Source organism: Aeromonas sp. R6-1 (assembly GCF_040908165.1).
Lineage (GTDB): Bacteria > Pseudomonadota > Gammaproteobacteria > Enterobacterales > Aeromonadaceae > Aeromonas > Aeromonas caviae.
On the sequence record NZ_JBFODF010000034.1, the window covers coordinates 1 to 112431 of the forward strand.

Genomic DNA, 112431 nt, shown 5'->3' on the forward strand with positions numbered 1-112431 from the left:
GCCTTCCTAAGAAACATCCTCGATTGCCTGTAGGGTGAAACCAAACTCGGCGGCCCGCCGGTGCAATCCCTTGACCACCCGCTCGCGGTACTGCTGCTCATAGTGGTCGGCGCCGGGATCCTGATATTCCATACCAAAACGCATTGCGTTGTAGAACAAGACCGCAATCTTGCGCGCGGTGGCGGTGACAGCCTTCGCTTTGCCGATACGCGCCGACAACCGTCGATAGAATGCCCCCAGCGCCGTATTTGTTCTGCCAATGGTCACCGCTGCCAGTCGTAAGTGGGCGGTCACTCGATTCTTGGTCTTGCGAGTATGAGCTGACAACACCTTGCCGCCACTGATCCGGCAGCCCGGAGCCAGTGTCAGCCAGGAGGTGAAGTGTTGGGCCGTTCGCCAGCGACTCAGGTCCGTTCCACACTCGGCCACCAGACGCAGTGCCAGGTAAGGGCCAATGCCATGGATTTGAGTCAGATCGATACCGACCAGCTGATAGAGCAAGGTGCGCACATCGAAGTTGAGTGCGTTCGGTTGCCGGGTACGGTGGCGAGGCTTGGGTAGCGCTTCGCTGGGGCGGGGCTTTCCACGAGAGAGTTGTTGCAAGCTTTGGGCAATCTGTTCATCACAGAGAGAAATCTGGGCCTGGTAGGCGTCGTACATGGCCAGTGCCTGACTCAAGGCAAACACATGCTCGGGCTGGTAATTGCCAACCAGCGCACGTTGGATAGTTTCGACGCTCGACTGACAGCGCAGGTCGCGCATGGCGGCGAGCATCGTGGCATTGCGCTCTCCTGCGACAATGGCACGGATGATCCGCATACCGGTGGCGCCGGTGATGTCACTCACCACATGCTGCAATTGCAGATTCATGTGGGTGAGCACCTTTTGCATGTGCTGGATATGAGCCGCAGCGTAATCGAGGTGACGTTCACGTAGCCGCAGATAACTGCGCAGCGCGGCGATCTCCCGCTCAGGATGGAAGCTGGCGCGCAGTAGACCGCAAGCATGCAGGCGCTGGATCCATTGCGCATCGTTGACGTCGGTTTTTCGCCCTGGTACGGCCCGGGCATCCCTGGCGTTAGCTAAGATGACCTGTAAGCCATGGGTCTCCAGGATCTCATACACGGGTATCCAATACACGCCCGTTGACTCCATTGCCACGGTGGTGATCCCAAGCTCGACCAACCAAGCAGCCATACGCTCCAGGTCTGCCGTGAAAGCCTGAAAGGTTTGCACTGGTTCTTCGGCGAGCGCGGTGGGCACCGCAACCACATGGAACCGCGAACCGATATCGATGCCCGCGGCGAAGGCATGGATGATCGGTAAACCGTGTTCAGTGTTGTGCTTTTTCATGAATACCCCTCCATCACAAAATAGTGCCGGACGGGGACTCGGATTCGATCACATTCCTAAACGGGGTCACCAAGGTGCCACCACTCACGGGTCCGCAGCTTCCCCTGGGTCAGGTTTTTTGACGGGGACTCAGCCTCCAAAAAGCAGACGACCACTGTCCGGTGAGGTCAGTGTAGTGGACGTGTTTCTAATTCCATGGGCCACGGAGTGCCGGGGAGGCGGTTTTTTAGTATGTCCTTTTCGCGCTCGAGCTGGTTGATACGGGCTTCCAGCTCCTGGATTTTCTGTTGCTCCGGAGTCAGCGCTTTGCTGATAGGAGTGGTGCCAGTTCGTTCGGATTGCAGTTGCTGAACCCAGCGGCGAAGTACGGTTTCACCAACATCCAGTGAACGGCTGGCTTCTGGGACAGAATATCCCTGGTTGAGCACCAAGGATGCGGCTTCGAGTTTGAATTCAGCAGTAAATGAGCGACGTACTCTTGTCATTGAACACCTCAGGTCAAGGTGGCGACTGTACCACCTAAAATGGTGTCCGGGATGATTAGACCACTACAATGATAGTTTAGGGAGATGGGTGAAGGCAGTTGAATTACGGCGTGGATTCTTGAAGGCCACCGTCGCCCTGGCAAATAAGTTAACTCGGATTATCTGGCGTGTACTGACTGACTCGGTGGATTTCAGCATGAACAGAGCCTTTGCAGGAAGTTAATTTGATATTTGCTTAGAAAATACACGTTACTGAGTTTGCAGGCACTGATGAGAAAATGGGTACCGTCCTTGTAACAGCCTGAATTAGACCTGGGTATGCATATACCGGTGTAGTGATAAGGAAGCAAGGCTCGGATGACATCATGGCGAGGGAGTTGATCCCATCATTAACGCCGGATATATGGTCGCAAACCGTATCAGCTCAGTTCTTGCACAACCCAGGGGCGTCCATATATAGTCTAATCACTCTACGAAAATACAACGGTCAGGTATGAGAAGTGATGGCGTATGTGAGCGCGATAAACAAACTGAACAACCTTAGTTTGCCAGTAAGAAAGCCCCGAGTGTCACGGCCATCAGGGTTTGGGGAAGTCAGGCTGATTTAGGCAACAGCGCCACATCCACACACGTACAAAGCTACGTCCATTTAAATGCCATCCTCAATGCAAGTTTATGACCAGGTTTGTTTGATGGCATATAAAGGGTCTATTGCCATAACATGGCAATTTTTATCGAACATTTTTCCATGCTTACAGCTATGATTTCATCATGTACACAAACCCTACTCATTAAAAAATATAGTTTTAAAAAACAATCTGTTAGGTGAATTAAACTACTATCTAAATGTCAAAAACTTGTGCCACAATATGGCAATGAGCATTTGGCGCTGCCATATTTTGGCAGACACTCCCACATCTCCCCTTACTGAACCGGCTTATCACACAGATAACTCAGAAAATTCATTAAAATATGAACAAATAGTGACTAAAAATGCAATTACAATCACTTAAACACTCATCTCATTGTCTTGTCCCACGATAGTACAATGGGATACCATTAATTATAACCAGGCCCCCTTAACGAGCCTCAAACGCTCCCCTGCACTGAGGGGGCTTTATTATGTATATTGTGTAGCCTTCGGCGCTATATTATAGATGTTCAATAATTATACCTTTTCATTCTGGCTTTCATTTACATCTCACTCTAAATATGTATTTCAGGATGAAATGTTCTCTATATAGAGAACCTCTTAAATAATATTAATGCTGAGTGATAGCATTACGATTCCATTCACTGGCGGAGAAAAAATAAAGAAAACACCTCTCCCCCCAGAATAAAAATTGAAGAAACCTGATTCTGAAATTTAATAATATATGCAGCTCTCATCAATGTTGTATTCTGGTGATTCCATTATCCAGACTTGTTCAACTTGGCAGCTCTGGAGTAAAGCAACCGAAAGTTGGTAAACACAGACGGAAAACGGGGTCAGTTTTTTCGGACACTACATCTCGGCATTCCAACTCCCCTCTGCACCATACCTTACAGAAATTTCCATTTTTTGCCCCCTGTTAGATGGCTTCATTTTTCATACATTGTCGCTATCCAGTACATCCACTGGAGATGACAAGGAGATCTATGATGAGCAACAGCAAAAAACCAATGACCACAGAAGCCGTATCTCGTATCCATAGTGCTGAAGCGCGGAGTAACGGAGGTGGTGTGAGTAAAGACAGTTTCACCGCGCGTGCACAAAAAACCGCTGCAGTCACCCCGCCAAAACCGGAAACTAAAAAGTAAGGAAACAACATGTCTAAAAAAGATGACGACGATAACCGCTCGCGTCAATTAAACCCCGAGCACGATGCCTACTGGCAGAGTCGGGGCTACGATGAGCGCCCTGATGATGAAGATGATGAATGACTTTTTCAGGGAGCCTATGGCTCCCTGCTGCCTATAGCTTCATTATAAAATCGATTGTAATGGCTAAAACATGTAACAACCTCATGATCCAGTTCTGGATCACCCGTTACATGAATCCATCCAGATAATATATCCGCTACGCCCCACATCGGCTCACAATAGTGAAGAACCTCCTCGACATCAAAATATTCTGTCTTGGCTAACTCTTCAAGTGCTCCACGTAACCATTCTCTAACCGTTTTAAATTTTAGATTTCGTTTTCTTGCATAAAACTGACGTAAACTGGTTGCGATAGAATCTTCATTGCAACCCGCGTACTTGGCAAAAGCCTGATAGCCTATTGACTTGGATACAAAACGTTTCAGAAGAGGTTCAAACAATCCAGACCTATGAGGCACCCACTTATCTAGTGGGGATGTAGGCATCATTTTGAGAAATATCGATTGTTTGTGTTCCATCGACACATGGCGGTTAAAATCAGCATCAAACGCCGCTAGCATCTTAATAAAAAGATATATATTGAAATAATGTAGAGTTCTAAACAGGACCCTGTTTTGTTCAGGCCCCATGTTAAAATCGCTATCATTGACTCGCAACTCTACATTCAACTCCATTAGACTAGCTCTCAGCCAGTCGTTCTCTAAAACTTTCTTGGCTCGACTTCTCCCACGAAGACCATCTAGGCTATCCAATAAAATCTGCAATTCATATAGGAAACTTTCTGCTTGCGCACACGTTTGTGGGTAATAACCTGTGATTTGAAGGCCTTTGAAGATGCTTGGCCATTTCACACGAATCGCAAATTGCGATATTAGTATGGGTTCAGATGGCGTATCAAAAAAATCAGCACTAACACCCCTAGTTACTGAGATATCCTTCAATCTTTTGATGAATTTTTCTGACTGAGTACTGTGGCACTCATCCCCTGATGATAAAAAATACTTGTTTAGTGTTTTGGCACATGGAGGATACAGCTTGTCTTTATTTATGCTAGGGGAAGTAAACACGCCTCGAAAAAATTCCCCTTGTGAAGGAAAACCAAGCCATTCGATAAACTGCGATGGATCATAAAGAAACATTTAATACCCCCACCGATTAAACGCCAGCGGCATCTTGTTGAGCTTCTCGCGGTGCTCTCGCCAATTTGGCAGGTGCAGATCCATCAGGGAGATAAATCGCTGGTTATGCTTGCGCTCTAATAGATGCACCATCTCGTGAACCACAATAAATTCCAGGCATTCAGGGGGCTTCTTGACCAACTCGAGGTTGATCCAGATGCGAGCAGTATCTGTTTTGCAGCTACCCCACATGGTTTTCATGCGTTTGATACCCACAAAGGAAGGTGACACCTTTAACGTCTCCTGCCACTTGGCGATAAGATCTGGCAAGCGCTGGCGTAGCAACTGGCGGTACCACTCAAGGAGCAACACCTCGCGGCGGTCTGCGTCATAGTGTGCAGGCACCCGCATACGGATCCAGCCGCCCTGTAACTTGACGCTATGGTCACCATCGGTCTGAATCACATCCAGCCGGTAACCTCGTCCCCAAAGATAATGGGTCTCTCCGCTACACATCTTGCGCTCGCTCTGGCGCGGCTGGGCAACAAACGCCGCCTGCTGCTGTCGAATCCAGGCCAGTCTTCGCACCACTGCAACTCGAATGGCGGTATCTGACAAAGAAGCAGGCGCGGATACACGCACCCGTCCATCAGGGGGTAATACATTGATGTGCAAGTTTTTGATGCCCTTGCGCTGCAACTCGAACGTCAGCTCACCGAAGGTAACCAACGCCATCAATGGTACTCCGGCTGGGCTTTTACCAGGGTCATCACATCCGCGACGGTCACATCGTACTCTTTGATCTCTTCGGCAATAGCAAAGGCAACCTCCCGCTCTTTGAAGCGATCACCGAGCCAGTCCGCTTTTTTGGTATATCTGACGGCAGTATCGATCTTGGTCACCAGCACTTCATCGCAGCCCAAATTGTCATATAGCGCGCGCTTGGCTGAGGTATCTACACTCGCAGGGTAGGTCTGTGCCCCCCCGCTGGCTGGACGTTTCACCTTCATGGCCAGCTCGCGCACCTTTTCCAGATACTCTTGGTAAGAGATAGCCTGAGAGCGACGCAGCTCAATCAGCTCATCGAGCAGCACCGACATCTTTTCGTAGTACTTGGGGTTAACCGGATTCTCGTCGACGATGGTCCGTCGCACGTTGTTTTCAATCGCCTCAGCCATAGCCTCGGGGTCTTTACGCAGTCCCTCAGGCGCCCCCTCAAGCCCTTCAGCTCCCCGCTCGATGATCAGCTCCAGCAATCCCAGCTCTTCAAAGTCCATAAGGGTTTCACTGGGGTCAGCATCAATATAGAGATCCAGCATCTGGCGCATCGCCGGCTCGAATTGCTTCATATCGACGTGATCACTACTGGCTACTTTGATCATGTCGCGCACCTTGCTGTAGTGCTCCACCTCACGACGGATTACAGCAGCCTGGCTCGCGCTATAACCGGCCTCTTCCATCTCCCCCGCCAACGCGGTGAACGCACGGATAAGCTTGGCGACATATTGATAAAGGGTTAGACGCAGCGCCTCCTTGTCGAGCAGCTCATCTTCGTTTGCCCCCGGAGCACAGCAGAAGTAGTGCTGATAATCCAACTCCTCACGGGGAGCCTTGACCGGTTCGCAGAGCGTTCGCACTACCTCCAGAGCGTCGTCAAGATCCTGCCGTCCTTGCGCCAAGCGATCTTTGAGTAACCCAGCGACATCCTCCTTGTCATAGCCTTCAAACGCCTCGGCCGTATAATCCTTGACGGTCTTCTCAAGAGAGCGAAACAGATCCTTGTAATCGACGATGTAGCCATACTCCTTATCGGCACCATCGAGCCGGTTGACCCGACAGATAGCTTGAAAAAGGTTGTGATCGGCCATCTTTTTATCGATGTAAAGGTAGGTCGCCGACGGCGCATCGAAACCGGTCAACAGCTTGTCCACGACAATCAGCAGCCGCATCCGACCAGGCTCCTTGATAAAGCGCTGTTTGACCGTTTTCTCAAACTCCTCCACCCGCTTGCCAGCCTCATCCTCGCTCTGGCCGAAAAAGTTCGCCAGCATCTTGCGATAGATATGGTATTTCGCCAGCTTTTCGGTCAACCCAGCACCGGTCGTCTGTCCTTTGATGTTACTGGCATTAGGCTGATAGCTGGTGATGATGGCACACTTGTCAGCAAATCCTGCCTGACTGAACAGCTCATAGCTTTTGCAAGCCTGATAGACACTGGAGCACACCAACATGGCATTGCCACGGCCATCCGCCAGGCGCTGTTTACGGTCAAAATCGAGCAGGATATCGGCCACGATCTGCTCGAGTCGTGAGCGGCTCGAGAGCAGCTTCTGCATCGAGGCCCACTTCTCTTTTAACTGCTGGCGACCAAGTCGGGAGAGCGCCTTGGTCTTCACCTCGAACCATTCATCCACCTTGGCCTGGGACTTGACCCGTTGGTCAATGTCGCGGGCCTCATAACGCAAGTCCAGCACCACCCCATCGCTCACCGCCTCGTCAAACTTGTAGGTGTGAATGAAGGGTCCAAACACCTCTACCGACTTCTTCTTATCCTTCTTCATCAGGGGTGTGCCGGTGAAGCCAATAAAAAGTGCCTCGGGCAATATGCTCTTCATGGCCCCATGCAACTTGCCCGACTGGGTACGGTGGCACTCATCCACAAACACAAAGAGTTTGCCCTTGGCCGCAAAATCAGCCGGCAGGCTGGCTTTGAGCTCGGCGATAAATTCATCGTCATCTCGCTCAGCCGTCTCATCTTCTTCTTCCGTGTGTCGGCCAAATTTGTGTACCAAAGAGCAAAGCAGCCAAGGGTGTGCCTCGTTAAGACGGCGTACCAGATCGGCCCCACTCTTGGTGCGCAGGATCTCCTCTTCAACCCCGGCAAATACTTTCTCTATCTGCTCATCGAGCTCGGTACGGTCAGTGATGATCAAGACCCGACTATCAGCGACATTCTCTCGGATCCACTTGGCCAGCCACACCATGGTCAGGCTTTTACCGCTGCCCTGGGTATGCCAGATGATCCCGCCCTCATGACGTTCAATAAACCGCTTGGCTGCCGAGATCCCGAAATACTGGTTATGGCGACAGGTTTTCTTAACCCCACTATCGAAGACAATAAAGTTGTGAATTAACTCAAGAAAGCGCCCCTTCTCGCAGAGCTGGGCCAGGTGGCGATCCAACGGATTTTCATCCTGCGAAGAACCGGCCTCTTTCCACTCCAGATAATATTTCTCAGGGGTTTCGATGGTACCGTACCGCAAGCCCTGACTGTCGTTGCCTGCCATGAGCAACTGTTGAGTGGTGAAAAAATTGCGAATGAAATCCTGTTGCTGGTTGTCGAGGTTTTGCCGGATCCCTTCACCGATAGAGACGGTGGATCGCTTGAGCTCGATCACCCCTAGCGCAATACCGTTAACGTAGAGCACCAGATCCGGCCGCTTGGTATTCTCCCCCGCGACCGTCACCTCCTCGGCGATGGCAAAGTCGTTAGCCTCAGGATTGGCCCAATCTACCAGCCAGACGGTCTGATGCTGCTCACCCGCCCCGCTCTTCTCCTTCACGCCATAGCGCAACAAGCGGTAGACCTCTTTATTGGCATCATAGAGCTGACGCCCCTCCCCCAGGCTGGCCGCCCGTTCGAGCTGACGCAGGACTCGGGGAATAAGCGCAGCATCCACCCCACTGCCCATCAACCAGTCAGTCAGCAGAGCAGGTTCGACATTACGATTGTTGGGGCGGGTGTGCCAGTTACCCAAATAGCGATAGCCCAGATCCTCAATAAAAAACCTGACTACTCGTTGTTGGGTGGCGCGTTCACGTTGACCGACAGCTGTCACTGTTTAATTACCTCTGCTTATGCCAATCCAGGCTCGAACGTAGCATCATCCGCTTCAACATCAGCACCATCGATTAATGCCAGCACCTGATCAAGAAAACGTTGTGCTTCATGTACATCTGTTGCTTGCCGTAAGTAGTGTGGTATCCGCTCAACAAATTCGGAGCGTGATAGAGGCTGATGCTCAAGCAATGCCTCGAGCATGGCTGGCCGCAACAAACGGCGATCATCATCAACATCCGGTAGCGCAACAGCGATGACATGCTTGGCAAAATACCGAAGCTGTTCCTTGAGTCCCAGCTCTGGTATAGGAGATGTCTCTTGGTGATCCTCTGCCTCTGCAGAAGGCTCGCTCTCCTCCATATACTCATATGAAGGCATTGTAACCTCAGGCTCCAACGTCTTGAGCTGATGGAGTTTCCGGATAATCGGGGAGAGCACCTCGTCAGGATTACTGAACCAGTCTGTGGACCAGATGCGGCTAATTTTCCAACCTAAACGCTCCAGAACCTCCTGACGCAGCCGATCTCTGTCTCGGGCAGACTTGGCCGAGTGATAGGTAGCACCATCACACTCGATACCCATCAAGTACCGACCCGGACAGCCAGGGTCTTTCACCGCCAAATCAATAAAGAATCCGGCCACCCCGACCTGAGGCTCACACTCGAACCCGGCTTTCCTAAGCGCCTCCATTACGGCAACTTCGAAGTCGCTATCTGGTGCCTTCCCTGTATGGGTGATTTGTGAGTCCAGTGTTCCTTTTTCAGCAAACTGGAGGAAACCTCGCAAAGAAACGACTCCAAGTTTACTGGTCTCACTCGTCAGCACATCCTCTGAGCGCATCGAGCTGAAGACATGCATCCGCTTCTTCGAACGCGTGAAGAGTACGTTCAGACGGCGCCAGCCTACATCGGAATTTATTGGCCCAAAACGTTGATAAACCTTCCCACCATGTTCGGCAGGTCCATAGGTAAAGGAAATAAAGATCACATCGCGCTCGTCACCCTGCACGTTCTCAAGGTTTTTAATGAAAAGCGGCTCTTCCATGGCATACAAACCATCGATAACACGATCGACTTCCGGCCTACTGCGGCGCAGTTCATCAATAGCACGTTCGATCTGGTCGCGCTGTTTTGAACTCATCGCAACTACACCAAGTGATTCACCCGGTCTGTGCTGCGCATGATGAAGCACAGCCTCTGCCACGGCCTGTGCCTCTTCGATGTTATGCTGGTTGGAGAAACGTCCTTTCGAAACATAGGTAAATTTGATCCCATACTCCGGAGACTCCGCATAAGGAGAGGGGAATATTACCAGATCGCTGTTATAAAAATGGCGGTTGGAGTAGGCGATCAGCTTCTCGTGCCGGGAACGATAGTGCCAACGCAAACGCCGCATGGGGAACAGCGGCAATGCGGCATCCAGGATACTGTCCGTATCGCTGAGCGCGGCGGCATCATCGTCATCCTCACTCTCCACACTTCGATCAAAGAAACTGGTTGGCGGCAACTGCTTGGGATCCCCCACCACCACCAATTGTTTGCCCCTGGCGATAACTCCCAACGCATCCTCTGGCTTTACCTGGGATGCTTCATCCATTACCACCAAGTCGAATTCCATCCGTCCAGGTTCAAGGTAATGAGCTGCGGACATTGGCCCCATCATGAAACAGGGCTTTATAGCAACCAGAGCACTACAGGCTCGGTTGACCAACTGCCGAATTGGAATATGTCTTGCTTTTTTGCCCAGCTCATTCTTGATCAGTGCCAGTTCGGTGTATTCGCTCTTCTTACCTCCCGCGTTTCCCTCCGGGACATGGCGACGAGCAATCTGCGCAGCAATGCGCTGACGCTGCAACGTAATCAGCTTTTTGTCGTACTCCTTGAACGATGCTTGCAAGGCATTGCGTTGGGTACCAGAGATCCTCATCAATTCAGGATGGGCCTGAATAACCTCGCGGGCCAACTGGTCATGGAGTGCCAAGGCCAAACCCAGTTCAATTTTTTCCACAGGGAGCGTTCCGGCAAGGACTGCAGACCAGATCCGTTGCAATCCGCGTTCCTGCATCTGTTCGTAGCAACGAATAAAGTTGACCCACCCATTCAACCAGCGAGGCTGTTGAATCGCCTTTTCGTTCCGCTCCAGCAATGCGTTCAGTGAACAGTCTGTCGACGTGAGCCACTGACCGTTATCCAACATTGTTTCTTGAGCAAATCGCACAGCATGCTGCGCCTGGTCATGCCATTGCAGGCCAACTTCAGCACCATCACGGCAAAGTAACGCATACTCGCTCGCATTATCCAAATGCCTGATCCTGGTGGCCAAAGAGGCACACTTTATGTTTCCAACCAGTTGATCAGCCAGATTCAGCGTGTCACCGATAATGGTTAGTGCCTGTCGATTATCTTTATTCAACCCAAAAGCCAACGGGACTGATTGCGCAAAGACACCCAACTCCGGTTTCTTATTTTCAAGGTCAATCTGCAAGGCAGACATTTTTTGCAAGAGATCGGAGAAATGTGTCATCTGACCCAGTGATACCTCCGTATTGACAAACCACCCCTGTAAAGCAGTCAGCGTCGCTTGCACTTGTTGGCAAGCCTGTCTCAATGCTCCTTGTTCACCTAGCCAGACAGGATGATCTTTCAGTTGGTGGGCAATGCGCGGCAGCAACTTGGTCTCATTTTCTGCCTGCTTCACCAAGGCCATTATTTTCGCGCTGAACTGTGACTTCTCAATCTGATGGACGCCTTTAATGATCTCGCCATCCAGAGCCATCACATCAGAGCCTATCGCAACCCGCTTTCCAAAGCCGATGCCGTAACAAGCGCGGACCTGCTTGTACCAATCGCGCAATTGCATCAACTGCACGCAATCCGTATCCAGTCCACGGTATGCGCTGCCGAGTTGATTACCGAAGGCTCTTTGCTCAAACTGCTGCAGTAACTCCGTGTACTTCACCAGGTTAGTTGACCAACGTTTCAACTCGGCAAACTTGGTTCCTGGCTGTCGAGACAACCCTGTGAGCAAGGCCTTGGCATTACGCCAATCACTCTTGAACCATGAGAAGAAACCACCCTGCTGAATAATCGCAACAGCACGAGCAAGTTGCTCTTGGGACGGTAGTCTGTCCAACTGATACAGCTCGGACAAGTTATCCCTGAGGGGACGCAACTCTTCAATCTGCTGAACCAGCTCGAGCAGTACAGCATCGAGGCCATCATCATCAAACAGTGGGTCACGTACCCTGATGAGCTCTGCCGGCAAGGCCCTCACAATAGACAGCAATTCTGCACAGAATACCAAGCCAGGTTGGGTATCATTGATGTGTGCAGAGAGGCTGCCAGGTAACGCACTCTTGAAGTCGCTCAGCTGACCAGAGAGGGATGACAACTCATCTTCGATGCATCGAACAGACTCGAGCCACTTGATCAAGTCACGAAGAGAGAAATGTTCAGCAACACCGTACTTTGCCAACTCCTCACTGGGAAAGTCGCATTGCTCCCCTCGCTCTAATAGACGGAGTTTCTCGGGTTCAATGGCTTGACTCAAGGTGTCATAGTAGCCTTGAAGGGTGTCAAATCTCGCCAGATAGTGACGAACGCGTGCTATCGCATCCGAGGTATCCATCCCGGGAAGTGCGGCGAATAATTCCGATCCGCTCAAGGTAGGTAGATGCTTCTGATCCTGTACCAGTTGCTCAATATGGGAGAGCGTATCGAGCCCCTCACCTTCCAGAGCCCATTTGTCTAAAAAACCTTGATAATGATGATGAAAATGGAGGATAGACGCCTGCCAAGCTTGTAACAAATCAACTATACGAGCGCTGTCAAACAGCTGGATTTGGGTGTTATTCACACCACTCCAAGGGTGCTCATATATTTCTGCATCGGCCCCCACCTGCTCCCGCACCTCCTTGTAGATACGGCTAAACTCCACCACTTGGTCGCTCAGTCGTAGCTGAGCCACCTTGTCCAGTTTTTTACCAGATAAGTTCTCAATATGGAGTGCTGTTGCATCTATATCCAATTTGTGGCGATAGCGCGTCGCACCACTCAGGATCTGATGGATAGTCCTTCCCGTGAGCTCCCAAGGGGTGTTTATCAATGCTGCATATTCATTGAGCTGCCTCTTGAGCTCTTCATAACGTGTAATCTGGGCGTCAATTTCTTCCGTCGTCGGCATTGTTGCCTGACGCATCATGCGGGCTTCAATATCCTCCAGCACCTTACGCTTATGCGTCTTGTGGCTGTGCAACTCCAAGCAGAACTCACCCAGACCGGCGCGATCCAGACGACGCTTGACGACCTCCAAGGCCGCCATTTTCTCTGCCACGAACAGCACCTTCTTGCCATTGAGCAGGGCCGCAGCAATCAAGTTGGTAATCGTCTGTGATTTGCCGCTGCCGGGAGGGCCTTCAATGACCAGATTTTTCCCATGGATGGCATCGATCAACGCACTGTGTTGCGAACTATCCGCATCATCGATCAGCGGGATCTTGTCATGGATCTCAGGGTAACTATCGATGCAATACTCATGTTGGCTTAATCCACCTGTTGAGTCGGCATTGTTTTCGCCGCCCCCCTGACTGGTGAAAAAGCGACGGATCACCTCATGAGACAAAATGTTGCGTTTGTCCTGAGGCCAACGAGCAGGATCGAGATCCAGATACATCATCATCTTGCCAAAGTTGAGCAAGCTCAGCGCCCCGTAGCGTTTCACCGACCACCTGGGTTTATGCTTCCCAACGACGTTGGTCACCGCAGCGAGATAGGACTCAGGTGTCTGCTCTTCATCAAACATAGGAAGAGCCAGCCCAAAGTCAGCCTGTAATTTCTCCTTCAAGGAGAGATTGGGCAGGATATCTTCACCCGTGTAATGGATCTGGTATTTGTAGAGGCCATCCTTGGGATCCAGCTTGCCACGCTCACATCGCACAGGAATGGTGAACAAGGGGGCAAAGCGTGCTTTATCCGAAGTATCGCTCTCGTACCATTCGAGGAATCCCAGCGCCAGATACAGGATATTGGCGCCACTCTCTTCTATGGCCGTTTGAGCCTTGTTGTGGATGGCCCGCAGACGCGCCTCGAGCTCTCCGGGGAAGAGCAGAACCTGTATCCGCTTATCGTCATGACCGGGGTAGGATGGCGATATAGTGAGCGCCTTCCCTATCTTGGCCTGACGTTCAAAGTCCTCAAGCCCTTCATAACCCGCCAGGTTGCAGGCTGTGGTCAGTTCTGACAAATTGAGGCCTTGTTTAGCGTACTGGGTCCGGATACCGGTCAGTTTTCCATCTCTGGCCTGGCCATATTGATAGATAAACTCATGGGCCTGCTCCAGCAGTGGCCGGTTTACTTCTGAGGCATGCACCCGCTGGCCAGTGGGTAAATCGAATTCGGTGCTGACCCCCAAAACCTGTGCCCAATCCTTGGCCGTCGGAAGGGCCCTTAGCTGGACATCCTTACCATCCTCACCAACCTTCAGATAGCCATGCTCCAACAGTTGTTGGCGGGTTGGTTCAGGGACTGGCGCAAACTCCATTGCGACTTCCGCGCAGAGTGTTTCATAGAGCTGCTCTGGCAGCTCATCAACAATACGCAGTGCGGAACCTTTATTGGTGAGGGGAAAGTTGAGCAGACGATTGCGAGAGGTGAGATCCAATAACTTCTTTCGCATCGCCTCAAGGGAGGTTAATACAAAAGGATCCACCCCCTCTATCACTCCACCTGTGGATGATGCTTCTACAACCGACATACAGCTCTCCAATTATTTTTTGAACTCTCAACCCAGGCCAACAAAAAGGCCACATTGAGTCCTCACAAAATCTATTTTTCAGTAATACTTAGCGGCGCATGATCGCCACTGATAACACAACCATCAACAACAAGGTCTCGATATTGCGGTTTTTCTGAATGGCGTTCCAGTGCTACAGACCGTGACCCCCATACCGCTCACATAAACCGGACCATCCAATCTTGGGCAGCATGTTCTCGCTGTCCAACCGTACTCATGGTTGTTCCCTCATCTTGGCAGCCTCTGCAGCCAGCACGGCTAGCATCTGCTCCTGGTGTTCTTCGATCTCGGTTTCCTGCCAGCGACCTTTCTCTTTCATCAGCCGGACCATGGCGAGCAACTTGAGGCTATCAATCTGGTTGTTGGCAAGGCTCGCTTCAAAGTGCTCCTGCTTCTGTTGCGGCTGGAAGTTACTCAGGCGCGAGTTCTTGCTGTGGCTGATAAGGCAAAGGTTGCCAAACGAATGAAGTGCACTCTGCTCGACCGGTTTATAACCATCCATCGGATGCTGGGGTGAGAAGTGTTCCACCGAACTGCGGAATGTAAACTCGAAACGGCGATACAACTCCATATCACGATCTTTATCTTGATTTCGATTCGTAACCCACAGCAGGTAGTCGAGGAAATTGAAGACAAAGTTGTTCTCGATATGACCGAAGCGAAGTTTGGATGTAATCACCTTGTGCAAGCTCTCATCCACATTGATGGCAGGCAAAAGGGCGTTATCAAGGTAGAGCATCTGGTAATAGGAAGCCCCTTCACCCGGCGCCAAAAAGCGCTGGAAGACAAAGCGGCGAGCCTGACTCTCCAGATAGGACAGATAAGCCCCTGCCTCTACCGGTTGAGCAGGGTGACAATTGTCGAACAGATATCTCAGTGCACCATTCAGCCAATGTTTGTAAACCAGGGTCGGGGTCGACACATGAAACGCCGACAGCAACATCAGGATCCGCCGGTTAACACCAGAGAAACCATTCTCATTTTCATCCTTGTCAAAGGTATTGATGTAACTGACGCTCTTTTCCGAATACCAGTGCAGCCGCTTCAGACTCCAACCATCCTTGCCATCGGCAAACTCGCGCTTGATGATGAACTGATCAAACAGATACTTGCTCTTTAACAGGCCATAGATAAAACGCTGAACTGCCGCTACTGGATCCGGTTGCCTTATCACTCGCAGCTCAAACTGATCAACCAGTTGTTTATCATCAAGCGGCACCCCCTCCGTATCACCCGGGTCGCGGCTAACGAGTCGCAGCACATGGAGCAAGAAGTTGGAGAAGTTGATGACGCTGTTAAAGCGCTCGGAGCCTGCGCTCTCCTCCTCCACCGTCTGCTCACCATCGAGCTTGTCATCCTGCAAAATGGCCAACAAGGTGCGCCCCTGGCTACCGGCAGCGGCCCCGTTTTTATCGGCAGCGTCGGCCGTGTTAGGGGACCCTAGCAGATCAAGCAGATGGGCAAAATCACGGGGCACAAACTGGCCCCAGTCGCTCTCACCAAACAGACGATGACGCTCATCCGGGGTAAAGCCGTACTGGATATAGCGCTCCATATTGGCGCAGGCATCCCATACCCGGGTTAGCACATGGATGCTCTGACGACGAGTCTCCTCCTCGGGTATCTGGTTCAGCGTCTCCATCAGCCGCGCCTTGATCACTTCATGCTTTTCCAACTGCTCGCCGCGATTGTTCATCGCCTCGAAGAAGTGATTGAGATCGGTATCCTTGGGTACCTCAATACGAGAGATCTGCACATGCTTGAAGAGGTAGTCGCAAAAGGCCGTCAGTTTAGCCCCCACCAAACCAAGATCCGCCATTGCCTTGCCAATCAGCTCAAAACCGTTCACCAGACCTTCATTGAAGGTACTCCCCCGCAAATCGTGGGGGGCAACACCCTGCCATAAGCGCTCGAAGGTATGGCTCGATATCGGGCGACTCTCAAAAGCGAGGTTGATGGTCTGATACCAGCTCATATCCACCGAATCTATCGCGTGATGTTTGAGCCAATTGGCCAGCAGAGAGAGGGTAGTAAAGCGCTGCTGGCCATCGATTACCTCGAAACTGCCATCGTCCCGGGCAAATACCACCAAGGTGCCGATATAGTAGGTTTGCTGTTCCTTGGCTCCGACCGATTTTTGCTGATAATCCAGCACATCCTGCAGCAGCTGGGTGATCTCTCCCTCTCCCCAGGCGTAGTTGCGCTGGTACATGGGCACCAGATAGCGGGCGCGATCTTCAAGCAGTGCACGAATGGAAAAGGGGTGGACGCCTGCATCACTCATAATATTTCATCTCCCGAAACAGCCCGACCAGTTCATCTTCGGCGCCGTTGCGATTGTTCTTGTTCTCTCGACTGCTCATGCTAGGCAAAGGGAAGCCGTGCAGGTCTCCCGGCAGACGGGCATCACGAATGGCACGGATCAGATTGTGCTCCAGCACGTAGTTATCCATGGTCGCCAGTTGCACCACCTGCTGGCGAATACGGCAGCGATAGGCCCAGATAAAGCACTTCTCGATGGCCAGTGACAGCCCCTGGCTGCCGAACTTGTCGATATAGAAGATCAGGGCGCAGTCGAACATGGCCCTCACATAACGATCCCCGGTGCGGTGGCGACGCTCGTAGCTGCCCAGGGTCGAGAGCACCTTGCTGGCCATCGGCGTCAGCGTTTCGCCGAGCAGGGTGGCTGATTGCGTTTTGCCGGAATCAGACTCCTCGGCCACGATGGCTGCCACCCGCGTCTGGTAGTACTCGGCCATCTCGAAAAAGCGCCGGCCATTGATGATCATCTGATCGAGATGAAAGGGAAACGACATGCGCTGACCATCTATCTTGCGCTGGTACTGGCTGTTGTACTCATCGACAAAGTGGTGCGCGATGCGCAGCGACTCCACATAGGGGTAGTGACCCACACGATCTAGGTTGACCCCCTTGAAGAGATCCACCTCCCCCTTGCCAAAGTAGCGGGCCGACTTGCCCTCGGCCCACTGGCGTACCCGATAGAGATAGAGAGCGAATAGATTGGCCAGCTCGTCGCTTGGCAGGCGCTCCCAATGGGCGACCGCTTCGGCCTTGAGGTTGGCCTCATGACCGGCAAACTCGCGCAGGTGAAATGCCTTGAGCAGATCGTGAGGAGCCAGATCGCGCCCCCGGGCATTTTGCGAATCGAAGAACTGGAACGCCTCCGAGATATCCTGCAGCACAAAGCAGACTACCTGACAGCGGTTGAGCAGAAAGTCGATTTGTTGCTCGTCAAACTCAGGGCGTGCCACCAGCCGACGCAACTCCAGATAGTTGCGTCTGAGGTTGTACTCCGAATCCCGGCTGGGGAAGCGCTGGCGCTGCATAAACGCATCGATAGGTCCACGCAAGGCCTGCAATTGCTCACGCAGATCCTGACGTTGAAACCGGATACTCTTCTCTTTGCCACTGCGAGTTTCATTATCCAGCACCTCGATCAGCGCCTTGACGGTCAACATCAGGGTCAGGGTGCGTTGCTGGCCATCGACGATATCAAGCATCTCGCCCTGCACACTATCGGTGTGCTGATGAAACACCACCGAGCCCAGCCGGTAGGCGCTCTTGTCCTGATGGGTTGCCAAATCGGTAAAGAGATCCGAGATATTCTTGGAGCCCCAGCGGTACGGTCGCTGATAGCTTGGGATGGCCAGTTTGGGAATGGCCAGCAACTGGCGTACCGACCGCACCTGATTATTGATGCTCTCCATCACGCCTCCTTGGATAGCGGCAGGCGGATACGGCCGGTCAACAACTGCTGCATCATCCCCTGCTTCACATCACGGGCCTTGGCCAGCTTCTGCTCCAGCGCAGTAAGCTCGCTATCCATATCGGAGAGAATGGTGGCGATAGCGGATTGCTCTTCAATACAAGGAAAGGAAATCTGAATTTTTTCAATATCCCCCATTCCAATATTACCTTGAGAAGAAGAGTTTGTTAGTAAGGTGATCTGTGCTATTGCATCAGCGCTAAGTAATTGATAGTAAAGAAACTGAGGCTTTATTAATTCATTAGGGCGAATAAGTGCAATTGGCGACCAAATATTAAAATCAAAATCAGTATCAACAATCGCTACCTTCCCTACCGATGCTGCTTTACCCAATAATACATCCCCTATTTGAGGTTTGCATTTTTTGGCAAAAACATCATCATCCTCTTTCGAAATAAATCTTAGTTCCGATAGGTTAATTCGATTGTTTACGAGATTATTTACCGACAAAAATGGCACACCATCCATGCGGAAAGCTGGAGTTGTATGCGGTCCGTCTGTAATTGGTGATGAAACAAGATTTTTTAGTTCTTGCCTACACCACCCATCACTAAATCCTAGCAAGCGAGACTTCCCAGTCAGCAGTTGCTGCATGGTGGCGGTCTTGATGGCCTGCTTCTTGGTTATTAGTTGCTCCAAACCTGCTATCAGCTCATCAATATCCGAAAGAGCATCTGCAATTACTTTTTGCTCTTCTTTATGGCGAGGCACTGGGATTTTAATTTCTTTCAAACTTGCTAGGGTTATCTCGACAAACGTACTACCTTTTGCCCCCTGAGTTGCCTGTTCTAAAGATCTAGGACTCTGCAACGCCCAAAAAACATATCTACCGAATACATTAGACACAGGAGATATTCTAGCCGTCCCCTGCGTTAAATTAGCCCCGGCAACAGAGGACGGCACACTTCTTACAAAGCCTAATTTTCCACGCAGTGCATAAACAATATCGCCTTCATCAACAGTTGAACGTGCAAATGCAGCTGCAATTTGTGGACTGGTTCTTTGCATCCCATCGATATCGAGCTCTCTTGCTGTCATATCTGATACACGAATATATGGGATACCGTTCACAATATGTGGACCACATTGAACAATTCCATAAGTGATCGGTACCCGACATATCTGCTGGAGTTCTTTAATATCCCAGTCTTCAGGAATAACCCCCACCTCGGTCTGCTGATAACCTGTCGGAACGGTCTGAGTGGCCGCCATTTCGCTCGCTTTATCCTGCATCATCTGCTTTGCCATTATGCCCACTCCAGCCCCATGGCCTTAAGATGGGCTGCCACTTTGGCCTCCAGCTCACTCACGTTTTTGGTGACTTGTGGCAGGGAGTTGCTATAGCGCTCTTCCAGCTCCTTGACCCGATTCGCCAACTGCTGGGTAACCCGCTCAACCTCGGCTTCCAGTGCGCCGCGCAGGCTCGCCTGCCATTTATCTTCCACCAGCAGGGTTTTAATCTCGTTATCCTGCAGCTTGGGGTAGTGAGCAAATACTGCTTTATCGAGGGCGTCGCTGGCCTCTTTGTGGGCCTTCTTGGCGCGGGTCTCGGCGTCGAACAGCTGCTGCGCCTGCTTGAGCACAGCCAGTTCTTCTTTGTCGGTGGCGGCCTTGATACGCGCCTTGACGCTGGCGGCGGTCACCTTCTCCTTGTCATTCATGGCATCGACCAAACCGCCCTCTTCCCCGCTCTGCTCCTCGATAAAGCTCTCCAGTGCCTGGCTCGCTTCATCCAGCGCGGCTTGCAGGGTATCGAGCTCTTTTTGCTCATTGGCAAAGAAGCGGGCCACCAGCAAGGCGGGCGGAATAAGCTCGGCCTTGTACTTGGCTTTGCCAATCACCAGATCCGGACTCTCTTTGATCTTCTCGCCCTTGTCGGCGATCAGCTCGCGCAGGACCCGACCCGCTGGCCAACCATCCTGAGAGAGCACATAGAGATCGTCTTGCAGCTGGTTCTGCCAGTAGTCCATCAGCAGCTGATAGATGGCATAGGGGTCGAGTAGCTCACCGGTCGCCTCGGCGCTCGCGCGGTAGCGCTCAAGCAGAGCTTCACTCACCTCGTCGATCAGCGCCTTGGGCGAGTCACCCTTGGCAAACTCGCCGAACTGGCACTCGCTAAACCACTTATCAAACGGCGCCAGCGCCGCCTGTTTGAAGCGGGCAAACTCCTCACAGGCCAGTATGGTGCCCTTGACCTTGGCGGCGGCGACCCGCGCCTCACTGTAACCGGGACGCAGCGGGGCAAACAGGGTGGCCTTGAGAGTCGGGAATACCCGCCAGTAGGAGCCAAGCGCCGCGATATCCCGCTCTGGGATCCCCCCTTGCAGGTGACCGGCCAGATCGTGCAGATCTTCCCCTTCGCTGCCATCGATATAGCGCGGGATATTGAGGTTGTAGTCGTTGCGGGCGATCTCGCCAAGCGGTACCCAACGGCTGTAACCCTCCAGGGTCAGGCCACGGGTGAAGGTATCGACAATCTTGTGGATGTCCTGCTCGCGCAGCCGGTTCTTGTTGCCATCTTTGATAAAGCCTTTGCTGGCATCGATCATAAACAGCCCTTGCTCATTGCTGGCCAGTGCATTGAAGGCGCGGGAGTGGGCGCTCTCTTTGTCGATGACGATGATGCAGGCGGGAATACCGGTGCCGTAGAAGAGGTTGGCGGGCAGACCGATGATCCCCTTGATATAGCCCTGCTTGAGCAGGTTCTCGCGGATACGCGCCTCGGCATTGCCGCGAAACAGCACGCCGTGGGGCAGGATCACCGCACCCTTGCCGGTGCTCTTCAGGCTCTTGATGATGTGCAGCAAGAAGGCGTAATCGCCGTTTTTCTCTGGCGGCACGCCCCAGACAAAGCGGCCGAACTCGTCGTGTTCGGCATCGAGGCCGCTGGTCCAGTTCTTGTTGGAGAAGGGCGGGTTGGCCACGGCAAAGTCGAAGGTCTTGAGGCGATCATTGCCCTCTTTCCACTGAGGATCGGTGAGGGTATTGCCTTTCCAGATCTTGGCGGTGGGGTTGTCGTGCAGGATCATGTTCATCCGCGCCAGCGCACTGGTGGCGTTGTCCATCTCCTGCCCGTAGATGGTCAGCCCCTTGGGACCGGCCTCATCGCTCGCCTTGAGCAGCAAGGAGCCAGAGCCACAGGTGGGGTCGTAGACGGTGGCATCTTGCGGGGTCTGACGGCTGATGCCAATCACCTTGGCCAGAATACGCGACACCTCGGCCGGGGTGTAGAACTGCCCCTTGGACTTGCCAGACTCGGTGGCGAAGTGGCGCATCAGGTATTCGTAGGCATCACCCAGCAGGTCATCCCCTTCGGTGCGGTTGGCCGACAAATCCAGCCCCTCGAAGATAGCCACCAGCTTGGAGAGGCGGTCGATCATCTCCTTGCCCTTGCCGAGTTTATCCTCGTCGTTGAAGTCGGCAATGGTGATCACCCCTTGCAGGTCGTTGGCGGTCGCCAGCGCGCTGATGATGGTGTTGATCCCCTCGCCTATCTCCTTGCTGCCCTTGAGCGCCACCATGTCGTCAAAACTCGCCCCGGCTGGTACCTCGATCATGGCGTACGGGTTGCCCTTGGCCTTGTCGGAGACGTATTTCACAAACAGCAGGGTCAGCACATAGTCCTTGTACTGGGAGGCATCCATCCCTCCGCGCAGCTCATCGCAGCCAGCCCAGAGGGAGGAGTAGAGTTCGTTCTTCTTGATAGCCATGGTGAATCCGGTCTTTGAAACGGTAAAGGTGGCGCTAAAACAGCGTGTTAATGCGGGTTAGTGTATCCAGTTGAGATTGGGCAGACTATGGCTTGCGCCTCAGAACCTTCGTCTGATGGTGCAGTTGCCTATAAAACCCTCACTCGGATTTAAAAACGGCGGGCGGCGTGCTGCCACCATCGCAACGCAGCGTGCCTAATGAGTCGCTGCGGCACAGGGTGCCATCGGAGGCACGCAGGTTGCCGAGGCTGTCTTTGCGCCAAGTGACGTTCAGGCCACACTTGCCATTGCTGGCGCGCACATTGCCCAGGCTATCTTGCCGATAGGTGGTGCCATCGCTGCCTCTGACATTGCCCAACGAGTCTTTGCGCCAGGTGACGCCGGTACCTGAATCCCTGACGGTGCCAAGGCTGTCGGTGCGCAGCGAACCATGGCGGCCATCCTGGCATTGATAGCGGGTGTGGCCGAGGCTGTCCTTGCGGTAGGTGCAATCGCCCGCGATTCCAAGTTGGGGGAACGCACCGAGCAAGAAAACGGCTAGCCAGGGCAACCGGGCAATTGACCAGGAGATGAAACGGACGCTCATCGCATGTCTCCTCTGGATGTGAGCTCGACTGACTATACCGAGCGGACTGTGCCGATTCGATACTGGGGTTTTGCACATGTCGCGTTTTCAGGCGGATACAGTAGCAAACTGCCCACATCCCATCACACCTCCCCTTTGTTGCCCAAACAGGCATTGTCGCAAGGCTTCTAAATTGCCCTTACCCGAGTGGGATGACGCCAACTAATTTGTCAATTTCAGCCGATGCTGACCAAAGGTAATCTTATGCAACCAATTTCTTCCCGAGCACGAAGACATCAGCGCCGTCATCGAAAGAGACGAGCACAAGCCCTTACTACAGGCCAAGGTTATCACCCCAATATCATCTTCTTCACCGGGGCTGGCTTGTCAGCGGAAAGCGGAGTACCCACGTTCAGAGGCAAGGAGGGTATTTGGCATCACGATGAAAACTGGCGCTATTCACACGCGAGCAGCCTGGACACGGATCTGGCTGGTTTCCTGGCCTTTCACAACCAGCGGCGTCAAACCATGTTGGAAGCCTCCCCCTCGCAAGCCCACTATCTGATCGCCCAGCTACAGCCGAAATATCGTGTTGGGATCATCACCCAGAATATTGATGACTTACATGAGAGGGCCGGTAGCCATGGTGTTATTCATCTGCATGGTTCAATCCGGTTTTTGGTACCCAAGGGCTTTCGTAGTCCAAAATACCGGCAGCTGTGGTCCAAGGATGTAAAGATGGGCGAGTGCTGCCCATGTACCCGCTCACAGTTGCGCCCTGATATCGTGCTGTTTGGTGAGACGGTTTATGAGTATCAACACGCTCGTCGCTGGCTCTGCGAGGCCGATATTGTGATAATTATCGGCACCAGTTTACTGGTTGAACCTGCATTCTCTTTGCTGCAAAACATCAACCCAGGCGCATCTGTCTATTACATCGATCCCGACCCCGGGTTGTCATCCCGGCTGCCGTTTCCCGGTGAGCAGATTGTTGATGGGGCTAATCGCGGTGTTGTTCGCCTATTGCAGAAAATATGTCATGACTGATGAGCCTGTAGTGACCAAGAGGAAGCAACATGAAATTGTATCTGGACGATGAGAGAGAAACACCGGCAGGGTGCGTTCGCGTATTCTGGCCAGACGAAGCGATTGCATGGCTAAAAACAGGAGCAGTGACAGAAATTAGCCTCGACCATGACCTAGGTGATGATAATAGAGGAACAGGCTACGACGTTATTCTTTGGATAGAAAAAGAGGTAATGACCAATCACTTCATACCACCCCTTATTCGTGTTCACTCCGCGAATGTCTCCGCACGAAGTAAAATGGAATTGGGTATTATGGCTATTAATGATTTTCTGGCTAAGCCATCACGGATCGCCCCAGATGATACAAATTGTGTTCGCTGACTCAGTGACATGAGGGAGGGCCAATTGAATAAAGCAGTAGGGGTGCATGTTAGGCTGCGGTGGATTCAACTCTGAAGCAAAACCCTACCCTAAAGGCAACCAAGGAGACAGAACGAGCACCTCCGCCATTGAAATTTACATATCATGACCATGAGCCATATTGATACACGACCATTTTCATTGCTTTTATAATATACAAAAACAGTTTTAAAGTTCATTTTTATAGTATGAGTATGGCGACTTGTTTTTCTATATCATAAAAGCAAGCCATCTAAAAACGGAGCAAATTGACATATACGCTAATGGTGTTTTAACCTCCTAAAAAACAGGAGGCCATATGAACAACAACGAACCTAAACTAATAAAAACCAAAGCGCTTTTAAAACAGCTTGGCATTTCCAGATCAACACTGTACAGGTGGATTAAAGAACACAAGTTTCCACCGCCACACAATAAAGGTTTTTATTCTGCGGCAGAGGTCAGCAGTTGGATATCAAGGGAAAATAGCTCATCTTAGATGATGAATTATACCGCTATTTTTATTACTCCATTATATTTACATTTCCTGAATGGATTTCACTGCCTCCATTAATTTTTTATCCCATAACTCATATGCCTCACGTTGCTCATCAATCCAATCATGCAGATTGTAGATGGCCATCACACCAGTCATTCGGTGGCCGAGCATTTTCTCGGTTACCTGTGGCATGATGCGCTCCTCCGATAAACGCGTACTCAGCGTCCGACGCATATCGTGCATACGCCAATACGGAAGATCCAGTTTCTCTCTCACCCGCTCTGCAAGCTGGATAAGAGATGCACTACTTAATGACTGCTTTGGATTCACCGGCGAGCGACATACAGGGCCGCTCTTTAGCCGAGATTTCGCCGCCGCTTCTTGCAGCAACATCATCACCCGGGTAGGAATAGGCCGACGTATTGGCGCCCCACTTTTGGCACGAGCAGCGGGAACCGTCCAAATTTGCTCCTCCATATTGAACTCACTCCACTGCGCCCCCAATGCCTCGCCACTGCGACAGCCCAGCAGAATCACCAGTTTGGCAGCCAATTTTAATCCGCGGCTAGCCCTGCTCTGTTCGAATGCAATCCAAATCTGACCGAGTTCACGCATGGTCAGCACACGAGTACCTCTCTCAGGTTGAGAGCCGACAATGAGATTTCTCCGAATACAAAAACTAAGAATGGACTTTAATCTGCGTAATAAATGACCGGCATTTTTGGGCTTTTTCTTGCCAATTTTATCAAACCACTCCAGCCAGCTGGAAAACGGGATCTGTTCAACCGGAATACCAATAAACAGAGGTTCGAAATAGCGCTGCATGGTATGCTCATAAAGCATGACCGTACGGGGCCGCAGCTTGGGCAGATGGTGCTCACGAAAATGCTCGCAGCACTGTTTCAGTGTGACATCATGCTTCTGGTGGAGCTTATCCCAGAAAACTCTGGGGTGTTCATTACGCTCAAGTGCACCACGGATAGCAGGGATCAAAGCCCTGGCATCAGCGAGTTTAAGGTCGGGATAGCGTCCAATTTTGAGTCTCGCCGCTTTTCCTTGCCAGCGATAGCGATATTGCCATGAGATGGTGCCACGCTCGGTGACCCGAGCTGACAATCCATCACGATCTGACAATTCCGTCTTACCAAAGTAGGGCTTACCATAAAGTGCCCGTAGCTTCGCATCAGTAAGTGGCATATGACTCTCCTGTGATTGGCCATCTGATTTTTCACTGACACATTAACGCGCCCAGACATGTACACAGATACGTACCAAACTGGTCTGAAACGGACTGAATCAAGATCGGACAAAGTGAGACAATCTGAGATGACACTCCGTATAACGACTTGTTTTTCAAGCATATAAACACAATTCAGAACCACGAAATGAGCCAGCAGACAAAGCCTACCTTCTATTTCCACGACTACGAGACCTTCGGCATCAGTCCGGCCAAAGACAGGCCGTCGCAGTTTGCGGGCATTCGCACCGACGCGGATTTCAACGTCATCGGCGAGCCGCTGGTGATTTACTGCAAGCCGCCGGCAGATTACCTGCCGGAGCCGGAAGCCTGCCTCATCACCGGCATCACGCCGCAAAAGGCGATGAAGGACGGGCTGTGCGAGGCGGACTTCATCCGCCAGATCCACGCAGAGTTCGCCACCCCGGGCACCTGCGTGCTCGGCTACAACAGCATCCGCTTCGATGACGAGGTGACCCGCTACACCCTCTATCGCAACTTCTATGACCCCTATGCCTACGCCTGGCAGAACGGCAACTCCCGCTGGGACATCCTCGACATGCTGCGGGCCTGCTACGCCCTGCGCCCGCAGGGAATAGAGTGGGCGTTTGACGAAGAGGGCAAGCCGAGCTTCCGGCTGGAGAAGCTCACCGTGGCCAACGGCGTGGCCCACGCCAACGCCCACGATGCGCTCTCGGATGTGCTGGCCACCATCGAGATGGCCAGGCTGGTGAAAAAAGCCCAGCCCAAGCTCTTCGAGTACCTCTTTGATCTTCGCAACAAGAACAAGGTGAAGGCCCTCATCGACGTGGTGACCATGAAACCCCTGGTGCACGTCTCCGGCATGTTCTCCCCCTGGCAGGGGTGTGCGAGCTGGGTGTCGCCGCTCGCCTGGCACCCCAGCAACCAGAACGCGGTGATCATGGTGGATCTGACCCGTGACCCGACTCCGCTCATCGAGCTCTCCTGCGAGGAGATCCGCGAGCGCCTCTACACCAGAAAAGAGGAGCTGGGGGATCTGGCTGGCATTCCGGTCAAACTGGTGCACATCAACAAGTGCCCGGTGCTGGCCCCGGCCGCCACCCTGACGCCGGAGCGGGCGGACGAACTGGGCATCAATCGGGCACAGTGCCGCAAAAGCCTGGATCTGCTGCGGGCCCACCCCGAGGTGCGGGAAAAACTGGTGGAGGTGTTCAACCAGGAGTTTGCCGGCAACACCGACGGCGACCCCGACACCCAGCTCTACGCCGGCTTCTTCGGCCACGGCGACAAGTCCACCATGGATCTGGTGCGCGCCACCCCGGCGGATCTGCTGGGGGAGCGGGAGTTTGCCTTCACGGATCCCCGTCTGCCCGAGATGCTGTTCCGTTACCGCGCCCGCAACTGGCCCCACACCTTGAGCGAAGCGGAGCAGAAGCGCTGGCGCCTGCATTGCAGCGACTACTTCAGCCGCCGCCTGCCGGATTATGTGCCGCGCCTGGAAGCCCTGGCGGAACAGAACCAGGGGAACGAACGGAACTTTGCGATTCTAAAGAGTCTCTATCACTACCTTGAAAATCTGTGAGATGTGAGCCGTTTCACAGTTAAAAATCGATGCGTTTCCCCGGCTCGCGACATAATGGGCAGGGAGCCCAAGCTCCTGATAGTGTGAATATTTAGATACGCTGACGGCATGGATGCCGTGCTTTCGACTGTTGGGGAACTCTCGTTTTATGCGTTCAGCTCTGCCTGCTTTGACACTCGTCGCCTGTGCCCTGCTGCCCCAGGCCGCCCTCGCTGGCGCCCGGTTCGAGGTGCCAGACTACCTCTTGCGCCTGCCGGAGCAGACCTACCGGCTCATCGAGCGCAATTTCAGCACCCTCTACCAGCAGACCGACTTCACCCCGCAAATCACCAACAGCTATTTCAACCACTCGGATCTCTACCGCTTCGCCGGCATTCCCCTGGCCATCACGCCGCAAAACGGCTTCCAGATGGAGGTGTTCGGCCAGCTCTACAACAAGTCGTCCCAGATCTATGCCCAGATGAGCCAGGATCTCTCCCTCTATCGCACCCTGCGGGTGGACATGATGGGGGATCAGAGCGACGAGATCGCCATCGGCATGGGGCTCGGCATCCCCCTGACAACTCGCCTCACCGTCAAGGCGCTCGCCTCCAGCAACGAGATCCCGGGCTATGGCTCCGCCAATTACGCCATCGGGATGGAGTGGCACTTCTAGAGACCATTTCGCCACGTAAAAAAGGCTCCCTCGGGAGCCTTTTTGCAGTGCAACGCCATCAGGGGTAGCGGATCACCGCCCCCTGCCCCCCTTGCAGCACCAGGGTGCTCCCCAGGGGCGTCTCGTCCCAGAAGTCCGTGCCCCCCGGCGTCAACGGGAACTCGCAGGGGTGCTCCCCCCAGTTGAACAGGCAGAGCAGCTCGCCGCCCCCGGGCAGCGCCACCCGCCCGCGCTCGAATGCCATCCCCTCGAAGCGGGCCGCCGGGGTGCGCGCGGCGCACAGGGCGAGCAGCTTGCCAAGGCGCGCCCCTTGCGCCTCGTCCAGATCCTGCAATCTGTCCCCCGCCAGCACCATGCCACCGCTCGCCACCAGGGCGGCCAGGTGGAAGTCGTACTCGGCGCGGCTCCCGTGCTGGCCCGGGATATCCCGCAGGCAGACGCAGTCCGGGTCCAGCACCCAGAGCCGCTCATGCTGCCAGGCGCGGCAGAAGGCTTCTCGCGCTATCTGGCGAAAACGGGGGCCCTGGCGCTCCACGTCATCGCTCACCCGCATGCCGTGCACCAGGCCGAGGCTCGGCCACAGCGGCGCATTGCAGCCGAGCAGGAAGGCCCCCTCCCCGGCGCCGCGCAGGATGGCGGCCATGCCGCGCCGATAGGCCTCCACCCGGGTGGCGGCGGGGTCGTGGAAGCGCCCACCGTGGATGGCCCCCCAGAAGTTGGCATCGAGCTTGAAGTAGTGAATGCCCCACTGGGTACGCAGGGTGCGAAATACCTGCTCCAGGTGCGTCTGCACCTCGGGGTGGGTGCCATCCAGCACGTACCAGGGGGTGCAGCGCCAGCCCCCGTAGGTGACCCGCTCCGAGGGGAGCGGCAGGCCATCCTCCCCTTTCACGAACCAGTCAGGGTGCTGCTGGAACACTCGGGAGCCGGGCTCGGCGATAAAGGGGGCGACCCAGAGCGCAGGCTCGCAACCGGCGGCGCGGATCTCCCCTGCCAGGGCCGCCACCCCCTCCTCGAACTTGGCGGAAGGGGTGAGCCAGTCCCCCATCCTGGCCTGATAGCCGTCATCTATCTGCACGTAGCGCAGGGCCGGGAAACGCTCGGCCCGCACCGCCAGGTTCTCGCGAATGTCCGCCGCGCTCACGTTCGCGTAGTAGTGATACCAGGAGCACCAGCCGCTCGGGCGCGTGGGCACCTCCCCCACCAGGGAGCCGTGCTCGGCGGCAATATGCTGCGCCAGCGTCGCGAGCAGGGCCTCCCTGTCCGGCCCCTCCAGGCAGATCAGCGCCTCGCTCTGCCAGTGTGCACCCGGCGCCAGGGTGCGTCCTTCGGTGTTCATCACGATCTCGAGGCGCCCGTCGGGATGGAGGCGAAACTCCCCGCCAAAGCGCTGGCAGCTCGCAAAGGCCAGCAGCAGCCAGCCCCTCTCCTGCGCCACCAGCAGCAGGTTGTGCACCGTGTGGTAGCCATGGTCGGCGGTGATGCGATAGACAGACGCATCGGGGCAGCGGCCCAGGTGCTCGGGGGCATTCCAGCGCCCCCCGGTCTGGGCCAGCATCTGGAACCCCTCTCCGTAGATGGCCGCGTCGGGCGCAAGTCCGAGATCCCCCTCAAACAGCCGCCAGTGGTGGACGGCCTCGGACTGCTTCCCGGTGTTGTCGAGCCTCACCCGGCAAAGCGGCCCCTCCCACTGGCGGGTTTGCAGCAGGGTGTCAGGGAGGGCGGGATCGGCGGGCAGTTGGCGCAACCGGGCCAGGAGAGAGGGGGTCGACATGGGAACTCCTTCTTGTGAATGGGGTTGAAGCCGGGCCATTGTATCCCCTGCGGGCCAGTTGACCCTGTTCCCTCCCCCCCGTGCCTGTTAAACTGCGACCTCGCTCACACTTGCCAAGATGAGGCCCCCGTGCTGCTGCAACGCACCCTGCGCTACCTTCGTGATTTTCTGGTCATCATCGCCTGTCTGCTGGCAGGCAAGGCCGTGGCGGCCATCCTGCCCTTCGCCTTCCCCGGCAGCATCATCGGCATGCTGCTGCTGTTCGTGCTGCTCTCCTTGCAGATCGTCCGCTTCTCCTGGGTCGAGCTGGGGGGCGGCCTGCTGCTGCGCCACATGGGGGTGCTGTTCGTGCCGGTGGCGGTGGGCCTGGTGGCCTGGCTCGAGCCCCTGCGCCAATCCTTCGGTCTCATCATGCTCTGCGTCGTGCTCGGCATCGTGCTCATCCTGGGCGCGGTCGGCCACCTCTATCAAAGGATGAACAAGCCATGATCCTCTGGTTCGCCCTGCCCCTCACCCTGGCCCTCTATTTCATGACCCGGGCCCTCTACCGCCGCCTGCCCTGGCCCGTCATCAATCCGGTGCTGATCCCCACCGCCGTCATCATCGGCCTGCTGCTCTGGCTCGATCTGCCCCTGGATCAGTACCAGCAGGGGGCCTCGCCCCTGACCGCCCTGCTGGAACCCGCCGTGGTGGCCCTGGCCCTGCCGCTTTACCAGCAGGCGCGCCAGATCCGCGACAAGCTCACACCCATCCTGGCCTGCACCCTCACCGCGGTGCTCATCTCGGTCTGTACCACCCTGGGGGTCGGCCACCTGATGGGGGCGGATCCGGCGCTGCTCGCCTCCATCGCCACCAAGTCCATCACCACGCCGCTCGCCATGAGCGTCAGCCAGTCCCTCGGCGGCATTCCCGCCATCGCCGCCGCCGTGGTGGTGGTGGTGGGGATCCTGGGGGCCCTGGCGGGCTATCCCCTGCTCAAGCTGATGCGGGTCACCGACCCCGAGGCCCAGGGGCTCGCCATGGGAGCCTGCGCCCACGCCATCGGCACCGCCGCCTCCGCCGAGCAGGGGGTGACCCAGGGCGCCTTCTCGTCGCTGGCCATGGTGGTGTGCGGTGTGCTGACCGCGGCCATCGCCCCCCTGCTGTTCGCCCTCTACCACTGGCTGGCCTGATCCCCGCTGCCGTGGCCGCCCCTGCGGCCATGGCCTCTGTGCCCTTTCACCGTTTCCATCCGATACCCTCACCTCCCTGATGCCGGGAGCTGGCGCACAGATTGCGAAAGACAAACGTTTCCTTTACCATCCCCGCCCCTTTGCCCATCAAGGCGTGAGCGCGCTCACACAATTCGCCGCGCTTGCTCCCTACAATGGCCCCCCAATTGGCCTTTGAGGACACAGTATGCATCCCCGCTTTGCCAAGCCATTCGAGACCCTTTCCGCCCCGCTCCAGGCCGCCCTGCTGCCCATGCTGGGGGACGATTTCCAGGCCCGTTTCACCCCGGACCAGGTCGCGACCCTGAAAGCCGCCACCGGGCTGGATGACAGGGCCCTGCGTCTGGCCTTGCTGCCGCTGGCGGCCGCCTGCTCGGTGGCCCCCATCTCCAGGTTCTTCGTCGGCGCCATCGCCTGCGGCCTGAGCGGCACCTGGTACTTTGGCGCCAACATGGAGTTCGCGGGCCAGGGGCTGTTCCACTCGGTCCACGCCGAGCAGTCCGCCATCTCCAACGCCTGGCTGGGTGGCGAGACCGGGATCTCCGAGATCACCGTGAACTACACCCCCTGCGGCCACTGCCGCCAGTTCATGAACGAGCTGAGCACCGCCAAGACCCTGAAGGTCTCCCTGCCGGACGATCTCAGCGAGCTGCAATCCTTCCTGCCCCACTCCTTCGGCCCCGCCGATCTCGAGATCACCGATGCCCTGATGAGCCCCCAGGCTCACGACGAGCTGGTGCTCGAGAGCGACGACCCCCTGTGGCAGGCTGCGCTCGCCGCCGCCCGCCAGAGCTATGCCCCCTACAGCCAGGGCTATGCCGCGGTGGCGCTGCAGTTCGAGGATGGGCGCATCTTCTGCGGCCGCTATGCCGAGAACGCCGCCTTCAACCCGAGCCTGCCGCCGATGCAGATGGCCTGCGCCCACGCTGTGCTGGGTGGCGAGGATCTCGCCACCGTGCGCCGCGCCGTGCTGCTGGAGAGCAAGGATGGCCAGATCAGCCAGCGGGATTCGGCCCAGTCCACCCTGAAGGCGCTGGGCTCGGTCGAGCTTGAGTACAAAGCCGTCTGACCCCTGCATCCGCCAACGGGAAGGGGAGCTGCGGCTCCCCTTCTTGCTCTCTGCGGCTCTCATCCTGCCCCTCACCCCCCTTTCTCTGCGCCTCTGGCGCCGTGCATCAGATGCCCCCCTGCCCCATGTGAGGGCGGTCTCCCTCCGATGACCTTATTGGCAGACCTCCTCTTCGGTGTCGGGAAGCCCAGGTTAAGGGGCCAATGCCCCGCCCTGCCCCTTGCGGCCCCCGTGTGTGACCCCAAGATGCATTTGCCAAGCCACTGGGATCCCGCCTCTCCATGGATTTTGCAAATACCTTCCCTGCCTGTTCCCCCGACGCGGGGCGGCATGGCGGCAGCGGGAAACGTCGGGGAAGGGGTCAATGCCCCACCCCGCCCCTTGCGACCCCCGTGTGTGACCCCAAGATGCATTTGCCAAGCCACTGGGATCCCGCCTTTCCATGGATTTTGCAAATGCCTTTCCCTGCCTGTTCCCTCGACGACGGGCCGTATGGCGGCGGCGGGAAACGTCGGGGAAGGGGTCAATGCCCCGCCCCCGTCCCTGGCTGCCCCCGTATGTGATCCCAAGATGCATTTGCCCAGCCACTGGGATCCCGCCTCTCCATGGATTTTGCAAATACCTTCCCTGCCTGTTCCCTCGACGCTGGGCGGTATGGCGGCGGCGGGAAGCATCGGGTAAGGGGTCAATGCCCCAGCCCCGCCCGCCCCCTGTCGGCTTGCTTCCCCCTGAAATACAGCGGGGGAGCCACTGGCTCCCCCGACTGTCATTGATATGGCCGATATGGCGGCGCCGGCCCCTGTCAGGACTCCCACAGGATGCGCTGGCTGCCGGACCAGCGCTCGCCGATGTCCGCGTATTTTTGTTCCAGCAGGTGGCGGCGGATCTTCATGGTGGGGGTCAGCACCCCGTTCTCGATGTTCCAGGGGCTCTTGACCACCAGGATGCCCCGCAGGCGAGCATGGGATTCCAGCTTGTCGTTGACCCGGTTGAGGGCAGCCTCCAGCTGGGCTTCCACCCCGGCCTTGTTCCCCTTCATGGCGCTCTCGGCGAGCTGCACCAGGGCGACCGGCTGCGGCATGCCGTAGCCGATGACGCAGAGCTGCTCGATGATGGGCTCCTGCCCGAGCATCCCCTCGATGGGCACCGGGGCCACGTACTTGCCCTTGGCGGTCTTGAAGACGTCCTTCATGCGGCCGGTGATGGTGAGGTAACCCTCCCTATCCAGCTTGCCCATGTCACCGGTGTGCAGCCAGCCCTCGGCGTCGATGGCCTCTGCACTGTGCTCGGGATCCTTGTAGTAGCCCACCATCATGCCGTCGCAGCGACAGAGGATCTCCCCCTCGTCGGAGATCTTGATGGTCACCCCGGGCCCGGCCTTGCCGACGGTGCCTATCTTGTCCGCCCGGAACGGGTAGTTGAGGGTGGAGTAGGCGTGGTTCTCGGTCATGCCCCAGGCCTCGGTGATATGGATGCCGATGCTGTGATACCACTCCAGCAGCGCCGGGGCCACCGGCGCAGAGCCGCAGCCCAGCACCCGCGCCTGATCCAGCCCCAGCCCCTTTTGCAGCTTGCTCTTGATGAGGCTGGAGACGAGGGGGATCTTGAGCAGCAGCGCCAGCTTTTTCTGGGGCAGCTTCTCGTGGATCTTGATGCGGAACATGGCCCAGAGCCGCGGCACCGAGATGAAGACGGTGGGACGGCAGCGCTTGACGTCCTCGATGAAGGTGTCGAGGGATTCGGGGAAGGCGATGGTGGCACCGCTGAACAGGCTGCCGCCGTAGATGTAGACCCGCTCGGTGATGTGGGCAAGGGGCAGGTAGGAGAAGCCGCGATCCTCGGCGGTGAGGGAGACCGCCTCCACCAGCTTCTCGCAGGACCAGGCATAGCGCTCCACGCTCAGCATGGCCCCCTTGGGCTTGCCGGTGCTGCCGGAGGTGTAGACCAGGCTCAGCAGGGCATCCGGCGCCTGCACCGGGCTGTCCGGGATGGGGTCGTATTGCGCCAGCAGATCGTCCCACTGGTGGGCGGCCGGCATGGTGTCGTAAGGCAGGGCGATACGCAGCAGATCCCCGGGCACCCCCGCCTCCTGGCTCTTCCAGTCGTCCAGCTTGCCGACGAAGATCGCCCTGGTTTCGCTGTGGCGCAGCACGTATTCGATGGTGTCGACGTTGGCGGTGGGGTAGATGGGCACGCTCACGTATCCCCCCATCTGCATCGCCAGATCGGCGATGAACCACTGGGCGCAGTTCTTGGAGAGCAGGGCCACCTTGTCACCGGGCACCAGGCCCAGGGCGCGCAGTGCCGTCACCATGCGCCGCGCCTCGTCGGCAACCTCACCCCAGGTGAAGTCGACGTATTCGCGGTAGATGGTCTGACGCAGATAGATTCGGTCGGGACACTGCCGCTCCCAGTGATAGAGCATCTCGAGCGGCAGTCTGGTGGCAATGCGTGAGGTGGAGGCCATGGTTTAATCCCTGAAACAAAAGGCGAGCCTCATTATTAACCTTTTGATAACACTCAGGGAAGCAGATTACTTAAACTTGTGTTTGAACTGCGAATGGGATCAAGCTTCCGCCTGGGCCTGCAGACGCTTCCACATCTCCTGCACCAGCACCTCGTCCTGCTCGGAGAGCTCACCCTGCAAGATGGCCTCGTTCAGGCTGCGCAGCACATAGCTCTTGACGTCCCGCACCAGGGTCTTGCCCTCCAGCTCGGCCCGCGCCACCGCCAGCGAGATATGACCCCGCAGGTAGCCGCCCGCAAACAGCTCGTCCTCGCTGGCCGTGGCGACCATGGCGTCGATCAGTCCCAACAACTTGTGTTCAAAATCGTGAATCGTCATTTAACGCAGCCTCATTTCCGGGATTGCCGGCAAAAAATTCGGGGAGTGGAACCGCGATCCGGTTGATCGCGGCTCTCTGGCGCCAGGCCAGCCGCATCCTTGATGTCCTATTCCGGGTTGGCCACCGGGTAGATGACCTGATCCTTGTATCCCGTGGTGATGCGCAGATAACCACGTAACGACCGGTTCAGTGCCGGATCGTCGGTATCCACCAGCAGCGGACGGCCCTCGAGGGCCGCCAGCTTGGACTTGGTGGCGAGCACCTGGATATGCTCGCGCCCGACGGCCCGGATCACGTCTGGACTCAATTGCTGATTTCCGCGCCCGAACAAATGTCCCTGACCGCCGATCAGGGTGATGATCAGACGGCAGCGACGGCCGCGGATCCGGGTCAGGATCTCGGCGGCGGACAGATCCTGCCCGATAAGCCGGCCATTTTCCACCAGATCCACACCGAGCAAGGTATTTTCCAGACCCAGCTCCCCCATGCAGGCGGCCACCGTGCTCCCCGACCCCATCAGGTAGAGGGTATCGGGCTCCATCTGCTCAACCACACCGGCGGCAAGATCGGCGAGCACCAGCGCCTCGGACTCCCGCCCCCCCTGCTTGACCGCCTGCACGTAGCGCAGATCCCCGGGCACCAGCAGCTGGCCGTAGTGGCGGGCGCGCACCTTGCCGGCGCGAAACGCCTCCTCGTCGATGTCCATCACCTCCGCATCCACCAGGCTCAGAAGCTCCCCTGCGATCATTCTGGCCGCCACTCGGCCGCTCGCCGCCGGCGTCACCCCGTAGACCCCGGAGTGGATTTTGCACCCCGCCGGGATGCCGAGCACATGGCAGGACTCCCCCACCGCCGCGCAGATGTCACGGGCGGTGCCATCGCCACCGGCGAAGAGCAGCAGATCCACCCCGGCATCGCGCAGGGCCAGGGCGGCAGCCCGGGTGTCCTCGGCGCTCGTCTGCGCCCCGGCAGGCCGATGGACAATGCGATGGGGCAGCCCGAGCTCTGCGGCAAGCGTCCCCCCCATCTCACCGGCCACCGTCAGCAGCTCGAATGACGTGGTCAGCTCGCACAGGGGCAACAGGGCCTGGCGGGCCCGCTCCCGGGCCTTGGGGACGGCCCCGCGCGCCAGCGCCTCGGCGACCATGCCGTCACTGCCCTTGAGACCGACGGCCCCGCCGATGCCGGCGACGGGGTTGATGATGAGCCCTAATCGAAACATGTTTCCCTCCTGTTGGATCGCCGCCATTTTTATCTTTTCCCGCCACTGGGACAAGCCATGACCCCCTGCTAAAATGCGCGGCTTCTACCTCAATCACTGTTCAACCAAGGTTCAATCATGCTGGAATGGATTGCTGACCCCTCCGCCTGGGTCGCGCTCGCCACCCTGACCCTGCTCGAGATCGTGCTCGGCATCGACAACATCATTTTCATCTCCATCCTGGTGGGTCGCCTGCCGGAAGCCCAGCGCCAGAAAGCGCGCATCCTGGGGCTGGGGCTCGCCATGGGCACCCGCATCCTGCTGCTGCTCTCCCTGGCCTGGGTGATGCGCCTCACCGAGCCCCTCTTCACCGTGCTGGGGGAAGCCATCTCGGGACGGGATCTCATCCTGCTGGTGGGGGGTCTGTTCCTCATCGCCAAGAGCACCCACGAGATCCACCAGAGCCTGGAAGGGGCCGCCGAAGAGGCGGGTGTGGTGAGCAAGACCGCGGGCTTCCTGTCCACCCTGGTGCAGATCGCCATCCTCGACATCATCTTCAGCCTGGACTCCGTCATCACCGCCGTGGGCATGGCGGATCATGTCCCTGTCATGGTGCTGGCCATCATCATCGCCGTCGGCGTCATGATGTTTGCCGCCAAGGCAATCGGCGACTTCGTCGATACCCACCCCACCATCAAGATGCTGGCCCTCTCCTTCCTTATTCTGGTCGGGGTGGCGCTGATGGCCGAAGGGCTGGATCTGCACATTCCCAAGGGTTACATCTACTTCGCCATGGCCTTCTCGCTGGTGGTGGAGATGATCAACATCCGCCTGCGCGGCCACCAGGAGCGGGCCAAGTAAACCGCGACCTGCCGAGAGATGGCCAAACAAAAAGCGCGACCCAGGGTCGCGCTTTTTTATTGCCCCGCCAACGGGGTGCCTTGGGCTCAGAGGGCGTTGCGAGCGGCCACGGCGTCCGCCAGGTTGTGCAGCAGCACCTCGGTATCGGCCCAGCCGATGCAGGCGTCGGTGATGCTCTGGCCGAAGGTGAGCTCGCACCCGTCCACCAGATCCTGACGCCCTTCCACCAGGTGACTCTCCACCATGACGCCGAACACCGCCTTGCTGCCGGTACGCAGCTGACCGGCCACGTCCTCGGCCACCAGCATCTGGTTCTTGAACTGCTTGCTGCTGTTGGCGTGGCTGAAGTCGATCATCACTTTCTGGGGCAGACCGGCCTTGTCCAGACCACTCACCACCTCATCCACGTGACGGGCGCTGTAGTTGGGCTCGCGGCCACCGCGCAGGATGATGTGACAGTCCGGGTTGCCAGCGGTCGAGACGATGGCGGAGTGGCCGTACTTGGTCACCGACAGGAAGTGGTGCGGGGCGCTGGCGGCGCCGATGGCGTCGATGGCCACCTTGATGGTGCCGTCGGTGCCGTTCTTGAAGCCCACCGGGCAGGAGAGACCGGAGGCCAGCTCGCGGTGTACCTGGGATTCGGTGGTACGGGCGCCGATGGCACCCCAGCTCATCAGATCCGCCACGTATTGCGGGGTGATCATGTCGAGGAACTCGGAGGCGGTCGGCAGCCCCATGTCGTTGAGATCCAGCAAGAGCTTGCGACCCAGGCGCAGGCCGTCATTGATCTGGCAGCTGTTGTCGAGGTAGGGGTCGTTGATCAGCCCCTTCCAGCCCACTGTGGTACGGGGTTTTTCGAAGTAGACCCGCATCACGATCTCCAGCTGATCTTTCAGCTCGTCGCGCAGCACCTTGAGGCGTTTGCCGTATTCCAGGGCGGCGACCGGATCGTGGATGGAGCAGGGGCCGATCACCACCAGCAGACGATCATCGTCGCCGGCCAGGATGTTGTGGATGGCCTGACGGGATTCAAACACGGTGGCCGAGGCGGTGTCGGTCGCCGGAAACTTCTCAAGCACCGCAACCGGGGGCAATAACTCTTTGATTTCACTGATACGAACGTCGTCGGTTTGATGCTGCATGACCAAGTTTCCTGCTAAATGACTGCGATGAAGAAACTTCAATCTAGCCCGCGACCGGGACGGTGTAAATAGAAAATTACATTCTTTGCCAAGGAATTTTATTATCGCACCTTGCAAGTTTGCACAATGCTGCTAAAGGGGTGAAAAAGTCGGAGGCGGGAAGGGAGCACAAGCAATGAAAAGGCCCGCACCAGGCGGGCCCGACGGGCTTAAACGGCCTGGCTGATGCTGGCCAGCTTGTCGAAGTAATCCGGGAAGGTCTTGGAGGTACAACCCGGATCATTGATGGTGACCGGGGTGTCCGACAGCGCCACCAGGGAGAAGCACATGGCGATGCGGTGATCGTTGTAGGTGTCGATGGCCGCGTGGGTCAGCTGTGCGGGCGGGATCACGGTGATGAAGTCGTGCCCCTCCTCCACTTCCACGCCCAGCTTGCGCAGCTCGGTCGCCATGGCGTGCAGTCGGTCGGTCTCCTTCACCCGCCAGTTGTAGATGTTGCGGATGGTGGTGGTGCCCTCGGCAAACAGCGCCGTGGTGGCGATGGTCATGGCCGCATCCGGGATGTGGTTCATGTCCATGTCGATGCCCTTGAGCGGCCCCTGCTCGGCCTCGATGAAGTCATCGCCCCAGGTGATGCGAGCCCCCATCTTCTCCAGTACGTCAGCGAAGTGGATGTCCCCCTGGATGCTGTGCTTGCCGATGCCGGTAACCCGCACCTTGCCCTTGATGGCACCCGCCGCGAGGAAGTAGGAGGCGCTGGAGGCATCCCCTTCCACCAGGAAGTCGCCCGGGCTGACATAGGTCTGGTTGCCCTTGATGTAGAACACCTTGTAGTCGTCGTGCTCGATGACCACCCCGAACTGCTTCATGATGTGCAGGGTGATGTCGATGTAGGGCTTGGAGACCAGCTCCCCCTTGATGTGGATGCGGGTGTCGCCGGCCGCCATGGGGGCCGCCATCAAGAACGCCGTCAGGAACTGGCTGGAAACGGAGCCGTCGATGTGGACATCGCCACCCCAGAGCCCCTTGGCATCCACCACCAGGGGCGGATAGCCATCTTTCTTCAGGTACTGGATGTGGGCACCCGCTTCGCGCAGGGCATCCACCAGGTGGCCGATGGGGCGCTCTTCCATGCGCGGCTCGCCGCCCAGGGTGTACTCGCCGGAGCCCAGGCACAGGGCGGCGCACAGAGGGCGCATGGCAGTACCGGCATTGCCGAGGAACAGGTTGACCGGCGCCGAGACCGCGAAGCTGCGACCCAGACCGTGCACGGTGCACTCGGTCTTGTCGGCGGAGAGCTTGTACTTGACGCCGAGCTGGGTCAGCGCCGCCAGCATGTGGCGGATGTCATCGCTGTCGAGCAGGTTGGTCAGCCGGGTGGTGCCCCGGGCCAGGGCCGCCAGCAGCAGGGCCCGGTTAGAGACACTCTTGGAGCCGGGCAGATTGACCACCCCGGCCACGCTAGAAATGGGTTCCAAACGCAACGAATTCATAGACTTCCTGTTCGATCTCAATTAAATCACCTGACCGGACGTTAACAGCCCGCGTCCCCCGCGGCAAGTTCGACAGTGGCACGACCGCGGGAGAGGGCAGCCTGGGTCAGGATGGGTCTGAAAAACAGACGCCGGGGAGTCCCCGGCGTCTGGCAATGGGGAGGCACGCCTCAACCGTGGCGTTTGGCAAAGTCATCCATAAAGCTGACCAGGGCCTTGACCCCTTCCAGGGGCATGGCGTTGTAGAGGCTGGCGCGCATGCCACCGACGATGCGGTGTCCCTTGAGGGCCAGCAGACCGGCCGCTTCCGACTCCGCCAGGAACAGCTTGTCCAGGGCCTCGTTTTTCAGCTGGAAGGGCACGTTCATGCGGGAGCGGCAGGCCGCGTCCACCTTGTTGCCGTAGAAGCTCGACTGATCGAGGTAGCCGTAGAGGAAGTCAGCCTTCTCCTTGTTGCGTGCTTCCATCGCCGCCAGGCCACCCTGCTCCTTGAGCCACTCGAACACCAGCCCGGCCAGATACCAGGCGTAGGTGGGGGGCGTGTTGAACATGGAGTCGTTCTTGGCGGTGAGCTGGTAGTCAAAGATGGACGGCACATCGGCGCGGGCCTGGTTCAGCAGGTCGTCGCGCACGATGGCGATGGCCAGACCAGAGGGGCCTATGTTCTTCTGGGCACCGGCGTAGAGGATGCCGAAGCGGCTCACGTCGAGGGGACGGGAGAGAATGGTGGAGGAGAGATCCGCCACCAGGGGCACATCGCCGGTGGCCGGGATGTCGAACATCTCGATGCCATCGATGGTTTCGTTCGGGCAGTAGTGCACATAGGCGGCATCGGCGCGAAACGCCGGCGTCGGCAGCAGGTGGGAGACCCCCTGCTCGTTCTTGGCTACCCCCTGGAAGGTCTGGATGTCACCGTATTTCTGGGCTTCATCCACGGCGCTCTGGGCCCAGACGCCGGTCACCAGGTAATCCGCCTTCTTGTTGGCGCCACCCAGCAGGTTCATGGGCACGGCGGAGAACTGGCCGCGGCCACCGCCGTGCATGAAGAGCACCTTGTAGTTGTCCGGCACCGCCAGCAGGTCGCGCAGGTCCGCTTCGGCCTTCTCGGCGACCGCCATATAGGGCTTGCCGCGATGGGAAAGCTCCATGACCGAGGCTCCCAGCCCCTGGAAATTACAAAATTCGCGCTGGGCGCGCTCCATGACTTCAACCGGCAACATGGCGGGGCCGGCGCAGAAGTTGTAAATCTGTTTGCTCATGACGCTTTCCGTGAATGGATGTGTGTGATCGGTGACTCGAACGTTTTTACACGACAGCCCCCCGTGGGGGCAAAGGCTTTTTGGGATCCAGCGCAACCTTTTGCCCCGGCGCCACCGGGCACTCATCAGACAAAAGCCCTGAACGGGCCAGGGCTTGCAGAGAATATGCATGGAAACGGGGGCGAGACAGCACGGACGGCTTTTTTCGCCCCTTTGTGGCAAATTTACAGCTTGGCGGTGAGCTCCGGCAGCAGGGTGAAGAGATCCCCCACCAGACCGTAGTCCGCCACCTGGAAGATGGGGGCCTCGGCGTCCTTGTTGATGGCGACGATCACCTTGGACTCCTTCATCCCCGCCAGATGCTGGATGGCGCCCGAGATGCCCACCGCGATGTAGAGCTCGGGGGCCACCACCTTGCCGGTCTGCCCCACCTGCAGGTCGTTGGAGACATAACCCGCATCCACGGCGGCCCGCGATGCCCCGACGGCAGCCCCCAGCTTGTCCGCCAGAGCGTCGATGAGGGCAAAGTGCTCTTTCGAGCCGAGTGCCCGCCCGCCGGAGACCACCACCCGGGCCGCCCCGAGCTCGGGTCTGGCGGAGCGCACCGCACGCCGCTCGATGAGCCGGGTACGGCAGCGCACCTCGGCCACCGGCAGCGATTCCATCGCGGCACGCTCCTCCCCGGACCCGGCCTTGGCGAACGCGGTGGGCCGCACGGTGAGCACCTTGACGGGGGCGCTGCTCGCCACCCGGGCGATGGCGTTGCCCGCATAGATGGGACGCAGGAAGGTGTCGGGCCCCTCGATGCCGGTCACCTCGGCGATCATCTCCACTCCGAGCCTGGCCGCCACCCGCGGCAGCAGATCCTTGCCCTGGCTGCTGGCCGCCATCAGGCAGTGCTGGTAGTCCCTGGCCACCTCGGCGAGCAGTCTGTCGACCCCGTCGTTGAGCCCCTCCGCCAGCATGGGATGTTCTGCCAGCAGCACCCGGTTTACCCCCGTGAGGGCGGCGGCCTGCTCCCCCGCCTCCGTCAGCCCCTGCCCCAGCAGCAAGAGGTGCACCTCGCCCCCCAGGCGCCCCGCCGCCGTGACCAGCTGGGCCAGGTTGTCGGCGATCCGCCCCTGATGATGTTCCGCAATCACAAGTACGCTCATGGCAGCACCTTCATGTCATCCATTGATCCCTTGCTCCCCTGGGCCGCTGCCCCATGCATGGCGCTCACGCCTGTGGGAGGCATCCCTCTCATGCCCCTGCCCATCAGAGCACCCGGGCTTCGTGCTTGAGCTTGTCCAGCAGCTCGTCCACCGAGCCCACCCTGATGCCGGCGCTGCGTACCGGCGGCGCCATTACTCCGAGCTGCCGTGTCTGGCCGGCTGGCACTACCCCGAGGGCGGCGAACGGCTGGCTCTCCAGCGGCTTGCGCTTGGCCTTCATGATGTTGGGGAGGGAGGCGAAGCGCGGCTCGTTGAGGCGCAAGTCCACGGTCACCACGGCGGGCAGCGCCATGCCGAGGGTCTCGAGGCCACCGTCTATCTCGCGGGTCACCTGCAATTCCCCCTCCACCAGCCTGATGGCGGAGGCGAAGGTGGCAAGTGGCCAGTCATTGAGGGCGGCGAGCATCTGCCCTACCTGATTGTTGTCGGAATCGATGGACTGTTTGCCGAGCAGCACCAGGTCGGGCTGCTCCTGCCCGCACACCGTTTGCAGGGCCCGGGCCACGGTGAGCGGAGTCAGGGTCTCGCCGGTAACATAGTGCAGCGCCCGATCCGCCCCCAGCGCCAGGGCATGGCGCAACTGCTCGGCCGCCGCCTCGGGGCCGAAGGTCACCACCACCAGCTCGGATGCCACGCCGGCTTCCCGCAGCCTGACCCCCTCCTCCACCGCGATTTCACAAAACGGGTTGATCCCCATCTTCACATTGGCGAGCTCCACATCGGAGCCATCCCCCTTGACCCGGATCCTGACGTTGTAATCAACGACCCGTTTGACTGCGACCAGCAGCTTCATGGCGGTCATCCCTCATACCTGTTGTGTGGGTCCACCTTGTCGTCACTCACTTTTCTGCTGACAAAGTGGTTTACGTTTACGTAAACTACCAGCACTACCCTAGGCCAAGTCGAGCGCAGAGGCAAGATGGAACGCGAAGCAATGGAATTTGATGTCGTCATCGTCGGTGGCGGCCCGGCAGGCCTGAGCGCCGCCATCGCATTGAAGCAGCAGGCCCCGGCCCTCTCGGTCTGCCTGCTGGAGAAGGGGGCCGAGATCGGCGCCCACGTCATCTCCGGCGCCCTGTTCGATCCCGTCGCCCTCAGGGAGCTGCTGCCAGAGAGCTGGCAGGAGGCCCCCCTCGGCGTGCCGGTGACGGATGATCAGGTCCATCTGCTGCAAAGCGACAGCCGCTCCCTGCAGTTGCCCCACTGGGCGGTGCCACCCCGCATGCACAACGACGGCAGCCACATCATCAGCCTCGGCACCCTCTGCCGCTGGCTCGGCAAGCAGGCCGAGGCCCTCGGTGTCGAGATCTACCCGGGCTTTGCTGCCAGCACCCTCATCGTGGAGGAGGGCCGGGTGCGCGGGGTGGTGACCGGCGATCTTGGCCTCGACAAGGAGGGCAACCCCAAGGTGGATCACGTGCCCGGCATGGCCCTGTATGGGCGCTATACCCTGTTTGCCGAAGGGGCGCGCGGCCACCTCGGCAAACAGCTGATCGCCCGATTCCATCTGGAAAATAGCGCCCAGCCGCAGCATTACGCCATCGGCTTCAAGGAGGTGTGGCAGGTGCCTGCGGGACAATCCCATCCTGGGCGGGTGCTCCATGGCAGCGGCTGGCCCCTTGGTGAGGGAAAGGGCAACAAGAGTCAGGGGGGCTTCTATCTCTATCATCTGGCCCAGGATCTGGTGGCGGTCGGCCTTATCGTCGATCTCAACTACCAGAATCCCTGGCTCAGCCCCTTTAACGAATTCCAGCGTCTCAAGCACCACCCCCTCATCGCGGCAACGTTGCAGGGGGGCGAGCGCATCAGCTACGGCGCACGGGCCATCACCAAGGGGGGCTGGCACTCATTGCCGCGCATGCACTTTCCCGGCGGCCTGCTCATCGGTTGTGACGCGGGCACCCTCGACTTCTCCCGCATCAAGGGGATCCACACCGCCATGAAGTCCGGCATGGTGGCGGCCGCGACGGTCGCCATGGCACTGCGAGGAGGGGATGAAGGGGGACGGGATCTGGCCGAGTTTCAGGACGCGCTGCTGCAAAGCTGGCTGACCCGGGAACTGAAGAGGGCCCGCAACGTTGGGGCCGCCCTGCACCGCTTCGGCCCCTGGCTCGGCGGCGCCTTCAACTGGCTGGAGCAGCGACTCTTTGCCTTGACCTCTCCTTTTACTCTGCTGGACAAGGAACCGGATTACCGCCAGCTGCGCCTGGCCAGCCGTTGCAAGCCCATCGACTACCCCAAACCCGACGGCAAGCTCAGCTTCGACAAGCTCTCCTCCGTCTATCTGGCCAGCACCAGCCACGACGAGGATCAACCCTGTCACCTGACCCTTCAGGACGCGCGCATTCCGGTCGAGGTCAACCTGCCCACCTGGGCCGAACCCGCCCAGCGCTACTGCCCGGCGGGGGTGTTCGAGATCCTGGATGGGGATACCCGGCCAAGGCTGCAGATCAACGCCGCCAACTGCATTCACTGCAAAACCTGCGACATCAAGGATCCCAGCCAGAATATCGTCTGGACGCCGCCCCAGGGCGGCTCGGGCCCCAACTATCCCAATCTGTAACAGGCTTGCCCACGCACACCAGAGCAGATAACAAGGAGACGCAGCCCCGGAACACCGCCCGGAGACCGTTTCCTGCGCTTGGCTGGGGGCTGTCGCAGGGCGACCAGCAACCCGCCATTCCCGCCGGTGAGCCCGGGCCCTCCCCCACACCAGGGCGAACAAAGGAGGCGACGCCGGGATCGCCCGTTTCGAGGTCGGCGTGGCTGATCCGACCTCGCCGCTTTTTTGAGCGAACAGGCTGAACCCCTGATGAATAGGCCCTGACAAGCGGGTCCCGCCCCTGTATAGTTCGCCGCATTCAGGTTGTCCATCGGCCTCGTTATGCTATTTCATGGGATCGCTTTCCGTGCGATCTAAGGCCGCATGAACCTGTGCAACCATCCCTGATTACCCATGACTTCTTAAGGGGGGACAGATGATCACCGCCTACATTCTCAACAACAAGGTGCTGGACATAGTCACGCTCGGGCCGGATGACATCGTTCCCGACAACACCGTCTGGCTGGATGCCTACAAGCCGGACACTGCGGAGCGAGAATGGTTGACGGGCCTGTTCCTGGAGGAGGTGCCGGACAAGGAGGAGCTCGATGACATTGAGGCATCCGCCCGCTTCTACTGGGACACCGACGGTCTGCACATCCACTCCCTGTTTCCCCAGCGCATCGGCCGCGACACCAAGGGTGTGCACGTCTCCTTTACCCTGCGCAACAACCTGCTGATCAGCATTCGCGAGGATGACATCGGCCTGGTGCGTCTGCTGCGCCACTACATGCGCCAGGACAGGCTGGAGGTCGAAGACGCCCTCGACATCCTGCTGGAGGTGCAGAACCTCAAGGTGGAGTATCTCTCGGATCTCATCGAGGATGGCTACAAGACCCTGGAGAACACCGCCGATCAGATCTTCGAGCCGGACCAGATCAACCCCATGCTCAAGGAGCTGATGGCCCAGGAAGAGGCCAACGGCCAGATCCGTCTCTCCCTGCACGATACCCGCCGCGCCCTGCGCTTTCTCAAACGCAGTCTGCGCCAGCGCATGACGGGGGAGCAGAACAAGTGGATCGACGAGATGCTGCACGACGTGGAATCCCTGCTGCCCCATACCCAGTTCCTGTTCGACAAGATCAACTTCCAGCTGGAGGCCTCCATGGGGGTGACCAATCTGGAGCAGAACAAGGTGATCAAGATCTTCTCGGTAGCCGCGGTCATCTTCCTGCCGCCGACCCTTATCGCCAGCATCTACGGCATGAACTTCGGCCGCATGCCGGAGCTCGCCTGGGAATACGGCTATCCCCTCTCCCTGGTGCTGATGGTGATGTCATCGTTGGGCACCGGTCTCTTCTTCAAGCGAAAAGGCTGGCTGTGACGCCGGAACCCGGCAACTAAAGACTGCGGATTGGGGGGCCTGCCCCCCCGATTAATTCCCGGCCGTTGCCGGCCTTGCAATGGCCTGCCCTGTGCCCCATATCCCCTTCATCACTCGCACTGCATGAATGGATACCGGGCCACCATGACCCTCTACCCCGAACACCGTTACGACGATCACGGCCAGTTGCGCCCCCCGCTCTGGTTCTGGCCCATCGCCCTCTTGCTGACCCGCTCGGTCTGGCTGTTTCTGATGGCGGGGGTCACCCGGGAGAGTGGCAGCGCCATCCTGACCCTCTTCTACCCGGACAAGCTCACCCTCTATATCAGCCTGCTGACGGACGTGCCCGCCATGCTGGCGCTGCTCGCCTGCGGCGGCACCCATCGCCAGACCCACAGTGCCAGAGCCTGGCTCAGACGCCACAGCCCCTTGCTGCTGCTCTGCTCTGCCGTCAGCGGCCTTCTGATGCAACTGCACAGCCTCAATCTGCAGCAGTGGTCGTTCAACTGGCCCACCGCCCTGGTGCTCATCGCCAGCCTCTGGGCACTCTGGTATCTGCTGAGAAGCCGCCAGTTGCGGGATTACGCCCTGGATCAGCCCCACTGACAGGCTGGTTCACTGGCGCGTGACCCGGATCTGCAGAGTCTGGCGCTCGCTGCCGCTGGCCCTGCCCATGCCTGATGGATTGGCGATCGCGGCCTCCCGGCTGCCTTGGGTTGTGGAAAGCTCCCCCACCGTCAGCCACTGGCCCGGGGCGCCGCTCACCTCGGTGGCACTCTGGCCGGTGTGTATGTTGCCTCGCTCCACTCTTGCCTGTTCACTGCTGAGGGCCACCTGCACCCTGTCCCCTATCAGGGTCGCAGTGGCGTAGAGACCGTTCATCAGCGGCATCATGCCCACCACCCTTCCCCCCTGCCACTGGTAAAAGGTGACCGGCTGATAGGACCCCATCTGCAACAACACGGGCCGCCCGGAGAGGCCGCGCACCTGCCAGTTGTCACTCTGGCTGCGTTCAGAGTGCCGGGCATCCCCCTCCAGCAGCCACTGCCGTTTGGCATCCAGGCCCAGCCCCACTCCGGCCTGCTGACTGCTGGAGGCGCCATCCACCCGCCACTCGATGAGTAGGCTTTGGGGCGGCTGGTTCACTTGCGCCAGGGTACGCTCGGCCTCCTGCAACTGGGCGGGGGTTCCGCTCAGTACCAGCTGGTTGCCCATGGCGCTCACCCCGAGATCCGGGTAGATCTCCTTGAGCGTCTGCACCGCGGCATCCGCCTCGAATACCGGTATGACCTTCACTTCGGCCCTCAGGGGCAATGCCAGCAACAGGCAGCACCCCAGCCCCCAATACCCTGATCCAGCGCGCATCTTCTCCTCCCGGCGTTCACCGCCACCCTCTCGCTTCCTGCCATCATGGTCCATGGCGCCCCGATTGCAACGGGCCTGGTATGCAACCCCACACAGAGGCACCTGATAAAGACTCGTTAAGATACCAATCAATACAAATAAAAATGGTTATCATTTGTTGTCACAACAAAAACCCTCGGATACAATTCGGACTCATTTTTTCGAGTCAGCCTCTGATGAAGCCAGAATCCATCGCATCCACCCCTGCCGCCATCCACCTGGCGCTGCTCATCAACATGCTCTCCATGGGCTGCATGATGATGGTGATGCCCCTTGGTCCGGAACTGGTAACCCGCCTGGGGATGCTGCCGGAGCAGACAGGTTACTTCAGCGGCGGCGCCACCCTGGGAGCCGCCCTGCTGGGCCTCCTGGCCGCCCCCTGGCTCGATCGGGTCAACCGCAAACCCGCCCTGCTGGTACTGCTGGTCCTGCGCTTCCTGCTCTTGATGGCTTGCGCCCTGGCCGAGGATAGCCAGACCCTGCTGCTGATCTTTATCCTGTCCGGCTGCGTCGCCGGCCCCCTGGGGGCCATCCTGATGGCGGCGGTGCTGGATCTGGTACCGCCCGCCGAGCGGGGCCGCCGTCTCGCCTACGTGGGCATGGCGTTTTCCCTGGCCGCCATTCTGATCGTGCCCGCGGCCCTCGTGCTGGCCCAGTGGTCTGGCTGGCAGAGCCCCTTCCTCTTGTTTGGTGCTGGCGGCCTGCTGCTGGCCCTGCTGTGTGCCATCTGGCTGCCGTCCCTGCCGGTCAACCGGGCCCCGGCAAGCCAGGGAATGCGCCAGTTGCTGGGGTCACCGCTCTGCCAGGGCGCCCTCTTCATCCTCTGCCTGCAGATGTTCGGCCACTTCCTGCTCATTCCGCACTTTGCCAACTACTTCCAGTTCAACCTGGGTTTCCCGCGCGAGCAGATCGCCAGCCTCTATCTGTGCGGCGGCCTTGCCAGCATGGCCACCATGCGCCTGTGCGGCGGCTGGATCGATCAGGGCCGCGCCCAGGGCGCCATCCTGCTCACCAGCCTGGCCCTGGCCCTGATCACCCTGGTGGGCTTTGCCTTGCCGGCAGGCCTGCCTCTCTATCTGCTGTTCACCCTTTTCATGGCCCTGAGCTCCGCCCGTGCCAGCACCACCCTCGCGGTCACGGCGGCCATTCCGGCCCCCCATCAGCGCGCCGCCTTCATGTCTTTCCAGGGCTCAGTCACCAATGTGGCAGCGGGCCTCGGCAGCCTGCTCTCCGCCAGATATCTGGTCTCCGACGAGGGGGGCGCCCTGCACGGTTTCCCCACCCTGGCCTGGATCAACATTGCGTGCACCCTGGTGGCCTGCGCCGGTGTCTGGTTCCTCATCCGGGGCCTGAAGCGCACAAGAGATAACAATAATCCTGCCTCTGGCACCGCCAGACAAGGAAGTCAGTGAGCACCGGATCAGAAGAATCCGGACCCCATAACCTCAGTTATATCCATGGAGTTTTTGACAATGCAGTTGCAGCACGGCCTCTTTAAACTGAACCCCATTCTGCTCTCTCTTGGTCTGCTGGCCGTACCGGGCCTGGCCCAGGCCGAGTCCGTCAAGGCCAACGAGACGGTGGTGGTCACCGCCACCCAGACCAAGCACACCGAGCTGACCGCCCCGGCCAGCGTCTCCGTGGTCACCCGCGCCGATCTGGACAAGATGAACGTCAACAACATCGGCGATGCCCTCAAGCACGTTCCCGGTGTCAACATCATCGGCACCAACCCCACGGGTCGCAACGAGATCAAGATCCGCGGCATGGGCGGTGACTACACCCTGCTGCTGGTCAACGGCAAGCGGGTCAACGCCCGCGAGACCCTGGGCAGCTCCTTTGGCAACGACTTCGACTTAAGCTCCATCCCCATGGCCGCCATCGAGCGCATCGAGGTGATCCGCGGTCCCGTCTCCTCCCTGTACGGGGCCGATGCCCTCGGCGGCGTGGTCAACGTGATCCTGCGCCAGGCCAAGGAGAACACCGAAGCGGCCGTCGGCTACACCCACACCATGCCCACCAAGGGGGATGGCGGGGATGCCAACCAGGGTAGCGCCTTCGTCTCCGGCGCCCTGATCGACAACAAGCTGCTGGGCAGCGTGGTGGTGGAAGGCTATCAGCGGGATCGCTGGAAGAGCGAGCAGTCCAACAACCCGGATGCCGACGCCCTGGAGAAACGGGAAGTGGTCAACGTGCTCTCCAGCCTGAAGTGGCTGGTGGCCGACAACCAGGACATCGACTTCGATCTGGGTTACAACCAGAACGACATGGACAGCTACTTCAACAACGTGCCCCGTGCCCCGACCGCACCGGCTACCCCCCACAACGTGCAGAAACTCGATCGCCTGAGCCTGGGACTGACCCACAACGGCCATTGGGAACACTTCGACAGCCGCGCTCGTTACTACTTCGAGCAGACCGATCTGATGGATGACTCCCAGCTCAACGGTGGCGCCGCCGACATCACCCAGACCAACAACACGGTGGATGGCCAGTTGAGCGGCTACCTCGGGGATCACCTGCTGACCTCGGGTGCAGAGTTCCGCAAGACCGAGCTGGAGCACAGCCGCAGCATCCAGAACGGCAGCGTGGATGCGAGCCAGAGCGCCCTCTACCTGCAAGACGAGTTCGGCTTTGGGGATCTGGCCCTGACGCTCTCCGGCCGTCTGGATCACCACGAGACCTATGGCAACGAGTTCAGCCCCCGTGCCTACGCCCTCTACTCCCTGAGTGACGAGTGGGTGATCAAGGGCGGCGCCGGCAAGGCGTTCAAGGCCCCGACCCTGGCCCAGTCCAGCGAAGGGTTCGCCACCACCGCCTGCCGCGGCGCCTGCAAGGTGATCGGCAACCCGGATCTGAAGCCGGAAACCTCCGTCAGCTACGAGCTTGGCACCGCCTACAACGCCGATCGCTTCGGCGCAGGGGTGACCGGCTTCCACAACGAGATCGAGGATCTGATCCAGAGCGATCAGTGGGGCCCGGGCTACCGTCCGACCGTCATGACCTACCTCAACGTCAAGAAGGCCCGCATCAAGGGGCTGGAGCTGACCGGCTGGTTCGACGTCCTCGACAACGTGCAGCTGACCGGCAACCTGACCCTGCTGGACTCCGAAGACAAGAGCACGGGTGACGATCTGGCCAAGACCCCGGATCACACCGGCAACATCGGCCTGGACTGGAAGGCGAGCGACGTGGTCAGCGCCAACCTGGCCTGGCAGTATGTCGGCAGCCAGATGATCAAGGTGCCGGCTCGCAACGCCCAGGCATTCACCTCCAAGCACTACCAGACCCTGGACGTGAACACCAAGTGGACCGTCACGCCGGCCCTGGACTTCAAACTCGGCATCACCAACCTCACCAACACCCAGCGTGACGAGGTGGCGACCGACGCCGACTTCATCCTGGAAGGTCGTACCGTCTACGCAGGGGTCGATTACAAGCTGTAATCCATCCTGTCTGCGGGAGCCCCGGTCGCGGGGCTCCCTTTTTGCGTTTCTGCCTCCCCGAATTCAAGGAGTCATTGAGTGCTCAGATACCAAGCTCGGCTGTTCTGGCTCGGCGTGCTGCTCCTCTTCCTGCTGATTTGTCTGTCACTGGCCACCGGGGCCGGTGTCTATGGTGGCCGCGAGGTCGCCGGTTTCCTGATGGGCGATCCCGCCTTCGTGGCCGATGAAAAGCTCGCCATGATAGTCCATACCCTGCGCCTGCCCCGTACCCTGGCAGCCCTGGTGGTGGGGGCATCACTCTCCCTGGCGGCCTCCATGCTGCAAAGTGCCACACGCAATCCTCTGGCCGAACCCGGCCTGCTCGGGGTCAATGCCGGCGCCGTCTTTGCCCTGGTGATCGGCCTCACCTGGTTTGGCGTCGAATCCGCCTACGGGTATCTGCTCTGGTCCGGCATGGGGGCCCTGCTCGGCAACCTCATCGTGCTGGGCCTCGGCCTCATGGTGGGGCGCTCCAACCCCCTCAAGCTCATCCTGGTAGGGGTCGCCCTCTCCGCCACCTTCGGCGGTCTTTCCAACTTCCTGCTGCTCTCCAACCGGGTGGTGCTGGAGCAGTTCCGCTTCTGGAACTTAGGGTCCCTTGCCGCCTCCAGTCTGGAAGCGGTACTCACCGTGGTCCCCTTTGCCCTGGCCGCCCTGCTGCTGACCCTGGCGCTCTGTCGCCCTCTCACCCTGATGCAGATGGGGGATCACCAATCCAGGGCCCTCGGCATCCGCCCCACCCGGGTGCGGATCGGCGTGCTCTTGGCCGCAACGCTCTTCACCGCCTGCGCCATCGCCATCGCCGGTCCCATCGGCTTCGTCGGCTTCCTCGCCGCCTACTGCGCCCGCCTGGTGGAGCCGGTTCGCCTCGCCATCCAGGTGCGCTTCTCCGCCCTGTTCGGGGTACTCTTTCTGCTCGGTGCCGATGTGCTGGCCCGCTGGCTGATCCAGCCCTACGAGCTGCCCAACGGCGTCATTCTGGCGCTCATCGGGGCGCCCGTGCTCATCCTGGTGGTGCGCAGCGGCGGCTTCCGCTCCCTGCTGGCCGTCAAATAAGGTGCCACGCCCATGAAGAACTCTCTCTCACTCCCGAGCGGCACCCTCTGCCTTCGCCTTGGCAGCCACACCCTGTTGCTGCACCGCCGCGCCTGGCTCATCACCCTGGGGCTCCTGGTCGCCCTCACCCTGCTCTCCCTGCTGGCCCTCACCCTGGGCTCCGGCAAGATCACCATGATGGGGGTGATCCAGACCCTGCTCGGGGAGGGAAGCAGACTCGATCAGGTGACCGTCTTCAAGATCCGACTGCCGCGCCTGTTGGCGGTGCTGGTGGCCGGCGCCGCCATGGGACTCTCGGGCTGCCTGGTGCAGACCCTGGTGCGAAACCGCCTCGCCACCCCGGACATGATCGGGGTCAACGAGGGAGCATCCCTGGCCATCATCATCTTCTCTCTCTATCTGACCCTGGGCACCTGGCCCTGGTGGGCCGCCCCCTTCGGCGCCCTGTTTGCCGCCGCCGTGCTCTATGCCCTGTGCAACAAGCCGGGGGAGCAGGGCTACCTGTTCGTGGTGATCGGCATCGGGGTCTCGGAGCTGATGAACGCCCTCGGCCAGTTCGTCATGTCCACCCAGTCCCTGGTACACCTCACCAGCCTCTATCTGTGGAACATGGGCAACTTCGTCGGTCAGGGCTATGGCACCCTGCTGCCGGTGAGCCTGCTGCTCCTGCTCATCTGCCCCTGGACCGTCTGTCTCTCCCGCTCCCTCGGCGTGCTGCGCCTGGGACCGGTCACCGCCCGAACTCTCGGGGTCAACGTGAACCGGGTGCAGCTCGGGGTGCTGGCCCAGGCCATCATCGTCGCAGCTCTTGGCACCGCCATCGGCGGCCCCGTGGTCTTCATCGCCATGGCGGCCCCCATCCTTGCCTCCTGGCTCAGCCGGGATCGCATCGTGCCGCTCTGGATTGCCGCTCTGTGCGGCGCCCTGATGCTGCTCGCCAGCGACACCCTGGTGCGGGTGCTGGCCAGCCCCCACGAGGTGGCTACCGGCATCATGACCCGCATTCTCGGCGGCCTGCTGCTGCTCTTCATCCTGCTCAAAGATCGCCAGAAGGCCGACTGACCATGGCATTCATCCATTTTCAATACAGACCGAGGGCCGCCCGATGACGCTCACCGTGAACCGACTCCAGTTCGGCTACCCGCAAAAGACCATCTTCAAGGAGATCTCCTTCTCCCTCCCCCGGGGCAAGCTGGTGGGGATCGTCGGCCCCAACGGCGGTGGCAAATCCACGCTGCTCAAGCTCCTTGCGGGACAGGAGCAGCCCCGGTCCGGGGAGATCCTGCTCAAGGAGAAGCCACTCGGTGCCTATGGCGCCAAAGCCCTGGCTCGGGAACTCGCCTATCTGCCCCAACGTCCCCTGGTCCCCCCCGGTATCCTGGTGGAGCAGCTGGTGCAATACGGCCGCCATCCCCATCAGGGCTGGTTCAATCAGTGGAGCGAGGAAGATGCTCGCATGGTGGACTGGGCCCGGGAGCGGATGCAGCTCGATGCCATCTGGCACCAGAGCGCCAGTTCGCTGTCCGGCGGTCAGGCCCAGCGGGTGTGGCTCGCCATGGTGCTGGCCCAGGATGCGGACATCATCTTGCTGGACGAGCCCACCAGCGCGCTGGACATCGGCCACCAGACCGAGGTGATGGAGGCCATCCATCGGGTCGCCGCCGAGGGCAAGACGGTGCTTATCGTCATCCACGATCTCGCCACCGCCGCCCGCTACTGCGACGAGCTGATTGCCCTGGGGGATGGCGCCATCCAGGCCATGGGCCCGGCCCGGGAGGTGGTGACCAAGCCCCTCATCGATCGCCTCTACCAGACCGATGTGGACATACTGCACGCCCCCGGCGACGGGGCCCCTGTCATCGTGCCCCGCCGACGCGCTGACGAAGCGCCTCGCCTGCGCGCCGACCATGGCGTGTCAGCCTGAGCCATACCCTGTGCCAGAGAAAGAAACCGCCTGATGGCGGTTTCTTTCTCTGGGCTTTGCGTTGGCGTTATCCGGGCGCTGGCATCGTGCTCACAGCAGCAAGACGGTGAGCACGCCCCCCGGCAGGGCTTGCCAGTGCAGGGTGCAGCGCCAGCCGGCTGGCAGGGTCGGTGTCAGCGGGCATTTGAGCTCCAGGGTGAGAGTCTGCGCCGTCATGGCGAGCCAGCGGGCATCGAGAAAGTCAAAGTAGCGCCCCACCCGGGAATAGAGCCCCTTGAAGAGGCTCTCCTTGGCTGAAAACACCAGAGTCAGTCCCTCTGCCAGGCTCAGCTGGGCGTCGTGAGCCCCCGCCTCCAGCCGTCCCCACTCCTCCCCATCCATGATACCGGGCCAGAACTGCCCCCCTTGGTCGCCATCGAGCCAGGCCTCCAGATCCAGCCCTATTCCCTCCTGGCCCGGGCGCACCGCACACAGGGCCACCCCCTCTCCCGCCAGCCGGCTGTGGCTGATGCTCCCCTCCACCCCCTCAGGCCAGAGTGGCTCCCGGGCCGCTCCGATGGCCACGCTGCATCCTGCAAGACCGAAGGGACGCAGGGCCTCACGGGCTGCGAGACGCCCCGCCAGAAACTCCCCGAGGCGCTTGGGGGCAGCCCCCTGCAATGAAGCAGGCAAGATGATGCCCTGGGCCCCAAAGCACTCCGGCGAGAAGGCGGCGGGATCAAAACTGACCCGATGAAGAGACAGCGTCTCCAGGCCCGGCAGGCACAAGGTATCGAATTGACGGACAAAGGATCCATCGAGTGAGGGACAACGAGGCAACATGCAAGGCTCCTGACAGGGGCCTGCGATGGTACCAAAGCAAGCCGATGTCATGCCACAAATACAAATGACAACGCTTCTCACTTGCCTTGTGGTAGCATGTCCCCGCCCATTCGGGGCTGGCCGGGCGGCTCTCAGGCACTTTCCACAGACTCCGGCCCACCGATTTCACCCATAAGGATGTCACCATGAAGATCTTCTCCCCGCTGGCCACCTTGCTCATGCTGGCCAGCCTGACGGGCTTCCAGGCCCAGGCGGGCAGCCGCCAGGTCATCGATGCCAACGGCCAGCCCCAGAGCGTCCCCGATGCGCCCCGGCGGGTCGTCGTGTTGAGCGAACTCGATCTCGACAGCGCCCTGACTCTGGGGGTGCAGCCGGTGGGCACCGTCAATGGGCGCGGCCAGTCCACCCTGCCCCGCTATCTGCTGGACAAGGCGGGCAAGGAGATCGCCGTGGTCGGGGATCTGGACAACCCCAATATGGAGACCCTCATCGATCTGGAGCCCGACCTCATCCTCACCGGCCAGACCAAGCCCGAGCTGCTCGCCCTGCTCAAGGAGATCGCCCCCACCGTCGTCACCGGCAACTGGGGCGAGCCCTGGAAAACCGTATTCGGTCGCAGCGCCGACGCGATGAACCGGGGGGCCGAGGCCAAGGCGTTCCTCACCCGGTATGAGGCCCGCCTGGCAGAGGCCCGCAGCAAGCTCGCCCAGCATCAGGGGGAACAGATGAGCATAGTGCGCTGGAACCCCAAGGGGCCGAGCTACATGCACGGCGGCACCTTTGCCAGCAGCGTGGTCACCGAGATGGGGCTCACCCGCCCCTCCCACCAGATTGGCGACAAGAGCCCCCACTCCCCGGCCCTGAGCCTCGAATCCCTGAACCTGCTGGACGGTGACTGGCTGGTGATCGGCACCCTCAGCACCAGCGGGGATGCGGTGGATGCCATGAAACAGGCCGAGCAGACTCCGGCCTTCCAGCAGCTCGGCGCCATCAAGGGCAAGCGCTTCGGCGCCGTGGACGGGTCGCTCTGGACCTCCACCGGCGGCCCCCAGGCGGCCCTCAAGGTGATCGACGACGTCGAGCGCCTGCTCACCAAACCGGATGCCGCCCCCATCGCTCACTAATCCCTCGGTTGACGGCCAACAAGAAGCCCGCATGATGCGGGCTTCTTTTTATCCATCGCTCTTACCATCCAGCAAGGCGACTACTCGGGCAATGGCAGCGCCTTTCTGTCCAGTTTGCCGCTGCCAGTCTTTGGCAGGGCATCCAGCAAGAGGATCCGTGCCAGCACCCTGTTATTGAGGCATCGAGCCTGCAAGCCCTTTGTCACCCCGGCAATGGCAGCGCCTTTCTGTCGAGCTTGCCGCTGCCGGTCTTGGGCAGGGCATCCAGCAGGATGAGCCGCGCCGGCACCATGTAGTGAGGCAGCGTCGCCTGCAGCCCCTTGCGCAGGGCGAGCCGATTGAGAGTCACCCCGCTTTTCGCCTCCACGTAGCCCACCAGCATGGCCTCGTCCCCCTCGCCCACCAGACGCACCGCCGCCTCCTGCACCCCGGCCTGACGACGCAGTCCCGCCTCCACCTCGCCGAGCTCGATGCGAAAACCCCGCAGCTTGATCTGATCGTCGCGCCGTCCCAGATAGAGGAAGCGGTCCGCCCCAAGAAGGCGCACCCGATCGCCGGTGCGATAGAGGCGATGGGTGGCAAGGCGCAGGAAGGCGGCGCTGGTCAAGGCAGGCTTGCGCCAGTACCCCTCGCACAGGGCCGGGCTCTCGATGCAGAGCTCGCCGCACTCCCCCTCTGCCACCGGCTGCCCCGCCTCGTCCAGCACCCAGTGACGATAGCCGGGCAGGCTGTGGCTGATGGTGATCTGCCCGCCAACCGGCGGCCAGCGCACCTCGCTCACCAGCGACCAGACGGTGGCCTCGGTCGGCCCGTAGCAGTTCCACAGCCGCCGGGTGCGGGCACAGAGCTGCTCGGCCAGACCTGGGTCCAGCGCCTCGCCGCCGCACAGGGCGGTGAGGGTATTGCGCCCCTGCCAGCCAGCCTTGAGCAACATACGCCAGCAGGCCGGGGTGGCCTGCAGCCAGTTGATGGAGGAGTCGGCCTCGAGCAGGGCCAGCATCCCCAGGGGATCCTTGTTGTGCTCACCGCCAGCCACCGTCAGCCGGCCACCGCCCCAGAGCGGCCCCAGCATCTCCAGCAGGGAGATGTCGAAGGCCGGGGTGGTGATAAAGAGCCAATGGCAGCTCGGTGAGAGCCCGAGCCGCTCGCGGATCCCGTCGAGGAAGCAGAGCAGGGCTCGCCGGCTGATGACCACCCCCTTGGGCTCGCCGGTGGAGCCCGAGGTGAACATCATGTAGGCAGCCAGGGCGTCATCCACCTGAGGCCAGGAGACCGGCCCTGCCGCTGCCGGCCCGCCGAGGGTACGCAGCGGACAGCCGAAAGCGGGCACCGATCGATCGCAGTCGCAGATCACCGCCGACAGGCGAGCCTGGCGGGCGATCCCCTGTAGCCGCTCCACCGGAAAATCCGGTTCAAGGGGCACAAAGGTGAGACCGAGGCGCAGGCAGGCCAGCAGGCTGGCCACCAGATCGGGGCCGCGGGAGAGATAGAGACCGACCCGCTCCCCCACCGCCAGCCCCTGCAATCGGGCGGCAATCTCGCCGACTCTGGCATTGAGCGCGCCGTAGCTGAGCCACTGCTCATCTGATCCGCCCTCACTGATGCCCTCCCCGCCCATGCGGATGGCGGGGGCCAGCGGGGTGGCGGCCAGACAGGCGGCCAGCCGCGCACCCAGGTTGGCCGCCCCCTCACGGGGGGCAGGCCGGGTTTGCACGAGCGGAGCCTTATGCTTGATGGTCACCGTCATAGCGCCGCCTCCGTTTGGCGTACCAGCCAGTGCCGATAGAGCCGGCTGGGGGATGGATGGGCCTTGAGCGTCTGCAGGGTAAGTGGCGCCCGATCCTGCGCGAACGCCTCGTTAAGAGCAGCCAGCAGGGCGAGCTGCTGCACCGAATCCACCCCGAGTTCACACAGGGTCTGCTGCCAGATGCCGAGCACGCCGCACTGGCGCTCCCACAGGGCCACCAGCGCGCGGGCCTCGGCCGGCGGCTGAGCCAGGCTGGGCTCCGCCCTGGTGGCGACCACCTGCGGCATCACCGGGGGCTGTGCCGCCACCACGCTGGCCGGTTGGCTCAGATCCGTCTGCGCCAGCCAGTCGAGCTCGGCCAGCCAGTCAGCCAGCACCGCCTCGGCCCGGGCCTCGGGGATCTGCTCGCCATCGAACTCGAGGCGCAGCTGGAGCGTCTCACCCCGACTGCTGACCACCAAGGAGAGAGGAAGCTCCACCTTCTCCACCACGGCGCCGAACTGCGGCACTAGCTGGTGAGGTTCGGGGGCGACGGGGGCCGCCGGCATGGGGTAGTTCTCGAACACGAACAGGCTCTGGAACAGACGTGCCCGGCCTTTGGTCAGTGCCGCCAGCGACTGGGTGCCGTGCTCATTGAGCGCCATCAGGTCGGTCTGCAACCGGGCGATATGCTCGGCCAGGGTCAGCTCGGTGTGCCACGCCAGGGCCAACGGCAGGCTGTTGATGTAGAGCCCGACGCTCGCAGTGATCCCCTCGATGGGGTAATCCCGGCCCGGGGTCACGTTGCCCACCAGGGTGACGGCATCGCCAGAGCGGCATGCCAGCAGACGGTGCCAGGCATATTGGGCCAACAGGCCCGCGGTCACGCCAAGGTCGCGGGCACGATGGGCGAGCAGGGTCGCCACCTCGGTCGGCAGCACCGTGGCGCACACCGCCGGTCGCTGCTGGGTATGGCGCCCGCTTGCGCCAGCGTCCAGCGTCACCCCGAACAGGCAGGCGAGATCGTTAGCCTTTGTTAGCAGCTCCTCCCGCCCCTGCCAGTAAACCTCGGCGCTGCGGGCTTGGCTGGCGATATGGCGGCCAAATTCGAGCCAGGCGGTATCCGGATCGCGCTGGGGCAGCAAACCGTTCATGAGAGACTGATAGTCGCGATGCAGGGAGCCCAGCAACACGGGGCCGCTCCAGCCATCCAGCACGCCGTGATGGGCGCTGAAGACAACCTTGTGGTGATCGGGGGCCAATTTGAAACAGGCAAGGCGCAGCAGGGGGGCCTGCTCAAGCGGGATCGGGCGGGCCAGATCCTGCTCGCGATAGGCCTGGACCCAGGCCTCTGCATGTTCCACCTCGGACAAGTCCTCATAGTGGAATGGCAACTCGGCGTGCTTGAGAATGCGCTGGAGCGCCACCCCGTCCGCCAGTACCAGTTCGCTGCGAAGGGCCGGCCAGCGGGCAATCGGCCCCTGCCAGGCCTGACGGTAGACCGCCACGTCCAGCGGCTGGTGATAGTCGATTTCGGTCTGCAGGTGATAGGCGTGATCCCGGGGCGCCAGCGCCCTGTGATGGAACATGCTCTGCTGAAGCGAGGTCATGGGCAGCAGGGTCTCCACCTCGCGCCCGGCCAGCACCCGATCGAGCCCAGCTTGCGAGAGGTCAAGCCCCGGGAAGTCGCTCGGGGTATGGCGCGGCGCCTTCAGGTTGCAGCAGTGCTCCACCAGCGCCGTCAGGTTGTCCGCCAGCCGCGCCATCAGAGCGTCGCTCCCTTGCTGGTTGAGGGCGCCGACCTGGCGCAGGGTGAGGCGGCCATCAAACACGCCCCCATGCAGACTGACCAGTTCCCGCGGCAGGTTGTCAGGGGACGTGGGTGCCCCCGGCGCCAGCGGCAGGGGCTGCCAGGGCTGAGCGGCCTCGCCCTGATGGCTGACCCCCAGGTAGTTGAAGACGATAAGGGCCTGGGGCAGCTCAGACCCACGGGGGTGGTGCAGTCGTAGGGCGTTGAAGCCCACCCCCTTGTCCGGCACGGCGCGCAGCTGTTCCTTGGTGGCGCACACCAGCGCATCCCACTCCTTGGCATCCGCCAGCGCCAGCGGGTAGGTGCTGGTAAACCAGCCCAGGGTACGGCTCACGTCCAGTTCAGCATCGATGGCCTCGCGGCCGTGTCCTTCCAGCATCACGCAGTGACGGCTGCCGTAACCCAGCTCGCTCAGGGTACGGGTCAGGGCCGCCAGCAGCAGGTCTGGCACCCGGGTGAAGTAGGCCTGGTTGGCGGTGTCGATGAGACGGGCCGTGGTCTCCTGACTCAACTGCAGCAGGCTGGCGGCGGCGCGGCCATCGGCGGCGCGCACCGCTTCCAGCAGGTGACCCTGGCTGCCCTCCCCCTGCGCCAACCAGAAGCCAAGCTGATCCTCTTCCCGTTTGGCGTAGGCTGCGAGCCCCTCGCCCCACTGGCGATAGCTGCTGCCCTTGGCGGGCAGCGGCTCGCCCCTGCTCACCCGGGCCAGATCCTCGGCCAGAATGCGCCAGGAGACGGCATCGATCACCAGGTGATGGAAGGCGAGGAAGAGCCCCTCCACCGTCTCGCCCTCCCGATCCCCCTCCAAGGAGAGATTGCGCAGGCGGGCCCAGGCCAGGGTGTGGCCGCTGGCAGGATCCAGATCTCCCTGCAGCTCGGTCAGGCGGGCCTGCAGTTCGGCCTCGTCTAGATTGGCGGCATCCAGGGTCGGCAGCGGCGGCAATGGCTGTTCGGCCAGGTAGCGCTGGCCGGTCGGGGTCACCGCCAGGCGCAGGGCATCGTGGTGCTGGCGCAGGACATTCAGCCAGCCGCGCAGGGCCTCATCGTCCACCCCGGCCGGCAGGCGCAGGATCACCCCCTGGTTCCAGTGACCGGACTTGGCAAAGCCCTGCTCGAAGAACCAGTGTTGAATGGGATGGAGCGGGAACTCGCCGGTCAGGCTGCCCTGCTCGCTTCTGTGGCTGACCGCCTGCTGCTGGCCGAGCTGGCGGCAGAGACGGCGCACCGTCTTGGCTTCGAACACGTCCTTCACGCTGCAGTGCAACCCCGCATCCCGCAGCCGGGTGGTGAGCTGGATGCTGAGGATGGAGTCACCGCCCAACCGGAAGAAATCATCCTCCACCCCGAGGGGCTGCTTGAGCACCCCTTGCCAGATGGCGAGCACGGTCTGCTCCAGTTCGTTTTGCGGCTCGCCCTTGCTCTGCTGCCAGACGATGGCGGGCAGGCGGCGCAAGTCCAGCTTGCCGTTGGGGGTGAGCGGCATCTCGGGCAGCCAGCAGAGGCGCGCCGGCACCATGTATTCGGGCAGGCACTCGCCGGCCCGCTGCAGCAGGGCGTCGCCGTCGGGCTCCCTTGCCCCGGCCTGCAAACAGGCGTAAGCCAGCAGGCGCCCCTCCTGCACCACCACCTTGATCTGGCGAATGGCCGGGCACAATTCGGCGAGCCGGGTCTCTATCTCACCCGGCTCGATGCGATAGCCGCGCAGCTTGATCTGCTCGTCTATCCGGCCCAGATACTGGATGTTGCCGTCGCGGCGCAGCAGGGCCCGATCGCCGGTGCGATAGAGGCGATGGGTACGTGCCGCCAGTGTCAGCTCGATAAAGGCTTCCTGAGTGCGCTCTGGCAGATTGAGGTAGCCACGGGCCAGCCCCAGCCCTGCCAGGCAGAGCTCGCCGGGCACCCCCACCGGGCAGAGGTTGCCCGCCTCGTCCAGGATCAGCGCCTTCAGGTTATTGACGGGGCGACCTATGGTGATGGGCGTCCCCGGGGTGAGCCGCGCGCAGAGCGCGGTGACGGTGCACTCGGTCGGGCCGTACATGTTGAACAGCGCCACCCGCTCCCCCCAGCGCTCCACCAGGCTGCTCGGGCACGCCTCGCCGCCAAAGCCGATAGCCTTGAGGGAACCGAGATCCGCCGGGGGCAATAGATTCGCCAACAGCGCCGTGGGCAGGATCATATGGCTGGCACCGCAAGCGATCGCGGCACTGATCACCCCCTCGCCCGGCTCGCCGAAGTGCAGGGCCGCACCGCAGTACAGGGGCAGCAAGCTGGTCATGTTGCCGGCATCAAACGAGAGGGACATGCAGTTGAACATGGCGCCATTCTGATCAAGGGCGATGCGCTCGCCGTGATCCGCCATCAGGTTGACCAGGCTGCCCTGCTCCACCATGACCCCCTTCGGCAGGCCGGTGCTGCCGGAGGTGTAGATGATCTGGGCCAGCATGGCGGCGTCCCGAGGCAGTGCGGGCGTGCTGGTTGGCATCTTGTCCAGCGCAAGCCCGTGCAGATCGTGATACTCGGCAGTCGTGCCCGCCAGCGCCTCGCCAAGGCGCGGGTCCGGCACGCCACCCAGCACCAGGCTGATGTCAGCGTCGGTGAGGATATGGGCCAGCCGCTCGGCGGGATAGGCAGGATCCAGCGGTACATAGGCCGCCCCCGCCTTCCAGCAGGCGAGCAGGGCGATGACGAAGGCGACATCCCGTCTGGCCTGGATGCCGATGGCGGCGCCCGGGGTGACGCCGCAGGATTGCAGCCAGTGGGCCAGCCGGTTGGCACGCGTTTCCAGCTCGCCATAGGTCAACGATTGCGCGCCGTCGCTGACCGCCAACGCGTCCGGCAACTGAATAGCGCGCCGCTCGATATGACAGAGCAGGGTGTCGCGGCTCGGGTAATCCGGCGGCAGGTCTGCAAGCTCTGCGGCGAGCGCCGCCTGGTCGGTGCCCTCCTCCAGCGGCAACTGCCAGATGTCGGTCTCGGGGGCCGCCACCACGGCGCGCATCAGGTGCAGCAGGCGATCGGCATAAGCCTGGATGGTCTCTCGCTCGAACAGGGCGGTGGCAAACAGCCAGTCCACCCGGACGGAGTCCATCAGCTCGGTCACCTTGACCGAGATGTCGGTCTTGGCCGGCAACACAGGCGAGGTCTCCTCCACCAGCTGGCAGCCGGGGATGAGATCGTTGAAGTCCACCTTGGCCTGATAGACCAGCATGATCTGGAAGATGGGGTTGATGGCAGTAGTGCGATCGGCGCCGATGGCCTCGGCCAGCGCCTCGAAACGGTAGAGCTGGTGATCGAAGGCCGCCAGATCCTCCTCCCGGCACTGCTGTAGATAGTCGACAAAGCTGGGCTTGCCGCTAAGTTGAGTGCGCAGCACCAGGGTATTGACGAAAAAGCCCACCAGCGACTCGATCTCGTGGCGCTCGCGATAGGCGAGCGGGGTGCCGATCACCACCTCCTTCTCGCCGCTCTGGCGCACCATCAGCAGGGCAAACAGGGCGTGCAGACCGATGAAGTTGGAGGTGCTGTGGCGCTGACAGAGGCGCTTGAAGCTCTCCCACAGGTCGCTCTCGATGGTGGAGAAGACCAGCTCGCCGCCGCTGTCCTGATGGGCCGGGCGCGGCTTGTCGAGCGGCAGACCGTGCACCTCGGGGCTGCCACCGAGCCGATCGACCCAGAACGGCTTGAACTCGGCGTGATAATCGAGAAAGCGGTCCGAGTTGAACCAGCGGGCATAGTCGATGTAGGTGAGCGGCAGCTCGCTCACCTGCAGAGGCTCGCGGTTCTGATGGGCAAGAAAGGCGCGCTTGAGATCCGCGAACATGTTCTTGACCGACCAGCCGTCGGAGATGATGTGGTGCTGAGTGATTAGCAGCACGTGCTCGCGGCTGCCCAGCCGAATAAGATGCACCCGGCTGAGCTCCCCCTGGGTCAGGGAGAAGGGGCGCCCGATCTCCTCGCGTACCCGCCTGGCCACATAGGCTTCGCGCTCGGCAGCGGGCTCTGTGCTCACGTCCTCTATCTGCAGCTTGAAGGGCGTGTGGGGCAGGATCTCCTGGGCCCCCCTGCCCGCCTCGTCCTTGATGAAGCGGGTACGCATGCTGGGGTGGCGGGCAAACAGGTGGTCGAAGGCAAACTCCAGTGCCACCGTGTCCAGCTCTCCCTTGACGCGAAAATAGACCGGCATGTTGTAGAGGTGGGAGGCCTCCTCGTACTGCTCGATAAACCAGAGCCCGCTCTGGGACGAGGAGAGCGGCCCCTGCCGGGCGCCCTCGGCGGCGATAGGTTCTTCGAAGGCGGCACGGGCCGCCAGGCAGCGCACCAGCTCATCCTTGTGGGCCTTGATGGTGGCACCGATGGCCGGCGTCACCGCCTCCTTGCTCGACTGGGAGATAAGCTGGCCCTTGTCGTTCAGAGCCAGCTTCACTCCCTGCCGTTCCAGCTGTTTCAACAGCAAAATCATATTGTTCATCTGTTTCTCAAGCCTCAGGCACTCAGGGTGGCGCCGCCGTCGACGACCAGATCCTGCAGCGTGATGTGGCTGGCCAGATCCGAGGCCAGGAAGAGGACGGTATGAGCGATCTCCGCCGGGGTGGCGACCTTGCGCAGGGGGATGCCGAGCTTGAACTGCTCCGGCAACCCGGCAATGGTGCGGGCCATGGCCTCCTCGCTTGGCAACATGCCGCGCAGCATGGGGGTATCCGTCGAGCCCGGCGACACCAGGTTGGCGCGCACGCCGAAGGGGGCCAGCTCCAGCCCCACCGTCTGGGTCAGGCTGGTGACCGCCGCCTTGGAGGCACAGTAGGCCGCCATCTGCATGCGCGGCACATGGGCGGCGTTGGAGCCGATGGTGACGATGGCGCCGCGCCGCTGCCCCTTGAAGTGGGGCACCAGGGCCCGCAGCAGATAGAAGACGCCGCTGGCGTTGACCGTCATGCAGTCGTGCCAGTCGTCATCGCTTAAGGTTTCGGTGGGGCCGAGACGCAGTACCCCGGCCCCGTTCACCAGCACATCGAGCCCGCCGTCCGCCAGCAGCGCTGCGCAGCAGGCGTTGACCGCCTTAGAATCGCCAATATCGAGCAGCCGGGTGGCATAGGGGTAGTCAGCTTCGGGAAACACCAGGTCCAGCCCCACCACGGATGCGCCGGCCGCCACGAACTGCGTCGCCACCTCGCGGCCGATGCCGCGCCCGGCCCCGGTCACCCAGACCCGCTTGCCAGTAAAATCAAAGGCCATTGCTTGTTGCTCCTTATCCATCACCACACCATCTCCACGCTCTCTTCGTCCTCGGCAAGCAGGCCGTCGAGGAAACGGCAGAAGTCGTCGAGGCGCGGGTGATCGAACACGTCGGAGACCTTGACCTGCACCCCGAACTCGGCGCCGAGCCGGTTGACGATCTGGATGGTCTGCAGGGACTGGCCCCCCAGTTCGAAGAAGTTGTCGGCGGGCGCCATGGTGGCGAGCCCCAGGATCTGCTGCCAGATGGCGCCGACCCGGTTCTCGGTCTCGCTGCCCAGGGTCAGGGCTTCGCCGCCCGCCTGGTAGGCGGCCAGCAAGGCCTTGCGATCCAGCTTGTTGGAGCCGGTGCGGGGCAGCTGGTCATAGTGGCGATAGTCGGTGGGGATCATGGCGGCAGGCAGCACCCTGGCCAGCTGCGCCTTGATGACCCTGCTGTCGCGCTCCGGCCCCGCCACGAAGGCCACCAGCCGGCGCACGCTGCCGATGCTCACCCCCTGCACGCAGGCCTCGTCCACCCCCGGCAGGGCCAGCAGCTGGGCCTCCACTTCGCCGGGCTGGATGCGATAGCCACTTATCTTGAACTCGTTGTCGCGCCGACCCAGATAGACCAGCCGGCCATCCACCAGGCGCACCCGATCGCCGGTGCGATAGACGGGCATCAGCTCCGCGCCAACCCGCAAGGTATCGAAGCTGCCTTGTACGCCCCCCACATAGCCATTGGCCAGCTGCGGGCCGAGCAGCACCAGCTCCCCCTCGTTGGCGGGTTGCTCCCCCGCCCCCAGAATGAGCGCCTGCATGCCGGGCAGCGGCAGGCCGATGGGTAGCTGGGCCTGGCTCGGATCTTCCTGCTGCAGCTCCTGAGTGGTCACCACCACTGTGGTCTCGGTGGGGCCGTAGGTGTTGAACAGGCGCACATCGGAGCGGCCCTGACGCTGCCACTGGGCCAGCTGCTCGGGATAGACCGCCTCGCCGCCGATGATGACAGTGGTAAGCTCGGCAGGAATGTGGGCCTGACCCGCCGTCAGCGCCACCACCCACTCGTTCCAGAACGCGGTGGGCAGGTCGAGGTGGGTGATCCCCATCTGCTCCACCCCGGCCGCAAAGGCGGGCATGGATTCGAGCAGGGCGTCGGTGCGCAGTACCAGGGTGGCGCCGGCGCTCAAGGTAGCGAACACCTCCTCGATGCTGGCGTCGAAGTTGAAGGGGGCGAATTGCAGCATCCGCGCCTCTTCATCCAGGTGATAACGGCAGCGGGCGGCGGCGGCGAAGTGATCCAGCGCGCCGTGGCTCACCGCCACCCCTTTGGGCAGACCGGTCGAGCCCGAGGTGAACATCAGGTAGGCGACGGCGCGGCCGGCGGCCGGCTGGTTGAGCCGATCACCGCTCACCAGATCCCCCGCCAGCAGGGTGCGCCCCTCAAACAGGCTGGCCAGCTTGTGGCGGTACTCGGCCTGGGTGATCAGGGTCTTGACCTCCCCCAGCCGCAGAATATGGCCCTGGCGCTCCAGCGGCTGCTCGGGGTCGAGGGGCACGTAGACGGCGCCCGCCAGCAACACCGCCAGCTGGGCGAAGATGGCCTGGGGGGTGCGGGCCAGCATGACCCCCACCTTGTCGCCGGGGGCGACGCCTGCGGCCTGCAGGGCGGCCGCCATCTGTTCGGATCTGGCCAGCAGCGCCTCGTAGCTGAAGCGGGCCTCTCCCTGCGCCGTGCTCTGAATCAAGGCAATCTTGTCCGGGGTCTGGGCGGCGAAATGGCAGAGCGCCTCCAGCACAGGCCGAGCCTTGATCACTTCATGGGAGGGGCCGGCGATCAGGGCGCTGGCTCGCTGCTCGGCCAGCCAGTCAGCTTTGAGCGTCCCCAGAGTCCGGGCAGGCTCGGCCAGCCAGCGCCCCAGCAGGGCAAACAGGGTATCGGCGATGGCTGCCAGATCCCCCTGCTGGTAGCAGCCGGGGTTGGCGTCCAGATCCAGTCTGGGCTGGCCATCAACGCCAACCTGCACCTCGATGGTGAGATCCTCCACCGGGCCGGCGCTGATGTTGAGAATATGGGCAGATAGCGGCCCGAAGCGGCGAGCGTGATCGAAGGGCATGATGTTGACCAGCGGGCCGAACAGGCGTTTGTCGCCCCCCACCAGGCCAAGGTCGCGGCGCAGCAGCTCGTAGCGGTAGTGCTGGTGCTTGCGCACCCCGCGCTTGGCCTTGGCCACGGCGCCAGCGGCTCCCGCCAGATCCAGTTCTTCACCCAGAGTCAGCGCCAGCGGGGTAATGTTCATCTGCATGCAGGGCACGGTCAGCGACGCCGAGCCGATGCGGTTCATCATCATCAGGCCGAACAGGGTCTTATCCTGGCCGCTCGACAGCGACAGCTGGGCAGAGAGGCCGGCCAGCAGCAGATCGGGCCAGCCCAGCTTGTGCTCGTCGGCAAAGCCGGTCAGGGATTGCCAGAGCGCCGCCGGCAGCGGACGGCTCTCGCGGATAAATTCGGCGGCAATCGGTGCGCGGGTCTCGCCAAAGGACTTCACCTCGGGCCAGCCTTGCAGCTGCTCCTGCCAGAAGGCGCGGGCGGCGTCGTTCTTGCCGCTCTGCTCGCGGCTCGTCTCTTCGGCCAGCACTTCAGCCAACGAGCCGAAGGGAGATGGGGAGTTCATCTCACCGGCCAGCCCCTCTGCATACAGTTCGGCGATGCGCTGGAACAGCAAGGTGGTGCCAAAGCCGTCGAGGGCGATGTGGTGCACGCAGCTGTAGAGATAATCGCGGCCGGGGCCGCGCAGCAGGGCGAAACGGCAGGGTGCATCTTGGGTCAACTCGAACGGGCGGCGCAGATCGGCCCAGGCCCAGGCGCGGGCCAGCGTCTCGTCATCGTGCTCGAGGGAGACCTCTTCATAGGCCAGGGGCAGCTCGGCCGGGACGAAGCAGACCGCCTCCTTATCGTCTTCGAAGTGGCCCTTGAGCGCCTCGCACTCCCCCACCGCCTTGGCAAGGGCCGCGACCAGCACGGCCGCCTCGACCTTGCCGTCGAAGGCGATGCACTCGGCGGTGTTGAACATCGCCTTGTCGTCGTTGAGCAGATGTCCGGACCAGAGCCCCTGCTGGGGGATGGTCAAGGGGAAGCGGTTCATGGGGCCACCTCCAGGGCCTGGGCTGCCAGCCTGGCCTCGATCAGGCGCCACCAGCCGTTGAGGGTCGGCAGCTTGGCGAGATCCACGAAGCCGAGCTCCACCCCGGCGGCGCGCCACTCGGTGAGCAGGGCCATGATCCGCACAGAATCCAGACCGTAGTCGATAAGGTTCTCGTCGGGGTCAAACTCCCCTTCGTCCTCGTCGATATGACTCAGCAGCCGCGCCTTGAGCCCCTCATACGTCAGCAAGGGATTGGTGGGCTGGGCGGCAGAAGCGGAGGCCGGGGCGAGGGCCAGCACCTCCTCGCAGCGGATCACCTTGCCGCAGCGGGTTGCCACATAGTCGAGCGCCATCTGGTGGTCGGCCAGGGAGAAGTCCGCCACCCCGTCCGCCAGGAAGAAGGGCTGGATGTCGCGCATGAAGGCGTCGCAGGCGGTCATCATGCAGCCAATATGGCCGTAGATGCCGCCGATGATCAGCTGATCCCGCCCCAGCGCTTTGAGCATCTGCTCGAGCTCGGAGCGCTGGAAGGCGCTGTAGCGCCACTTGACCAGCACGGTGTCGTCCCGCTCTGGGCGCAGGGCTGCCACCACCTGCTGCTGCTCGGGCCGCTTGTTGAGACCCGGGCCCCACATGTCGTTGAGCAGGGCGCGATCTTCAGGGGATTGATCCTTGGGCTGGGCGGTGTAGAAGACCGGAATACCGAGGGCCTTGCACTGCTTGCGCACGGCGGCCAGCTGCTCGGTGAGCGCCGCGATCAGCGGGCTGTTTTCGCCATAGAAGGCGGTGAAGTACTCCTGCATGTCGTGGATCAGCAGGGCGGCGCGTTTGGGCTCCAGGGTCCAGTCGACCTTGTTGGCCTTCCATTGGCTGGGCATGGCGTAATTGTTCAGGGTTGGGATAGCCATAACGTCATGATTCCTTACTAGTTTTTATGCTGTAGAGGCTGGTTGGCGGCGATGGCGTGCGCAATGCGCGCCCGCAGCCCCTGCTTGTCAATCTTGCCCACCGCCGTCATGGGCAGGGCGTCCAGAGTTTCGAAACGGTCGGGCAGCTTGAAATCCGCCACCCCGCGCTCGCGCAGAAACTTGCGCAAGGCCAGCGGCTTCAAGGCGGGATCCGTGCTGACAATAAAGGCGCAGCTCTTCTCCCCCATGGCGCTGTCAGGCATGGAGACCAGGGCCGCATGGGTAATGGCCGGATGGTGCAGCAGCTGGTTTTCCACCTCTTCCGCCGCGATCTTCTCGCCGCCCCGGTTGATCTGATCCTTCTGCCGCCCCACCACGGTGAGGTAACCATCGGCATCCTGTACCACCAGATCGCCGGAGCAGTAGAAACCCTCGGCATCGAACACCCGGGCGTTGTGGGCCGGGCTCTGGTAGTAGCCGCGGAAGGTATAGGGGCCGCGGGTGTGCAGGGCGCCAGGCTCGCCGGGGGCAACCGGATTGCCCGCCTCATCGAGGATGCGCACCTCGTCGTCCGGGCTCATGGGACAGCCCTGGGTATGGATCACCTTCTCGTCGGGGTCGTCCAGCCGGGTGTAGTTGACCAGCCCTTCCGCCATGCCGAACACCTGCTGCAGCCGGCAACCGAGCAGCGGCCCAATCTTGCTGGCCACCGCCTCCCCCAGCTTGGCGCCGCCCACTTGCAGCAAGTCGAGGCTCTCGAGCTGAGTGCGCGCTGTGGGATCCGCTTCCGCGGCCTGCAGCCAGAGCGAGACCGCCGGCGGCACCAGCGAGGTGAGATTGACCCGGTGGCGGGCAATCAGCGGGAAACAGCTGATGGGGCTGGGGTCGGGGGCGAGCACCACAGTGCCGCCCGCCTCGAATACCCCGAGGGCACCCGGGGAGCTCAGGGGAAAGTTGTGGGGTGCCGGCAGGGCGCACAGATAGCGGGTATGGGGGCCGAGGCCGCAAATTTCGTTGCTGCGGCGCACGCTGTAGTAATAGTCGTCATGGGTGCGGGGGATGAGCTTGGGAGTGCCGGTGCTGCCGCCGGAGAGCTGGAAGAAGGCCACCTCGTTCGCCGGGGTCGGGGCAAAGGAGACGGATGGGGTGACCCCCTCATCCCCCTCGCCGAACCAGCGGGTCAGCCCCAGCGCCCCTGTGTCGCCATCCAGCAGCACCAGCTCGGTGCCGATGGTTGTCAGCAGCTCGCTCTCGCGACCCTTGCTCGCAAACAGCGGGTGAGCCAGCGAGCCGACAAAGAGGCTCGGAGTGATCTGCTCGGCATAAGAGAGGAGCTCCAGCCGGTTGTGGCTAAAGAGCGCGTTGACCGGCGCAATGCCGGCCTTGAGCAGGGCGAAGAACACCAGATAGAACTCGGCCACGTTGGGGAGCTGCACCAGCGCGGTATCCCCCACCCCCAGGCCGTGGCGGGCCAGATTCGCGGCCAGCCGGCTCGAGGCGGCGTCCAGCTCACGATAACTGAAGCGGCGCTCGCCGCAGAGGATGGCCTCGGCGTCGGGGGCCAGCTCGCACTGACGCGCCAGCATGGCGGTCAGCGGCTCGCCGCGCCAATAGCCCTTGGCGCGGTACAGCTGGGCCAACTCTTCGGGCCAGCGGGTATAGGGCAGGAAGCGGTTGAGTTGGCTCATTGCGCCACCTCCGGACTCAGGCCCAGGGCTTCCAGATTCGGCTGTCCACTCTGCCAGCCCAGATATTGAAGCTGCGTCATTGCGCCACCTCCAAATCCAGGCCCAGTGCCTTGAGCATGGTGCCCAGCTTGGTGCCGGTCTCGGCCCACTCCATGGCGGGATCCGAGCCCGCGACGATACCGGCGCCAGCAAACAGCTCCACCTGATGGCCATCGAGCACGCCGCAGCGGATCACCACGGCCCACTCGCCGTTGCCCTGGCTGTCGCACCAACCGACGATGCCGCTGAACAGGGCGCGCCGGAAGGGCTCCTGCTCGCGGATGAACTGGCGGGCCAGATCAGTGGGATAGCCGCACAGGGCCGGGGTGGGATGCAGCTGGCAGGCAAGTGACAGTACCGATGCCTCGCCGCCATTGAGCCGCCCGGCGATGGGGGTGCCCAGATGCCAGAGGGTATCCGTGCTCATCAGCGAGGGATGAGCGGGGATCGCCAGCTCGCGGCAGTGGGGGGTCAGCACCCGGCGGATCTCGTCGATCACGAGGCGGTGTTCATGCTGATCCTTGCGAGAAGCCAGCAGATCCCGGGCCACCATCTCGTCTTGCGCCGGTTCGCTCGCCCGTCTGGCGGAGCCCGCCAGCGGATGGGTGAACACCTCTCCCCCGCTGACCCGCAGCAGCAGCTCGGGGCTTGCGCCCAGCAGGCGGCGGTCCTGGCCGAGCGGCAGGGAGAAGTGGAAGGCGTGGGGATTCTGGGCCATCAAACGGGCCATCACCTGCTTAGGATCGGCAGGCTGGTGCAGGGTAAGGGTGAGTTTGCGCGACAACACCACCTTGGCGAGCCGGCCTTGTGCAAACGCATCCAGCGCCGCGCTGACCGAGGCCTGAAATTCGCTGGCCGGCGGGGTGCTCTGCACCGAGATGACCCGGTTGGCCTCGGGGGCCTGCTCAGCCGCTGTCACCGATGACGGCTCTGTCGGGGCCAGTTTCTCGCCCCGCTTATAGCTGCCGGGCACATAGAGGCAGGAGGCCTCCGCCGGGTCGAACGCAAAAGCACCGATCAGCAGAGGATTGCTATGGCCGGCGGCGCTGGCCGCGGCTAAGGCGCTGGCAATCTGTTGTTCCAGCAGGGGCCATTCACAGGCGGGGGTGGTGATGGGTTGCCCCAGGTCAGTGGCACTGATCGTGCCCTGACACGAGGTAAACAAGAAATCAGGCGACATCTTCGCCTCGGCAGGTGTGCCATTGTCCATTACTCGAGTCTTCACGTAACACCCTCAAAGAAGATTCAAAATGATAATGATTATCAGTTTGACTTTGTGCGGCGGTAAAATACTCGCTTTGAAATCGCGGGGTCAATGGGATTTTGCATCGCTAAAACAGGAGCTTGTCTGTGGGTATGTCGGGGATGACGCCAGGACGGGCCTGCTGGCGGTGAAGGGAAACAGCTACTCGAATGAAAACGGATTGCCATCCCCATATGGGGGATGCGACAGAAACCGGTCAGGGCGGCCCCACTGGCGGCCAACCCGCTTTGCCTCTAAGATGGCGCCACCTCTTGTGACAGCCCCGAAAATGGAACCCTCCCATGTTGAAACACCTGCTTCTGCTTCCCTTCGCCCTGCTGCTGGCGGCCTGCTCGCTGACCCAGTACAGCGTCAGCGAAGGGGAGATCAACCAGTACCTCAAGGAGCGAGTCGCCTTCGAGAAACAGCTGGGGATCCCCGGCATCATGTCGAGCAAGATCCGACTCGATGACATGCAAAGCCGCATCGGCCGCAGCCAGGCCGACAAGGTCGAGCTGGATGCCGCCGGCGAGCTGCAGGTGGCGAGCCCGCTGGGCAGCCAGCAGATGAAGATCCGCCTCTCCCTGCGGGCACGCCCGGACTATGTGGCCGAGCAGGGCGCCATCTATCTGCGCGATCTCGAATTGCTCTCCGTCAAGACCGAGCCGGCGGACGTGGGCACCGCCCTCTCCCCGCTCTTGCCCACCTTCAACCAGTCCCTCTCCCTGTTCCTCTCCCAGACCCCCGTCTACCGGCTCGATGGCAGCCGCCAGAACGAGGCGCGGATCAAGGAGAAGGTCGAAGCCCTCAAGGTGGAGCCGGGCCGACTGGTCATCCCCTTCAAACTGATGTGACACCTGCCGCCGCGCCTCTCCTCTTCACCCCACCGGGGCGCGGTTTTTTTCTTCTCAAGCCCCGCCCTTTGCCCCATAATGCACACCATTCTCATTTAGATTCATGAGAAGCGTCATAATAAAATCAACAATATGGTGAGAAGGACATGAGAAAAACCGTACTGGTGCAGGCGATCGCCTGCGCACTCCTCAGCAGCGCCGCACAGGCTGCCGTCAAGGTGGAGGACAAGACGTTCAACACCGCCGCCAACATGCTGGCCTACACCGAATTCGAGCTCTCCGGCGAGCCGCTGGCCGAGGCCCTCGGTCTGGATCTGGATGTGCTGGACGCCAACCGCGCCGACGAGCCGACCCCGTTCGACTTCGCCGCCGGCATCGAATCCTATGAATACTCCGAAGAGGCAATGTACGCCCTCAACTACCAGTCCGGCATGGGCCCCCATCTGGTAAACGGGCCGCAAAACCAGGCCCGTGGCGGCACCCTGGCCGACCTGGGCAAACGGGTACTGGCCATGGCCGAGGCCGTCGGCTTCCCCGCCGATGAAATTCCCCAGGGCATGTATCCCCTCTCCCTGCCCTACGCCTCCGCCAACCCGGAGTTCGCCCAGGCCGTGAACGCCACCCCGGTCAACGGTGACCAGATCACCATCAAGACCGCCAAGGGCAACGAGAAGAGCGTCAAGACCCAGGTCCCCGCCTACTTCCGCGACTACGCCACCCTGCGCTGGAGCGGCAGTGACAACCTGCTGGTCCCGGCCGCCGTGGGCGGCATCCTGCTCAAGGAAGTGATGTGGTCCCAGGATTTCCTGGGGGGCATGCACGTGGCCGAGACCGATGAAGAGGTGGAAGCCGCGTCCGCCACCATGGATCAGGACGGCAAGCACAAGCTGGGGGTTTCTGCCGCCGACGGCTTCAACGGCATGATGCTGACCGAGCAGTCCATCGACAAGCTCGCCATCCTGCAGGGTCAGCTCGGCTTTGACGGCAAGACCCTGGGCGCCAAAATCACCCCGCAGTACGATCCGGCCAAGGGGGTTGTCTACTTCCCTCATCAGGTGAAAGTGACCGAGACCAGCAAGAACGACGCCGGTGCCATCGGCAAGCTGGAGGTCGTGGACGGCACCGCCCAGTTGCGCGACGCCTGGATGCTGCTGTGGCCCCTCTCCGAGTTCTACGCCTTCAGCGATCAGCGCACGGCCAACACCAACCAGAACCCGGCCTTCCACGCCGTGTTTGACGGTGCCCCGTTCGCCGCCGCTCCGGCTGCCAACCAGACCAACGATCTGGGCAAGGCGGTGGCGGGCAGCGATGCCTTCTCCCTGGCCCTGAACCTCTCCAACCTCACCTTCAAGAACCTGCTGGCCCTGCACTTCGAGCCCAAGGCTGGCACCCTGGTCGACAGCTGGCAGGCTGGCAAACAGGCCGGGCACGTCACCACCTTCGACGCCGCCTACGCCCTGGTCGCCCTGCAGATCTTCCAGCGCGCCCAGGATGCGCTGCCGGTGGGTTACGCCGCCGGTGACAATGGCGAGCTGAACCTCAAGACCCCGCAGGGTGAGCAGGCGATCGCACTGGTCCGCAAGCAGGCCGATTTCATCCTCGCCAACCTCAAGGGCAAGAACGGCCTGGTCCATGACGGTCTGACCCTGGGCGGCAAGCTTGACGCCGGTCAGTCCATCGACGCGCAGTTCGCCGCCATCCGCGGCCTGACCGCCGCCTTCCTGGCCACCTCGGATGCCAAGTACCGCACCGCGGCGCGCGAGCTCTTCATCGCCGCCGACAAGGCCTACTTCAATGCCAAGGCCGGTACTTGGCTCGCCGGCAAGCAGGGTGAATACACCCCCTGGACCCAGGCCGGCATCTCCGGCGCCCTGCGCTCTGCCATGCTGAACCTGCGCAACGAAGGGGCCGAGAAGGCACCCGAGCTGGAGCTGGCACAGCTGACCCAGCGCTACGTGAGCTGGTTCCGCGGCACCGTCAACGGCGGCATGCAGATGGCCGAGTGGATCGGCGACTCCGGCGAGAACGTCATCGAGGGGGCCGGCAGCGACACCGACGAAGATGGCGTCCCGCAAGTGACCGCCGCCGGTGGCAAGCATGGCACCGCCATGGTGATGGCCGGCAAGGCCCTGGTCAGCGAGAAATAAATCGACCACCAATAGAAAGGGAGCCCAGGGCTCCCTTTTTTTGTCTGTGTCGACGAGGTTAGCCGAGCTTGGCCAGCATCGGCTTGGTCACCAGCACGATGCCCTGCTCGGAGCGGTAGAAGCGGCGTGCATCCTCGTCCGCATTCTCCCCCACCACCAGGCCGTCTGGCAGCTTGCACCCCTTGTCCACCACCACCCGGCGCAAGCGGCAACCAGCCCCGATCTCGACCCCGGGGAAGATCACCGCCTGATCCAGGGTACAGAAGGAGTGGACCCGCACGTTGGTGAACAGCACCGAGTTGAGCACGAAGGAGCCGCTCACGATGGAGCCCCCCGCAAACATGGAGTTGATGGTCATGCCGTGCTGGCCGTTTCTGTCCTGCACGAACTTGGCCGGGGGCGACATGTTCTGGCTGGTCCAGATGGGCCAGTTCTCGTCATAGATGTCGAGCTCGGGCACCACGGAGGCCAGGTCCATGTTCGCCTCCCAGAACGAATCCAGGGTCCCCACGTCGCGCCAGTAGGGTTTTTGCCCCTCCTTGGCCCCGACACAGGACATGTTGAACGGGTGGGCAAAGGCCTTGCCCTCTCCCACGATGCGCGGGATCACGTCCATGCCGAAGTCGTGCTTGGACTCCTGGTTGTGGATGTCCTCTTCCAGCAACTGGTAGAGGTACTCCGCCTCGAAGATGTAGATGCCCATGGAGGCCAGCGAGCGATCCTCACAGCCCGGCATGGCGGGCGGATTGGCCGGTTTCTCCACGAAGGCGCGGATCTTGCGTTGCTCGTCGATGTCCATCACGCCGAAGGCCGATGCCTCGCAGCGCGGTACCTCGATACAGGCCACCGTCACTTTGGCACCGAGGCGCACGTGATCCAGCAGCATGGCGGCGTAGTCCATCTTGTAGATGTGATCCCCTGCCAGCACCACGATGTACTTGGGACCGTAGTCACGGATGATGTCGACGTTCTGGTAGATGGCGTCTGCGGTGCCGCGATACCAGTGCACCTCGTCCACCCGCTGCTGGGCGGGCAGCAAGTCGATGAACTCGTTCATCTGGTAGCGCAGGAAAGACCAGCCCGATTGCAGGTGGCGCAACAGGCTGTGGGACTTGTACTGGGTCACCACACCCACCCGGCGGATGCCGGAGTTGATGCAGTTGGAGAGCACGAAGTCGATGATACGGAATTTGCCGCCAAAGTGGACGGCGGGCTTGGCGCGGTTATCGGTCAACTGCTTCAGGCGGCTGCCCCGTCCCCCTGCGAGCACCAAGGCCATACTCTGATTCAATAGTTGCCGTGCTTTGGCGGTGTCTACGGGTTCTAGCAACATATCTACCTCTGCTCTGTTGGGGCTGTTTTCAACCCATCTTCGCTTTTTTTACAGACCATGAAAGTGTTTTCACTCACATTTAGTTGCATTCCGCCGGCGCTTTATCGTGGAGTTGCGTGAGTACTCATGTTTTGCGCCAGCGACTTGGTTAGAATTTCTACATCATGAACATCATCAAGGATGAAACGATGTTGAATAAACATGAGGGAAACCTGCTGCTGGTCAGCGCACTGGTCTGCATTCCCATGCTGCTGTTGCAGGGAGTGCTGCTCGCCCCCCCGCCTCACCGCTCACCTTGCTGCTGGTCCTGATGACCACCCTGACGGGATTCGCCCTGCAGCTCTTTCTCACCCACAGCGTGCGCCGTGGGGAAAAGGCGAGGCAGGAGCAACGCTGGCTGCTGGCGCTGCAGCAGCGGGATCCCGCCATGCTCGACAGCGTACAGGCACAAACGGCTCTGCGCCAGCTCCTTGCGTCCTTCAATGAGGCCGAGATCGATGCCCACCGCCAGATCACCGAATTGCACAATCAGGCGACCCGGGACGAGATGACGGGCCTTGGCAACCGCCACGCCTTCCGGCGCGATCTGACCGAGCTGCTGCAACAGGAAAACACCCAGACCGCCATCCTGGTGCTCATCCGCGCCACCGAGCTCGGGACCCTCAACGCCCAGCGCGGCTTCCAGTCCGGGGATGCCTACATCCGGGACATCGCCGCCCTCATCAGCCACACCGTCAGCCGCTTCCCGGGCCACCGGGTCTATCGCATCTCGGGGGCCGATTTTGCCGTCCTGCTGCCTCCCCTGGCCCAGATCCCGCCCCATCTGCTGGGACGGGATCTGAAGCTCGCCTTCGATCGCTATCAGCACGATCACGAGCTCGAGAGCGCCGCCTACTCGGGCATGACCCGCTTGAGCAGCGAGCAGAAGATAGAGGCCATTCTGGCCCGGGCGGATCTCGCGCTGGCCCGTGCCCAGACAGAGGTGGTCAATGGCTGGGCCATCCAGCAGAACGACGAGGTGGTCGAGGTGCAGGGTCAGCGTCACTGGACCCAGGTGCTGACCGATCTGCTGGAGCAGGAGAGCATCAGCTTCACCTGCCAGCCCATCCAGCCCCTACATCGCGGCATGCTCGCCTACCACGAGATCTATCCCCGTTTCAGCAGCAGCGACGGCACCGTGCTGCCAAGCGATACCCTGCTCGCCATGGCGCAGCGGCTGGACATGGTACTGCGCCTGACCCAGATGGTGATCCGCCATGTCATCCGCCAATACCGCGCCTTCGGAGGCCACAACAGCCGATGGGGTCTCAATCTGCCGGGCTCCCTGCTGCAAAACAGCGCCTTTCTCATCTGGCTGGATCACCAGTTGCAAAAAGACCCCGACATCGGGGCCAATCTGGTGTTCGAGCTCGACGAGGAGCACCTGGAGCGCAACCTGACCGGGTCCAGGCGGCTGTTCGAGCTGCTCAGGCGCCACGGCAGCCGCTCGGCCATCTGCAACTTCGGCAAGGGGATCGGCTCCTTCAGCCTGTTTCGCGAGCTCAAACCCGACTACATCAAGCTGGACCCCGGTCTCATCACCGAGCTGGAGCAGGATCTCACCAACCAGCAGTTCGTGCGGATGATCGTCGACGTCTCCCATCGCATGGGCTGCCTGGTGATCGCGGAAGGGGTGGAACAGATAGGCCAGAAGCAGATGCTGCAGAGCATGTATGTGGACGGCTTGCAGGGCTACCTCATCGCCCGGCCCCAGGAGCTGGGGCCGGAGATCGGTCAGATGGGGATCTTCACGGAGACGGTTTCAGCTTCAACAGGGTCAGAATGATGTCGTTGAGCTGGCGATAGCGCTCCAGCTCCTTCTGATCGTAACGGGTCGCCAGCATGGTCGGGTTGTGGCGATGCTTGAGGTAGCGGTTGATCTGCAGGCGGTTGAACCCGGCCACCTTGTAGATCTGGCCGAGCAGGGCATTGAGCTCGTCGTCCGCCAGCCCGGCCCGGGTCAGGTAATCGGGTTGGGACGGGCTCTCCTGGCGGGCCGTGACCTTCTCCAGCTGGCCACGCTCCTGCAAATAGGTGAGCCACTGCTCCACGTAGAGCGGCTTGCAGCCCCCCAGCAGATTGAAGTACCCCACGGCATCGCAGCGGCACCCGCTCAGCAGCACCAGGGCCAGCTCGTCGCTGTCACACTGAAAGCTCACCGGGCCGCTCTGGCTCCAGTCCAGCGCCTGCACCTGGATCCTCCCCTGCGCCCCCGCCTTCGTGGTCACGTCAAAGACAAACATGGCACCTCCCGATCGGCAAAGGGTTGATGATGACCCATCCCCGGGACGGGTGCAAAGGCAAATCGCCTTTTCATGGCCCATGGCGGCCATAAAAAAACCGGCCCCCCGAAGGGGGCCGGTTCATCACAATCCGGCAGCACGGCTGACTCAGGCGTCCAGTTCCACCAGCGCCTTGGCCAGCTCGATGGGCTCGAGCTCCTGACCTTCCAGATCGGCGTTCCAGTTCGGGCCGACCAGCACGTCATCCTCGTCCAGATCGTTGATCCAGATGTCCAGGAACTCTTCGAGCTCGATCACTTCCGGCTCGTAATCCGCCCACTCGTCCACGCAGTGCAGGCGGGCATCTCCTTCGGCGGACCAGAGCGGCATCACGTCCGCATCTTCGAACTCGGCGGAGCGGCACACCACCCAGTCTTCACCGTAGCGCAGACCCCACACCTGACCCGACTCGCGGACTTCTTCGATGAACAGCTGGAAATTGGCGTCAAGATTGTCAGTTAGTTTGCTCATGGGGTCTCTCTCTTGCAAAGCAATGGCAGGCTGTCGGCCAGGGCTGGCCGAGAATGGGGCAGATGGTGTCCCAAAAGCCCCCCAGACTCAAGCCTTATCCCGAAAAAGCGGGGAGAAAGGCCGTCAGATGCGATATTTCGCCACCAGGGCCCCCAGCTCGTCGCAGGCCAGCGCCAGTTGCCCGGATGCCTGCTCGGTCAGCCGGTTCTGGGCCAGGGCATCCGCCGCCAGCTGGGTGATGGCCACCAGCCGCTGGTTGATCTCCTCCGCCGCCCGGCTCTGCTCCGCCGCCGCCGTGGCAATCTGCCCATTCATGGCAGTAATGGTGTGGACGGATCCATCGATGGCATTGATGGCGACATCCGCATCGCCGGCCCTGTCCGCCGTCGCGCGGGAGAGCTGCTGCAACTGGCTGATGCCGCTGACCACCTTGCCGGCCCCCTCCTGCAGCCGCTGGATCATCTGCCGGATCTCGTCGGTGGAGCTGTGGGTGCGGGTCGCCAGGGTACGCACCTCGTCGGCGACCACCGCAAAGCCGCGCCCCTGCTCCCCGGCCCGTGCCGCTTCAATGGCGGCGTTGAGGGCCAGCAGGTTGGTCTGCTCCGCCACCCCGCGAATGACGTCGAGCACGGAGCCAATCTGCTGAGTCTCCTGCTCGAGGCGGCTCACCGCCTGTACCGTCTCCACCATCTCGTCCGCCAGCTGGCTGATGGACTCCCGGGTCTGGACCACCACCTCGCGGCCATGCTGGGCCAGATTGAGGGCCGAATCCGCCGCGTCGGCGGCCTGGGCCGCGTGCTGGCCCACTTCACGGCTGCTCACCGTCATCTGCTCCATGGCGCTGGCCACCCGCAGGGTATCCTGCTCCTGTCCGGTGACGATGGCGCCGGTACGCTCCACCACCTCGGCCAGCTGGTGGGCATGCACCCGGTTCTGATCCGCTATCTGCTGGCTGCGGGCCACCAGCTGCGCCATCTGGCTGGCGAAGAGGTTGAAGTTGATGCTGAGCTGGCTCAGCTCGTCACGCCCCGACTCCGGCAGACGTACCCGCAGATCCCCCTCCCCCCTGGCGATGTTGCCAAGGGCCGAGACCGAGCGGGAGAGGGGCACGACGATGCTGCGCACAATGAGGCCGACCACGGCAAACAGCAGGAGGGCCAGCACCAGCCCGATCCCCAGCAGGGTGTGCAGCACCTCCCGGTACTGGGCCTCGACGTCGTCCACATAGACGCCGGTGCCGATGATCCAGTCCCAGGGGGCGAAGCGCTTGATGTAGGAGATCTTGCGTACCGGTTCGTCCACCCCCGGCTTGGGCCAGTAGTAGGCCACCTCCCCCGCGCCCTGGGCCCGGGCCAGATCGGCGAAGGCGACGAACAGCCTGAGCCCCTGCTTGTCCTCCACCCCGGAGAGATCCTTGCCGTCCAGCTCGGGTTTCATGGGGTGCATCACCATGGTGGGGTGGCTGTCGTTGATCCAGAAGTAGTCATCGTTGCCGTAACGCAACCCCTTGATCAGCGCCAGCGCCTCGGCCTTGGCGCTCGCCTCGTCCAGCTCCCCCTTGCGTACCCTGGCTTCCAGCCCTGCCACCAGGCTGTAGGCGGTCTCCACCTGGGCCTGGGTCTGGCGGCTCTTCTCCCCCATCAGCCCCTGCTGATAGATCTGCAGGCAGAAGAACAGCAGCAGTCCCAGCAGCGCCAGCACCATCAGGGTCACCAGCGACAGACGCCGACCGATACTCCATTGTCTCAACATACCCTCGCCCCGCAGCAGCTACATATCCTTAACACAAGGTATGCCGCCGCGACGCGGGCTGTCCACGATGTCAGCAAAAGCGATGCCAAAAACATGATCCAGCCCCAAAAACAAGAAAGGGTGCCCAGTGGCACCCTTTCTCGTGGTCGACAGGAAGAGGTATCACCGCTCCCAGTACACCTCTTCCAGGCTGTCTTCCTTCTCCGGCAACCCGCGGGAGAGGCGCGGGCTGCTCTGGGCCAGCACCTCGTAGCTCACCCGGTTGGCGTACTTGCACACCTGGGCCAGAGAGGAGTAGGTCAGGAATTCCGAGAGATGCTTGGCGGAGTTCGGCACGTTCATGCGGTGGTAGGCGTTCGCCACCATGTCGTGCAGCACGGCTGACAGCGCCCCGTCCCCTGCCCCGTTGGTGTTCTTGATCTTCTCCGGGCCGCCCATGTAGGGGGAGATGTGGGAGTAGATACGCGCAGGCTTGCGGCACTTGTCCCGGGCCATGGGGCGGCTGAACTCGTACATGTTGAACTCGGGGATGACGCCGGGCAGCAGGGTGTGGGTGGTCTCGCGCTTGTAGTCCTCGTCGGTGTAGCTCGCCATGTAGAGGCCGATGGGGCCGGCGGTGCAGAGCACCATGTCCGCCCAGTCCAGCGCCTTGTCGGCCGCGCCGAGGGGATCCTTTATCCCGGTCAGGGCCTCCGCCTCGTCCTCGTTCATGGCGAGCACGGTCACGTTCTCGCTGATGAAATCGCGCCACCACTGGGGATTCTCGTCGATGACGAAGCGGGTGCCCAGGGTCAGCACCACGGGCACCCCGGCCTCGCGGGCATAGCGCACCGCGGCCATGGCGGCCTCCTTCATGGGGGTGCCGTCGGCGCCGCGCACCAGGTAGGCGGTGATCACCAGGGCCGAGGCCTCCTTGATGATGGTCTCGGGGATGTGGTCCACATCCAGGTGATCCATCTTGCCGGCGTTGATGCCAAAGCTGCGCTCTCCCCCTTCGGTGATGAAGGTGAAGCAGCGCCCGACCGGGCCGTCCACCGGCTGCAGGTAGTCGAGGTTGACCCGGGAGGAGGTGTTGCACAGATAGCGGTAGGCATAGCTGCCGATGCGGATGTCCTGGCTCATGACGCCAAGCAGGATGGAGTGGGAGTCCGCCAGCACGGAGTAGTTGTGCATGGTGTTGCCGATGGTGCCACCGGCAAATTCGCTCACCACCATGTTGTTGGCCTTGAGCTCGTCGTAGACCAGCTCCGCCACCTCGTCGGAGATGAGCATGGAGTGGCCCTTGCTCAGGCCGTACCGGTTCAGGAAGTCTTCGTCCACATGGGCTTCGATATCCACCAGAGTCTGATCGATGCCCACTACATAGGCCTTGCCCAGTTCGGTGAGCTGGGAGTTCTGCGGGATCAGGGGATCACGTCTGTCGACCGGGAAGTAGTGTTTGGACTTGCGCTGACCGGGAAATTTCATGGCAATCTTCTGTGCTCTGGGGAAAAGAGGGGCGGGATTTTAACACAATCCACCACGCCGAAAAGTCGCACGATTGAATTTTGAGGTCAGTATAGACAAGGGCTTGCGAGGAAAACGTTTGACTTGTCTGCCACAAAAAACCACCCCGTGGCGGGGTGGTGTTGCGGGATGACATTCAGCTTGCCGAGAGCCCCTGCACCAGGGCCAGCACCGAGAAAATCCCCAGCGACAGCCAGAAGAAGAGGGTGCCGAAGAGGCGCGGCATGTTGGGAGCCCGGGGGATCTGGATGCCGATGGCATGCAGGATGCGCCCCACCAGCAGCAGCACACCGCCCAGGTGCAGCCAGAGCGCCCCGACCCCCGCCAGTTCGCACAGGGCCATCAGCAGCAGGGTGAGGGGCACGTACTCGGCAAAGTTGCCGTGGGCGCGGATCGCGGCCAGCATCTCGGGGGCTTCCCCCTCCCCTATCATCACCCTGAACTGGGCGCGGCGCTTGACCACCCAGAAGGAGAGCAGCAGGAACAAGAGCCCGAGCAGGCCGGCGTAAATCAGCGTGATATGCATCATCAGGACACTCCTTTATCGTTGAATCCGAACGTCCGCCACGTCGGGCACCGGATGAGAACGGCCATCATGCCAGCTCGCGACAGATGAGGGAAACCATCATGCGGATATGGGCCTGATCGCTGTTGAGGGCCGGGATGTATTCAAACTGCTCGCCACCGGCGGCCATGAAGATTTCCCGGTTCTGCACCTGGATCTCCTCCAGGGTCTCGAGGCAATCCGCCGAGAAGGCCGGGCAGATGACATCGAGCCGCTTGACGCCGCGAGAGGGCAAGTCGGCCACGGTCAGGTCCGTGTAGGGCTTGAGCCACTCCTCCTTGCCAAAGCGGGACTGGAAGCTCGCGGTCCACTGCTCCGGGGACAGCCCCAGCGCCTCCGCCAGCAGGGCGGCGGTGCGCCTGCACTGATGACCATAAGGATCCCCTTCCCGCTCGTAGCGCTCGGGAATGCCGTGGAAGGACATCAGCAGATGCTCCCCCTGGCCGTGCTGCTCCCAGTGGCGACGCACGCTCATGGCCAGCGCCTGGATGTACTCCGGGTGGGCATGGTAATCGCGGATGAGCCGCACCACCGGCAGATTGCGCTCGGTTTTCATCGCCCTGGCCCAGGCGTCGAACACCGAGGCGGTGGTACTGACTGAATACTGGGGATAGAGCGGCAGCAGGATCACCCGGTTGACCCCCTGGGCCTTGAGGGCCTGCCAGCCATCGGCCAACGACGGGGCGCCATAGGTCATGGCGAGCGCCACCGGCACCTCGACCCCTTCCCGCTTGAGCTCGTGCTCCAGGGCCGCGCGCTGCTGCTGGCTGATGACCATCAGGGGGGAGCCCTGCTCGGTCCACACCTGCTGATAGAGCTTGGCCACCTTGGGGGAGCGGGTCGGCAGGATGATGAAGTGAAGCAAGGGACACCAGAGGTAGCGCGGCAGGTCGACGACCCGCTGATCGTGCAGAAACTGGCTGAGAAACGCCTTGACCGCCGCCGTGGTCGGCGCGGCCGGGGTACCCAGATTGACCAGCAAGATCCCGGTTTTCGTGGTCACGTTAGCATCCTGTCGTTCTGTGTCGTGGGAATGGAATGCAAGAAAGGGCCCGGTATGGACCCTTTTCTCACCCTCGTCGCCAACCGGCGAACGGCTGCGTCCTGCCGGCCCTGAATGGCTTAACCGAGAATGGCGGCCAGTTGCTGGCTGACCAGATCCACCGGCTGGGTGCCGTCGATCTTGACGTAACGGGTGTTGCCCGCTTCCGCTTCTTTGCCGTAGAAACCGATGAGCGGCGCGGTCTGCTGATGGTAGACATCCAGACGCTTGCGCACTGTGGTCTCTTCGTCGTCGGCACGGATCACCAGATCCTCGCCGGTCACGTCATCCTTGCCTTCCACTTTCGGCGGGTTGAACACCACGTGGTAGGTACGGCCGGAGCCGGAGTGCACGCGGCGGCCGCTCATGCGCTTGACAATCTCTTCGTCCGGCACGTCGAATTCCAGCACGAAGTCCACGGTCACACCGGCATCCTTCATGGCTTGCGCCTGGGGAATGGTGCGGGGGAAGCCGTCCAGCAGGAAGCCGTTGGCGCAATCCGGTTGCGCGATGCGTTCTTTGACCAGGCCGATGATGATGTCGTCGGAGACGAGCTGACCTGCGTCCATCACGGCTTTGGCCTTGAGGCCCAGCTCGGTACCCGCCTTGATCGCCGCACGCAGCATGTCGCCGGTGGAGATCTGCGGAATACCGTGTTTTTCCATGATGAACTGAGCCTGGGTACCCTTGCCGGCGCCCGGAGCTCCCAACAGAACAATGCGCATACACGCTCCTAGTTGATTGGTTATTCAATTCTTGAGAAGGCAAAAAACTACACGTTTTCGCCCGTATTAACAAGCTCGCCCCGTGTGAGTGGCCAGATTATCACCACACTCCCGCCCCGTCTCTGCGACCAAAGACGCAGACGACGACCACGAAAAATGATTGAAAATGCAGCAGCGCACCAGAGAGGAACGGCCAAAAAAAAGCCCACTGTCATGCAGTGGGCCAATCACAATCACATCACGCCTGGAGTAGCAGACGGTTGATACGGGAGACGAAGCTCGCCGGATCATTGAGGCCGCCCTGCTCCGCCAGCTGGGCCTGCTCGTGCAGGAGGGAGACCCACTCGCCAAACAGGCTCTCATCCTCGATGGTGCCGAGCTTCTTCACCAGGGCATGGTCGGGGTTGAGCTCCAGGATGTACTTCTGCTCCGGCACCGGCTGACCGGCGGCGCGCATCAGCTTGATCATCTGGGTGCTCATGCCGTGGGCGTCGGTGACGATGCAGGACGGCGAGTCGGTCAGACGGTGGGTGACGCGCACCTCTTTCACAGCTTCACCGAGGCTCTTCTTGACCCGCTCAACCAGACCGGCGTTGGCTTTTTCGGCCTCTTCCTGCGCCTGCTTGGAGGCGTCGTCTTCCAGATCCCCGAGATCCAGTTCGCCACGGGTGACGGAGACCAGCTGCTTGCCGTCGAACTCGGTCAGGTGGCTCATCAGCCACTCGTCCACCCGCTCCCACATCAGCAGCACTTCGACGCCCTTCTTGCGGAAGATCTCGAGGTGCGGGCTGTTCTTGGCAGCGGCATAAGAGTCGGCGGTGATGTAGTAAATCTTCTGCTGACCTTCCTTCATGCGGCCAACGTAATCCTCGAGCGAGACGGTCTGGGCTTCGCCCTCACCGGCGGTGCTGGCAAAGCGCAAGAGCTTCGCGATCTCTTCCCGGTTGGCGTAATCCTCGGCCGGGCCCTCTTTGAGCACATTGCCGAACTCGCTCCAGAACTTGGCGTACTTCTCGCCATCCTCTTTCGCCAGCTTGTTGAGCATGGTGAGCACGCGCTTGGAGCAGGCCTTGCGCAGGGAGGCGGTCACCTTGTTGTCCTGCAGGATTTCACGGCTGACGTTGAGCGGCAGATCGTTGGAGTCCAGCACCCCTTTCACGAAGCGCAGGTAGGTCGGCATGAACTGCTCGGCGTCGTCCATGATGAAGACGCGCTGCACATAGAGTTTCAGGCCGTGCTTCTGTTCGCGGTTGTAGAGATCGAACGGCGCGCGGGCCGGGATGTAGAGCAGGCTGGTGTACTCCTGGGCCCCTTCCACCCGGTTGTGACCCCACAGGAGCGGATCTTCGAAGTCGTGGGCGACGTGCTTGTAGAACTCCTGGTACTCCTCGTCCTTGATGTCCTTCGGGTTGCGGGTCCAGAGCGCGGTGGCGCGGTTGACCTGCTCCCACTCCCCCGGGGTGCCGACGATGGTTTCACCGTCTTCTTCCCGATCCGGAGTGCCCTCCTTGAACATCTCCACCGGCACGCTGATGTGGTCGGAATATTTGCTGACCACGGAGCGCAGGCGCCAGTCGTCCAGGAACTCCTCTTCATCGCTGCGCAGGTGCAGGATGACGTCGGTGCCGCGACCGGCTTTGGTCACGTCAGCCACGGTGAAGGAGCCTTCCCCTTGTGATTCCCACTGCACGCCCTGCTCCGGCGCGGTGCCGGCGGCGCGGGAGACCACGGTCACCTTGTCGGCCACGATGAAGGCGGAGTAGAAGCCCACCCCGAACTGGCCGATCAGCTGGGAATCCTTGCCCTGGTCACCGGAGAGGTGCTTGAAGAACTCGGCGGTGCCGGACTTGGCGATGGTGCCCAGGTGCTCGATCACCTGGTCACGGGTCATGCCGATGCCGTTGTCCGAAATGGTCAGGGTCTTGTTCTCTTTGTCCACCACCAGGCGCACGCGCAACTGGCCGTCGTTTTCGAACAAAGAGGCATCGGAAAGCGCCTTGAAGCGCAGCTTGTCCGCCGCATCGGAGGCGTTGGAAATCAGCTCGCGCAGGAATACTTCTTTGTTGGAGTAGAGGCTGTGAGCCATCAGGCTCAGCAGTTGTTTGACTTCAGTCTGAAAGCCGTGGGTTTCGGCGTGAACACTTTGGGTCATCGACCAGTCCTCAAAACGTCGGGTTGAACAGATTCCCAAGCTAGATGGGGTTGGCCTTTCAAATATCAAGGGGCTTGCGTGCAAACTTGAGAGCAAAATTGCACACCGGCCCCTCGCTTGGCCCACACAGGCAACCCCCTCCCGGCCTCCCCCTTCATAACGGGGAGGTGCACCGTCGTCCCCTGTCTGGCGAGGAAGGTCAGATTGGGATCGAGCGTGGAGCCAATAGCGGGGTCAGCCTTGCTCTCCCCTGCCAAAGGGAGGACTGAGGTGGGGTTCGTTGGTTTCTCCCCTGCCAAAGGGAGGAGTGGAGCAAGATCCATTGCTCCCTCCCCTATCAAGGGGAGGGCCGGGTTGGGTTCGTTGCTTTCTTCCCTGCCAAAGGGAGGAGTGGGGCAAGATCCATTGCTCCCTCCCCTGCCAAGGGGAGGGCCGGGGTGGGGTTCGTTGCTTTCTCCCTTGCCAAAGGGAGGAGTGGGGCAAGATCCATTGCTCCCTCCCCTATCAAGGGGAGGACCGGGGTGGGGTCCGTGGTGTCTTTAGCTCAGGCGCTGGCGCCCCATCAGGGAGTGGGAGAGCGTGGTGCCATCCACCAGCTCCAGCTCCCCGCCCACCGGCACACCGTGGGCGATGCGGCTCACCTCCACCCCGGCGGTGCGGGCCATGTCGGCGATGTACCAGGCGGTGGCATCCCCCTCTATGGTGGGGTTGGTGGCGAGGATCAGCTCCTTGATCTGCTCCTCCTTGAGGCGGCGCTCCAGGATATCGAGCCCCAGCTCCTCGGGGCCGATGCCGTCAAGGGGCGACAGGTGGCCCATCAGCACGAAGTAACGGCCGGAGAACTGGCCGGTCTGCTCGATGGCCGCCACGTCCGCCGGGCTCTCCACCACGCAGAGCAGGCCGTTCTCCTCGCGCTTGGGATTGGCGCAGATCTCGCAGCGATCGTTCTCGGTAAAGGTGCGGCAGTGGCTGCAATGACCGATTTCGGTGAGCGCCCGGTTGAGCAGGGAGGCCAGACGCAGACCGCCGCTGCGCTCGCGCTCGAGCAGGGTGAACGCCATGCGCTGGGCCGATTTCGGGCCCACGCCCGGCAAGACCTGCAGCGCCTTCATCATCTCATCGAGCAGGGGACTGAATTTCATGGGGATATCCTTTAACGCCGCGCCGAAGGAGTGATTCGACCCGCTTGCCTGAAGCGGTGCCGACTCCTCCATCCGAACCTATCTTGTTGGCGCAGGACTATACCCGAGCCGGCCCCGGGCGCCAATGGCCGATCCCGCCACAGTGCCTGACGGCCCAACATCACCCCGGTCGGGGCGCAGCACTGAGCGGCAACCTCCCCTTCCCCTCTCCCCACAACCCAGATCACACCATGATTGCCAAACCAATTCCGGGGAAACCGGGAAACCCTACCAGATTGCCCCAACTCACTCCCCACCAGCCTCCAGACAAGCCAGCACGGCCAGAAACCAGGCCCACATTGTTTGGTTTTTCTATTCGATAACCAGTTATCGTTTAACAAAACCAAACAATAAATGCCCTCTTGAGGTCCCGATTTATGACGTTGCGCCGGTTTTCAACGGCTCCCCCTTCTGTTTTTTCACTGGCCGATTAGTATGACTCACGCGACAACCAGCTCCGTTGAGACCGTTTCTATGGAACAGATAGAGATAATATCGCAGGTTAATCGCAGCAAGCTGGAGATGTAACTCTAGTGCGGTAGCCTTTGCGATAAAGATCAAAAGAATATTTACTCTCGACATTTATAGAAAGTTTTCATTGTGCAGACACTTGTCTGAGCCATTTAATTCTGTAACTATTTTATCTTTAAATTGTTACATTGACAGCATTTATAAACCACTTATTTAACAGATACTCTTCCCATTATTAATTGAGATATATATTTAATGCTATATAAATATTATTCCTCCCTGCCTGAAAGTTATCTTTTTAACCCAACATTAAAACTAGCTATTCCATCCAAATTAAATGATCCCTTTGAAAACACAGTCCCTAATAGGGTACGAATAAAACACATAGAAGAAATGCTGAAAATAAATAAAATTGAGGATGATATTTTTCATGACTACATAAAACTAATGAACTCTTTCCTAATAAGTGGTGTATCCTCGAGCGGTATAATTTCCATGAGTGAAACGCCAACAAACATATTAATGTGGTCTCATTATGCAAATAGCCATACTGGCTTAGTTATTGGTTACAAAACAGATGTACTATCACATCTTCATAACCCATATGGTATTGATGCATGTTTTTTCAACACTCCACAAATAGTTAATTATGACAACGTCCGCTTTCAGCACATAAACAACACTTCATCACTTATGGATAGGAATGCTATTATAAAGTCTCTTTTAACAACTAAAAGTAATCATTGGCGTTATGAAAAAGAACATAGGTTTATAATTCCACTAGGTTGTGCCAATTTCTGCCGACCTATTAACAAGCTAAAAACTGAAACTATAAGACAGCTTGAGATACTTTGGAAACTAAAATACATTAAAGAATGTACGTGGTTTGAAACGCAATGGGAACGCACTATAGGAAATAATGATGGGGATATTGATAACTATCCCTTTATATTTAATGAGGAGGCAGAAAGATTTTTAGTTAAAAATAATTTTGATGCTTTTATACGGATCAATCCAGCCTCAATAAACTCAGTTTTTTTTGGAGCTAAATTCGAAGATGATAAAAGAAACAAGATTAAGGACATAATATCAAAAAACCCACACCTTAGACATATCGATATGTATGAATGTAGCATTAGCCCTGATAATTTCGAACTAGATATATATAAGATATAAAACAATCACTTCCTCTTATATACGTTCATAATAAACGTCCAGTTATAAATTAATCTATTAAATATATGAAATTGTTAAAAACACAGTGCACTATACCTCTGGCTTAACGATTGGTGAAATTCACTTCGTGCGTTGCACCATAGCTATTTCATGAGCTTTTTGTAGTAAATGAAGACTCCATTGCCACCCAAGCCTTCCCTCTCTGTCGCTCCTGCCGATAATTTATTGGTCAACATTTTATCGCCCGTTTTTCAACCCGTTTGATTGAAAAGACTGGCTAAAAATGGCTGCTTAGCAAAAACAAACACTTGCTCGCTGCACGGGGGTCTATTTCAATCAAGGAGTAATTAATAACCTCGTTCAAAAGTCTTTTTTGATTATTTATACCTGAACATACTCCCACAGACTCTGTGTCATCATAAGCTGAATCGCAGATAAACAGACTGTGTCCATGATGAGCCTCCTATTTATATCCAGCTAACCCCCGCTCCCATCGCAATCCTGAAGATCCTCCCGAACGGCTATCCGTGAACTCCCGGTAGTGCGGGGCCCCTGTGTTGGCAGCCATGCCACCGGCAATCTGACAAGATAATTTCATGAACTGTACTAACAAACCCGCCCTCTCCGGCGTCATGCTGGCGGCGATCGGCGTGGTCTATGGCGACATCGGCACCAGCCCGCTCTATACCCTGCGCGAGTGCCTCTCCGGCCAGTTCGGTTTCGGGGTGGAGCCCGCCTCCATCCTGGGCTTTCTCTCCCTCATCTTCTGGCTGCTGATCCTGGTGGTCTCGGTCAAGTACCTCTCCTTCGTGATGCGGGCAGACAACGCGGGCGAAGGGGGCATACTCACCCTGATGTCGCTCGCGACCCGCAACACCCCGGAAAAATGGACGCCGGTGCTGATCATCCTGGGGCTGATTGGCGGCAGCTTCTTCTATGGCGAGGTGGTGATCACCCCGGCCATGTCGGTGATGTCGGCCATCGAGGGCCTGAAGATAGTGGCGCCTTCCCTGGACGCCTACATAGTGCCGCTCTCGGTGCTGGTGCTGACCCTGCTGTTCGCCATCCAGAAACACGGCACCGCCGCCGTGGGCAAGCTGTTTGCCCCCATCATGCTGATCTGGTTCCTGACCCTGGCGGTGCTTGGGCTTCGCAGCATCCTCCAGCACCCCGAGGTGCTGGGGGCGCTCAACCCGGTCTGGGCGCTGCGCTTCTTCATGGCCTACCAGAGCGCCTCCTTCTTTGCCCTGGGCGCCGTGGTGCTGGCCATCACTGGGGTGGAGGCGCTCTATGCGGACATGGGGCACTTTGGCAAGAGCCCCATTCGCCGCGCCTGGTTCATGGTGGTGCTGCCGTCCCTGGTGCTCAACTACTTCGGCCAGGGAGCCCTGCTGCTCGGCAATCCCGAGGCCATCGCCAACCCCTTCTTCCTGCTCGCGCCCAAGTGGGCCCTGCTGCCCCTGCTGCTGCTGGCGACACTCGCGACGGTGATCGCCTCCCAGGCGGTGATCTCCGGGGTCTTTTCCCTCACCCGGCAGGCGGTGCGGCTCGGCTATCTCTCCCCCATCCGCATCGTGCACACCTCTGAGCAGGAGTCCGGCCAGATCTATATTCCGGTCATCAACTGGCTGCTCTATCTCTCTGTGGTGATCGTCATCATGAGCTTCGAGCACTCCAGCAACCTGGCGGCGGCCTATGGCATCGCCGTCACCGGCACCATGGTGCTCACCTCCATACTGTCGTGCTCGGTGGCCCGCCACAGCTGGCACTGGCGCAAGCCGCTGGTGGCCACCCTCTTCGCCCTGCTGCTCGCCATCGACGTCCCGCTGTTTGCCGCCAACCTCGCCAAGATCTTCTCCGGCGGCTGGCTGCCGCTCACCCTGGGGGCCGTCATGTTCACCCTGATGACCAGCTGGAAGAGCGAGCGCTTCCTGCTTATTCGCCGCCTCAACGAGCACGGCAACTCCCTGGAGCCCATGATAGCGTCCCTCGAAAAATCCCCGCCGACCCGGGTGGCGGGCACCGCCGTCTATCTGTCGCGGGTGGTCAACGTCATCCCCCATGCGCTCTTGCACAACCTCAAGCACAACAAGGTGCTGCACGAGCGCGTCATCCTGCTCACCCTGAAGGTGGAGGATGTGCCCTGTGTCCACAACGTGCGTCGGGTCTGCATCGAGCAGCTCTCCCCCACCTTCTGGCGGGTGGTGGCGAGCTACGGTTGGCGCGAGACCCCCAACATGGAGGAGATCTTCCACCGCTGCAACGCCGAGGGGCTGAGCTGCCGTATGATGGAGACCTCCTTCTTCATGGCCCACGAGTCCCTCATCATGAAGGAGCGCCCCTGGTACCTCTATCTGCGGGGCAAGCTCTTTATGCTGCTGCAGCGCAACGCCCTGCGGGCGCCGGATCAGTTCGAGATCCCGCCCAACCGGGTCATCGAGCTGGGATCCCAGGTGGATATCTGATAGCGGGCACCGGGCCCAAGGTCATGGCACGCAAGAGGGAGGCAACCGCCTCCCTCTTTCATTGCTGAGCGCCTCTCTCTTCCGACCGGAATCTCGAGCCGCAAGGGGGCGTGGCGCCCCTCACAGGATCGCAAAGAAGCGTCACGTCTGGCACTCAAACCGGGGCGAGATCAAGGTATTGGGGACCAGGGCCCCGGTAAACTTGGCCCCCGTGACAGGGCGAGGGCCTCCTCTGCCTGTCAAGGCTACGCCCCTTCTATCGCGACGCAGCCCGTTGCCCCCGTTCGTTGCACCCGATGGCCCATGCCGTGGCGGCAGGCCAGCAGATGGGAGTTCGATATCGCATGACATCCCCCTGGATGATCGCCGGATGGCCGCCCCTGTCGGCCCTCCCCAACCCCCCTGTCATGAGGGAGGGTTCCCTGCCCCCCGGTTATCAGGGAGGGGCGCTGGCCCCTCTTTGGATGACGCCATGACCACGTCGACACGCCTTCGACTGCGCCGCGAGTTTCATCTCGACGGCATCGTGCAGGGGGTCGGCTTTCGCCCCTTCGTCTATGGGCTGGCGCTGCGCCACGGCCTTGCCGGCTATGTATTGAACGACGCGAGCGGCGTCACCATCGGCGCCGAAGGCTCCGCCGAGCAGCTCGCCAGCTTTGCCCGCGAACTGCGGGAACTGGCGCCGCCCCTTAGCCGCATCGATCATTTCAGCGAGCGGGAACTGCCCCTTGCTCATGATCCCGACTTCGATGGCCAATTTCATGGCCAGTTTCGAATTAAAGCGAGCCAGCAGCAGAGCGCCGCCACTGTCGCCATCTCGCCGGATCAGGGAATGTGCGAGGCGTGCGCCAGGGACGTGGCCAATCCAAGCGATCGCCACCACCACTACCCCTTTACCAACTGCACCCACTGCGGCCCGCGCTACACCATCATCCGCAGCCTCCCCTACGACAGACCCCATACCGCCATGGCCGACTTTGCCATGTGCCCGCGCTGCGCGGCGGCCTATGAAAACCCGCTGGACAGACGCTACCACGCCCAGCCGGTGAGCTGCCCCGAGTGCGGGCCCCATCTCAGCTGGCGCAGCGGCAATGGAAATGCGCTGGCCGAACTCGAAGAGGCCCTGCACGAAGCTGCCCGCGCCCTGCAGGCGGGGGCGCTGATTGCGGTCAAGGGCATGGGGGGTTATCACCTGATGTGTGATGCCCGCAATGAGCAGAGTGTTGCCAGATTGCGAACACTCAAACGACGCGCGCGCAAGCCGCTGGCGGTGATGATGGGCTCCCTTGCCGAGGCCAGACTGCATGTCACCGGCAGCGAAGAAGAATGGCAGCTGCTCGCCTCTCAGGCCAGACCCATCACCTTGCTGCGCAAACGCAAAAACGATGATCGGCACTCAGAATCCCAACATAGCGCGGCGCCGCTGGCCGAGGGGATCGCCCCCGGCATCCCCTACCTTGGCATCATGCTCCCCTATACCCCGCTCCATCAACTGCTGCTGGATGCCTGCGCCATGCCGCTGGTGGCCACCAGCGCCAATGGTCGCGGCAGCCCGATCCTTATCGAGTGCGAGGCAGTAGTCAGGGAACTCGGCAGCGAGATTGACGGCATCCTGGATCACAACCGCCCCATCCTGCACCCGTGCGACGACAGTCTGGTGCAGTGGGCAGGCGGGCGACGCCAGACTTTGCGGCTGGCCCGGGGCTATGCCCCCTGCACCCCCAGCCTGCAAGAGGCGGTCAGGGTGCCGCTCTTGGCGGTCGGGGCGCAGCAGAAGAACCAGCTGGCGCTGGCTTTCGGCCGCCAGCGCATCTACAGCCCCTATATCGGCGATCTGCACAGCCTGCCGATGCAGGAGCACTTCGAGCAGACCCTGGCGACCTTTCGCGATCTCTACGATCTCAACCCCGAACTGCTGGTGTCGGATCGCCACCCGGGCTATCTCAGCCACCAGTGGGCCAAACGCTATTGCCGCCATCAGGGTGCCACCCACCTCGAGGTGCAGCACCATCACGCCCACCTGCTGGCAGTGATGACCGAACATGAGATCACGGGCCCGGTGCTGGGGGTTGCCTTCGATGGCACCGGCCTTGGCGATGACGGCACCCTCTGGGGCGGCGAGCTGCTGATCGCAGACGTTCAGGGATTTGAGCGGGTTGCCCACCTTGCCCCCTTCAAGCTGATCGGCGGCGAAGCGGCCATTCGCGAGCCGGTGCGCCAGCTGCTGGGGCTACTGTTTGAATCCTATGGCGTGGAGGAGATCAGCGCCCTCGATATTCCGGCGATCAAACAACTGCCCGCTGAGCGGATCAGCAACCTGCACCAGCTCTGGCATCTCGGTCGCAACGCCCATTACACCAGCTCCATAGGTCGACTGTTCGATGCGGTGGCGGCGCTCTTGGGGGTGATCGACACCCCGGATTACGAGGGCGAAGCGGGGCTATTGCTGGAGGCGGCCGCCTTGCAGCTGACCCCCGATGAACAGCCCTTCCCCCTCGCCTTTGATCTCAGCCAATCAACAGAGGGGCCACTGCAGATCCAGTGGGCCAAGCTGATCCATACCCTTGTCAGCGCGCGGCGCAAAGGCACCGCCACCGCCAGCCTGGCCGCCGGTTTTATCCGCGCCATCAGCAATCTGGTCATCGCCCTTGCCGAACGCTTCCCCGGCTATCCGGTGGCGCTCGGGGGGGGCGTCTTTCAAAACCGGGTGCTGATGGATCAGCTGGTGCCCGCTCTCGAAGCCGCCGGTCGGCAGGTATTGACCAGCGAAACCCTGCCGCTCAATGACGGTGGCATCGCCGCCGGTCAGCTCTGGTTTGCCATCCACCATCTTGCCACGCACCCGCCTGCCACAGCCGGTTGTGCCACCTTGTCGGAGTCCTGAAATCCATGTGTCTATCCATCCCCTCTCAGGTGGTGCAACTGCACCCCGAAGATAACTGCGTCACTGTCGACACCCTGGGGGTGCAGCGGCGCGTCAGCTGCATGCTGCTCGAAGAGCCCCTCCAGGTGGGCGACTATGTGCTGCTCCATATCGGCTTTGTGATGAGCAAGATTGACGAAGCGGAGGCGCAGGCCAGCCTCGAGAGCTTCCGCCAGATGGTGGCCCTGATGCCCAAACAGGATATCTTGCCATGCTGACCTTGAATGACCTGTTCCAGGGCTTTCGCCAGCCCGAGGTGATCCGCGCCCTCGCCGCCCAAATCACCGAACTGGCCAAATTACTCCCCGAACCGCTGCGGGTGATGGAGGTGTGTGGCGGCCATACCCACACCATCATGAAGTACGGCCTGCACCAGCTGCTGCCAGCCAGCATCGAGTTTGTCCACGGCCCCGGCTGCCCGGTCTGCATCATGCCAAAAGAGCGCATCGATCAGGCCATCGAGCTGGCCCGCCAGCCCAGCGTCATTCTGGTCACCCTGGGGGACATGATCCGGGTGCCGGGCTCCAGGGGCACGCTGGCACAGCAGCGCGCCAAGGGGAGCGATATCCGCCCCGTCTATGACCCCCTCGATGCCCTGCGTATCGCCAAAGAGAATCCGGACAAAACCGTGGTCTTCTTCGCCATCGGTTTCGAGACCTCCACCCCGATGACGGCCGCCTTGCTGGCTGCCGCTGAAGAGCAAGGGGCCCTGAACCTCCTGTTTCATATCAACCATGTGTTGGTGCCGCCCGCCATTCACGCTGTGATGGCCGACGGCGTTGCCAAGGTGAACGCCTTTATCGGCCCCTCTCACGTCAGCGTCATCACCGGCGCCGATATCTACCTGCCCATCGTCGATCGCTATCAGGTGCCTGTGGTGGTGAGCGGTTTCGAGCCGGTGGACGTGATGGAGGCGCTCTTGATGATGGTGCGCCAGAAAGTTGAGGGTCGCTACGCGCTGGAGGTGCAGTACAGCCGCGCCGTTACCGCCAGCGGCAATAAAGCCGCCCAGCGGCTGGTCGAGCGCTTTTTCGAGACCCGCGAGCACTTTCGCTGGCGAGGTCTGGGGGATATCAACGCCTCCGCCCTGCGCCTGCGCGATGCCTTCGCCAAGCGCGATGCGGAGCGCCACTTTCAACTCAATCAGACTCCCATCGATGACCACAAGGCGTGCCAGTGCGCCGATATCCTGCGCGGCCTGGCCAAACCGAACCAGTGCAACGTCTTTGGCCGGGGCTGCACCCCGACCCAGCCCATGGGCAGCTGCATGGTCAGCTCCGAAGGGGCCTGCAATGCCTACTACCGATATATGGGGATCCAATGAGAGAAATTCAGTTAAGCCACGGCGGCGGCGGTGTGGAGATGAACCAGCTGATCAATCAGCTCTTCTTTCGCCACTTTGGCAACGAGATCCTGCTGCGCGGTGAAGATGCCGCCCTGCTGCCGGTAAACGGCCCCGTTGCCTTCACCACCGACAGCTTTACCGTCTCGCCACTGTTCTTCGAGGGGGGCGATATCGGCAAGCTGGCCATCGCTGGCACCGTCAATGATCTCGCCATGATGGGGGCCAAACCGGAATACCTCAGTTGCAGCTTTATCATCGAGGAGGGCTTCCCCTACGCCGATCTTGCCCGCATCGTCGAGTCGATGGCCTCAGAGCTGGCCAACAGCGGTGCCCGCATCGTCTGCGGCGACACCAAGGTGGTGCCCAAAGGAGCAGCCGACAAGATCTTTATCAACACCAGCGGGGTCGGCACCTTCCAGCTGCCTGAGCAGAGCCGGGGCATCTCGGTACGCAACCTCAAGGCCGGTGACGCCATTCTGGTGTCGCGGGATATCGGCAGCCACGGCGCCTGCATCCTGATGGCCCGTGACGCCCTGCAACTGGGCTCCGATCTCAAGAGCGACTGCACCACCCTCTGGCCGCTGGTAGAAGCGCTGCTAAAAGCGGGGATTACCCCTCACGCCCTGCGCGATGCCACCCGCGGTGGCCTTGCCGCCGTGCTCAACGAGTGGAGCAGCGCCTCCGGCGTTGCCATCGAGCTGGAGGAGTCCGCCATTCCGGTGTGCGATCCGGTGCGCGGCCTGTGCGAGCTCTACGGTTTCGAGCCCCATGATCTCGCCAACGAGGGGACCATGGTGCTGGCCCTGCCTGCCGAACAGGCGCAGGACGCGCTGGGCATCTTGCGGCAATTCAACTCCGCCGCCAGCCAGATCGGCGTGGCGCAGGCGAGCGAGCATCACAAGGTGATCCTCAACAACCCCTGGGGCAGCCGCCGTTATCTGGAGCTGCCGCAGGGGGAGCTGCTGCCGCGGATCTGTTGAGCAACCATGCCGTTCCGTCAATTACAGGGAGGAGTCACTGCTCCTCCCCATATCGGTTAAGGAGCCACCATGCACGAAATGTCTCTGGCCATGGCCGCCATCGATCTGGCGGCCGAGCAGGCCACCCAGCGGGGCTTTACCAGGGTGACCGCCCTCTGGCTCGAGGTCGGCAGCTTCTCCTGCGTCGACCCCGACACCATTGCCTTCTGTTTCGAGGCTGCCGCCAAGGGCACCGTGGCCCAAGGCGCCCAACTGCACTTTCAACACCAGGCGGCAGAGGCCTGGTGTTACGACTGCAACCAGACGGTCACCCTCACCGAACGGGGGCAGGCCTGCCCCGGGTGTGGCGGATACAAATTACGAGTCGCGCAGGGTGATAGCCTGCGCATCACCGACATCGAGGTAAGTTGATATGTGTAGCGTATGCGGATGCGGCCAGGCGCGGATCGCCGGCCATAAGCACGATCATGAGCATCATTACGAACATGAACATCACCATGAACATGGTCATGAACACGACCATCATCATGCTCATGACGCCCATCACCATCATGATCACGAGCAGAGTGCGCCGCGCACCCTGATCATTCACCACCACTATCACCATCAGGGAGATGTCCATCACCACTACCATGGCATGGCTCCCGCCCTCCTGGCGGCTCAGCCAAGTGCCCACGGGAATGATCACACCCATGACCACGGCCACAAGCATGGTCATCATCATGATCACCCTCATAAGCACGGCCACGAACATGACCACTACCATGATCACGCCCACTCTCATGACCACGGCCATTCCCACGCGCATCCCCATGATCACAACCATGACCATGACCATGACCATGACCATGACCATGACCATGACCATGACCATGACCATGACCATGACCATCAGCAGGGTGATCTGCACTACGGCAAAGGGGAAGCGGGATTGTCGGTGCCCGGCATGGGGCAGCGCCAGCTGATTGCCATCGAGATGGATGTGCTGGCCAAGAACAATGCGCTGGCGGCCCACAACCGCGAACACTTCGACGAGGCAGCCCAGCTGGTGCTCAACCTGGTATCTAGCCCGGGTTCAGGCAAGACCACCCTGCTGTGTGAAACCCTGCGCCAGCTGGCCGACAAGCGCCCCTGCGCGGTAATAGAAGGGGATCAGCAGACCAGCGCCGATGCGGATCGCATTCGTGCCACCGGTGTCCCTGCCGTGCAGATCAACACCGGCAAGGGCTGCCATCTGGACGCCAAGATGGTCCACGATGCCTGCCACCAGCTGCCCGCCAATGAAGGGGGCATCCTCTTTATCGAAAACGTCGGCAATCTGGTCTGCCCCGCCAGCTTCGATCTCGGCGAGAAGTACAAGGTAGCAATCCTCTCCGTCACCGAGGGGGAAGAGAAGCCTCTGAAATACCCGGACATGTTCGCCGCCGCCCAGCTGATGGTGATCAACAAAATCGATCTGCTGCCCTACGTCAGCTTCGATGTGGCCCGTGGCATCGAGAACGCCAAACGGGTCAACCCCTATATTCAGGTGATCCAGGTCAGCGCCACTACAGGCGAAGGGATGGATGCCTGGCTGAACTGGCTGGCCAGTGCCTGAACCGGTTAAACACCGCTGATAACGGTAGAAAACAAGAGAGGGAGGCTAATGCCTCCCTCTCTTTATTTACAAACCTTATCAGGCGTTCTCTCTATACCGAATGGCCCGCGCCTCATACTCGCGTCCCCTCACCCTGACCCTCTCCCCAGGGAGAGGGAACCGGTTTGTGGATGCCGCGACTATACGACGCCCTCAAACCCCTCAGGGGAGCTTCGAGCATAACAACCAGCCTTATTGTCAAACTCCGAGATTTTCCAAACCCTAAACCCTGAGCCTGACGAAATGGCACCGTCTGCTCCCTTCTCCCCTTGCGGGAGAAGGGCTGGGGATGAGGGGGAAGCCAATCCTCAGGCCACGCTACGGGACATCGCCTCCTGCTCAGCCGTCTCCTCACCAAAGCGCAGCACCCGATGGCAGATCTGGCGCAATAATGCCTGCTGGTGACTGAAGATGACCATGCCAAGCCCGCGCTGCTCGCACTCAACCATCAACTCCCGCCAGAGTTGGCGCTGAATTTGCGGATCCAGCTGGGCGGTGACCTCGTCAGCAATCAGCAAACGAGTGCGGGGATCAAGGGCGCGCAGCAGCGCGATGCGGGCCAGCTCACCACCGGAGAGATGGCCGGGTTTGCGACCGAGCCACTCAGGTTTGACCATAAAGCGGGCCAGCATGACCTCATCGGGGCGCCACACATCCCAGAGCGCCTGCCCGGTGGTGCGATAGGGATTGAAGGTGAGTTCCGGGTGCTGGGGCACCAGCTGGATGGGGTGATAGCCTTTTACCTGTTCAGGTACTGGCTGCCCATCCAGCAGGATCTGCCCGCCGGCCCCAACCGGTTGCCAACCCGCCAATACCCGCCCCAGCGTGGTCTTGCCATAACCGCTCGGGGCAGAGATACCGAGCCGTTCGCCCGCTTTCACCGTCAGTGACAATCCCTGCCAGAGGGGACGTTCCCCCTGGGCGATGTTGAGACTTCGTACTTCCAACATTATGAAACCTTCGGCGCAGAGAAGAGCGCATTGAACTCCGGCAGCGCCTGCCAGTGGGCTCTGAGCATCTCGCTCCCCAGCCCCTGGCGCAGATGGTAGCAGCTCAGGGTATCGCTCACCTGCCCCTGATGCAGCGCCACGATGCGATCGGCAAAGCGCGCTGCCAGCGCCAGATCGTGGGTCACCCAGAGGATACCGCTGCCCTGATTGGCCAATTCACGCAACTGGCCGAGCAGCAGGCAGGCAAATCCTTCGTCGAGCCAGGCGGTGATCTCGTCTGCCAGAATGTAGCGGGCGCCGCCAAGCGCCGCAGTGCAGGCCAGAATGCGCTTGGCCATGCCGCCGGAGAGCTGGCGCGGGAATCTGTCCAGGGTGGTCGCGGGCAGCTGGTAGCGCAGCAGCTGCTCGCCGAGCCGCTCGCGAGAACCATTCTGGCCGCAGAGGCGTGCCGCACGTCCCAGCTGACGCTCCACCGTCAGCAGCGGATTGAGGGCGCTCACCCCCTGCGGCACATAGCAGAGGGTGTGGCCGCGCAGTCTGGCCCGGCTGGCATCGCACAGGGGCACGCCATCAAGGGAGATGGAGCCGCGCATGCGCAGGTTGTCCGGCAACAATGTCAGGGCGCTTTGCAGCAGCAGGCTCTTGCCCTCACCGCTCCCCCCCACCAGCGCCACTATCTCCCCCGGCGCCAGTTGCAGGCTGATATCGGTCAGCAAAGGCTGCCAGCTGCGCCGCCCCAGCCAGGAGTAGTGGGCCGCCTCTATAGTCACCTGATCAAAACTCAGCATGGTTCACTCCTGTGCCACAACAGCTGTTGCAACGCGCGGGTAGCCTGATCAAACAGCAACACCAGCAGCAACAACATCAGGCCGGGGAATAGGGCCAGCCACCAACCGCCACCGGCCAGATAACGCAGGGCATCGGCCAGCAGCAGGCCCAGCGAGGCCTCGTGGGCCGCCAGCCCAAAACCGAGAAAGCTCAAGGCCGCGCTGTGCAGCACCGCATGGGGAAACATCAGCAAGGTGCCGATAAACCACTGGGGCAACAGCCCCGGCAGCAGGTGGATGCGCCAGCTACGCAGCGCCCCCATCCCCTGACAGCGGGCCAGCACCACATAGTCGCTGCAGGCGATCCGCCGCGCTTCTGCGCAGAGAATGAGCGCCAACTTGGGCCAGTGGGTGAGCGCCACCGCCAGGATCACCCCGCGCATGCCGCCCCCCACGGTGAAGCAGATAAGGATCAAGAGCAGCATATGGGGCAGCGCCAGCATGGCGTCGATCACCATTCGCACCGCAGCATCGCATCTGGGATGGATGAGCGACACGCTTGCCGCCACCATGGCCAGCAGGCCACTGCAGAGCGCCGTGCTGATGCCCAGCTCCAGACTGGTGAGGGTGCCCTGAAAGGCCCGCAACCATAGATCCCGCCCCATCTGATCGGTCCCGAACCAGTGGGTCAGCGAGGGGGGCTGCTGGCGCGCCAGCAGATCCATCGGCACATCCTGATGAGAGAGGCTCCAGCCGTAAGTGGCCAGCAGCGCCAATCCGAGCAGGGCAAAACCCAGCCGCAGCAAGGAGGGGAGCGGATTAAACAGCATACTCGCCCTCCCAGCCCCGGTTGATGCGGGCCAGCAGCACCCGAGCCGCCGTGTTGCCCAAAAAGACCAGCAGAGTGCAGAAGAGCACTATGCCCATCAGCAGGGGGATATCCCCCCGCAGCCCTGCATCTACCGTCGCCTGGCCGAGCCCTGGGTAGGAGAAGACCTTCTCTGCCAAGAGCGATCCGCCGATCAGCTCGCCTAGCGAGGCAAACTGCAGACAGATGGCTGGGGTCAGGGCATGGCGCAGCACGTGAAAGCGCAGCATGGGCCAGCCACCATCCCCCTGAGCGCGGGCGTAGCGAATAAAATCGCTCGCCAGCACCTCGGCCACCCGCCCCCGAGTATGCAGGGCAATGTTGCCTACCCCGAGCAGGGCTAGGGTAGTCACTGGCAGCAGCAGATGGCGCGCTCGCATAGCCCAATCAACCTCATCGGCCGCAAGCCCCGGCGTCCAGGCGCAGCAGACCGGCAACAGTGGCCAGTGCACCGCAAACAGGGCAAGCAGCAACAGGCCGACCCAGAAGGTGGGCAGGGAGGCGAGCAGGTAGGCAAAGCGGCAAATCAGGCGATCGGGCCAGCGATTGAGATAGCGACCGGCGCAGAGGCCCAGCAAAATCCCGAAAAAGCCGGAGAGCAGCCAGGCACCCGCCAGCAGCAGGAAGGAGGCGGCAAAGCGCTGGCCAATTACCTCACCCACCGGTGCGTTGTAGAGCATGGAGTAACCGAGATTCCCCTGCAGCACCTGGCTAAACCAGTGCCAGTAGCGCAGCCAGAGCGGTTGATCCAGCCCCCAGCGGGCGGCGATGCGGGCGTACTGCTCCGGCGGCACATGGAGCAGATCGTTGCCGATATAGGCTTTGATGGGGTCGATGGGGGAGTAACTCAGCAGCACAAAGGTGGCGACCGAGACCAGACATAACAGCCCTGCCAGACGCAGCAGGGCTTTTAGCAACAGATAACCTGAATGACTCAAGGACGAACTTAACGGCACGTCCACCGCCAATCCTGCAGGTTGTTGAGGAGTGACCAGCTACCGTGGATTTCCGGCGCCCCCTTGCCAAGATCGATGCAACGGTTGGCGAGATAGGTGTGTTGCACATTGAGCAGCCAGGCCCAGGCGGCATCTCCCTGCACTCCGGCGCCGGTTTTGCCATCCCACTCCACCTGCTGCCAGAACGGCACGGCCGCCTGCCAGTTCGGGGCATCCAGCGCCTGCTTGAGGTGGCCATCCACCACCGGATTGCTGTAGTAGCCCGGGTTGTAGAACTCCACGCCACCGGAGCCGCTCTGGTAGTGGTGATAGAGCTCCATGGGATCCAGACTCCCCCACCCCATCAGCACCGGATTGGCGTGCATCTCCCGCTCCACCTGCTCCCAGCTGCCGGACTTGAGGCTCACCTCAAGGCCAATGGGTTTGAGCATGGCCCGCACCGCTTCCGCCAAATCCCGGCGGGTGCTGTCGCCACTGGTGTACCAGAGGGTAAAGGCGGCGCGCAGGTCGCCCTTGTGGCGAATGCCGTCACTGCCCATCTTCCAGCCCGCTTCGTCGAGCAGGGCATTGGCGTGGGCCGCATCGCCATCCTTGAAGGCGGTGGCTTTATTCAGCCAGGGCAAGCCTTCTACCGCGCTGTAGGCGGGGATGGCGTGCCCTTCCAGCAGCTGGTCGGCCAGCAGCTTGCGGTCGATGGCGTAGTTGATGGCGCGGCGCACCGCTACGTCCGAGGTCACGTCGTTGCCGATGGGATAACCCTTGGCATCATTTTTACCAGCAGCAGGAATGGGGAAGACGATGCCGCGGTTCTCCACACTCGGCCGCACCCACAGCTTGAGGGAGGCAGGCACGGTAGGCGCCAGCGAGGGGGCGATGCGCACCACATCGAGCTGGCTGCTCTGGGCGGCGGCATAGGCGCTCTCTTCATCGATAAAGACAAAGACCAGCCGTTTGAAGTCATTGTTGCCGCCGGCGTAATAGGGGTTCGCCTCCACCACCAGTTGCTGACCGGGCAGGAAGCTCACCAGCCGGTAAGGGCCGGCACCGACCGGTTTTTGGGCATATGCTTTTGCGTCGTAATCCTTCTTCGACACTATCCCCAAAGATCCCAGCACGTTGACGAAGGTGCTCTGGGGGGCACTCAGGGTGATGGCCACCTCGGTGGGCGAGAGCACCTTGGCCGAGACAAAGTTGCCCATGTCGATCTTGCCGCCACCCTTGGCTGCGCTGTTGTAGGTAAAGGCCACATCCTCCGCGGTAAGCGGCGCGCCGTTGGAGAATGTCAGGTTCGGCTTGAGGCGGATAAGCCACCCCTTGCCATCCTTGCTCGGGGTCACCGATTGGGTGAGCACGTTTTGCCAGCTGAGATCGGCGTTTTGTTTGAGCAGCGGACTGTGCAGCAGCAGGTAGCTGCCGTGGCTCCAGCCAAGCAGAGGGTCAAACCCTTCGGTGGGCTCACTGCCGATGGCGAGCTTGAGTTCGGCGGGGACGGGCTGGGCCGCCAGCGCCATGGTAGAGAAACCGCCCGAGAGCAGGGCCAGCAAGGCGGCCGCAGTGACAGAGAGGCCTTTACGGTGGCCGGCGTTGCTGCCTGAGTGGCAGCCAAAGCATTGAATGGTCATAAGATCCCTTATTCGTTTTACCACTCACTATCGAAAAACAGGGGCACGACAGAAGCGAGTGAGGGGCCAAAACGGCCCCTATTCTAAACCTGATTGCAGATGAGACCTAGCGCTGGGTGTCGCCAACAGGGTCGCCACGCCGGCCGCTGAACAGGCGGCGCCGGCTCAAGTTCATGCCGCCCTCCCCCTGCTGCACCGGAAGCGAAAGCAGCATCTTGAGGGTACTGCTCACCAGCGCACGCCCCTCGTCGGCCCCCAGATGCGGGTCGATGGGGGACATGAGCGAGCAGGCCAGCAACTGCCCCGTCTCGGACAATGCCCCCACCATAAAGGTCAGGTTGCCGCAGGGGAGCTGCAGGGCGAGCCGCTCGCTGCTGCGCACCGGCCAGAGCTGATCCGGCCCCGGCAACACCACCACGCTCAGCATCCAGGGGGTGAGCACACAGCCGAGCCACTGGTCTTCAAACAACACGCACTCCGCAGCGATTGGCATGTCCGGGTGATAGAAGGGCAACGCCTGCATCTCTTCGCGAGCGATCCGCTCATACTGGGCTACCAACAAGGGCGCGGGGTTGGTGGCAAAACCGGCAAATTCCTGCGCCGTCTCCGGTAATATTTCCGGCACTCTCTCAACCTCGTTCACAATGGATTGCGCCATGTGCCCTCCCGCGCTTGTTCAGCTTTCTCCTGCTCAGAGAGCGGGATGGCTGGGGCACCGACACTGGCCAGCAGGGTCAAGATCCGATCCGTCGCCTCCCCTAGCGCCGCCGCCACCACGGGAGTGAGGCCGATGCGGGGTTCGAGGGATTCGGGCTCGACCCCGATCAGGGTGAGCCGCCTGGGGGATTCCCCCGTCATGTGCAGCGCCGAGAGCACGTCCGCCAGCCCTAGCTGGTGCGGGGAGATCTTGCGACCGAACAGGGTCGGGATCTCCTCATCTTTCAGGGTCACCACTGTGCCCGGCGGGTTACCGCTGCGCACCGCGTCCGCCAGTATGATGTGGTCACGACTGGCCATCGCTTCGAGCAGCTCCATGCCGGCGGTGCCGCCATCAAGCAGCTCGATGCCGGGGGCGAAGCGGTAGTTGCGCCCCAGCCCCTCGACGATCCGCACTCCGATCGCCTCGTCACTCAACAGCAGGTTGCCCACGCCCAGGATCAGGGTGTTCATCACAGCACCTTCACCTGAGTCACGTCGCCGCTCTGGGTATCCACCACGTGCACCGCACAGGACATACAGGGGTCGAACGAATGGATGGTGCGCACCACCTCCAGTGGTTTGGCGGGATCCGCCACCGGGGTGCCTACCAAAGATTGCTCGTAGGGGCCGGGCTCGTCATTGAAGTTGCGCGGGCCCGAGTTCCAGGTCGATGGCACCACCGCCTGATAGTTCTCGATCTTGCCACCCTTGATGACTACCCAGTGGGAGAGCATACCGCGCGGTGCCTCTTCAAAGCCCACCCCGCGAAACTCCTTGTCCGCCGGGATTTCGGTCTTGATGTAGGCGCTGACATCCCCCTTGCCGATGTTGTCGACCAGCGCCTTCCACTGATGAGACAAGGTGTCTTTGAGCACACAGCAGCGCACCGCCCGGCCGATGATGCGGCCCAGGGTGGAGTGCAGCTGTTCAGTCTTGATGGCCGAACCGGTCAGCGCCTTGTAGAGGCCGTTCAGCTGATCGAAGTGCGCCACCGTCTCCGGGTGTTTGGCAGCCAGCTTGACCAACAAGTCGGCGAGCGGCCCCACCTCCACCACCTTGCCGTAGAAGGTGGGGGATTTGACCCAGGAGTACTTGCCGTCATCCTGCCAGCCGGTGTAGTTGGGCTCGGTCTTGCCCTCCCAGGGCTTGAGGGGGGCGTCATCCTTGTACCAGGCGTGCTTGTTGCTCTCGGCAATGCCATCCATCAGCCAGGCATCCTGATGGCTCTCGATGGGGCGATAACCCGCCAGATCGCCGTTCTCGATGTAGCCGCCCGGCATCAGGAAGCTGCCGCCGTCACCGTCGGTGGGCAGCTCCGGCACGCTCAGGTAGTGCCTGGCCCCCTGCCCCAGGTTCAGCCACTCGGGGTAGTGGGCGGCTATGATGGCGGCATCCACCTTGTAGACCTGCTCGATGAACTCGCCGAGCCGGTCGATAAAGCTCTTCACATAGAGCAGCCGCTCCAGGTTGAGCACGCTCGGCGCATCCAGGTTGATGGGGTTGGCCACCCCGCCCACCGCCAGGTTCTGGATGTGGGGGGTCTTGCCACCGAGGATAGCGACGATGCGGTTGGCATCGCGCTGGCACTCCAGTGCCTGCAGATAGTGCGCAACGGCGATGAGGTTCACCTCCGGGCTCAGTTTCATCGCCTTGTGGCCCCAATAGCCGTTGGCGAAGATGCCGAGCTGGCCGCTCGCCACCAGGGCGCGGATCTTCTCCTGTACCTTGACGAGCTCGTCGGCGCTGTTGAGGGACCAGGTCGATACCCCCTTGAGCATGTCCGCCGCTTTTTGCGGATTGGCCCCAAGGGCCGCGGTGATGTCCACCCAGTCCAGCGCGGAGAGCTGATAGAAGTGGACGATGTGATCGTGGATGTTGTGGGCCGCAATGATCAGGTTGCGGATGTACTGGGCGTTGACCGGCACCTTGGCGCCGATCGCGTTCTCCACCGCCCGCACCGAGGCGATGGCGTGAATGGAGGTGCACACCCCGCAGATGCGCTGCACTATCATCCAGGCATCGCGCGGGTCGTTGCCCTTGACGATCTCCTCCATCCCGCGCCACATGGTGCCGGACGACCAGGCCTTGGTGACGACGCCGCCTTCGATTTCACAGTCGATACGCAGGTGACCCTCGATGCGGGTGATGGGGTCTATGGTGATACGTTGGCTCATACGTTGGCTTTCCCTCGGGCCTGATAATCTTGGTGAACACGTTCAAGTGATGGCAGTACCGGCAGCAGCCGGATTAGCAGCAAATAGGCACACACCTCGATGGCGACGAAGCCCAGGGAGATCAGCACTTCCGCCGCGGAGGGGAAGTAGTGGTAGCCATTGCCGGGGTTGAAGGCGAGCAGGGAGTAGTCCAGTCGCCAGAGGGCTGCGCCCAGCAGCATGCTGAGGGCCCCCAGGAACAACATGCGCGAATCGCGGCGGCTCTTGTCCCAGTGGAACACCAGCAGCGGGAAGATCATCAGCGCGATCTCGCTCCAGAACATCAAGGCGTAGCGATTCCACTGGGAGAGATACTCCGACTTGTCGTTGATGACGATCTCGGCAAAGCGCAGCGCCACGAACAGGATCAGGAAGATGTCGATCACCTGGGTCAGCTTGTAGAACAGCGACTTCTCGTTGGGGCCGCGCCCCGCCAGCCCCGCCTGCACCAGGGAGCCTTCAAACACCACGATGGAGAAGCCCATGATGAAGGCGGTCAGAAGCGAAAAGACCGGCAGCAGCTCGTAGCTTTGCCAGAGCGGATGGATCTTCTCCCCCGCCACTATCATCAAAGAGCCCATCGAGGATTGGTGCATGGTGGGCAGCAGGGCCCCCAGCGCCAGGATGAAGAACATGATCTTGTTGAGACGCGCCATGGAGGTTTTCCAGCCGAACTTCTCCAGCAGCACGGGGGCAAACTCCAGCGCCATCACCCCGATGTAGATGGTCATGCAGACCGCCGTCTCGAACAGCACCGAGGAGGTGTTGAAGAAACCCGGAATGTAGAAGTAGGGCAGGTTCCAGTAACGGCCGACGTCGATGGTGATGGAGAGGCCCCCCAGCGAGTAGCCAAACAGACTCGCCAGCAGGGCCGGCCTTACCAGGGGGTGATACTCGCCCCGGTTGAAGACGTAGACCGCCCAGGCCAACGCCCAGCCGCCGCAGGCGAAACCGGTGCCGATCAGCAGATCGAACGAGATCCAGAGCCCCCAGGGATAACCCCCGTTGAGATCGGTGACCGAGCCCAGCCCGAAGATGAGGCGTTTGAGGATCAGCATGCCGCACAGGATGACGAACGGCGCCAGCACCATGACCGGCCAGCTGACCAGCCTGCCCCCCAGTGGATGTGCCTTGTGATTACTCATGATCCTTGCCTCCCGATCGCTTGTCATGGCCCGCGTGCGAGTCATGATCGTCGCCATCCTGATGGTCCTTGGTGTTGCGGCGAATGAGCACCGAGAGCCCGGTCAACACCACCAGCGGCAGCACCATCCCCTTGTAGAGGGTGTGCTGGATGTGCTCGGAGCGCGCCCCGGAGGAGAGCTCCGGCAAGTCAGGCATGTCGAGCTTGGTGTAGGGCACCCCGGCCAGCACCAGCACCTGGGTACCGCCCCCCTCCTTCTCGCCATAGACGTAAGGCTGGTAGTTGGGCACCTCATGCAGGTAGGGATCGTTGGCGCTGAAAGTCTGGCGCGGGTAGGCATATTCGCTGCCCGGGGTGGCCAGCAGCCGGCGCTTAGCTTCGGCCATCAGCGCCTCGCGGGTACCGAAGATGACGGCGCCGGTGGGGCACACCTCGACACAGCCGGGCAATTTGCCCTGATCAATCCGTTCAAGCCCCTTCTGGTTGCAGAGCTCGCACTTGTGGATCGCCCCCAGCGGATTGTCGTAGTCATATTTGGGCACGTCGAACGGGCAGCCCACCATGCAGTAGCGGCAGCCGGTGCAGACGTCCGGGTCGTAATGGACGATTCCTGTCTTGGGATCCTTGGTCAGCGCCTGCACCGGGCAGACGGAGACGCAGTTGGGATCGACACAGTGCATGCACTGCTTTTTGATGTAGGCATAGCCATCCACCAGCTGATCCTTGTGCTCACCCGTGCCGCTCTTCCACACCTGAATGATGTTGTTGGTGTAGGGGCTCAGCTTGTCGTTGTTGGACCAGGTTGCTTCCCCGGCCGGATTGGCCGGGTTGCCGTTGAGGCGCTGACACTCCGCCACGCAGGCCTGGCAGCCGATGCAGAGAGTGGAGTCGTAGAGCATGCCGAGCGCACCGGGAATGGGCGGCTTGTTCTCGGCCGCAGCCAGGGCAGTGCCGGAGACGGTGGTGCCCGCCGCCAGCGCACCGACGGAGGCGAATTTGAGGAAGTTGCGTCTGTTCACGGTCACTCCTCCCGTGATGAGTGCTGCCCGGCTTCATGGCGCTTCTGCTGGCGACCGAGCTCGCGCACCGTCATCAGACTCACCCCGACCAGCACCCCGAGCGCCCCACCGATAAGGCCGGTGGCGGTGGGCGACATGTGTCCTCCCTCCTGGATGGCCACGTCGGGCTTGTTCACCCGCGGGGTGGGATTCTCCACCTTGGCGAGCTGGAAGATCCCCTTGCTGAACCCCACTCCCTGCTCGTTGCAGCCATAGCAGGGGTGGCCTATGCCCACCGGCCAGATGCCGCCGCCCACGTCGCAGAACTCCAGGGTCGAGCAGTTGCCGTAGGTCTCCGGCCCCTTGCAGCCCAGGTGATAGAGGCACCAGCCCTGACGGTGGCCCTCGTCACCGAACTCCTTGGCGAAGCGACCAGCGTCGAAGTGCGGACGGCGCTCGCAGTTTTCGTGGATGAGCCGTTCATAGGCAAACAGCGGCCGCTTCTTGGCATCGAGCGCCGGCAGCTTGCCGTAGGTGATGTAGTAGGCGACCGTGGTGAGGAAGTTGTGGGGATTGGGCGGGCAGCCCGGGATATTGATAATCGGCGTACCGAGGTTGCCGAGGGCCTCCTCCAGGCTGACGGCACCGGTCGGGTTGCCGCCGCTGGCGGGCACCCCGCCCCAGGCGGCGCAGGAGCCGATGGCGATGACGGCGGCGGCATCACTGGCAGCGCGGCGAATATGGTCGACGATGGGTTCACCCGCCACCATGCAGTAGATGCCGCCATCTTTAAGCGGGATGGAGCCATCCACCACCAGCACATACTTGCCCTTGTAGCGTTCGATGGCATTGTGCTTGTTCTCTTCGGCCTGATGACCGAAGGCCGCCGAGAGCACCTCGTGGTACTCCAGCGAAATGGTGTTGAGGATCAGGTTCTCGATGGTGGGGTGGGTGGCGCGCAGCAGCGACTCGGTGCAACCGGTACACTCCTGCGCCCCTATCCAGATCACCGGTGGCCGCTCGGGGCTGGTGAGCGCGGTGGCCATCTTGGCCACGGCATGCTGGCTTAATCCAAGGGTTGCGGCCATCCCGGCGCACAATTTCATAAAGTCACGGCGATTAATTCCATGAGCCGATAAAAAAGTATCCTCGACCATTCTTCTTATTCCCGTCAGTGAGCATTGTTTGACAAATGCTTAATTGCGGGAATGCTATGCCTCCCCTTCCCCCTTTATGTTGATCTCCATCAAGTGACGGAACATTATTCAAATAGAAAACTCATCATCATGGATTTAAAAAATCCATATATAGCATAGACTTAGAAAGCATGGCGTGGGCTACCAAAATACCCACTAGGGGGTATTTTTGCGTGTTATTGAATTTAATTCATTTAAATTACCCGTTAGTTCGTGATGTTAAATAATCAGAATGAAAGCGTTGTCACACTATTTGATCCAATATTTATGCTACCAGTTACAGGCTTTTTTCCGCGTCAAAAGTAGCTAAAAACATATACCATTAAATTTTATTTAATTATATGTCACCAACCAAAATGAACGCGCAAACGATATTTATTATCAGCTTTTAAGAAATAACCCGCCCTGCTGTTCAAGGCTGATCTTCGCCGCTTGATTAATTAACCGGCCCACATCCATGCTTCACCATCCCTGGCCACGGATGACCTGTCTCTCCGGCCGCGTGCGCCACCAAGCCGGCCACAAGCTTTCTTGGTGGCGTACACCACTCGCCGGTTCGACGAGATGCCCTCTTTAATCCGGCAGTTCCACCTTCACCCCCATGGAGCTGGTAGCCTGCTTTTCTCCTCTGCCATGCACCTGCCCCTCCCCGCACCTTGGCCAGGGGTCGGCAACCCCACCTGCACGCAGCCGGTGCGAAAAACCGCCAACAATGTGCGAAAACGGCTCGATCCCCCTCCCGTTTTAAGGGGAAAAACCAGTGATAAATATTGCCCGATAGGGAGCCAGAGAAAGCGTTGGCAGGGAAATTTATACCGAGGAATATTCCGTATTTTGCGCATTTACGCATTCCTATTCGCCACATAATTTACCAACAAAAAAACAACTGATAACATCTTTTTACATTTTAAAGCATATAAAAAACATGATTCAGTGACCCCCGTTTGCTCGTCCCGGCAGCCAGGATCACCGGATCGGGATTGAAACCATCAGCCAACTACTCATCGAGCAGACACCCGACCCATGATGAACACAGTTACGGCCAGCATCGATATCGATGCACTCCAGCACAATTTCACCGTGGTGCGCCGCCATGCCCCCCACAGCAAGATCATCGCGGTACTCAAGGCCAATGCCTATGGCCATGGGCTGCTGCAGGTGGCCCACGCCCTCGCCCAGGCCGATGCCTATGCGGTGGCAAGGGTCGAGGAGGCGCTGGTGCTGCGTGCTAACGCCATCACCAAGCCCATTCTGGTGCTGGGAGGCTTCTTCAGTGCCGAGGCGCTGCCGCTGCTGGCGAAACACGAACTGCAAACCACCTTGCATACCTGGGAGCAGCTGGCACTGCTCGAGCAGGCCAGTCTGCCCGCCCCCATCAAGGTGTGGCTCAAGCTCGATACCGGAATGAACCGGCTCGGGCTGCGCACCCTGGAGCTGCCCGCCTTCATCGAGCGGCTGAGCCATTGTCGCAACGTGGTGCAGCCGTTCCATCTGATGACGCACTTCAGCCACTCCGATGAGCAGGATACCCAGGCCACCCGGCTGCAGATCGAGGAATTCAACCGCCTCTCTGCTCATCTGCCGGGCGAGCGAACCATGGCCAACTCCGCCGGCATCCTCGCCTGGCCGGCATCGCGCAGCGACTGGATCCGACCCGGCCTCATGCTCTACGGCGCCTCCCCGTTTGCCGGTCAGCTTGCCGCCGACCATGACCTGCGCCCGGTCATGAATCTCAAGAGCCAGCTCATCGCCACCCGCGCCTGCGCGCAGGGCGAAGCGGTCGGCTATGGGGGGCACTGGGTGGCGGATCGAAATACTACCCTCGGCGTGGTGGCCGCGGGATATGGCGATGGTTACCCCCGCATGGCACCCGAAGGGACCCCCATGCTGATCAATGGCCGCCGGGTACCCATCGTGGGTCGGGTTTCCATGGACATGATCACCGTCGATCTGGGGCCGGCGGCCAGCGACAAGGTGGGAGACGAGGTGACGCTGTGGGGGGAAGGGTTGCCGGTGGAACAGGTGGCCGAAAAGATAGGCACCATCCCCTACGAGCTGCTGACCCGCCTGACCAGCCGGGTCCATCTGACGCACTGTGACAAACGCGAACAGATGCCGATGTTGAAGCTGGCCTGAGCAAGCGGTCTGAGACCGGCCACAGAGAAGTGTCAAACCAGCCCTTGATAAACAAAAGGCCCCGTCTTTCGACGGGGCCTTTTGTTTTATTTGGCGGTAAGGGAGGGATGATTCGCCACTGCGTGGCTCACCCCTTCGGGGCGGCCTGCGGCCGTTCATCCCGGCAAGCTGCTCTGCTCGAACCCGGCGAGGGTTCTCACCCCCCTCTTCGAGATGAGCTGATGACGCTTCCCCAAAGCAAAAAACCGACCATGAGGTCGGTTTTTTTGCAATTTGGCGGTGAGGGAGGGATTCGAACCCTCGATACGTTGCCGTATACACACTTTCCAGGCGTGCTCCTTCAGCCACTCGGACACCTCACCAA

Annotated in this window: 81 protein-coding genes, 1 tRNA gene, 1 other RNA gene and 2 pseudogenes; 31 read left to right on the forward strand and 54 right to left on the reverse strand. The window is 60.8% G+C overall.

What is annotated here, in order from left to right; genetic code table 11:
- Nucleotides 1-6: 6 nt before the first annotated feature.
- Nucleotides 7-1353: an IS110 family transposase gene (locus AB5Y68_RS09610; protein ID WP_039041085.1), complete on the reverse strand. Its 1347-nt coding sequence runs from the start codon at nt 1351-1353 to the stop codon at nt 7-9.
- Between the two features lie 224 nt (nt 1354-1577).
- A pseudogene (locus tag AB5Y68_RS09615) lies at nt 1578-1838 on the reverse strand (transposase); the annotation flags it as partial.
- A 1641-nt stretch (nt 1839-3479) separates the two neighbouring features.
- On the opposite strand from AB5Y68_RS09615, the gene AB5Y68_RS09620 reads away from it, so the two are divergent.
- A complete protein-coding gene (locus AB5Y68_RS09620) occupies nt 3480-3638 on the forward strand; it encodes a hypothetical protein (protein WP_162901958.1) in 159 nt (52 codons plus the stop codon).
- A 137-nt stretch (nt 3639-3775) separates the two neighbouring features.
- Here the strand turns inward: AB5Y68_RS09620 and AB5Y68_RS09625 are convergent, their stop codons facing one another.
- The 9 genes from AB5Y68_RS09625 to AB5Y68_RS09665 all read right to left on the reverse strand — a co-directional run bounded on the left by AB5Y68_RS09625 (nt 3776) and on the right by AB5Y68_RS09665 (nt 22533).
- On the reverse strand, nt 3776-4840 hold the full coding sequence (locus tag AB5Y68_RS09625) for a hypothetical protein (RefSeq protein WP_152610164.1): 1065 nt from the start codon (nt 4838-4840) through the stop codon (nt 3776-3778).
- Nucleotides 4841-5554 carry a M48 family metallopeptidase gene (locus tag AB5Y68_RS09630; protein WP_039038872.1) on the reverse strand — a complete coding sequence of 238 codons (714 nt, stop codon included), beginning with the start codon at nt 5552-5554 and terminating at the stop codon, nt 4841-4843.
- Nucleotides 5554-8658, reverse strand: a complete 3105-nt coding sequence (locus tag AB5Y68_RS09635) for a type I restriction endonuclease subunit R (RefSeq protein ID WP_039038873.1) — start codon at nt 8656-8658, stop codon at nt 5554-5556. Before AB5Y68_RS09635 ends, AB5Y68_RS09630 begins: the two co-directional genes overlap by 1 nt.
- A gap of 17 nt (nt 8659-8675) precedes the next feature.
- Nucleotides 8676-14411, reverse strand: coding sequence for a DUF4011 domain-containing anti-phage protein Hhe (gene hhe, locus AB5Y68_RS09640; RefSeq protein ID WP_039038874.1), 5736 nt, complete (start codon nt 14409-14411; stop codon nt 8676-8678).
- Nucleotides 14412-14664: 253 nt separating this feature from the next.
- Complete coding sequence (locus tag AB5Y68_RS09645; RefSeq protein ID WP_039038875.1) at nt 14665-16734, reverse strand: DUF262 domain-containing protein; 2070 nt, start codon at nt 16732-16734, stop codon at nt 14665-14667.
- Entirely contained in the window at nt 16727-18178 is a 1452-nt protein-coding gene (locus tag AB5Y68_RS09650; RefSeq protein ID WP_039038876.1) for a DUF262 domain-containing protein, read from the reverse strand. Before AB5Y68_RS09650 ends, AB5Y68_RS09645 begins: the two co-directional genes overlap by 8 nt.
- The gene (locus AB5Y68_RS09655) at nt 18178-19485 is read right to left on the reverse strand and encodes a restriction endonuclease subunit S (RefSeq protein WP_200886008.1); all 1308 of its coding nucleotides are present in this window, start codon (nt 19483-19485) and stop codon (nt 18178-18180) included. Before AB5Y68_RS09655 ends, AB5Y68_RS09650 begins: the two co-directional genes overlap by 1 nt.
- Nucleotides 19485-21947 carry a class I SAM-dependent DNA methyltransferase gene (locus AB5Y68_RS09660; protein ID WP_039038877.1) on the reverse strand — a complete coding sequence of 821 codons (2463 nt, stop codon included), beginning with the start codon at nt 21945-21947 and terminating at the stop codon, nt 19485-19487. Before AB5Y68_RS09660 ends, AB5Y68_RS09655 begins: the two co-directional genes overlap by 1 nt.
- A 139-nt stretch (nt 21948-22086) precedes the next feature.
- On the reverse strand, nt 22087-22533 hold the full coding sequence (locus tag AB5Y68_RS09665; protein ID WP_232092882.1) for a hypothetical protein: 447 nt from the start codon (nt 22531-22533) through the stop codon (nt 22087-22089).
- A 243-nt stretch (nt 22534-22776) separates the two neighbouring features.
- On the opposite strand from AB5Y68_RS09665, the gene AB5Y68_RS09670 reads away from it, so the two are divergent.
- The 3 genes from AB5Y68_RS09670 (at nt 22777) to AB5Y68_RS09680 (ending at nt 24438) form a co-directional block, all read left to right on the forward strand.
- A complete protein-coding gene (locus tag AB5Y68_RS09670) occupies nt 22777-23559 on the forward strand; it encodes a Sir2 family NAD-dependent protein deacetylase (RefSeq protein WP_039038878.1) in 783 nt (260 codons plus the stop codon).
- A 29-nt stretch (nt 23560-23588) separates the two neighbouring features.
- A complete protein-coding gene (locus AB5Y68_RS09675) occupies nt 23589-23921 on the forward strand; it encodes a cyclic-phosphate processing receiver domain-containing protein (protein WP_080769878.1) in 333 nt (110 codons plus the stop codon).
- 337 nt (nt 23922-24258) lie between these two features.
- Complete coding sequence (locus AB5Y68_RS09680; protein ID WP_080769879.1) at nt 24259-24438, forward strand: AlpA family transcriptional regulator; 180 nt, start codon at nt 24259-24261, stop codon at nt 24436-24438.
- Nucleotides 24439-24477: 39 nt separating this feature from the next.
- On the opposite strand, the gene AB5Y68_RS09685 is transcribed toward AB5Y68_RS09680, so the two are convergent.
- Nucleotides 24478-25635 (reverse strand): site-specific integrase, encoded by a 1158-nt coding sequence (locus AB5Y68_RS09685; RefSeq protein ID WP_039038879.1) that lies wholly within the window; start codon nt 25633-25635, stop codon nt 24478-24480.
- Nucleotides 25636-25823: 188 nt separating this feature from the next.
- Here AB5Y68_RS09685 and sbcB point away from each other — a divergent pair, with 188 nt between their 5' ends.
- Both sbcB and AB5Y68_RS09695 read left to right on the forward strand, forming a co-directional pair.
- Entirely contained in the window at nt 25824-27239 is a 1416-nt protein-coding gene (sbcB, locus tag AB5Y68_RS09690) for an exodeoxyribonuclease I (protein WP_039038880.1), read from the forward strand.
- A 148-nt stretch (nt 27240-27387) separates the two neighbouring features.
- Entirely contained in the window at nt 27388-27894 is a 507-nt protein-coding gene (locus AB5Y68_RS09695; protein ID WP_039038881.1) for a hypothetical protein, read from the forward strand.
- Between the two features lie 58 nt (nt 27895-27952).
- Here AB5Y68_RS09695 and AB5Y68_RS09700 read toward each other — a convergent pair whose 3' ends face one another.
- Nucleotides 27953-29668: a glycoside hydrolase family 36 protein gene (locus AB5Y68_RS09700; RefSeq protein WP_039038882.1), complete on the reverse strand. Its 1716-nt coding sequence runs from the start codon at nt 29666-29668 to the stop codon at nt 27953-27955.
- A 129-nt stretch (nt 29669-29797) separates the two neighbouring features.
- Here AB5Y68_RS09700 and AB5Y68_RS09705 point away from each other — a divergent pair, with 129 nt between their 5' ends.
- The 3 genes from AB5Y68_RS09705 (at nt 29798) to cdd (ending at nt 31948) form a co-directional block, all read left to right on the forward strand.
- Nucleotides 29798-30157 carry a CidA/LrgA family protein gene (locus AB5Y68_RS09705; RefSeq protein WP_010674461.1) on the forward strand — a complete coding sequence of 120 codons (360 nt, stop codon included), beginning with the start codon at nt 29798-29800 and terminating at the stop codon, nt 30155-30157.
- Nucleotides 30154-30840, forward strand: a complete 687-nt coding sequence (locus tag AB5Y68_RS09710) for an LrgB family protein (protein WP_039038883.1) — start codon at nt 30154-30156, stop codon at nt 30838-30840. The genes AB5Y68_RS09705 and AB5Y68_RS09710 overlap by 4 nt, the downstream gene beginning before the upstream one ends.
- Before the next feature lie 226 nt (nt 30841-31066).
- A complete protein-coding gene (cdd, locus tag AB5Y68_RS09715) occupies nt 31067-31948 on the forward strand; it encodes a cytidine deaminase (protein ID WP_010674459.1) in 882 nt (293 codons plus the stop codon).
- Nucleotides 31949-32750: 802 nt separating this feature from the next.
- Here cdd and AB5Y68_RS09720 read toward each other — a convergent pair.
- From AB5Y68_RS09720 to AB5Y68_RS09730, 3 genes are all read right to left on the reverse strand, one after another.
- Nucleotides 32751-34415 (reverse strand): AMP-binding protein, encoded by a 1665-nt coding sequence (locus AB5Y68_RS09720; protein WP_039038884.1) that lies wholly within the window; start codon nt 34413-34415, stop codon nt 32751-32753.
- Nucleotides 34416-34514: 99 nt separating this feature from the next.
- Nucleotides 34515-34793, reverse strand: a complete 279-nt coding sequence (locus tag AB5Y68_RS09725) for a YfcL family protein (RefSeq protein WP_010674457.1) — start codon at nt 34791-34793, stop codon at nt 34515-34517.
- Between the two features lie 107 nt (nt 34794-34900).
- Nucleotides 34901-36016 carry an ATP-NAD kinase family protein gene (locus AB5Y68_RS09730; protein WP_039038885.1) on the reverse strand — a complete coding sequence of 372 codons (1116 nt, stop codon included), beginning with the start codon at nt 36014-36016 and terminating at the stop codon, nt 34901-34903.
- A 117-nt stretch (nt 36017-36133) separates the two neighbouring features.
- Between AB5Y68_RS09730 and AB5Y68_RS09735 the strand changes: the two genes are divergently transcribed.
- Nucleotides 36134-36856 carry a TerC family protein gene (locus AB5Y68_RS09735; protein WP_010674455.1) on the forward strand — a complete coding sequence of 241 codons (723 nt, stop codon included), beginning with the start codon at nt 36134-36136 and terminating at the stop codon, nt 36854-36856.
- A gap of 86 nt (nt 36857-36942) precedes the next feature.
- Here AB5Y68_RS09735 and aroG read toward each other — a convergent pair whose 3' ends face one another.
- The 5 genes from aroG to AB5Y68_RS09760 form a co-directional block, all read right to left on the reverse strand.
- Entirely contained in the window at nt 36943-37998 is a 1056-nt protein-coding gene (gene aroG / locus AB5Y68_RS09740) for a 3-deoxy-7-phosphoheptulonate synthase AroG (protein ID WP_039038886.1), read from the reverse strand.
- Between the two features lie 209 nt (nt 37999-38207).
- A complete protein-coding gene (aroA, locus tag AB5Y68_RS09745) occupies nt 38208-39491 on the reverse strand; it encodes a 3-phosphoshikimate 1-carboxyvinyltransferase (protein WP_039038887.1) in 1284 nt (427 codons plus the stop codon).
- A 170-nt stretch (nt 39492-39661) separates the two neighbouring features.
- The gene (gene serC, locus AB5Y68_RS09750) at nt 39662-40750 is read right to left on the reverse strand and encodes a 3-phosphoserine/phosphohydroxythreonine transaminase (protein ID WP_039038888.1); all 1089 of its coding nucleotides are present in this window, start codon (nt 40748-40750) and stop codon (nt 39662-39664) included.
- Nucleotides 40751-40974: 224 nt separating this feature from the next.
- Nucleotides 40975-41904, reverse strand: coding sequence for an electron transfer flavoprotein subunit alpha/FixB family protein (locus AB5Y68_RS09755; RefSeq protein ID WP_039038889.1), 930 nt, complete (start codon nt 41902-41904; stop codon nt 40975-40977).
- Between the two features lie 103 nt (nt 41905-42007).
- Nucleotides 42008-42757 carry an electron transfer flavoprotein subunit beta/FixA family protein gene (locus tag AB5Y68_RS09760; protein WP_039038996.1) on the reverse strand — a complete coding sequence of 250 codons (750 nt, stop codon included), beginning with the start codon at nt 42755-42757 and terminating at the stop codon, nt 42008-42010.
- Nucleotides 42758-42883: 126 nt separating this feature from the next.
- Between AB5Y68_RS09760 and AB5Y68_RS09765 the strand changes: the two genes are divergently transcribed.
- The 3 genes from AB5Y68_RS09765 (at nt 42884) to AB5Y68_RS09775 (ending at nt 46496) form a co-directional block, all read left to right on the forward strand.
- Entirely contained in the window at nt 42884-44527 is a 1644-nt protein-coding gene (locus tag AB5Y68_RS09765) for an electron transfer flavoprotein-ubiquinone oxidoreductase (protein WP_039038890.1), read from the forward strand.
- 415 nt (nt 44528-44942) lie between these two features.
- Complete coding sequence (gene corA / locus AB5Y68_RS09770; protein ID WP_005301617.1) at nt 44943-45890, forward strand: magnesium/cobalt transporter CorA; 948 nt, start codon at nt 44943-44945, stop codon at nt 45888-45890.
- Nucleotides 45891-46034: 144 nt separating this feature from the next.
- On the forward strand, nt 46035-46496 hold the full coding sequence (locus AB5Y68_RS09775) for a DUF2919 domain-containing protein (protein ID WP_039038891.1): 462 nt from the start codon (nt 46035-46037) through the stop codon (nt 46494-46496).
- A 9-nt stretch (nt 46497-46505) separates the two neighbouring features.
- On the opposite strand, the gene AB5Y68_RS09780 is transcribed toward AB5Y68_RS09775, so the two are convergent.
- Entirely contained in the window at nt 46506-47255 is a 750-nt protein-coding gene (locus AB5Y68_RS09780; RefSeq protein ID WP_039038892.1) for a hypothetical protein, read from the reverse strand.
- A 215-nt stretch (nt 47256-47470) separates the two neighbouring features.
- Between AB5Y68_RS09780 and AB5Y68_RS09785 the strand changes: the two genes are divergently transcribed.
- From AB5Y68_RS09785 to AB5Y68_RS09805, 5 genes are all read left to right on the forward strand, one after another.
- On the forward strand, nt 47471-48706 hold the full coding sequence (locus AB5Y68_RS09785) for an MFS transporter (RefSeq protein WP_039038893.1): 1236 nt from the start codon (nt 47471-47473) through the stop codon (nt 48704-48706).
- A 60-nt stretch (nt 48707-48766) separates the two neighbouring features.
- A complete protein-coding gene (locus AB5Y68_RS09790; protein WP_039038894.1) occupies nt 48767-50740 on the forward strand; it encodes a siderophore amonabactin TonB-dependent receptor in 1974 nt (657 codons plus the stop codon).
- 78 nt (nt 50741-50818) lie between these two features.
- Nucleotides 50819-51835 carry an amonabactin ABC transporter permease subunit 2 gene (locus AB5Y68_RS09795; protein ID WP_010674444.1) on the forward strand — a complete coding sequence of 339 codons (1017 nt, stop codon included), beginning with the start codon at nt 50819-50821 and terminating at the stop codon, nt 51833-51835.
- Nucleotides 51836-51847: 12 nt separating this feature from the next.
- Entirely contained in the window at nt 51848-52897 is a 1050-nt protein-coding gene (locus AB5Y68_RS09800; protein ID WP_039038895.1) for an amonabactin ABC transporter permease subunit 1, read from the forward strand.
- A gap of 43 nt (nt 52898-52940) precedes the next feature.
- Nucleotides 52941-53759, forward strand: a complete 819-nt coding sequence (locus AB5Y68_RS09805) for an amonabactin ABC transporter ATP-binding protein (protein ID WP_039038896.1) — start codon at nt 52941-52943, stop codon at nt 53757-53759.
- A gap of 90 nt (nt 53760-53849) precedes the next feature.
- Here AB5Y68_RS09805 and AB5Y68_RS09810 read toward each other — a convergent pair whose 3' ends face one another.
- Complete coding sequence (locus AB5Y68_RS09810) at nt 53850-54581, reverse strand: 4'-phosphopantetheinyl transferase (protein WP_039038897.1); 732 nt, start codon at nt 54579-54581, stop codon at nt 53850-53852.
- A gap of 185 nt (nt 54582-54766) precedes the next feature.
- On the opposite strand from AB5Y68_RS09810, the gene AB5Y68_RS09815 reads away from it, so the two are divergent.
- On the forward strand, nt 54767-55705 hold the full coding sequence (locus tag AB5Y68_RS09815) for an iron-siderophore ABC transporter substrate-binding protein (RefSeq protein ID WP_039038898.1): 939 nt from the start codon (nt 54767-54769) through the stop codon (nt 55703-55705).
- A 202-nt stretch (nt 55706-55907) separates the two neighbouring features.
- Here AB5Y68_RS09815 and amoH read toward each other — a convergent pair whose 3' ends face one another.
- The 7 genes from amoH to AB5Y68_RS09850 form a co-directional block, all read right to left on the reverse strand.
- Complete coding sequence (gene amoH / locus AB5Y68_RS09820; protein ID WP_039038899.1) at nt 55908-57452, reverse strand: amonabactin biosynthesis glycine adenylation protein AmoH; 1545 nt, start codon at nt 57450-57452, stop codon at nt 55908-55910.
- Entirely contained in the window at nt 57449-63709 is a 6261-nt protein-coding gene (amoG, locus tag AB5Y68_RS09825) for an amonabactin biosynthesis non-ribosomal peptide synthetase AmoG (protein WP_039038900.1), read from the reverse strand. The genes amoH and amoG overlap by 4 nt, the downstream gene beginning before the upstream one ends.
- A 14-nt stretch (nt 63710-63723) precedes the next feature.
- On the reverse strand, nt 63724-64473 hold the full coding sequence (amoA, locus tag AB5Y68_RS09830; protein WP_039038901.1) for an amonabactin biosynthesis protein AmoA: 750 nt from the start codon (nt 64471-64473) through the stop codon (nt 63724-63726).
- A 20-nt stretch (nt 64474-64493) separates the two neighbouring features.
- Complete coding sequence (amoF, locus tag AB5Y68_RS09835; RefSeq protein ID WP_039038902.1) at nt 64494-67595, reverse strand: amonabactin biosynthesis non-ribosomal peptide synthetase AmoF; 3102 nt, start codon at nt 67593-67595, stop codon at nt 64494-64496.
- The gene (gene amoB / locus AB5Y68_RS09840; RefSeq protein ID WP_039038903.1) at nt 67592-68503 is read right to left on the reverse strand and encodes an amonabactin biosynthesis bifunctional protein AmoB; all 912 of its coding nucleotides are present in this window, start codon (nt 68501-68503) and stop codon (nt 67592-67594) included. The genes amoF and amoB overlap by 4 nt, the downstream gene beginning before the upstream one ends.
- Before the next feature lie 17 nt (nt 68504-68520).
- Nucleotides 68521-70191, reverse strand: a complete 1671-nt coding sequence (locus AB5Y68_RS09845; protein ID WP_039038904.1) for a (2,3-dihydroxybenzoyl)adenylate synthase — start codon at nt 70189-70191, stop codon at nt 68521-68523.
- 76 nt (nt 70192-70267) lie between these two features.
- On the reverse strand, nt 70268-71455 hold the full coding sequence (locus tag AB5Y68_RS09850) for an isochorismate synthase MenF (protein WP_039038905.1): 1188 nt from the start codon (nt 71453-71455) through the stop codon (nt 70268-70270).
- A gap of 320 nt (nt 71456-71775) precedes the next feature.
- Here AB5Y68_RS09850 and AB5Y68_RS09855 point away from each other — a divergent pair, with 320 nt between their 5' ends.
- Together AB5Y68_RS09855 and AB5Y68_RS09860 are read left to right on the forward strand one after the other, a co-directional pair.
- A complete protein-coding gene (locus AB5Y68_RS09855; RefSeq protein WP_039038906.1) occupies nt 71776-72327 on the forward strand; it encodes a lipoprotein in 552 nt (183 codons plus the stop codon).
- Nucleotides 72328-72473: 146 nt separating this feature from the next.
- Entirely contained in the window at nt 72474-74474 is a 2001-nt protein-coding gene (locus AB5Y68_RS09860) for a hypothetical protein (RefSeq protein ID WP_039038907.1), read from the forward strand.
- A gap of 58 nt (nt 74475-74532) precedes the next feature.
- On the opposite strand, the gene glgC is transcribed toward AB5Y68_RS09860, so the two are convergent.
- Nucleotides 74533-75807, reverse strand: coding sequence for a glucose-1-phosphate adenylyltransferase (gene glgC, locus AB5Y68_RS09865; protein ID WP_039038908.1), 1275 nt, complete (start codon nt 75805-75807; stop codon nt 74533-74535).
- Between the two features lie 188 nt (nt 75808-75995).
- Here glgC and AB5Y68_RS09870 point away from each other — a divergent pair.
- Nucleotides 75996-77632: pseudogene (locus AB5Y68_RS09870) on the forward strand (EAL domain-containing protein).
- On the opposite strand, the gene AB5Y68_RS09875 reads toward AB5Y68_RS09870, so the two are convergent.
- From AB5Y68_RS09875 to recR, 9 genes are all read right to left on the reverse strand, one after another.
- Nucleotides 77595-78089, reverse strand: coding sequence for a hypothetical protein (locus AB5Y68_RS09875; protein ID WP_010674428.1), 495 nt, complete (start codon nt 78087-78089; stop codon nt 77595-77597). The pseudogene AB5Y68_RS09870 and the gene AB5Y68_RS09875 sit on opposite strands and share 38 nt — an antisense overlap.
- A 147-nt stretch (nt 78090-78236) precedes the next feature.
- Nucleotides 78237-78599 (reverse strand): DUF2750 domain-containing protein, encoded by a 363-nt coding sequence (locus tag AB5Y68_RS09880; RefSeq protein ID WP_010674427.1) that lies wholly within the window; start codon nt 78597-78599, stop codon nt 78237-78239.
- 123 nt (nt 78600-78722) lie between these two features.
- Nucleotides 78723-80351, reverse strand: a complete 1629-nt coding sequence (locus AB5Y68_RS09885; protein ID WP_039038910.1) for a methyl-accepting chemotaxis protein — start codon at nt 80349-80351, stop codon at nt 78723-78725.
- 162 nt (nt 80352-80513) lie between these two features.
- On the reverse strand, nt 80514-81818 hold the full coding sequence (locus AB5Y68_RS09890; protein WP_010674425.1) for an inosine/guanosine kinase: 1305 nt from the start codon (nt 81816-81818) through the stop codon (nt 80514-80516).
- Between the two features lie 175 nt (nt 81819-81993).
- The gene (locus tag AB5Y68_RS09895) at nt 81994-82386 is read right to left on the reverse strand and encodes an MAPEG family protein (protein ID WP_010674424.1); all 393 of its coding nucleotides are present in this window, start codon (nt 82384-82386) and stop codon (nt 81994-81996) included.
- Between the two features lie 64 nt (nt 82387-82450).
- Complete coding sequence (gene hemH, locus AB5Y68_RS09900) at nt 82451-83425, reverse strand: ferrochelatase (protein WP_039038911.1); 975 nt, start codon at nt 83423-83425, stop codon at nt 82451-82453.
- A gap of 119 nt (nt 83426-83544) precedes the next feature.
- The gene (gene adk, locus AB5Y68_RS09905; protein ID WP_010674422.1) at nt 83545-84189 is read right to left on the reverse strand and encodes an adenylate kinase; all 645 of its coding nucleotides are present in this window, start codon (nt 84187-84189) and stop codon (nt 83545-83547) included.
- Between the two features lie 238 nt (nt 84190-84427).
- Nucleotides 84428-86341 (reverse strand): molecular chaperone HtpG, encoded by a 1914-nt coding sequence (gene htpG, locus AB5Y68_RS09910; protein ID WP_039038912.1) that lies wholly within the window; start codon nt 86339-86341, stop codon nt 84428-84430.
- Between the two features lie 539 nt (nt 86342-86880).
- Nucleotides 86881-87483: a recombination mediator RecR gene (gene recR / locus AB5Y68_RS09915; protein ID WP_039038914.1), complete on the reverse strand. Its 603-nt coding sequence runs from the start codon at nt 87481-87483 to the stop codon at nt 86881-86883.
- Nucleotides 87484-88248: 765 nt separating this feature from the next.
- Here recR and AB5Y68_RS09920 point away from each other — a divergent pair.
- The 7 genes from AB5Y68_RS09920 to hypA all read left to right on the forward strand — a co-directional run bounded on the left by AB5Y68_RS09920 (nt 88249) and on the right by hypA (nt 97293).
- On the forward strand, nt 88249-89169 hold the full coding sequence (locus tag AB5Y68_RS09920) for a DUF2971 domain-containing protein (RefSeq protein WP_080769881.1): 921 nt from the start codon (nt 88249-88251) through the stop codon (nt 89167-89169).
- Between the two features lie 596 nt (nt 89170-89765).
- Entirely contained in the window at nt 89766-91634 is a 1869-nt protein-coding gene (kup, locus tag AB5Y68_RS09925) for a low affinity potassium transporter Kup (protein WP_039038915.1), read from the forward strand.
- Nucleotides 91635-92106: 472 nt separating this feature from the next.
- Entirely contained in the window at nt 92107-94518 is a 2412-nt protein-coding gene (gene hypF, locus AB5Y68_RS09930; RefSeq protein ID WP_039038916.1) for a carbamoyltransferase HypF, read from the forward strand.
- Between the two features lie 5 nt (nt 94519-94523).
- Entirely contained in the window at nt 94524-94775 is a 252-nt protein-coding gene (locus tag AB5Y68_RS09935; RefSeq protein ID WP_033115859.1) for a HypC/HybG/HupF family hydrogenase formation chaperone, read from the forward strand.
- On the forward strand, nt 94769-95881 hold the full coding sequence (gene hypD, locus AB5Y68_RS09940; RefSeq protein ID WP_039038917.1) for a hydrogenase formation protein HypD: 1113 nt from the start codon (nt 94769-94771) through the stop codon (nt 95879-95881). The genes AB5Y68_RS09935 and hypD overlap by 7 nt, the downstream gene beginning before the upstream one ends.
- On the forward strand, nt 95878-96882 hold the full coding sequence (gene hypE, locus AB5Y68_RS09945) for a hydrogenase expression/formation protein HypE (RefSeq protein ID WP_039038918.1): 1005 nt from the start codon (nt 95878-95880) through the stop codon (nt 96880-96882). The genes hypD and hypE overlap by 4 nt, the downstream gene beginning before the upstream one ends.
- A gap of 69 nt (nt 96883-96951) precedes the next feature.
- Entirely contained in the window at nt 96952-97293 is a 342-nt protein-coding gene (gene hypA, locus AB5Y68_RS09950) for a hydrogenase maturation nickel metallochaperone HypA (RefSeq protein ID WP_039038919.1), read from the forward strand.
- Here the strand turns inward: hypA and AB5Y68_RS09955 are convergent.
- Nucleotides 97271-97516 carry a hypothetical protein gene (locus tag AB5Y68_RS09955; protein WP_324606581.1) on the reverse strand — a complete coding sequence of 82 codons (246 nt, stop codon included), beginning with the start codon at nt 97514-97516 and terminating at the stop codon, nt 97271-97273. The genes hypA and AB5Y68_RS09955 overlap by 23 nt on opposite strands.
- Before the next feature lie 3 nt (nt 97517-97519).
- Between AB5Y68_RS09955 and hypB the strand changes: the two genes are divergently transcribed.
- Nucleotides 97520-98479: a hydrogenase nickel incorporation protein HypB gene (gene hypB / locus AB5Y68_RS09960; protein WP_368207138.1), complete on the forward strand. Its 960-nt coding sequence runs from the start codon at nt 97520-97522 to the stop codon at nt 98477-98479.
- Between the two features lie 347 nt (nt 98480-98826).
- On the opposite strand, the gene AB5Y68_RS09965 is transcribed toward hypB, so the two are convergent.
- The 11 genes from AB5Y68_RS09965 to hybO form a co-directional block, all read right to left on the reverse strand.
- On the reverse strand, nt 98827-99468 hold the full coding sequence (locus tag AB5Y68_RS09965) for an ATP-binding cassette domain-containing protein (RefSeq protein ID WP_039038921.1): 642 nt from the start codon (nt 99466-99468) through the stop codon (nt 98827-98829).
- Complete coding sequence (locus AB5Y68_RS09970) at nt 99468-100256, reverse strand: ATP-binding cassette domain-containing protein (protein ID WP_039038922.1); 789 nt, start codon at nt 100254-100256, stop codon at nt 99468-99470. The genes AB5Y68_RS09965 and AB5Y68_RS09970 overlap by 1 nt, the downstream gene beginning before the upstream one ends.
- A complete protein-coding gene (locus AB5Y68_RS09975) occupies nt 100250-101065 on the reverse strand; it encodes an ABC transporter permease (protein WP_039038923.1) in 816 nt (271 codons plus the stop codon). Before AB5Y68_RS09975 ends, AB5Y68_RS09970 begins: the two co-directional genes overlap by 7 nt.
- A complete protein-coding gene (locus AB5Y68_RS09980) occupies nt 101055-102065 on the reverse strand; it encodes an ABC transporter permease (protein ID WP_039038924.1) in 1011 nt (336 codons plus the stop codon). The genes AB5Y68_RS09975 and AB5Y68_RS09980 overlap by 11 nt, the downstream gene beginning before the upstream one ends.
- Nucleotides 102050-103681 carry an ABC transporter substrate-binding protein gene (locus AB5Y68_RS09985; RefSeq protein WP_039038925.1) on the reverse strand — a complete coding sequence of 544 codons (1632 nt, stop codon included), beginning with the start codon at nt 103679-103681 and terminating at the stop codon, nt 102050-102052. The genes AB5Y68_RS09980 and AB5Y68_RS09985 overlap by 16 nt, the downstream gene beginning before the upstream one ends.
- A 106-nt stretch (nt 103682-103787) precedes the next feature.
- Nucleotides 103788-104339: a hydrogenase-2 assembly chaperone gene (gene hybE, locus AB5Y68_RS09990; RefSeq protein ID WP_039038926.1), complete on the reverse strand. Its 552-nt coding sequence runs from the start codon at nt 104337-104339 to the stop codon at nt 103788-103790.
- On the reverse strand, nt 104321-104851 hold the full coding sequence (locus AB5Y68_RS09995; RefSeq protein WP_039038927.1) for a HyaD/HybD family hydrogenase maturation endopeptidase: 531 nt from the start codon (nt 104849-104851) through the stop codon (nt 104321-104323). Before AB5Y68_RS09995 ends, hybE begins: the two co-directional genes overlap by 19 nt.
- Nucleotides 104851-106554, reverse strand: coding sequence for a hydrogenase 2 large subunit (gene hybC / locus AB5Y68_RS10000; protein WP_039038928.1), 1704 nt, complete (start codon nt 106552-106554; stop codon nt 104851-104853). Before hybC ends, AB5Y68_RS09995 begins: the two co-directional genes overlap by 1 nt.
- Complete coding sequence (gene hybB, locus AB5Y68_RS10005) at nt 106551-107738, reverse strand: Ni/Fe-hydrogenase cytochrome b subunit (RefSeq protein WP_039038929.1); 1188 nt, start codon at nt 107736-107738, stop codon at nt 106551-106553. The genes hybC and hybB overlap by 4 nt, the downstream gene beginning before the upstream one ends.
- Nucleotides 107731-108756 carry a hydrogenase 2 operon protein HybA gene (gene hybA, locus AB5Y68_RS10010; protein ID WP_039038930.1) on the reverse strand — a complete coding sequence of 342 codons (1026 nt, stop codon included), beginning with the start codon at nt 108754-108756 and terminating at the stop codon, nt 107731-107733. The genes hybB and hybA overlap by 8 nt, the downstream gene beginning before the upstream one ends.
- Nucleotides 108757-108758: 2 nt before the next feature.
- Complete coding sequence (gene hybO, locus AB5Y68_RS10015; protein ID WP_039038931.1) at nt 108759-109892, reverse strand: hydrogenase 2 small subunit; 1134 nt, start codon at nt 109890-109892, stop codon at nt 108759-108761.
- Nucleotides 109893-110954: 1062 nt separating this feature from the next.
- Between hybO and alr the strand changes: the two genes are divergently transcribed.
- Nucleotides 110955-112067, forward strand: coding sequence for an alanine racemase (gene alr, locus AB5Y68_RS10020; RefSeq protein WP_200886009.1), 1113 nt, complete (start codon nt 110955-110957; stop codon nt 112065-112067).
- Between the two features lie 91 nt (nt 112068-112158).
- On the opposite strand, the gene AB5Y68_RS10025 is transcribed toward alr, so the two are convergent.
- A non-coding RNA gene (locus tag AB5Y68_RS10025) (RtT sRNA) lies at nt 112159-112288 on the reverse strand.
- Nucleotides 112289-112341: 53 nt separating this feature from the next.
- Nucleotides 112342-112429: transfer RNA gene (locus tag AB5Y68_RS10030), tRNA-Ser, on the reverse strand.
- Nucleotides 112430-112431 lie beyond the last annotated feature (2 nt).

Bases quoted from the DNA above. Each gene is read 5' to 3' on its own strand.
- AB5Y68_RS09610 (WP_039041085.1), bottom strand. From the start codon at position 1,353: ATGAAAAAGCACAACACTGAACACGGTTTACCGATCATCCATGCCTTC.
- AB5Y68_RS09620 (WP_162901958.1), top strand. From the start codon at position 3,480: ATGAGCAACAGCAAAAAACCAATGACCACAGAAGCCGTATCTCGTATC.
- AB5Y68_RS09625 (WP_152610164.1), bottom strand. From the start codon at position 4,840: ATGTTTCTTTATGATCCATCGCAGTTTATCGAATGGCTTGGTTTTCCT.
- AB5Y68_RS09630 (WP_039038872.1), bottom strand. From the start codon at position 5,554: ATGGCGTTGGTTACCTTCGGTGAGCTGACGTTCGAGTTGCAGCGCAAG.
- hhe (WP_039038874.1), bottom strand. From the start codon at position 14,411: ATGTCGGTTGTAGAAGCATCATCCACAGGTGGAGTGATAGAGGGGGTG.
- AB5Y68_RS09645 (WP_039038875.1), bottom strand. From the start codon at position 16,734: ATGAGTGATGCAGGCGTCCACCCCTTTTCCATTCGTGCACTGCTTGAA.
- AB5Y68_RS09650 (WP_039038876.1), bottom strand. From the start codon at position 18,178: ATGGAGAGCATCAATAATCAGGTGCGGTCGGTACGCCAGTTGCTGGCC.
- AB5Y68_RS09655 (WP_200886008.1), bottom strand. From the start codon at position 19,485: ATGGCAAAGCAGATGATGCAGGATAAAGCGAGCGAAATGGCGGCCACT.
- AB5Y68_RS09660 (WP_039038877.1), bottom strand. From the start codon at position 21,947: ATGGCTATCAAGAAGAACGAACTCTACTCCTCCCTCTGGGCTGGCTGC.
- AB5Y68_RS09665 (WP_232092882.1), bottom strand. From the start codon at position 22,533: ATGAGCGTCCGTTTCATCTCCTGGTCAATTGCCCGGTTGCCCTGGCTA.
- AB5Y68_RS09670 (WP_039038878.1), top strand. From the start codon at position 22,777: ATGCAACCAATTTCTTCCCGAGCACGAAGACATCAGCGCCGTCATCGA.
- AB5Y68_RS09675 (WP_080769878.1), top strand. From the start codon at position 23,589: ATGAAATTGTATCTGGACGATGAGAGAGAAACACCGGCAGGGTGCGTT.
- AB5Y68_RS09680 (WP_080769879.1), top strand. From the start codon at position 24,259: ATGAACAACAACGAACCTAAACTAATAAAAACCAAAGCGCTTTTAAAA.
- AB5Y68_RS09685 (WP_039038879.1), bottom strand. From the start codon at position 25,635: ATGCCACTTACTGATGCGAAGCTACGGGCACTTTATGGTAAGCCCTAC.
- sbcB (WP_039038880.1), top strand. From the start codon at position 25,824: ATGAGCCAGCAGACAAAGCCTACCTTCTATTTCCACGACTACGAGACC.
- AB5Y68_RS09695 (WP_039038881.1), top strand. From the start codon at position 27,388: ATGCGTTCAGCTCTGCCTGCTTTGACACTCGTCGCCTGTGCCCTGCTG.
- AB5Y68_RS09700 (WP_039038882.1), bottom strand. From the start codon at position 29,668: ATGTCGACCCCCTCTCTCCTGGCCCGGTTGCGCCAACTGCCCGCCGAT.
- AB5Y68_RS09710 (WP_039038883.1), top strand. From the start codon at position 30,154: ATGATCCTCTGGTTCGCCCTGCCCCTCACCCTGGCCCTCTATTTCATG.
- cdd (WP_010674459.1), top strand. From the start codon at position 31,067: ATGCATCCCCGCTTTGCCAAGCCATTCGAGACCCTTTCCGCCCCGCTC.
- AB5Y68_RS09720 (WP_039038884.1), bottom strand. From the start codon at position 34,415: ATGGCCTCCACCTCACGCATTGCCACCAGACTGCCGCTCGAGATGCTC.
- AB5Y68_RS09725 (WP_010674457.1), bottom strand. From the start codon at position 34,793: ATGACGATTCACGATTTTGAACACAAGTTGTTGGGACTGATCGACGCC.
- AB5Y68_RS09730 (WP_039038885.1), bottom strand. From the start codon at position 36,016: ATGTTTCGATTAGGGCTCATCATCAACCCCGTCGCCGGCATCGGCGGG.
- AB5Y68_RS09735 (WP_010674455.1), top strand. From the start codon at position 36,134: ATGCTGGAATGGATTGCTGACCCCTCCGCCTGGGTCGCGCTCGCCACC.
- aroG (WP_039038886.1), bottom strand. From the start codon at position 37,998: ATGCAGCATCAAACCGACGACGTTCGTATCAGTGAAATCAAAGAGTTA.
- aroA (WP_039038887.1), bottom strand. From the start codon at position 39,491: ATGAATTCGTTGCGTTTGGAACCCATTTCTAGCGTGGCCGGGGTGGTC.
- serC (WP_039038888.1), bottom strand. From the start codon at position 40,750: ATGAGCAAACAGATTTACAACTTCTGCGCCGGCCCCGCCATGTTGCCG.
- AB5Y68_RS09755 (WP_039038889.1), bottom strand. From the start codon at position 41,904: ATGAGCGTACTTGTGATTGCGGAACATCATCAGGGGCGGATCGCCGAC.
- AB5Y68_RS09760 (WP_039038996.1), bottom strand. From the start codon at position 42,757: ATGAAGCTGCTGGTCGCAGTCAAACGGGTCGTTGATTACAACGTCAGG.
- AB5Y68_RS09765 (WP_039038890.1), top strand. From the start codon at position 42,884: ATGGAACGCGAAGCAATGGAATTTGATGTCGTCATCGTCGGTGGCGGC.
- corA (WP_005301617.1), top strand. From the start codon at position 44,943: ATGATCACCGCCTACATTCTCAACAACAAGGTGCTGGACATAGTCACG.
- AB5Y68_RS09775 (WP_039038891.1), top strand. From the start codon at position 46,035: ATGACCCTCTACCCCGAACACCGTTACGACGATCACGGCCAGTTGCGC.
- AB5Y68_RS09780 (WP_039038892.1), bottom strand. From the start codon at position 47,255: ATGCGCGCTGGATCAGGGTATTGGGGGCTGGGGTGCTGCCTGTTGCTG.
- AB5Y68_RS09785 (WP_039038893.1), top strand. From the start codon at position 47,471: ATGAAGCCAGAATCCATCGCATCCACCCCTGCCGCCATCCACCTGGCG.
- AB5Y68_RS09790 (WP_039038894.1), top strand. From the start codon at position 48,767: ATGCAGTTGCAGCACGGCCTCTTTAAACTGAACCCCATTCTGCTCTCT.
- AB5Y68_RS09800 (WP_039038895.1), top strand. From the start codon at position 51,848: ATGAAGAACTCTCTCTCACTCCCGAGCGGCACCCTCTGCCTTCGCCTT.
- AB5Y68_RS09805 (WP_039038896.1), top strand. From the start codon at position 52,941: ATGACGCTCACCGTGAACCGACTCCAGTTCGGCTACCCGCAAAAGACC.
- AB5Y68_RS09810 (WP_039038897.1), bottom strand. From the start codon at position 54,581: ATGTTGCCTCGTTGTCCCTCACTCGATGGATCCTTTGTCCGTCAATTC.
- AB5Y68_RS09815 (WP_039038898.1), top strand. From the start codon at position 54,767: ATGAAGATCTTCTCCCCGCTGGCCACCTTGCTCATGCTGGCCAGCCTG.
- amoH (WP_039038899.1), bottom strand. From the start codon at position 57,452: ATGACGGTGACCATCAAGCATAAGGCTCCGCTCGTGCAAACCCGGCCT.
- amoG (WP_039038900.1), bottom strand. From the start codon at position 63,709: ATGAACAATATGATTTTGCTGTTGAAACAGCTGGAACGGCAGGGAGTG.
- amoA (WP_039038901.1), bottom strand. From the start codon at position 64,473: ATGGCCTTTGATTTTACTGGCAAGCGGGTCTGGGTGACCGGGGCCGGG.
- amoF (WP_039038902.1), bottom strand. From the start codon at position 67,595: ATGAACCGCTTCCCCTTGACCATCCCCCAGCAGGGGCTCTGGTCCGGA.
- amoB (WP_039038903.1), bottom strand. From the start codon at position 68,503: ATGGCTATCCCAACCCTGAACAATTACGCCATGCCCAGCCAATGGAAG.
- AB5Y68_RS09845 (WP_039038904.1), bottom strand. From the start codon at position 70,191: ATGAGCCAACTCAACCGCTTCCTGCCCTATACCCGCTGGCCCGAAGAG.
- AB5Y68_RS09855 (WP_039038906.1), top strand. From the start codon at position 71,776: ATGTTGAAACACCTGCTTCTGCTTCCCTTCGCCCTGCTGCTGGCGGCC.
- AB5Y68_RS09860 (WP_039038907.1), top strand. From the start codon at position 72,474: ATGAGAAAAACCGTACTGGTGCAGGCGATCGCCTGCGCACTCCTCAGC.
- glgC (WP_039038908.1), bottom strand. From the start codon at position 75,807: ATGTTGCTAGAACCCGTAGACACCGCCAAAGCACGGCAACTATTGAAT.
- AB5Y68_RS09875 (WP_010674428.1), bottom strand. From the start codon at position 78,089: ATGTTTGTCTTTGACGTGACCACGAAGGCGGGGGCGCAGGGGAGGATC.
- AB5Y68_RS09880 (WP_010674427.1), bottom strand. From the start codon at position 78,599: ATGAGCAAACTAACTGACAATCTTGACGCCAATTTCCAGCTGTTCATC.
- AB5Y68_RS09885 (WP_039038910.1), bottom strand. From the start codon at position 80,351: ATGTTGAGACAATGGAGTATCGGTCGGCGTCTGTCGCTGGTGACCCTG.
- AB5Y68_RS09890 (WP_010674425.1), bottom strand. From the start codon at position 81,818: ATGAAATTTCCCGGTCAGCGCAAGTCCAAACACTACTTCCCGGTCGAC.
- AB5Y68_RS09895 (WP_010674424.1), bottom strand. From the start codon at position 82,386: ATGATGCATATCACGCTGATTTACGCCGGCCTGCTCGGGCTCTTGTTC.
- adk (WP_010674422.1), bottom strand. From the start codon at position 84,189: ATGCGCATTGTTCTGTTGGGAGCTCCGGGCGCCGGCAAGGGTACCCAG.
- htpG (WP_039038912.1), bottom strand. From the start codon at position 86,341: ATGACCCAAAGTGTTCACGCCGAAACCCACGGCTTTCAGACTGAAGTC.
- recR (WP_039038914.1), bottom strand. From the start codon at position 87,483: ATGAAATTCAGTCCCCTGCTCGATGAGATGATGAAGGCGCTGCAGGTC.
- AB5Y68_RS09920 (WP_080769881.1), top strand. From the start codon at position 88,249: ATGCTATATAAATATTATTCCTCCCTGCCTGAAAGTTATCTTTTTAAC.
- kup (WP_039038915.1), top strand. From the start codon at position 89,766: ATGAACTGTACTAACAAACCCGCCCTCTCCGGCGTCATGCTGGCGGCG.
- hypF (WP_039038916.1), top strand. From the start codon at position 92,107: ATGACCACGTCGACACGCCTTCGACTGCGCCGCGAGTTTCATCTCGAC.
- AB5Y68_RS09935 (WP_033115859.1), top strand. From the start codon at position 94,524: ATGTGTCTATCCATCCCCTCTCAGGTGGTGCAACTGCACCCCGAAGAT.
- hypD (WP_039038917.1), top strand. From the start codon at position 94,769: ATGCTGACCTTGAATGACCTGTTCCAGGGCTTTCGCCAGCCCGAGGTG.
- hypE (WP_039038918.1), top strand. From the start codon at position 95,878: ATGAGAGAAATTCAGTTAAGCCACGGCGGCGGCGGTGTGGAGATGAAC.
- hypA (WP_039038919.1), top strand. From the start codon at position 96,952: ATGCACGAAATGTCTCTGGCCATGGCCGCCATCGATCTGGCGGCCGAG.
- AB5Y68_RS09955 (WP_324606581.1), bottom strand. From the start codon at position 97,516: ATGGTAGTGGTGATGGACATCTCCCTGATGGTGATAGTGGTGGTGAAT.
- hypB (WP_368207138.1), top strand. From the start codon at position 97,520: ATGGCTCCCGCCCTCCTGGCGGCTCAGCCAAGTGCCCACGGGAATGAT.
- AB5Y68_RS09965 (WP_039038921.1), bottom strand. From the start codon at position 99,468: ATGTTGGAAGTACGAAGTCTCAACATCGCCCAGGGGGAACGTCCCCTC.
- AB5Y68_RS09970 (WP_039038922.1), bottom strand. From the start codon at position 100,256: ATGCTGAGTTTTGATCAGGTGACTATAGAGGCGGCCCACTACTCCTGG.
- AB5Y68_RS09975 (WP_039038923.1), bottom strand. From the start codon at position 101,065: ATGCTGTTTAATCCGCTCCCCTCCTTGCTGCGGCTGGGTTTTGCCCTG.
- AB5Y68_RS09985 (WP_039038925.1), bottom strand. From the start codon at position 103,681: ATGACCATTCAATGCTTTGGCTGCCACTCAGGCAGCAACGCCGGCCAC.
- hybE (WP_039038926.1), bottom strand. From the start codon at position 104,339: ATGGCGCAATCCATTGTGAACGAGGTTGAGAGAGTGCCGGAAATATTA.
- AB5Y68_RS09995 (WP_039038927.1), bottom strand. From the start codon at position 104,851: ATGAACACCCTGATCCTGGGCGTGGGCAACCTGCTGTTGAGTGACGAG.
- hybC (WP_039038928.1), bottom strand. From the start codon at position 106,554: ATGAGCCAACGTATCACCATAGACCCCATCACCCGCATCGAGGGTCAC.
- hybB (WP_039038929.1), bottom strand. From the start codon at position 107,738: ATGAGTAATCACAAGGCACATCCACTGGGGGGCAGGCTGGTCAGCTGG.
- hybO (WP_039038931.1), bottom strand. From the start codon at position 109,892: ATGGTCGAGGATACTTTTTTATCGGCTCATGGAATTAATCGCCGTGAC.
- alr (WP_200886009.1), top strand. From the start codon at position 110,955: ATGATGAACACAGTTACGGCCAGCATCGATATCGATGCACTCCAGCAC.